This window comes from Cryobacterium sp. TMT2-17-1, assembly GCF_004402765.1.
Taxonomy (GTDB): Bacteria; Actinomycetota; Actinomycetes; order Actinomycetales; family Microbacteriaceae; genus Cryobacterium; species Cryobacterium sandaracinum.
In genome coordinates, this window is the sequence record NZ_SOGC01000036.1 from 1 (window position 1) to 111,536 (window position 111,536).

At 65.6% G+C, this 111,536-nt stretch carries 115 protein-coding genes and 4 pseudogenes (1 of these 119 running past the window's edge); 31 read left to right on the forward strand and 88 right to left on the reverse strand.

Translation table 11 applies throughout. From position 1 onward, the window contains the following. From E3O47_RS09175 to E3O47_RS09195, 5 genes are all read right to left on the reverse strand, one after another. On the reverse strand, window positions 1–733 hold a 733-nt coding region (locus tag E3O47_RS09175; protein WP_134420279.1), incomplete at its 3' end, for a transposase. 241 nt (window positions 734–974) lie between these two features. Beyond that, the gene (gene glmM, locus E3O47_RS09180; RefSeq protein ID WP_104100938.1) at window positions 975–2,336 is read right to left on the reverse strand and encodes a phosphoglucosamine mutase; all 1,362 of its coding nucleotides are present in this window, start codon (window positions 2,334–2,336) and stop codon (window positions 975–977) included. 21 nt (window positions 2,337–2,357) lie between these two features. Next, the gene (gene rpsI / locus E3O47_RS09185; protein ID WP_104100939.1) at window positions 2,358–2,843 is read right to left on the reverse strand and encodes a 30S ribosomal protein S9; all 486 of its coding nucleotides are present in this window, start codon (window positions 2,841–2,843) and stop codon (window positions 2,358–2,360) included. 49 nt (window positions 2,844–2,892) lie between these two features. Next, window positions 2,893–3,339 carry a 50S ribosomal protein L13 gene (gene rplM / locus E3O47_RS09190; RefSeq protein WP_104100940.1) on the reverse strand — a complete coding sequence of 149 codons (447 nt, stop codon included), beginning with the start codon at window positions 3,337–3,339 and terminating at the stop codon, window positions 2,893–2,895. A gap of 169 nt (window positions 3,340–3,508) precedes the next feature. Next, complete coding sequence (locus tag E3O47_RS09195) at window positions 3,509–4,342, reverse strand: tRNA pseudouridine synthase A (protein WP_134401578.1); 834 nt, start codon at window positions 4,340–4,342, stop codon at window positions 3,509–3,511. 196 nt (window positions 4,343–4,538) lie between these two features. On the opposite strand from E3O47_RS09195, the gene E3O47_RS09200 reads away from it, so the two are divergent. Next, window positions 4,539–6,449 carry an acyltransferase family protein gene (locus E3O47_RS09200; protein ID WP_241976859.1) on the forward strand — a complete coding sequence of 637 codons (1,911 nt, stop codon included), beginning with the start codon at window positions 4,539–4,541 and terminating at the stop codon, window positions 6,447–6,449. Window positions 6,450–6,504: 55 nt separating this feature from the next. Here the strand turns inward: E3O47_RS09200 and E3O47_RS09205 are convergent, their stop codons facing one another. From E3O47_RS09205 to E3O47_RS09250, 10 genes are all read right to left on the reverse strand, one after another. Further along, window positions 6,505–7,557 carry a GNAT family N-acetyltransferase gene (locus E3O47_RS09205; protein WP_104100943.1) on the reverse strand — a complete coding sequence of 351 codons (1,053 nt, stop codon included), beginning with the start codon at window positions 7,555–7,557 and terminating at the stop codon, window positions 6,505–6,507. A gap of 130 nt (window positions 7,558–7,687) precedes the next feature. Beyond that, the gene (gene rplQ, locus E3O47_RS09210) at window positions 7,688–8,203 is read right to left on the reverse strand and encodes a 50S ribosomal protein L17 (RefSeq protein ID WP_104100944.1); all 516 of its coding nucleotides are present in this window, start codon (window positions 8,201–8,203) and stop codon (window positions 7,688–7,690) included. 46 nt (window positions 8,204–8,249) lie between these two features. Then, window positions 8,250–9,239: a DNA-directed RNA polymerase subunit alpha gene (locus E3O47_RS09215; RefSeq protein ID WP_104100945.1), complete on the reverse strand. Its 990-nt coding sequence runs from the start codon at window positions 9,237–9,239 to the stop codon at window positions 8,250–8,252. Between the two features lie 184 nt (window positions 9,240–9,423). After that, window positions 9,424–9,822: a 30S ribosomal protein S11 gene (rpsK, locus tag E3O47_RS09220; protein WP_022883249.1), complete on the reverse strand. Its 399-nt coding sequence runs from the start codon at window positions 9,820–9,822 to the stop codon at window positions 9,424–9,426. A gap of 44 nt (window positions 9,823–9,866) precedes the next feature. Next, window positions 9,867–10,241: a 30S ribosomal protein S13 gene (rpsM, locus tag E3O47_RS09225; RefSeq protein WP_104100946.1), complete on the reverse strand. Its 375-nt coding sequence runs from the start codon at window positions 10,239–10,241 to the stop codon at window positions 9,867–9,869. Between the two features lie 151 nt (window positions 10,242–10,392). Continuing rightward, on the reverse strand, window positions 10,393–10,506 hold the full coding sequence (gene rpmJ, locus E3O47_RS09230) for a 50S ribosomal protein L36 (RefSeq protein ID WP_035834639.1): 114 nt from the start codon (window positions 10,504–10,506) through the stop codon (window positions 10,393–10,395). Window positions 10,507–10,572: 66 nt separating this feature from the next. Next, complete coding sequence (gene infA / locus E3O47_RS09235; protein WP_055965022.1) at window positions 10,573–10,794, reverse strand: translation initiation factor IF-1; 222 nt, start codon at window positions 10,792–10,794, stop codon at window positions 10,573–10,575. 155 nt (window positions 10,795–10,949) lie between these two features. Beyond that, window positions 10,950–12,101: a mannitol-1-phosphate 5-dehydrogenase gene (locus tag E3O47_RS09240; protein WP_134401563.1), complete on the reverse strand. Its 1,152-nt coding sequence runs from the start codon at window positions 12,099–12,101 to the stop codon at window positions 10,950–10,952. Further along, window positions 12,098–12,538: a PTS sugar transporter subunit IIA gene (locus E3O47_RS09245; protein WP_104100948.1), complete on the reverse strand. Its 441-nt coding sequence runs from the start codon at window positions 12,536–12,538 to the stop codon at window positions 12,098–12,100. Before E3O47_RS09245 ends, E3O47_RS09240 begins: the two co-directional genes overlap by 4 nt. After that, window positions 12,535–14,010 carry a PTS mannitol transporter subunit IICB gene (locus E3O47_RS09250; protein ID WP_134342150.1) on the reverse strand — a complete coding sequence of 492 codons (1,476 nt, stop codon included), beginning with the start codon at window positions 14,008–14,010 and terminating at the stop codon, window positions 12,535–12,537. Before E3O47_RS09250 ends, E3O47_RS09245 begins: the two co-directional genes overlap by 4 nt. A gap of 181 nt (window positions 14,011–14,191) precedes the next feature. On the opposite strand from E3O47_RS09250, the gene E3O47_RS09255 reads away from it, so the two are divergent. Then, entirely contained in the window at window positions 14,192–16,114 is a 1,923-nt protein-coding gene (locus E3O47_RS09255; protein ID WP_134342148.1) for a BglG family transcription antiterminator, read from the forward strand. A gap of 13 nt (window positions 16,115–16,127) precedes the next feature. Here the strand turns inward: E3O47_RS09255 and E3O47_RS09260 are convergent, their stop codons facing one another. The 45 genes and pseudogenes from E3O47_RS09260 to E3O47_RS15990 form a co-directional block, all read right to left on the reverse strand. Then, window positions 16,128–16,457: a PTS sugar transporter gene (locus tag E3O47_RS09260; RefSeq protein WP_104171764.1), complete on the reverse strand. Its 330-nt coding sequence runs from the start codon at window positions 16,455–16,457 to the stop codon at window positions 16,128–16,130. Between the two features lie 468 nt (window positions 16,458–16,925). Further along, window positions 16,926–17,756 carry a type I methionyl aminopeptidase gene (gene map / locus E3O47_RS09265; RefSeq protein ID WP_134342146.1) on the reverse strand — a complete coding sequence of 277 codons (831 nt, stop codon included), beginning with the start codon at window positions 17,754–17,756 and terminating at the stop codon, window positions 16,926–16,928. 172 nt (window positions 17,757–17,928) lie between these two features. Beyond that, a pseudogene (locus E3O47_RS09270) lies at window positions 17,929–18,501 on the reverse strand (adenylate kinase); the annotation flags it as partial. Beyond that, entirely contained in the window at window positions 18,498–19,820 is a 1,323-nt protein-coding gene (gene secY, locus E3O47_RS09275) for a preprotein translocase subunit SecY (RefSeq protein ID WP_104171762.1), read from the reverse strand. The gene secY and the pseudogene E3O47_RS09270, both read right to left, overlap by 4 nt. Before the next feature lie 98 nt (window positions 19,821–19,918). After that, window positions 19,919–20,476 (reverse strand): 50S ribosomal protein L15, encoded by a 558-nt coding sequence (rplO, locus tag E3O47_RS09280; RefSeq protein WP_134401561.1) that lies wholly within the window; start codon window positions 20,474–20,476, stop codon window positions 19,919–19,921. Beyond that, window positions 20,476–20,658, reverse strand: coding sequence for a 50S ribosomal protein L30 (gene rpmD, locus E3O47_RS09285; protein WP_174235710.1), 183 nt, complete (start codon window positions 20,656–20,658; stop codon window positions 20,476–20,478). Before rpmD ends, rplO begins: the two co-directional genes overlap by 1 nt. Beyond that, entirely contained in the window at window positions 20,658–21,329 is a 672-nt protein-coding gene (rpsE, locus tag E3O47_RS09290; protein WP_104101028.1) for a 30S ribosomal protein S5, read from the reverse strand. Before rpsE ends, rpmD begins: the two co-directional genes overlap by 1 nt. Before the next feature lie 35 nt (window positions 21,330–21,364). Beyond that, entirely contained in the window at window positions 21,365–21,736 is a 372-nt protein-coding gene (gene rplR / locus E3O47_RS09295) for a 50S ribosomal protein L18 (RefSeq protein ID WP_134342143.1), read from the reverse strand. Between the two features lie 2 nt (window positions 21,737–21,738). Continuing rightward, complete coding sequence (gene rplF / locus E3O47_RS09300) at window positions 21,739–22,275, reverse strand: 50S ribosomal protein L6 (RefSeq protein WP_104100956.1); 537 nt, start codon at window positions 22,273–22,275, stop codon at window positions 21,739–21,741. 6 nt (window positions 22,276–22,281) lie between these two features. After that, window positions 22,282–22,680 carry a 30S ribosomal protein S8 gene (gene rpsH / locus E3O47_RS09305; RefSeq protein ID WP_104100957.1) on the reverse strand — a complete coding sequence of 133 codons (399 nt, stop codon included), beginning with the start codon at window positions 22,678–22,680 and terminating at the stop codon, window positions 22,282–22,284. A 118-nt stretch (window positions 22,681–22,798) separates the two neighbouring features. After that, complete coding sequence (gene rplE, locus E3O47_RS09310; RefSeq protein ID WP_104100958.1) at window positions 22,799–23,401, reverse strand: 50S ribosomal protein L5; 603 nt, start codon at window positions 23,399–23,401, stop codon at window positions 22,799–22,801. Further along, window positions 23,401–23,760, reverse strand: coding sequence for a 50S ribosomal protein L24 (rplX, locus tag E3O47_RS09315; RefSeq protein WP_104171759.1), 360 nt, complete (start codon window positions 23,758–23,760; stop codon window positions 23,401–23,403). The genes rplE and rplX overlap by 1 nt, the downstream gene beginning before the upstream one ends. Window positions 23,761–23,763: 3 nt before the next feature. Beyond that, entirely contained in the window at window positions 23,764–24,132 is a 369-nt protein-coding gene (gene rplN / locus E3O47_RS09320) for a 50S ribosomal protein L14 (protein ID WP_104100960.1), read from the reverse strand. 33 nt (window positions 24,133–24,165) lie between these two features. After that, on the reverse strand, window positions 24,166–24,465 hold the full coding sequence (rpsQ, locus tag E3O47_RS09325; RefSeq protein ID WP_104100961.1) for a 30S ribosomal protein S17: 300 nt from the start codon (window positions 24,463–24,465) through the stop codon (window positions 24,166–24,168). Window positions 24,466–24,467: 2 nt separating this feature from the next. Next, complete coding sequence (gene rpmC, locus E3O47_RS16800) at window positions 24,468–24,806, reverse strand: 50S ribosomal protein L29 (protein WP_134342141.1); 339 nt, start codon at window positions 24,804–24,806, stop codon at window positions 24,468–24,470. Further along, the gene (gene rplP, locus E3O47_RS09335; RefSeq protein WP_104100963.1) at window positions 24,806–25,225 is read right to left on the reverse strand and encodes a 50S ribosomal protein L16; all 420 of its coding nucleotides are present in this window, start codon (window positions 25,223–25,225) and stop codon (window positions 24,806–24,808) included. The genes rpmC and rplP overlap by 1 nt, the downstream gene beginning before the upstream one ends. A gap of 2 nt (window positions 25,226–25,227) precedes the next feature. After that, the gene (gene rpsC / locus E3O47_RS09340; RefSeq protein ID WP_104100964.1) at window positions 25,228–25,989 is read right to left on the reverse strand and encodes a 30S ribosomal protein S3; all 762 of its coding nucleotides are present in this window, start codon (window positions 25,987–25,989) and stop codon (window positions 25,228–25,230) included. Further along, on the reverse strand, window positions 25,989–26,354 hold the full coding sequence (rplV, locus tag E3O47_RS09345; RefSeq protein WP_104100965.1) for a 50S ribosomal protein L22: 366 nt from the start codon (window positions 26,352–26,354) through the stop codon (window positions 25,989–25,991). The genes rpsC and rplV overlap by 1 nt, the downstream gene beginning before the upstream one ends. Before the next feature lie 26 nt (window positions 26,355–26,380). Next, the gene (gene rpsS / locus E3O47_RS09350) at window positions 26,381–26,662 is read right to left on the reverse strand and encodes a 30S ribosomal protein S19 (RefSeq protein ID WP_104100966.1); all 282 of its coding nucleotides are present in this window, start codon (window positions 26,660–26,662) and stop codon (window positions 26,381–26,383) included. A 9-nt stretch (window positions 26,663–26,671) separates the two neighbouring features. Beyond that, window positions 26,672–27,511, reverse strand: a complete 840-nt coding sequence (gene rplB, locus E3O47_RS09355) for a 50S ribosomal protein L2 (RefSeq protein WP_104100967.1) — start codon at window positions 27,509–27,511, stop codon at window positions 26,672–26,674. A gap of 25 nt (window positions 27,512–27,536) precedes the next feature. After that, on the reverse strand, window positions 27,537–27,839 hold the full coding sequence (rplW, locus tag E3O47_RS09360) for a 50S ribosomal protein L23 (RefSeq protein ID WP_104100968.1): 303 nt from the start codon (window positions 27,837–27,839) through the stop codon (window positions 27,537–27,539). Beyond that, entirely contained in the window at window positions 27,839–28,489 is a 651-nt protein-coding gene (rplD, locus tag E3O47_RS09365; RefSeq protein ID WP_104100969.1) for a 50S ribosomal protein L4, read from the reverse strand. The genes rplW and rplD overlap by 1 nt, the downstream gene beginning before the upstream one ends. Before the next feature lie 4 nt (window positions 28,490–28,493). Next, on the reverse strand, window positions 28,494–29,153 hold the full coding sequence (gene rplC / locus E3O47_RS09370) for a 50S ribosomal protein L3 (protein ID WP_104100970.1): 660 nt from the start codon (window positions 29,151–29,153) through the stop codon (window positions 28,494–28,496). Between the two features lie 8 nt (window positions 29,154–29,161). Then, window positions 29,162–29,470, reverse strand: coding sequence for a 30S ribosomal protein S10 (gene rpsJ / locus E3O47_RS09375; RefSeq protein WP_035834607.1), 309 nt, complete (start codon window positions 29,468–29,470; stop codon window positions 29,162–29,164). A gap of 534 nt (window positions 29,471–30,004) precedes the next feature. Then, the gene (locus tag E3O47_RS09380; protein WP_134420283.1) at window positions 30,005–30,805 is read right to left on the reverse strand and encodes a hypothetical protein; all 801 of its coding nucleotides are present in this window, start codon (window positions 30,803–30,805) and stop codon (window positions 30,005–30,007) included. A gap of 21 nt (window positions 30,806–30,826) precedes the next feature. After that, entirely contained in the window at window positions 30,827–31,057 is a 231-nt protein-coding gene (locus E3O47_RS09385; RefSeq protein ID WP_241986149.1) for an Rv0909 family putative TA system antitoxin, read from the reverse strand. A gap of 134 nt (window positions 31,058–31,191) precedes the next feature. Continuing rightward, window positions 31,192–32,385: an elongation factor Tu gene (gene tuf / locus E3O47_RS09390; protein ID WP_104100973.1), complete on the reverse strand. Its 1,194-nt coding sequence runs from the start codon at window positions 32,383–32,385 to the stop codon at window positions 31,192–31,194. Between the two features lie 143 nt (window positions 32,386–32,528). Then, window positions 32,529–34,643 carry an elongation factor G gene (gene fusA, locus E3O47_RS09395; RefSeq protein ID WP_134420287.1) on the reverse strand — a complete coding sequence of 705 codons (2,115 nt, stop codon included), beginning with the start codon at window positions 34,641–34,643 and terminating at the stop codon, window positions 32,529–32,531. Window positions 34,644–34,748: 105 nt separating this feature from the next. After that, a complete protein-coding gene (gene rpsG, locus E3O47_RS09400) occupies window positions 34,749–35,219 on the reverse strand; it encodes a 30S ribosomal protein S7 (RefSeq protein WP_066597688.1) in 471 nt (156 codons plus the stop codon). After that, window positions 35,219–35,593: a 30S ribosomal protein S12 gene (rpsL, locus tag E3O47_RS09405; protein ID WP_055811472.1), complete on the reverse strand. Its 375-nt coding sequence runs from the start codon at window positions 35,591–35,593 to the stop codon at window positions 35,219–35,221. The genes rpsG and rpsL overlap by 1 nt, the downstream gene beginning before the upstream one ends. A gap of 323 nt (window positions 35,594–35,916) precedes the next feature. Next, window positions 35,917–36,573, reverse strand: a complete 657-nt coding sequence (locus E3O47_RS09410; RefSeq protein ID WP_134420289.1) for a spermidine/putrescine ABC transporter substrate-binding protein — start codon at window positions 36,571–36,573, stop codon at window positions 35,917–35,919. 61 nt (window positions 36,574–36,634) lie between these two features. Next, window positions 36,635–37,144, reverse strand: coding sequence for a DUF6121 family protein (locus E3O47_RS09415; protein ID WP_104194972.1), 510 nt, complete (start codon window positions 37,142–37,144; stop codon window positions 36,635–36,637). A 61-nt stretch (window positions 37,145–37,205) separates the two neighbouring features. Beyond that, window positions 37,206–38,201: an A24 family peptidase gene (locus E3O47_RS09420; protein ID WP_134420291.1), complete on the reverse strand. Its 996-nt coding sequence runs from the start codon at window positions 38,199–38,201 to the stop codon at window positions 37,206–37,208. Between the two features lie 101 nt (window positions 38,202–38,302). Continuing rightward, entirely contained in the window at window positions 38,303–39,052 is a 750-nt protein-coding gene (locus tag E3O47_RS09425; RefSeq protein WP_134420293.1) for a hypothetical protein, read from the reverse strand. Window positions 39,053–39,055: 3 nt separating this feature from the next. Next, window positions 39,056–39,721 carry a hypothetical protein gene (locus tag E3O47_RS09430; RefSeq protein WP_134420295.1) on the reverse strand — a complete coding sequence of 222 codons (666 nt, stop codon included), beginning with the start codon at window positions 39,719–39,721 and terminating at the stop codon, window positions 39,056–39,058. After that, entirely contained in the window at window positions 39,718–40,761 is a 1,044-nt protein-coding gene (gene pilM, locus E3O47_RS09435) for a type IV pilus assembly protein PilM (RefSeq protein WP_134420297.1), read from the reverse strand. The genes E3O47_RS09430 and pilM overlap by 4 nt, the downstream gene beginning before the upstream one ends. A gap of 25 nt (window positions 40,762–40,786) precedes the next feature. Continuing rightward, window positions 40,787–41,662 (reverse strand): prepilin peptidase, encoded by an 876-nt coding sequence (locus tag E3O47_RS09440; RefSeq protein WP_347232585.1) that lies wholly within the window; start codon window positions 41,660–41,662, stop codon window positions 40,787–40,789. Next, window positions 41,659–43,047 (reverse strand): hypothetical protein, encoded by a 1,389-nt coding sequence (locus E3O47_RS09445; protein WP_134420299.1) that lies wholly within the window; start codon window positions 43,045–43,047, stop codon window positions 41,659–41,661. The genes E3O47_RS09440 and E3O47_RS09445 overlap by 4 nt, the downstream gene beginning before the upstream one ends. Continuing rightward, on the reverse strand, window positions 43,038–43,670 hold the full coding sequence (locus E3O47_RS09450) for a prepilin-type N-terminal cleavage/methylation domain-containing protein (protein ID WP_134420301.1): 633 nt from the start codon (window positions 43,668–43,670) through the stop codon (window positions 43,038–43,040). Before E3O47_RS09450 ends, E3O47_RS09445 begins: the two co-directional genes overlap by 10 nt. Next, window positions 43,670–44,092 carry a type II secretion system protein gene (locus E3O47_RS09455; protein WP_166785363.1) on the reverse strand — a complete coding sequence of 141 codons (423 nt, stop codon included), beginning with the start codon at window positions 44,090–44,092 and terminating at the stop codon, window positions 43,670–43,672. Before E3O47_RS09455 ends, E3O47_RS09450 begins: the two co-directional genes overlap by 1 nt. 104 nt (window positions 44,093–44,196) lie before the next feature. Next, entirely contained in the window at window positions 44,197–44,649 is a 453-nt protein-coding gene (locus E3O47_RS09460; RefSeq protein ID WP_134420305.1) for a prepilin-type N-terminal cleavage/methylation domain-containing protein, read from the reverse strand. 135 nt (window positions 44,650–44,784) lie between these two features. Beyond that, on the reverse strand, window positions 44,785–46,014 hold the full coding sequence (locus E3O47_RS09465) for a type II secretion system F family protein (RefSeq protein WP_134420307.1): 1,230 nt from the start codon (window positions 46,012–46,014) through the stop codon (window positions 44,785–44,787). Continuing rightward, the gene (locus E3O47_RS09470) at window positions 46,015–47,409 is read right to left on the reverse strand and encodes a type IV pilus twitching motility protein PilT (protein WP_134420309.1); all 1,395 of its coding nucleotides are present in this window, start codon (window positions 47,407–47,409) and stop codon (window positions 46,015–46,017) included. A gap of 19 nt (window positions 47,410–47,428) precedes the next feature. After that, window positions 47,429–49,099: an ATPase, T2SS/T4P/T4SS family gene (locus E3O47_RS09475; RefSeq protein WP_134342115.1), complete on the reverse strand. Its 1,671-nt coding sequence runs from the start codon at window positions 49,097–49,099 to the stop codon at window positions 47,429–47,431. Beyond that, on the reverse strand, window positions 49,075–49,773 hold the full coding sequence (locus tag E3O47_RS15990) for a hypothetical protein (RefSeq protein WP_166785364.1): 699 nt from the start codon (window positions 49,771–49,773) through the stop codon (window positions 49,075–49,077). Before E3O47_RS15990 ends, E3O47_RS09475 begins: the two co-directional genes overlap by 25 nt. 359 nt (window positions 49,774–50,132) lie before the next feature. Here E3O47_RS15990 and E3O47_RS09485 point away from each other — a divergent pair, with 359 nt between their 5' ends. The 3 genes from E3O47_RS09485 (at window position 50,133) to E3O47_RS09495 (ending at window position 54,339) form a co-directional block, all read left to right on the forward strand. Continuing rightward, window positions 50,133–51,080 (forward strand): DUF222 domain-containing protein, encoded by a 948-nt coding sequence (locus E3O47_RS09485; RefSeq protein WP_134420311.1) that lies wholly within the window; start codon window positions 50,133–50,135, stop codon window positions 51,078–51,080. Between the two features lie 2 nt (window positions 51,081–51,082). Further along, on the forward strand, window positions 51,083–51,634 hold the full coding sequence (locus E3O47_RS09490) for a hypothetical protein (protein WP_134420313.1): 552 nt from the start codon (window positions 51,083–51,085) through the stop codon (window positions 51,632–51,634). Window positions 51,635–51,942: 308 nt separating this feature from the next. Beyond that, complete coding sequence (locus E3O47_RS09495; RefSeq protein ID WP_134420315.1) at window positions 51,943–54,339, forward strand: glycosyltransferase family 2 protein; 2,397 nt, start codon at window positions 51,943–51,945, stop codon at window positions 54,337–54,339. A 72-nt stretch (window positions 54,340–54,411) separates the two neighbouring features. Here the strand turns inward: E3O47_RS09495 and E3O47_RS09500 are convergent, their stop codons facing one another. The 4 genes from E3O47_RS09500 to rpoB all read right to left on the reverse strand — a co-directional run bounded on the left by E3O47_RS09500 (window position 54,412) and on the right by rpoB (window position 65,679). Then, window positions 54,412–57,306, reverse strand: coding sequence for a bifunctional diguanylate cyclase/phosphodiesterase (locus tag E3O47_RS09500; RefSeq protein WP_134420317.1), 2,895 nt, complete (start codon window positions 57,304–57,306; stop codon window positions 54,412–54,414). Window positions 57,307–57,390: 84 nt separating this feature from the next. Beyond that, a complete protein-coding gene (locus E3O47_RS09505; protein ID WP_134420319.1) occupies window positions 57,391–58,047 on the reverse strand; it encodes a hypothetical protein in 657 nt (218 codons plus the stop codon). Window positions 58,048–58,227: 180 nt separating this feature from the next. Beyond that, entirely contained in the window at window positions 58,228–62,139 is a 3,912-nt protein-coding gene (locus E3O47_RS09510) for a DNA-directed RNA polymerase subunit beta' (RefSeq protein WP_104100992.1), read from the reverse strand. Window positions 62,140–62,184: 45 nt separating this feature from the next. Beyond that, window positions 62,185–65,679: a DNA-directed RNA polymerase subunit beta gene (gene rpoB, locus E3O47_RS09515; protein WP_104100993.1), complete on the reverse strand. Its 3,495-nt coding sequence runs from the start codon at window positions 65,677–65,679 to the stop codon at window positions 62,185–62,187. A gap of 310 nt (window positions 65,680–65,989) precedes the next feature. Between rpoB and E3O47_RS09520 the strand changes: the two genes are divergently transcribed. The 4 genes from E3O47_RS09520 to E3O47_RS09535 all read left to right on the forward strand — a co-directional run bounded on the left by E3O47_RS09520 (window position 65,990) and on the right by E3O47_RS09535 (window position 69,514). Then, entirely contained in the window at window positions 65,990–66,859 is an 870-nt protein-coding gene (locus E3O47_RS09520; RefSeq protein ID WP_134420321.1) for a fused MFS/spermidine synthase, read from the forward strand. Between the two features lie 264 nt (window positions 66,860–67,123). Then, on the forward strand, window positions 67,124–67,687 hold the full coding sequence (locus tag E3O47_RS09525; RefSeq protein ID WP_233191403.1) for a hypothetical protein: 564 nt from the start codon (window positions 67,124–67,126) through the stop codon (window positions 67,685–67,687). Window positions 67,688–67,850: 163 nt separating this feature from the next. Then, window positions 67,851–69,020 carry a PQQ-dependent sugar dehydrogenase gene (locus E3O47_RS09530; protein ID WP_241986150.1) on the forward strand — a complete coding sequence of 390 codons (1,170 nt, stop codon included), beginning with the start codon at window positions 67,851–67,853 and terminating at the stop codon, window positions 69,018–69,020. Then, window positions 69,020–69,514 carry a SprT-like domain-containing protein gene (locus tag E3O47_RS09535; protein ID WP_134420323.1) on the forward strand — a complete coding sequence of 165 codons (495 nt, stop codon included), beginning with the start codon at window positions 69,020–69,022 and terminating at the stop codon, window positions 69,512–69,514. Before E3O47_RS09530 ends, E3O47_RS09535 begins: the two co-directional genes overlap by 1 nt. A 67-nt stretch (window positions 69,515–69,581) precedes the next feature. On the opposite strand, the gene E3O47_RS09540 is transcribed toward E3O47_RS09535, so the two are convergent. The 4 genes from E3O47_RS09540 to E3O47_RS09555 form a co-directional block, all read right to left on the reverse strand. Next, window positions 69,582–69,884, reverse strand: a complete 303-nt coding sequence (locus E3O47_RS09540; protein ID WP_104100997.1) for a DUF427 domain-containing protein — start codon at window positions 69,882–69,884, stop codon at window positions 69,582–69,584. Between the two features lie 79 nt (window positions 69,885–69,963). After that, window positions 69,964–70,518: a 2-phosphosulfolactate phosphatase gene (locus E3O47_RS09545; protein ID WP_104100998.1), complete on the reverse strand. Its 555-nt coding sequence runs from the start codon at window positions 70,516–70,518 to the stop codon at window positions 69,964–69,966. 21 nt (window positions 70,519–70,539) lie between these two features. Beyond that, a complete protein-coding gene (locus tag E3O47_RS09550) occupies window positions 70,540–71,805 on the reverse strand; it encodes a hypothetical protein (RefSeq protein WP_134420325.1) in 1,266 nt (421 codons plus the stop codon). A gap of 140 nt (window positions 71,806–71,945) precedes the next feature. Then, on the reverse strand, window positions 71,946–72,374 hold the full coding sequence (locus E3O47_RS09555) for an EVE domain-containing protein (RefSeq protein ID WP_241986151.1): 429 nt from the start codon (window positions 72,372–72,374) through the stop codon (window positions 71,946–71,948). A gap of 43 nt (window positions 72,375–72,417) precedes the next feature. Between E3O47_RS09555 and E3O47_RS09560 the strand changes: the two genes are divergently transcribed. The 4 genes from E3O47_RS09560 to E3O47_RS09575 all read left to right on the forward strand — a co-directional run bounded on the left by E3O47_RS09560 (window position 72,418) and on the right by E3O47_RS09575 (window position 76,238). Then, window positions 72,418–72,930 (forward strand): hypothetical protein, encoded by a 513-nt coding sequence (locus E3O47_RS09560; RefSeq protein ID WP_104101001.1) that lies wholly within the window; start codon window positions 72,418–72,420, stop codon window positions 72,928–72,930. Next, window positions 72,927–73,607: a DUF1684 domain-containing protein gene (locus E3O47_RS09565; RefSeq protein WP_198412905.1), complete on the forward strand. Its 681-nt coding sequence runs from the start codon at window positions 72,927–72,929 to the stop codon at window positions 73,605–73,607. The genes E3O47_RS09560 and E3O47_RS09565 overlap by 4 nt, the downstream gene beginning before the upstream one ends. A 232-nt stretch (window positions 73,608–73,839) precedes the next feature. Beyond that, window positions 73,840–75,393, forward strand: coding sequence for a DEAD/DEAH box helicase (locus E3O47_RS09570; protein WP_134415663.1), 1,554 nt, complete (start codon window positions 73,840–73,842; stop codon window positions 75,391–75,393). A gap of 311 nt (window positions 75,394–75,704) precedes the next feature. Further along, on the forward strand, window positions 75,705–76,238 hold the full coding sequence (locus E3O47_RS09575) for a GNAT family N-acetyltransferase (RefSeq protein ID WP_104101003.1): 534 nt from the start codon (window positions 75,705–75,707) through the stop codon (window positions 76,236–76,238). A 42-nt stretch (window positions 76,239–76,280) separates the two neighbouring features. Here the strand turns inward: E3O47_RS09575 and E3O47_RS09580 are convergent, their stop codons facing one another. Further along, complete coding sequence (locus E3O47_RS09580; protein WP_104101004.1) at window positions 76,281–76,868, reverse strand: NUDIX hydrolase family protein; 588 nt, start codon at window positions 76,866–76,868, stop codon at window positions 76,281–76,283. A gap of 541 nt (window positions 76,869–77,409) precedes the next feature. On the opposite strand from E3O47_RS09580, the gene E3O47_RS09585 reads away from it, so the two are divergent. Both E3O47_RS09585 and E3O47_RS09590 read left to right on the forward strand, forming a co-directional pair. Next, entirely contained in the window at window positions 77,410–77,658 is a 249-nt protein-coding gene (locus E3O47_RS09585; protein WP_134420329.1) for a hypothetical protein, read from the forward strand. Between the two features lie 360 nt (window positions 77,659–78,018). Next, window positions 78,019–78,762, forward strand: coding sequence for an alpha/beta hydrolase-fold protein (locus E3O47_RS09590; protein WP_134342094.1), 744 nt, complete (start codon window positions 78,019–78,021; stop codon window positions 78,760–78,762). A 178-nt stretch (window positions 78,763–78,940) separates the two neighbouring features. Here the strand turns inward: E3O47_RS09590 and E3O47_RS09595 are convergent, their stop codons facing one another. Next, window positions 78,941–79,378 (reverse strand): DUF5997 family protein, encoded by a 438-nt coding sequence (locus E3O47_RS09595; protein ID WP_174720118.1) that lies wholly within the window; start codon window positions 79,376–79,378, stop codon window positions 78,941–78,943. A gap of 96 nt (window positions 79,379–79,474) precedes the next feature. Between E3O47_RS09595 and E3O47_RS09600 the strand changes: the two genes are divergently transcribed. After that, entirely contained in the window at window positions 79,475–80,269 is a 795-nt protein-coding gene (locus tag E3O47_RS09600; RefSeq protein WP_198411560.1) for a LysR substrate-binding domain-containing protein, read from the forward strand. 6 nt (window positions 80,270–80,275) lie between these two features. Next, window positions 80,276–81,517 carry a GAF domain-containing protein gene (locus tag E3O47_RS09605; protein WP_134420331.1) on the forward strand — a complete coding sequence of 414 codons (1,242 nt, stop codon included), beginning with the start codon at window positions 80,276–80,278 and terminating at the stop codon, window positions 81,515–81,517. Between the two features lie 21 nt (window positions 81,518–81,538). On the opposite strand, the gene E3O47_RS09610 is transcribed toward E3O47_RS09605, so the two are convergent. Genes E3O47_RS09610 through E3O47_RS09620 form a run of 3 tightly spaced genes read right to left on the reverse strand, consistent with a single transcriptional unit; the run spans window position 81,539 to window position 84,085 of the window. Continuing rightward, window positions 81,539–82,234 carry a GyrI-like domain-containing protein gene (locus tag E3O47_RS09610; RefSeq protein WP_134420333.1) on the reverse strand — a complete coding sequence of 232 codons (696 nt, stop codon included), beginning with the start codon at window positions 82,232–82,234 and terminating at the stop codon, window positions 81,539–81,541. 31 nt (window positions 82,235–82,265) lie between these two features. After that, window positions 82,266–83,093 carry an ABC transporter permease gene (locus tag E3O47_RS09615; protein WP_134341753.1) on the reverse strand — a complete coding sequence of 276 codons (828 nt, stop codon included), beginning with the start codon at window positions 83,091–83,093 and terminating at the stop codon, window positions 82,266–82,268. Then, window positions 83,090–84,085, reverse strand: a complete 996-nt coding sequence (locus E3O47_RS09620; protein WP_134341752.1) for an ATP-binding cassette domain-containing protein — start codon at window positions 84,083–84,085, stop codon at window positions 83,090–83,092. Before E3O47_RS09620 ends, E3O47_RS09615 begins: the two co-directional genes overlap by 4 nt. Before the next feature lie 75 nt (window positions 84,086–84,160). On the opposite strand from E3O47_RS09620, the gene E3O47_RS09625 reads away from it, so the two are divergent. Next, window positions 84,161–84,391, forward strand: a complete 231-nt coding sequence (locus E3O47_RS09625) for a hypothetical protein (RefSeq protein ID WP_134341751.1) — start codon at window positions 84,161–84,163, stop codon at window positions 84,389–84,391. Here the strand turns inward: E3O47_RS09625 and E3O47_RS09630 are convergent. The 5 genes from E3O47_RS09630 to E3O47_RS09650 all read right to left on the reverse strand — a co-directional run bounded on the left by E3O47_RS09630 (window position 84,388) and on the right by E3O47_RS09650 (window position 90,159). Beyond that, window positions 84,388–85,350, reverse strand: coding sequence for an FKBP-type peptidyl-prolyl cis-trans isomerase (locus tag E3O47_RS09630; protein WP_134373247.1), 963 nt, complete (start codon window positions 85,348–85,350; stop codon window positions 84,388–84,390). The two genes, E3O47_RS09625 and E3O47_RS09630, sit on opposite strands and share 4 nt — an antisense overlap. 215 nt (window positions 85,351–85,565) lie before the next feature. Next, on the reverse strand, window positions 85,566–87,272 hold the full coding sequence (locus E3O47_RS09635; protein ID WP_134420335.1) for a chromosome partitioning protein: 1,707 nt from the start codon (window positions 87,270–87,272) through the stop codon (window positions 85,566–85,568). 360 nt (window positions 87,273–87,632) lie between these two features. Next, window positions 87,633–87,836: a hypothetical protein gene (locus tag E3O47_RS09640; RefSeq protein ID WP_104171714.1), complete on the reverse strand. Its 204-nt coding sequence runs from the start codon at window positions 87,834–87,836 to the stop codon at window positions 87,633–87,635. A 253-nt stretch (window positions 87,837–88,089) separates the two neighbouring features. Further along, window positions 88,090–89,271 (reverse strand): acyl-CoA dehydrogenase family protein, encoded by a 1,182-nt coding sequence (locus E3O47_RS09645; protein ID WP_166785366.1) that lies wholly within the window; start codon window positions 89,269–89,271, stop codon window positions 88,090–88,092. A gap of 153 nt (window positions 89,272–89,424) precedes the next feature. Continuing rightward, complete coding sequence (locus E3O47_RS09650; RefSeq protein ID WP_134401529.1) at window positions 89,425–90,159, reverse strand: TetR/AcrR family transcriptional regulator; 735 nt, start codon at window positions 90,157–90,159, stop codon at window positions 89,425–89,427. 1,578 nt (window positions 90,160–91,737) lie between these two features. Here E3O47_RS09650 and E3O47_RS09655 point away from each other — a divergent pair. From E3O47_RS09655 to E3O47_RS09665, 3 genes are all read left to right on the forward strand, one after another. Further along, window positions 91,738–91,959 carry a hypothetical protein gene (locus tag E3O47_RS09655; protein WP_134420337.1) on the forward strand — a complete coding sequence of 74 codons (222 nt, stop codon included), beginning with the start codon at window positions 91,738–91,740 and terminating at the stop codon, window positions 91,957–91,959. A gap of 211 nt (window positions 91,960–92,170) precedes the next feature. Then, on the forward strand, window positions 92,171–93,661 hold the full coding sequence (gene gtfA / locus E3O47_RS09660; RefSeq protein ID WP_104102242.1) for a sucrose phosphorylase: 1,491 nt from the start codon (window positions 92,171–92,173) through the stop codon (window positions 93,659–93,661). 36 nt (window positions 93,662–93,697) lie between these two features. Then, window positions 93,698–94,672, forward strand: coding sequence for a magnesium transporter CorA family protein (locus E3O47_RS09665; RefSeq protein WP_134343430.1), 975 nt, complete (start codon window positions 93,698–93,700; stop codon window positions 94,670–94,672). Window positions 94,673–94,691: 19 nt separating this feature from the next. Here the strand turns inward: E3O47_RS09665 and E3O47_RS09670 are convergent, their stop codons facing one another. Both E3O47_RS09670 and E3O47_RS09675 read right to left on the reverse strand, forming a co-directional pair. Next, the gene (locus E3O47_RS09670) at window positions 94,692–94,865 is read right to left on the reverse strand and encodes a CsbD family protein (RefSeq protein ID WP_104102246.1); all 174 of its coding nucleotides are present in this window, start codon (window positions 94,863–94,865) and stop codon (window positions 94,692–94,694) included. Then, window positions 94,862–95,053 (reverse strand): hypothetical protein, encoded by a 192-nt coding sequence (locus tag E3O47_RS09675; protein WP_134343431.1) that lies wholly within the window; start codon window positions 95,051–95,053, stop codon window positions 94,862–94,864. Before E3O47_RS09675 ends, E3O47_RS09670 begins: the two co-directional genes overlap by 4 nt. 123 nt (window positions 95,054–95,176) lie before the next feature. Here E3O47_RS09675 and E3O47_RS09680 point away from each other — a divergent pair, with 123 nt between their 5' ends. The 4 genes from E3O47_RS09680 to E3O47_RS09695 all read left to right on the forward strand — a co-directional run bounded on the left by E3O47_RS09680 (window position 95,177) and on the right by E3O47_RS09695 (window position 97,316). Next, on the forward strand, window positions 95,177–95,755 hold the full coding sequence (locus E3O47_RS09680) for an RNA polymerase sigma factor (RefSeq protein WP_104102253.1): 579 nt from the start codon (window positions 95,177–95,179) through the stop codon (window positions 95,753–95,755). After that, window positions 95,752–96,360 (forward strand): Asp23/Gls24 family envelope stress response protein, encoded by a 609-nt coding sequence (locus tag E3O47_RS09685; protein ID WP_134420339.1) that lies wholly within the window; start codon window positions 95,752–95,754, stop codon window positions 96,358–96,360. Before E3O47_RS09680 ends, E3O47_RS09685 begins: the two co-directional genes overlap by 4 nt. After that, the gene (locus tag E3O47_RS09690; RefSeq protein ID WP_134420341.1) at window positions 96,353–96,745 is read left to right on the forward strand and encodes a hypothetical protein; all 393 of its coding nucleotides are present in this window, start codon (window positions 96,353–96,355) and stop codon (window positions 96,743–96,745) included. Before E3O47_RS09685 ends, E3O47_RS09690 begins: the two co-directional genes overlap by 8 nt. A gap of 97 nt (window positions 96,746–96,842) precedes the next feature. Beyond that, window positions 96,843–97,316: a Dps family protein gene (locus E3O47_RS09695; RefSeq protein WP_104102258.1), complete on the forward strand. Its 474-nt coding sequence runs from the start codon at window positions 96,843–96,845 to the stop codon at window positions 97,314–97,316. A 15-nt stretch (window positions 97,317–97,331) separates the two neighbouring features. Here the strand turns inward: E3O47_RS09695 and E3O47_RS09700 are convergent, their stop codons facing one another. Next, window positions 97,332–97,625: a hypothetical protein gene (locus E3O47_RS09700; RefSeq protein WP_134420343.1), complete on the reverse strand. Its 294-nt coding sequence runs from the start codon at window positions 97,623–97,625 to the stop codon at window positions 97,332–97,334. Between E3O47_RS09700 and E3O47_RS09705 the strand changes: the two are divergent. Beyond that, window positions 97,619–97,753, forward strand: a pseudogene (locus E3O47_RS09705) (SDR family NAD(P)-dependent oxidoreductase); the annotation flags it as partial. The gene E3O47_RS09700 and the pseudogene E3O47_RS09705 sit on opposite strands and share 7 nt — an antisense overlap. 83 nt (window positions 97,754–97,836) lie before the next feature. Here the strand turns inward: E3O47_RS09705 and E3O47_RS09710 are convergent. After that, window positions 97,837–100,719 (reverse strand): sensor domain-containing phosphodiesterase, encoded by a 2,883-nt coding sequence (locus E3O47_RS09710; protein ID WP_134420345.1) that lies wholly within the window; start codon window positions 100,717–100,719, stop codon window positions 97,837–97,839. 272 nt (window positions 100,720–100,991) lie between these two features. Between E3O47_RS09710 and E3O47_RS16295 the strand changes: the two genes are divergently transcribed. Next, window positions 100,992–101,132: a hypothetical protein gene (locus tag E3O47_RS16295; RefSeq protein WP_206750122.1), complete on the forward strand. Its 141-nt coding sequence runs from the start codon at window positions 100,992–100,994 to the stop codon at window positions 101,130–101,132. A gap of 172 nt (window positions 101,133–101,304) precedes the next feature. Beyond that, a complete protein-coding gene (locus E3O47_RS09715; RefSeq protein ID WP_166785367.1) occupies window positions 101,305–102,207 on the forward strand; it encodes a hypothetical protein in 903 nt (300 codons plus the stop codon). 284 nt (window positions 102,208–102,491) lie between these two features. Here E3O47_RS09715 and E3O47_RS09720 read toward each other — a convergent pair. Further along, window positions 102,492–103,636, reverse strand: a pseudogene (locus E3O47_RS09720) (ATP-binding cassette domain-containing protein). 170 nt (window positions 103,637–103,806) lie between these two features. On the opposite strand from E3O47_RS09720, the gene E3O47_RS09725 reads away from it, so the two are divergent. Together E3O47_RS09725 and E3O47_RS09730 are read left to right on the forward strand one after the other, a co-directional pair. After that, window positions 103,807–104,817 carry a LacI family DNA-binding transcriptional regulator gene (locus E3O47_RS09725; protein ID WP_134420371.1) on the forward strand — a complete coding sequence of 337 codons (1,011 nt, stop codon included), beginning with the start codon at window positions 103,807–103,809 and terminating at the stop codon, window positions 104,815–104,817. 60 nt (window positions 104,818–104,877) lie between these two features. Next, the gene (locus E3O47_RS09730; RefSeq protein ID WP_104102272.1) at window positions 104,878–105,711 is read left to right on the forward strand and encodes a shikimate 5-dehydrogenase; all 834 of its coding nucleotides are present in this window, start codon (window positions 104,878–104,880) and stop codon (window positions 105,709–105,711) included. 368 nt (window positions 105,712–106,079) lie between these two features. Here the strand turns inward: E3O47_RS09730 and E3O47_RS09735 are convergent, their stop codons facing one another. Continuing rightward, the gene (locus tag E3O47_RS09735; protein ID WP_134420349.1) at window positions 106,080–106,427 is read right to left on the reverse strand and encodes an SRPBCC domain-containing protein; all 348 of its coding nucleotides are present in this window, start codon (window positions 106,425–106,427) and stop codon (window positions 106,080–106,082) included. Window positions 106,428–107,105: 678 nt separating this feature from the next. On the opposite strand from E3O47_RS09735, the gene E3O47_RS16565 reads away from it, so the two are divergent. Further along, entirely contained in the window at window positions 107,106–108,059 is a 954-nt protein-coding gene (locus E3O47_RS16565; protein WP_241986152.1) for an HNH endonuclease, read from the forward strand. A gap of 24 nt (window positions 108,060–108,083) precedes the next feature. On the opposite strand, the pseudogene E3O47_RS09745 reads toward E3O47_RS16565, so the two are convergent. The 4 genes and pseudogenes from E3O47_RS09745 to E3O47_RS09760 form a co-directional block, all read right to left on the reverse strand. After that, window positions 108,084–108,244, reverse strand: a pseudogene (locus E3O47_RS09745) (transposase); the annotation flags it as partial. Next, window positions 108,235–109,809 (reverse strand): ABC transporter ATP-binding protein, encoded by a 1,575-nt coding sequence (locus E3O47_RS09750; RefSeq protein ID WP_134420351.1) that lies wholly within the window; start codon window positions 109,807–109,809, stop codon window positions 108,235–108,237. The pseudogene E3O47_RS09745 and the gene E3O47_RS09750, both read right to left, overlap by 10 nt. After that, window positions 109,806–110,651 carry an ABC transporter permease gene (locus E3O47_RS09755; protein WP_233191474.1) on the reverse strand — a complete coding sequence of 282 codons (846 nt, stop codon included), beginning with the start codon at window positions 110,649–110,651 and terminating at the stop codon, window positions 109,806–109,808. Before E3O47_RS09755 ends, E3O47_RS09750 begins: the two co-directional genes overlap by 4 nt. After that, window positions 110,648–111,536: the 3' portion of an ABC transporter permease gene (locus tag E3O47_RS09760; protein WP_241986153.1), read on the reverse strand. 77 nt of this gene lie beyond the right edge of the window; the window shows 889 of its 966 coding nt (coding positions 78–966); its start codon lies beyond the right edge, outside the window; it ends in the stop codon at window positions 110,648–110,650. Before E3O47_RS09760 ends, E3O47_RS09755 begins: the two co-directional genes overlap by 4 nt.

The following is a 111,536-nucleotide window of genomic DNA, read 5'->3' on the forward strand; positions in this document are numbered from 1 at the left end:
CCCACTTCACGACGTGGAACGGGTCCGCGCAGCGGACCGCGTTCGGGCAGCGTGCTGCGACGACCGACGCGATCCACGCGGCCCCATCCGCGGAAACATGCGTGATCAGAGCTGATCGTTCCGCGCCGAGCGCATCGAAGAACGTGCCCAGGGTGGCCTTATCTTGGCCGGGTGCAGCCCAGACCAGGCGCCCTGAATCGTGGTCGACGACCACAGTCAAGAACTTCCGGCCGCGCTTGTAGGAGATCTCATCGATCCCGATCCGGCTGAGCCCGGCGAAGGGATCATGGAGCTTTTCCGTGTCAGCCCACACCCGGGTGATGATCGCCCCGACCGTGCGCCATGCGATCCGCATCAACACGGTGACCGCGGCCTTAGACGTCTGCGTGGCCAGCCACGCGACCTGAGAGTCAAAGTGATGCGTGTGGCCGGCCTGGTGCCTGGCCCACGGGACTGCGGCCACGATCACACCGTGCTCCCGGCACGACACCCGCGGGGCATCCGCCTCCAAGTAGACCTGGATCGTGCCCGCGTCCAAGGCCCGCCACCGGCGCCGCCCCGCACCCCTGTCGTAGCGTGGGCAACGTTTCAGGCAGACCCCGCACCGGTGCCGCGCCGACCCCGTCGGCCGCACCGAGGCCACCAAAACACCCGCCACCGGGTCCAGATTCAGGTCCTCAACGACCGTCTTATCGACACCCAGCAAAGTCCGCCATAAAGTTAGAGACCGCACGCCGTTTTCCTGCCCCTTGAGTTTCTGTTCCTAGACAGTCAGAAACCTAGACAGGAAGCGGCGTGCGGCCGTTAAGGCGCTCCGAAACACCCACAGATGAAGCAGGAGAGCCACAATCTCCGTCGAATTCGTCAGGGGCGCGGGGCGGAGCGGGCGCGCGGGGCGCGGCCGAAAACGAGGGCGCGGGGCCCGCGGCCGAGAACGAGGGTGCGGCCGCGGGTGCGGCCGCGGCGAGAACTCTCTAGAGGGCGAGCTGCAGGCGCACGATGTCGGCCAGCTCGTTCGCGAGCCGGTCGGCGGTGCCCTGATCGGCCGCTTCGACCATGACGCGCACCATGGGCTCGGTGCCCGACGGTCGCAGCAGCACCCGTCCGGTGTCCCCGAGCTCGGCCTCAGCGGCACGGATAGCCTCCGCGATGACCTCGTTCGATTTCAGCCCGTGATGGTCGATGCCGCGCACGTTGACCAGGATCTGCGGGTAGACCGTCATCACCGAGGCGAGCTCTGCGAGGGTCTTGCCGGTGCGTGCCATCTCGGCGACCAGGTGCAGCCCGGTCAGGATGCCGTCACCGGTCGTGGCGAACTTGGTCATGATCACATGACCGGATTGTTCGCCGCCGAGGGACAGCCCGTCGACGTTGAGCTCTTCGAGCACGTACCGGTCGCCGACCTTGGCCTCAATCATGCGGATGTCGTTGGCCGCCATGGCCTTACGCAAACCGAGATTGCTCATCACCGTGGCCACGAGCGTGCGGTCCTTCAGAACCCCGCGCTCGGCCATGGAGACAGCGAGGATCGCCATGATCTGGTCACCGTCGATGATGTTGCCGTCGCGGTCGACGGCCAGGCACCGGTCCGCGTCGCCGTCGTGGGCGATTCCGACGTCGGCGCCGGCCTCGAGGACGGCACGGGAGAGGTTGTCGAGGTGGGTGGAGCCCACCCCGTCGTTGATGTTGTTGCCGTCGGGGTCGGCTCCGATGACCGTGAGCGTGGCACCGGCATCCGTGAAGACCTGCGGCGATACGCCGGCGGCGGCGCCGTGCGCGCAGTCGAGCACGACGTGGATGCCGTCCAGGCGGTGCGGCAGCGTTCCGAGCAGGTGCACGACATAGCGGTCCTCGGCGTCCGCGAAGCGGCTGATACGACCGACGTCTCCGCCGATCGGCGTGAGCATGTCGAGCGACAGGTGCTCTTCGATGCGGTCCTCAACGTCGTCGGGAAGTTTGGTTCCCCCGAAGGCAAAGAACTTGATGCCGTTGTCGGGAGCGGGGTTGTGCGAGGCGGAAATCATCACGCCGAAGTCTGCGCCGATATCGGCGATCAAGAAAGCCGCGGCGGGCGTCGGAATGACGCCCGCGTCGAGCACGTCCACACCGGAGCTCGCCAGCCCGGCCGCGACCGCGGCCGAAATGAATTCACCGGAGATCCGAGGATCCCGGGCGAGCACCGCAACGGGCCGACGGCCCTCTGCGCGACGCAACTCCGCGCGGCGGCCCTGAGTCAGGACCGCCGCACTGGCCTGGGCGAGGGCCAGAGCCAGGCCAGCCGTGAGATCACGGTTGGCCAGACCCCGGACGCCGTCCGTGCCAAATAGTCGAGGCATTTTTCTACGGTGCCAATCGACTTAACGCTTGGAGAACTGCGGAGCCTTACGGGCCTTCTTGAGTCCGGCCTTCTTACGCTCCTTGACGCGAGCGTCACGGTTGAGGAAGCCGGCCTTCTTGAGGATGGCGCGGTTGTTCTCTTCGTCGATCTGGTTCAGCGAACGCGCGATACCGAGACGCAGGGCACCGGCCTGGCCGGAGGGGCCACCACCGGTGATGCGGGCGATGACGTCGTAGCTGCCGATGAGATCGAGCACCTTGAACGGGTCGTTGATGAGCTGCTGGTGCAGCTTGTTCGGGAAGTAGTCCCCGAATTCGCGGCCGTTGACGGTGATCGTGCCGGAGCCGGGGACGATGCGCACGCGGGCGATGGCCTGCTTGCGACGTCCGACGGCTGCGCCGGGGACATTGAGGATGGCGCGGGGCGCCTTGGTTACAGTCTCGGTCGGAGTCTCGGTCGAGTAGCTCTCCGGAGCCTGGTCAATCTGATCTGCGATTTTCGCCACGATGGTGTGAATCCTTTTTTCTTAGAATCGAAAAGTCTGGAGGCCGGCGCTACTGAGCGACCTGGGCGAGGGTGTACGGCTTCGGCTGCTGCGCGGCGTGCGGGTGCTCCGGGCCGGCGTAGACCTTGAGCTTGGCCAGCTGGGCGCGGCCGAGCGTGTTCTTCGGCAGCATGCCACGGATGGCCTTCTCAACCGCACGGGTCGGGTGCTTCTCGAGCATCTCCGAGTAGTTGGTGGCCGTGAGGCCGCCCGGGTAACCGGAGTGGCGGTACGCCATCTTCAGGTCGAGCTTCTTGCCGGTAAGGGCAATCTTCTCGGCGTTGATGATAATGACGAAGTCGCCCATATCCATGTGGGGAGAGAACGTTGCCTTGTGCTTCCCGCGAAGGAGAATGGCGGCGTGGCTGGCAAGACGACCGAGCACGATATCTGTGGCGTCGATGACGACCCAGTCGTGCTGGACTTCGCTTGCCTTGGGAGTGTAAGTGCGCGTCACTATTGAGCTGCTTTCTTATTCGAACGGAGGTGTTCGTGAATCCCGCTCCGGGTGTGTTCCCAGAGAGGGAACACGATCGATGGAGGGCTCACGTTCGTGTGTCTGGCTGCAACGCACAGACACCAAGGAATAACACTAACGCCGTCGGCCCGGCAGCGCAATTCAACCATTATTCGGTGTCGTCGATGAGCTCCCGGCGCGCGCGCGTTTCGCGGGCCCGCAGGGCGAGCAGTTCGTCGGCCGGATAGCCGACCTGAAGCAGCGTGAGACCCTGGGCGGGCATCACCTTGAACTCGCTGGTGCGGGCCCGCTCGATCCGGAGGTCGACGAGGCGGTCCCCGGACAGCCGCCCCTCCCCCACCGCGACGCAGGCCCCGACCAGCGCGCGCACCATGCTGTGGCAGAAGGCGTCAGCCTGAACGGATGCGACGAGCACACCATCCGGATCGCGGTACCAGCGGAACTCCTGCAGGGTGCGGATCGTGGTGGCCCCGGGCCGCGGCTTGCAGTAGGTGGCGAAGTCGTGCAGGCCGATCAGCGTCGCGGCAGCCGCGTCCATAGCGTCCACGTCGAGGGCGAAGCCGTGCCAGGTGGTGCGGAACCGCTGCAGCGGGTCGTGCCCGACGACGGAGTCGGCGATACGGTACTCGTAGCGCCGGTAAAGCGCGGAGAACCGGGCGTCGAACCCGGGCGGGGCGAGCACGGAGGATGTGATCGCGATTTCGGGCTGGGTGACGAGGATGCCGCTGAGCCGCCGCTGCACCATGACCGCCAGGGGCGTCGGGGGCCGCCCCTTGCCGCGGGAGATGCGCACGAGGCCGTCGGCCTGGTCGGGGTTCAGATCGAAGTGGGCGACCTGCCCGGTCGCGTGCACACCGGCATCCGTTCTCCCGGCCACGGTCAGGATCGGGGTCGGCGGGTGGCTGTGCAGGATGCCGGCCAGCCCGGCCTCGATCTGACCCTGCACGGTGCGGAGGCCCGGCTGCGTCGCCCAGCCGCTCATGCCGGTGCCGTCATAGGCGATGTCGAGCCGGATCCGGGTGGTGCCCGCTGCTTGGGTCTCGTCGGGCGCCGGGGGAAGAATCACGGAGGTAAGTGTACGGTCCGGTCCGGGATATCGTAGAACCCGGACTTCGGTCCCGACCTGTCATGAAAATCTGCCGCCCCCGCCCTCTGACGCTCATCCGGACTCCGTGAACGTGCCCACCAAACGCCTGGCCGGTCTCGACGGCCTGCGTGGCATCGCCGTCGTTCTGGTCGTGGTGTTCCACTTCTTCCCCGCGGTGCTTCCCGGCGGATTCATCGGGGTCGACGTCTTCTTCGTGATCAGCGGGTTCCTGATCACGGGCCTCCTCATCACCGAACGGGACGAAACCTCGCGGATCGCGCTCGGTCGATTCTGGAAACGGCGGGCGCTGCGCCTGGTGCCGGCACTGGTCCCGCTGGTGCTGATCCTGTGCACTGCCGCCTGGCTGATCGGCGGCGACGTGCTGGTGGGCCTCGGCTGGCAGCTGCTCGGCGCGATCACCTTCGGCTACAACTGGGTGTCGATCGCCGGGTCGGCGAGTTACTTCAGCGCCACGGCGCCGGAACTGTTCCGCAACCTGTGGTCGCTGGCGGTGGAGGAGCAGTTCTACCTGATCTGGCCGTTCGCTCTCCTCGGCCTGCTGCTGGTGAGGAGCGGCCGGCTTCGCCTGGCACTCGTCGCCGGCCTGGCCCTGGCCTCTGCCGTCTGGATGGGGCTGCTATACGACCCCGCCGACCCCACCCGGGTGTACTACGGCTCGGACACGCACAGCTTCGGGCTCTTCACCGGTGCCGCGCTCGCGCTGCTGCTGCGCCGTTCGGGCCTCCCGGACGGCACGGCACCCCGCCTCGCCGCCCTGCGCGACCGCTGGCGGCCGTGGCTGGGTCGGCTCGCCCTGGCCGGGGTTCTGGCGGCGGCGTTCGCCCTGCCCGACACCGGCCTGGCGACCTATCGAGGCGGACTGATGCTGGTGAGCCTGCTGACCGCGGTCGTGATCTGGGCGGCCGTGCGCGGGCCAGGCTTCGGCCAGGCGCTGGATACCGCGCCGCTGCGCTACCTGGGTGAACGCTCCTACGGCATCTATCTGTGGCACTGGCCGGTGCTCGTGCTCGCCCAGGGGGCGTGGCCGGCGGCCGCCGCGTCGCCGACCGTGCTGACGAGCATCGGAGTCGGGGTGCTGGCGGGCGCGCTGACGCTGCTGGCGGCCGGTGGATCGTACCGCTGGCTGGAACTTCCCGTGCGCACGAAGGGGGTGCGCGGCAGCATCCGTCGCCTGCGGCAGAGCACGAGCGGTGCGCGCACGATCCGCATGCCCGGCAGGCTCGTCTGGTTCGGCCTGTTCGGCGCCGCCGCGCTGTTTCTGGCGACCGGCACGACCGCGGCGCTGCTCACCGCTCCCGTCCAGACGAGCGCCCAGAGCGAGATCGAACGCGGCCAGAAGGCACTGGATGCTGCGCAGCGGCAGGCCGTGCAGAACGCACGGCGCGCGTCCCGGCCGGCCGTCAGCGCCATTGAACGCGCGGCGCCCGGGGACCTGATCACGGCCGTGGGCGACTCGGTGATGCTCGCCTCGGCCCCCGAGCTGCAGGCCGGCTTCCCGGGGATCGCGATCGATGCCACCGTCTCACGGGGCATGGGGGCTGCCCCCGACATCCTGGCCACCCAAGCCGAGGCCGGCACGCTCCGGCCGGTGGTCGTCGTGGGCCTCGGCACCAACGGGCCGATCCGTTCGAGTCAGCTGGCGGCCATCCGCGCGGTGATCGGCCCGGACCGGGAGCTGATCCTGATCACTGCCTTCGCCGAACGTGACTGGACGGCCGGGGTCAACGCCAGCCTGGCCGAGTACGCTGCCCGGCACCGCACGGTCGAGCTGGCCGATTGGAGCACGGCGATCGCCTCGCACACGGATGTGCTCGCAAACGACAACATCCATCCCGGTCCGGCCGGCGGTCGGATCTATGCCGACGTCATCCGGGCCGCTCTGGAACGGCTCGCCGAGCCGCCGCCGCAGCCGGGCCTCGAGGCGTATCGCCTGCCCGACCCTGCCGGGTCACCCTCTTTCCGGCCGCCGCTGCTGCCGTGACCAAGGCCGGGTCGGCCGGGTCGGCCGGGTCGGCGGGTGCGGGTCCCGGGTGGGACTAGAGCTCAATGGTGAAGGCGAGACTGCGGGTGGTGGGCGTGAAACCCATGCCGAGGTACAGGTTCAGCGCGCCGGTCGGACTTTCGGAGTCGACGACCAGGGTCGCCCGGGCCAGACCCTCGGTGCGTGCGGCATGCAAATGCAGGCCCAGCAGGGTCCGCGCGATGTGTTTGCCCCGCCATCCGTCGATGACGCCGACGAGGTCGACGTGGCTGCCGGTGTAGCCCTGGTTCAGCCAGTCGTCCTCGTTGACCGTGGCCAGGGTGAAGCCCACGACCTTCGGGGTGCCGTCGGGGCCGGCCGCGAGGGCCAGGTATGAGAGGTCGGGGCGGAATTTGCGACTCGTCACGAAGGAGTCCCAAGCATCGTCGCTCATCGGCTGGCTGGCCCAGTGATCCCGGAACGACGAGTCGCGCGCTTCGTGAACGGCCGCAGAGAGCTCCGAGGTAAACCGGATGACGCGGATGTCAACCGGAAGGTCGATCTCGGGGATCAGCTCGTCGAGGCGCCGCTCGAGGGACTGGAAGTACCGGGCGCATTCCATGCCGAGGCGCCGGAACAGACGGGTGCTGCGGTACGCGGTCTCCTCGGTGTAGGCGAGGATCCAGCGTGGAACCGAGGGATCGTCGGTGGCGAGCTGCTGCTCGGCCCGGCCCAGCTGCCACGCGAGCAGCTCGCGGCCGATTCCGCGTCCGCGGTAGTCGGGGTGCACCCCGCCGACCAGGATCGCGCGGGCCAGCGTCTCGCCCGGCGGCGCCATCACCATCCCCATCGCCACGAGGGTGCCGTCGGCGGCGAACCCGATCAGGGAATCCCGCTCCGGATGGAAGTACGACAGACCGAAGTCCCGCTCGATTCCCTCCCGCGTCGTCAGGTGGTACGGATGGTCCGCCTTGCCGACCGCGCAAGTGAACTGCCACAGGTCGTCGGCGTCCGACACCGTTGCCGGACGCCACCGGGCGATCTCAGGGTGGGCGGGCCCCGGCGCGTCGAGCGGCGGGGCTGCACGCCGACGCGGGCCCTGATTCTGGGTTCCGCTCAGGCGTTCCATGGCCAATATTGTAGCCGGGGCCCCGCGAGGGTGCTAGCCCGTCGCCGGGGCACAGAGAGGGGCCCGACCGAAGTCGGGCCCCTCTCAATTCAACACAGCGATTCAGTTGAGCCGATACAGCGCAGAGTGCTTACTTGGATTCCTCAGCGGCAGCGACATCATCCTCGACGACGTCAGCTTCGACAGCAGCATCCTCGACGACGACCTCGGCCGGAGCCTCGGCATCGGGCGCTGCCGCGGCGGGCTTGGAAGCAGCCTTGGCGAAGGAGCGCTTGACCTTCGGGGTGACGGGCTCGAGAACGAGCTCCATCTGTACCATCGAAGCGTTGTCGCCCTTGCGGAAGCCGAGCTTCGTAATGCGGGTGTAACCGCCCTCACGAAGGGCAACCTGAGGTGCGATCTCGGTGAAGAGCTCGTGCACGACGGTCTTGTCGCCGATAGTGGCAAGCACGCGACGACGGGCGTGCAGGTCACCCTTCTTTGCGAAGGTGATCAGTCGCTCGGCGACCGGACGCAGGCGCTTGGCGCGCGTCTCGGTCGTCTTGATGGACTTGTGGGTGAATAGGGATGCGGCCAGGTTGGCGAGCATGAGGCGCTCGTGGGCCGGTCCGCCTCCGAGGCGGGCTCCCTTAGTGGGGGTAGGCATTGGTTATCTCCAGTATCAAAGTCGAAAGTCAGTCTGAACGACTGCTTTAGATGGTTTCTTCGTCGTAGCCGCTGTAGAAGTGGGCGCCGTCGAATCCGGGCACCGAGTCCTTCAGGGACAGTCCGAGCTCAACGAGCTTGTCCTTGACCTCATCCACCGACTTCTGTCCGAAGTTGCGGATGTTCATCAGCTGGGTCTCCGAGAGGGCGACCAGTTCGCTGACGTTGTTGATGCCCTCGCGCTTGAGGCAGTTGTACGAGCGAACCGACAGATCGAGGTCTTCGATCGGAATCGACAGCTCGGTCGACAGCACGACATCGACCGGCGCGGGGCCGATTTCGATGCCCTCGGCGGCGGTGTTCAGCTCACGGGCCAGACCGAACAACTCGGTCAGCGTACGACCGGCGGATGCGATGGCGTCGCGAGGCGAAATGGCCGACTTGGTCTCCACGTCAACGACGAGGCGGTCGAAGTCGGTGCGCTCACCGGCACGAGTTGCCTCGACACGGTAGGTCACCTTGAGCACGGGCGAGTAGATCGAGTCAACCGGAATCTGGCCGGCCTCAGAGTACTCGTTGCGGTTCTGGGTGGCCGACACGTAGCCGCGGCCGCGTTCGATGGTCAGTTCGAGTTCGAACTTGGCCTTGTCGTTCAGCGTGGCGATGACCAGCTCGGGGTTGTGCACCTCGACACCGGCCGGAGCCGAGATGTCGGCGGCCGTGACCTGGCCGGCACCCTGCTTGCGCAGGTACGCGGTGATGGGCTCGTCGTGCTCGCTGGAGATGACGAGGCCCTTGATGTTGAGGATGATCTCGGTGACGTCTTCCTTGACACCGGGAACGGTGCTGAACTCGTGCAGCACACCGTCGATCCGGATGCTGGTGACAGCGGCTCCGGGGATCGATGACAGGAGGGTGCGGCGCATCGAGTTGCCGAGGGTGTAACCGAAACCAGGCTCAAGAGGTTCGATGACGAACCTGGATCGGAACTCCGAGATGTTCTCTTCGGTGAGCGTGGGGCGCTGTGCAATAAGCACTGTTGATTCCTTTCGGCTAAGTGTCCGCTATATGACACTTGCGTGGCGAGGTTTTGAGTTGTGTGTCTCTCGACAAGCCCGACAATCGAGCACATCGTCGAACGAGGGAGGGGTGATGCCCCACGACCCGCCACAGCCGGGCCCGTCTTGTGACGGGCCCGGCCGATGGCGAGATGCCGGTTGGTTAGACGCGACGACGCTTGGGCGGACGGCATCCGTTGTGCGCCTGGGGGGTGACGTCGTTGATCGAACCGACCTCGAGGCCAGCGGCCTGGAGCGAACGGATCGCGGTCTCGCGGCCCGATCCCGGTCCCTTGACGAAGACGTCAACCTTTTTCATGCCGTGCTCCTGCGCCTGGCGGGCAGCCGACTCGGCAGCCAGCTGCGCGGCGAACGGGGTCGACTTGCGCGAACCCTTGAAGCCGACTCCACCCGAGGACGCCCAGCTGATGACCGCACCGGTGGTGTCAGTGATCGAGACGATGGTGTTGTTGAAGGTGCTCTTGATGTGGGCCTGGCCCACAGCGACGTTCTTCTTTTCTTTCTTGCGCGGCTTCCGAACGGCCGACTTTGGTGCTGCCATGAATTTCTCCTGAATCCTAAAGGCGAGACGGGCCAGGCCGAGGCCTAGCGCGCCTTCTTCTTGCCGGCTACGGTGCGCTTCGGGCCCTTGCGGGTGCGAGCGTTGGTCTTGGTGCGCTGGCCACGAACGGGCAGGCCCTTGCGGTGGCGGATGCCCTCGTAGCTGCCGATCTCGACCTTGCGGCGGATGTCAGCGGCAACCTCACGGCGGAGGTCACCCTCAACCTTGAAGGTTCCTTCGATGTAGTCACGGAGGGCGACGAGCTGCTCGTCACTCAGGTCCTTGACTCGGATGTTTCCATCGATTTCAGTGTCGGCGAGGGTCTTGAGTGCCCTCGTGCGGCCAACACCAAAGATGTAAGTCAGTGCAACTTCCACGCGCTTATCGCGAGGAATATCAACGCCGGCTAGACGTGCCATTGTGGCTTCTCCTGTATATGAGTGGAGGTCTGTGACAGTGCCTGTTCATCGGCCTCCAACCGATGGTGTCCCCCCGAAGGGTTCCCGGCACTGCTATTTTCTGTATTCAGTTGCATCTCAACCGACTCGACCGTGATCGAGCCTGTCGAGATCAGCCCTGACGCTGCTTGTGACGAGGGTTCTCGCAGATGACCATCACGTTGCCATTACGGCGGATGACCTTGCACTTGTCGCAGATCTTCTTGACGCTGGGCTTGACCTTCATGGTGTGTCCTTGTATTCGCTGTCTTCGTACCCCAGGAACGCCTCGGGCCGTTACTTACAGCACTCTCTACTTGTAGCGGTAAACGATCCGGCCGCGAGTCAGGTCGTACGGGCTCAGCTCCACGATCACACGATCCTCCGGGAGAATACGGATGTAGTGCTGACGCATCTTGCCTGAAATGTGGGCAAGAACTTTGTGGCCGTTGCTCAACTCGACGCGAAACATCGCGTTGGGAAGAGCTTCGACTACCGCGCCCTCGATTTCGATGACACCGTCTTTTTTGGCCATAACTCACTATCGCTAGGGTATTGATTGCTGGTCGTGCGTGGATTGTGGTGCACTGATACGCCGCATACGTGCGCACAAGACACCAAGGATTTACTCTATGGTACGGAGTTGCCTTTTGGCAATTCTTCCCTATAATCCCTCGCGGGATTCTCCGCTCAGAGGGCCTTCTGCACCGCGGCCACGACCAGGACCACGTCGGCGAACAGCGGATGCGCGGCGTCCAGGCCGCACACCGACGCGGTGAACGATTCGGCTGTCTCGGCGCGCAGCATCCGTTGCAGCAGGGCGCTCTGCTCATCGTCGGCGACGTCGAACCGGAGTGCGGCTTCGACGGCTGCGAGCAGCGCGACCGGGCGGGTGCCGTGTTCGGCGATCTCGGCGGCAGGGCCGATGAACCGTTCGTGGCGGCTGAGCTTGCGCAGCGGCTGGCGGCCGACGCGCTCTACCGTGTCGGGCAGGGACGGGTTGGCGAAGCGCACCAGGATCTTCTCCCGGTAGGCGCGCTGGGCGTCTACGTCGAGGCCGTGCTTGGCCACGAGCAGGGCCGAGGTTTCCTCGAGCACCGCTCGGACGCCGTCCAGCACCGCCGGCACCAGGAGCGCGTCGGAGATCTTGGAAGCCCCGGCGACACCGCCGAGGTAGGCGACGGTCGCGTGTCCGGTGTTCACCGTGAACAGCTTGCGCTCGATATACGGCGCGAGATTGTCGACGAAAGTCGCACCCGGGATGACCGGCACGACGCCGTTGAAGGCGCCCTGCTCGATGACCCACTCGTAGAAGGCCTCGACGGTTACGTCGATGCCGTCGCTCTCGGCCTGGCCGGGCACGATGCGGTCGACTGCCGTGTTGGCGAAGACGACGCGCTCGGCCACAGCCGCTCGCTCCGGCTCCGGCACGTTGGCCCAGAGCTGTTCGGCGAGGACATCCGTGGCGTTGATGGCGTTCTCGCACGCCATCACGGCCAGGGGCGGCAACTCGGCCGACCGCCGCCCCAGTCCGGCCGCGATGACCGGTGCCACGAAGCGGAGGACGGTGGGGCCGACCGCGGTGGTGACGATATCGGCCGTCGCGATCTCGTCGATCAGTACGGCCTCATCCGTGGCGCTGTTGATGGCCCGGAAAGTGTCGACCACGCGGGTGGTCGACACTTCCCCTGCCTCGTGCACGGCGTAGCTGCCGGCAGCCTGCAAAGCGTCGATCAGGGAGACATTCACATCGGCGAAGACAACCTCGTATCCGGCATCGTGAAGCAGGAGGCCGACAAATCCGCGGCCGATGTTCCCTGCACCGAAGTGAATGGCCTTCATTCTGCGTTTACCTCCTCGAGGAGCATGAAGATGTCCTCTGCTGTGACGGCGTCAATCAATTTCTGCACTTCGTCCTCGTCCGAGAAGACGATCGCGATCTTCTGCAGGATTTCGAGGTGCTCATTGTTGAGCCCCGCGATCCCGACGGCGAAACGCACCTGCTGGCCGTTCCAATCGATCGGTTCGGCGTAACGCACGAGCGACAGGGCCGACCGGACGATCGACTCCTTGGCGTCGTTGGTCCCGTGCGGGATCGCCAGGAAATTTCCCATATAGGTCGACACGCTGGCTTCGCGGTCGAACATCGAGTCGACGTAGTTTTCGCGCACGGCGCCTGCGGTGACGAGCAGGGCGCCGGCCTCACGGATTGCGTCGAGCTTCGTGGTGGCCGACCCCGCGGCCACGACGTTGCCCAGTTCCAGAATGCGGTCGGTCATCGCGCTACCTCCTCGGCCGCCTGGCCCTGAATCAGGGCGACGACGTCATCGTATTTCGGGCTGTTCATGAAATTCTCGACCGAGACATGCGTCGAGTCAGGAGACTTCGACTGGGCCCGGGCGGTCAGGTCCTGGTGCGTGATGACCAGGTCGGCCGTGCCGTCGAGGTTCGCGATCGCCTGGTTGGTCACGGTGATGCCGTCGAGACCGGCCTTCTTGATCTTGTTACGCAGCACCGAAGCGCCCATGGCGCTGGAGCCCATTCCGGCGTCGCACGCGAAGATGATGTTCTTGACACGGCGAGCGGCGGTGGCCGAAGTGCCGGAGGCTCCGAGGCCGCCGAGGATGGTGCTGGCCTTGCCCTTGTTTGCTTCGGTCTTGGCGATGGCCTCGGCCATGTCACCGGTATCGCCGGCGGTCAGGTCGCGCTTGCGGCTGGCACGGAGGATGACGGCTGCGATCAGGAATGACACCGTGGCGGCGCCGATGACGGAGAGGATGACGCCGACGTAGCTGCCCGGGGCGGTCTGGATCAGGATAGCGATGATGCTGCCGGGTGAGGCTGGGGCGCGCAGGCCGGTTGCGAAGGCCACGTTGATGGCCACACCGGTCATGCCGCCGCCGACTGCGGCGAGGAGCAGTGCCGGCTTCATCAGCACGTACGGGAAGTAGATCTCGTGGATGCCGCCGAAGAAGTGGATGATGATGGCGCCCGGTGCGCTTGCCCGTGCGATGCCGACTCCAAAGAAGGAGAAGGCGAGCAGGATGCCCAAGCCGGGGCCGGGGTTCGCCTCGAGCAGGAACAGCACCGACTGGCCGTTTTCAGCAACCTGCTGCACACCGATCGGCGTGAGCACGCCATGGTTGATGGCGTTGTTGAGGAACAGGATCTTGCCGGGCTCGATGAAGATGCTGGCGATGGGCAGCAGGCTGTTGGAGACGAGCCAGTCGACGATCATCTCGAGGAAATTGCTGATCCCGGTCACGAGCGGGGCGATTCCGAAGAACGCACCCAGCGCGAGGATCATTCCGAGAATACCGGACGCGAAGTTGTCGACCAGCATCTCGAACCCGGGCTTGATCTTGCCGGCCCAGAGGCTGTCAAGCTTCTTCAGGAGGTACGCGGATCCCGGGCCGACGATCATGGCGCCGATGAACATCGGGATCTCGCTGCCCACGATGACACCCATGGTCGCGATCGAGGCGATGACCGCACCACGCGTTCCGTAGACCATCCGGCCACCGGTGTTGGCGATCAGGAGCGGCAGCAAGTACACGATCATCGGTCCGACGAGCGTTTCCAAGGTCGCGTTCGGGGTCCAACCGGTCGGAATGAAGAATGCGGTGATCAATCCCCACGCGATGAATGCAGGGATGTTGGGCATGACCATTCCGCTGAGGAAGGTTCCGAAGCGCTGAACGTGCACACGGGTTCCTCCGCTCTTGGTCTTGGTAGCTGACGTCGTCGTCATTTCTCTGCCTTTCGTAGGGATGCGATGAGGAGTTGCCCCGTCACGTTGCGACTTATTCAAGTCTGACCAAGGTGGTCGTGCGGGGCCACCAGAGACTTTTCCGCACCCCCGGAAATCTCGTGGCAGAGATCCGGCCGGGAGCGGCGTGGGAGACTTGCTTTTTACTTGGGAGTTTCATGCAATGAGCGACAAACAGACACGGATGCTGGATTTTCTGTCGCAGACACCGGCCTGGGTTACCGCCGGCGAGCTTGCCGACCTCCTGGGCGTCACGCCCCGAACCGTGCGCAGCTACGTCACGAACCTGAAACTGGCAGCCGGGCCGCTCGAGATCATCGAGTCGGGGCCGGCCGGGTACCGGCTGGACCTCGAGGCGTTCGCCGTGTTCCGCGCCAGGGGGCGCATTCACTCGGACGAAGCCGAGACCCCGACGGATCGCCTTTACGCTTTGGTGCGCCGGCTCACGGAGTCCCACGAGGGGCTCGACGTCTACGCTCTGTCCGCCGAGCTGTTCGTCAGCGACTCCACGATCGACTCCGACCTGACCAAGGTGCGGCAGCTACTGCCCGCCACCGGGCTCACGCTCACCCGCCACGGCAGCGTGGTCACGCTCGCCGGCTCCGAGACCGACCGGCGGAGGCTGCTCAGCCGGCTGTTCCGCGAGGAGAGTTCGCGCGGTCTGCTCGAACTCGAGGCGATCCAGCGCGAGTTCGCCTCCGAGAGCCTCGGAGAGTTCAAGACGGATCTGATCGCGATGCTCGACTCGCAGGGGTATTTCGTCAACGAGTACGGCACCAACGACGTTCTACTCCATGTCGCCATCGCCATCGACCGGGTCACGAGGCGCACCTCCCCCGTGGTGGCCGAGACCGCGGCATCCGTCGGCTCCCCCGACGCGATGACCCTCGCCCTCTCCGGGCTGATCGTGCGCCACTTCCACGTCGAACTGGGTGTCGGTGACCTCGACTACATCGCACTCCTGCTCAAGACCCGGGTGATCACACCCGGGCAGGACCAGCCGGCGCAGGTTCTGATCGAGAGCTTCGTCCGCCCCGAAGATCTCGACGCCGTGCGCCGGATCGTCGGCCAGGCCGGGGACGAGTTCCTGCTGGACCTCGCGGAGGAGAACTTCATCGTGAGGCTCACGCTGCACGTGCGCAACCTGATCAACCGGGCGACAGACCGCTCGTACTCGCACAACCCGCTCACCAGGTCGATCAAGACGTCCTACCCGATGATCTATGAGGTCGCCGTCTACATCGCCAGCCAGTTGCAGCGGCAGGAACAGATCGTGATCAACGACGATGAGATCGCGTACATCGCGATGCACGTCGGTGCCCACCTTCAGCAGCAGTCCCGGCGCGAGGACCTGGTCACGTGCGCTCTGATCTGCCCGAACTATTACGACATGCACGTGCTGCTGCGCGAACGGATCGAGCGGGTCCTCGGTGACGAGCTCGAAGTTGTGTCGGTGGTAACCCGCAGCGACGTCGACTGGAAGGCCCTGGATGCGAAACTCGTGCTCTCCACCATCGAACCGCAGTCGCCGGCCGAGGCCGTCATCGTGATCCAGCCGTTCCTGACCGAGGCCGACATCGACCGCGTGCGGAAGGCCGCCAGCCGCATCCGCCGTCTTCGGCGTCGCGCCGCTCTCAAGGACGAGCTGCTGCAATTCTTCGACGAGTCCCTGTTCGCGCACAACTTCCACGCCGCTGACGAGACCGCGATGATCCGCGCTCTCGGCGAACGGATGATCGCACACGGCGATATCGACGAGAGCTACATCGACGGCGCGATCGAGCGCGAGCTCATGTCGTCGACGGCGTTCACGGACAACGTGGCGGTGCCGCACTCGATGTCGATGACGGCAATCCGTACCTCGATCGCCGTCGTGATCAACGACACACCCATGGCGTGGGGCGAGAACCGCGTCAACGTGGTGGCGATGGTCGCTTTCAGCGCCGCCGGGCGCAAGAGCTTCCAGACCGTCTTCGACCAGTTCGTGGAGGTCTTCTCAGACCGGGCCGACGTGCAGCGGCTGGTCAAGCGGTCGGTGGACTTCGCATCCTTCATCGACGAGCTCGTGCACCTGATGGACCAGTAGGCCACCGGTCGGGCTACTTCTTCGTTTCAGCCCAGTCACGCGTCTTGTACGCATAGATCGCGGCATCGAGCGCTTCGTCGCCGTTCTGCGAGGCGAAGACGGTCTCCTCCAGCAGGGCGATGCCGACCCCGGCGTGCACGGCCTGAAGGCGGATCTTCTCAAACCTGGGTGCCAGGTGGGGACCCACTAGAAGCACGTCGACCGGGCCGAGGGAGGCCGGCAGATCCGATTCGCTCCCCGCGAAGACGTGGACATCCAGGCCGCGGGCCGCGGCGGTGTGCCGAACCCGATGTGCAACAAAGGCACTGGAGGCGCCAGCACCGCAGACGATGAGAATCTTCATGGAATCGCTCTTTCCCTGAGCCGCGACGGACGGTTTGCCCTCTCCTCCATCCTCCCGCCTCCGGAGTCCCGGAGAGACCAGATCCCCGCCCCCGAGCGCGGCTGGTTCGGGCCGTGTGTGGCTCCGGGAGCGGGTTCCGATTGCCGCGGGTGAGGGGCGATCGCGGGTGGCGGGTGAGTGGCGATTGGTCCATTTCTCGGACAGGCGAGAAGTTGACCGCAGCGCGGGGTGGATGCGCGCTGCAACCGCCGTCTCGTACGAGCCCGGAGCCCGGGGTCGACTCACCCCGAACGAATTCGACGGAGATTCTGCCCAAAAAACCGCTTTCGGGCACGAAAACGGGTGTTTGACCCAAAATCTCCGTCGAATTGGTTTGGCATCGGGCACGGCATTTCGCGTGCGGAACGGCGTCCACGCAGTGCGGTGAGATCCGACGTTCCGTGTGCGGCTGGTTCGGGCCGTGTGCGACTACGGGAGCGGAACGGGCGTGATGCCGAGCGGGGCCAGCCCCGCAGCGCCGCCGTCGGCGGCGGTGAGCACCCAGATGCCGTCCTTGTGCACGGCCACGCTGTGCTCCCAGTGCGCGGCGGCCAGGCCGTCGCTGGTGGCGACGGTCCAGTCGTCGTCGCGCACGAACGTCTCGATGGACCCCATGACGACCATGGGCTCGATCGCGATCACGAGACCGGGCTTCACGTCCGGACCCTTCTGGCGAACGCGATAGTTGAACACGGGCGGGGCCTCGTGCATGGACCGGCCGATGCCGTGACCGACATAGTCGGTGAGGATTCCGTAGTCCCCCTGAGACTCGACGTAGTCCTCGATGGCATCGCCGACCTCGTTGAGGTGACGCGCCACCGCGAGCCGGGCGATCCCGTGCCACAGCGACTGCTCCGTGACGTGCGACAGTTTCTCGCGCTCGGCGACGACCTCGGGCCGGGCCGGGTCCGGAATCACGAAGGAGAAGGCCGCGTCGCCGTTCCAGCCGTCGATGATGGCACCGCTGTCGATCGACACGATGTCGCCGGCGGCGAGCACGCGAGCCCCCGGGATGCCGTGCACGACATCCTCGTTGACGGACGCGCAGACCGTGTGGTGGTAGCCCTGCTCCAGCTTGAAGTTCGGCAGGCCGCCTCGAGCCACGATGGCCGCCTCGGCGGCCGCGTCGAGCTCGAGGGTGGTCGCACCGACCCGGATGGCCGCCCGGGCCGCATCCAGGGATGCGGCCGTGGCCAGTCCGGGCGCGATCATCAACCGCATCTGCGCCGGCGACTTGTAGATGGATCGTCGAAGGCTCATGGTGAAGATCTCTGCAAACTGCTGAGGACGCGCACGCTGGGCGTGCACGACCGGGTTAGGAGGCGCTGGCTGCGTCTCCGCTGGTGACGGGCACGCTGGTGACGGGCACGCTAGTGACGGGCACGCTAGTGACGGGCACGCTAGTGACGGGCACGCTGGTGACGGGCACGGAGAGTCCGCGCCCGGTCAGCGCCGCAAGGATGCGCCCGGTCACTTCGTCGACGGCGCCGAGGCCGTCGACCGTGACCACGAGACCGCGGGAGGAGTAAACGTCGATCAGAGGAGATGTCTGCTCCTCGTAGACGGAGAGGCGGTGCCGGATGACGTCAGCGGTGTCGTCCGCACGCCCCTGCTCGGCGGCACGCTTGAGGAGTCGGGCGACGACCTCTTCGGTGTCGGCGACGATCAGCACGACGGCGTCGAGTCCGTCACCGTCGGCCTCCAGCAACCGGTCCAGTTCCAGAACCTGCTCCTGCGTGCGCGGGTAGCCGTCCAGCAGGAATCCCCCGGTGGCGTCGGGCTGCTGCAACCGATCGGACACGATCGCGTTGGTGAGGGAATCGGGCACGTACGCGCCGGCATCCATGAACGCCTTGACTTGAAGACCCAGCTCGGTGTCGTTCTTCACGTTGAAGCGGAAGATGTCACCGGTGGAGATGGCCGGAACGTCGAAGGCCTCGGACAGGCGCTCGGCCTGAGTTCCCTTGCCCGCGCCGGGCGGGCCGATCAGCAGCAAACGGGTCATCGGAGAAGCCCTTCGTAGTGGCGCTGCTGGAGTTGCGCGTCGATCTGTTTGACCGTCTCGAGTCCGACACCGACCACGATCAGGATGCTGGCGCCACCGAACGGGAAGTTCTGGTCGGCTCCGATCGCGGAGAACGCGATCAGCGGCAGCAGGGCGATCAGGCCCAGGTACAGGGCACCGGGCAGCGTCACCCGGGTGAGAACGAAGTCCAGGTACTCGGCGGTCGGACGACCGGCACGGATGCCCGGGATGAATCCGCCGTACTTCTTCATGTTGTCGGCGACCTCTTCGGGGTTGAAGGTGATCGCGACATAGAAGTAGGTGAATCCGACGATGAGGAGGAAGTACAGCGCCATGTAGAGCGGATCGTTGCCCTGCGTGAGGTTGTTGGTGACCCAGGTGACCCACGCTGCCGGCGCCTGTCCGGCCGCCGGCTGGTTGAACTGCGCGATCAGGGCCGGAAGGTACAGCAGTGACGACGCGAAAATGACGGGCACGACGCCGGCCATGTTCACCTTGATCGGGATGTACGTGTTGTTCCCGCCGTAGGTGCGGCGTCCGACCATCCGTTTGGCGTACTGCACCGGGATGCGACGCTGGGACTGCTCGACGAAGACCACCGCGGCGACCACGACCAGACCGACCGCGATCACAATCATGAGGATGTCGAGGCCCTTCTGCTGCCCGATGGAGGCCAGCGATCCCGGAAAGAGGGCTGCGATCGAGGTGAAGATCAACAGTGACATGCCGTTGCCGATGCCGCGCTCGGTGATGAGCTCACCCATCCACATGATCAGGCCAGTACCGGCGGTCATGGTGATGACCATGAGCATGATGGCGTACCAGGCGTCGTTGGTGAGCAGCTGCGAGCACTCGGCGCTGGCGGACGTGCCGTAGAGCGCTCCGCTGCGGGCCACCGTGATCAGCGTCGTCGACTGAAGGATCGCGAGGGCGATGGTGAGGTACCGAGTGTACTGGGTGAGCGTGCCCTGTCCGGACGCGCCTTCCTTGTGCAGTGTCTCAAAATGTGGGATGACCACGCGCAGGAGCTGCACGATGATCGAGGCCGTGATGTACGGCATGATGCCGAGCGCGAAGACCGACAGTTGCAGCAGCGCGCCGCCGCTGAAGAGGTTGACGAGCTCATAGAGGCCGCTGGCGTCCTGGTTCGCCGCCAGACACGATTGAACGTTTCCGAAGTCGACGAAGGGGGCAGGGATGAACGAGCCCAGTCGGAACAGGGCAACGATACCCAAGCTGAACCCGATTTTCCTGCGCAGGTCGGGTGTGCGGAATATCCGCGCGATGGCGCTGAACACAATGCCTCCAGTTAATAACGTGAAAAACGAGCTTGTCGAGACCAGCATCGAAAGATTTCGATTGGTGGCCTCGACAAGCTCGCTCAGCGTCTGCGGACTTACTTGATTGAGCCACCCGCAGCGACGATCTTCTGCTCTGCTGAGCCGGAGACCTTATCCACTGCAATGTTCAGCTTAACCGCAATGTCACCATTGCCGAGAACCTTGACCTTCTCGTTGTCGCGAACGGCACCCTTGGCGACCAGGTCGGCGATGGTTACATCGCCGCCGTTCGGGTAAAGCTCGGCGAGCTTCTCGAGGTTGACGACCTGGTACTCGACGCGGAACGGGTTCTTGAACCCGCGCAGCTTCGGAGTACGCATGTGCAGCGGCATCTGGCCACCCTCAAACCCGATGCGCACGTTGTAGCGCGCCTTCGTACCCTTGGTTCCACGGCCGGCGGTCTTACCCTTGGATCCTTCACCACGACCGACACGCATGCGCGACTTCTTGGCTCCGGGGGCGGGGCGAAGGTGGTGAACCTTCAGAACCTGCTCGCGCTTCTCTGTCGGAGCAGCCTTCACTCCGACCTTGGCGGAGGCAGCCTTTTTGGGGGCTGCCTTCTGTGCAGTGGCGGGCTTGGCGGCTGCCGTGGCAGCTTCCTTCTCGTCAGCCATTAGTCAATCTCCTCGACCTTTACAAGGTGAGCAACGGTGTTGACGTAGCCACGGTTCTGCGAGTTGTCCTCGCGAATCGTGACTGCGCCAATGCGCTTGAGACCCAGGCTGCGAAGCGTGTCGCGCTGGTTCTGCTTCTCACTAATTTTGGACTTGATCTGTGTCACTTTGAGGCGAGCCATCAGGCACCTGCCTTTGCTGCAGCTGCAGCTGCTGCTGCGGCGGCGTCGGCACGCAGGAAGCGCGCCGGAGCGACGTCTTCGTACGCGAGGCCACGACGAGCCGCAACTGCACGCGGCTCCTCGAGCTGGTGCAGGGCCTCGACCGTGGCGTGAACGATGTTGATGGTGTTCGACGAACCGAGCGACTTGCTGAGGACATCGTGGATGCCCGCGCACTCGAGAACGGCGCGCACCGGACCACCGGCGATAACGCCGGTGCCGGCGGCGGCGGGACGCAGCAGGACGACGCCGGCTGCGGCTTCACCCTGCACGGGGTGCGGGATCGTCAGACCGACGCGGGGAACGCGGAAGAAGTTCTTCTTCGCTTCTTCGACGCCCTTGGAAATGGCGGTCGGCACCTCGCGGGCCTTGCCATATCCAACGCCGACGAGGCCGTTTCCGTCACCGACGACGACGAGAGCGGTGAAGCTGAAGCGACGACCACCCTTCACCACCTTGGAAACGCGGTTGATGGTGACGACGCGCTCCAGGAACTGGCTCTTGTCGGCATCGCGGCTTCCGCGGTCCTTGTTCGGGTTGCGCTCACGACCGCCACGACGAGCCTCACGAGGCTCGTTCTGGGCAGGTGCCGTTGAGGCAGCGGTTTCGACGGGTGCCTCTGCGGCCACCACGGTCTCCTTGGTTGCTGTGCTAGCGGTTTCAGTGCTCACAGGTTCAATCCACCCTCTCGAGCTCCATCGGCGATCGCAGCGACGCGTCCTGCGTACTTGCTTCCGCCACGGTCAAATACGACAGCGTCGATGCCGGCGGCCTTCGCACGCTCGGCGACGAGTTCGCCGACCTTGCGGGCCTTGGCGGTCTTGTCACCATCGAAGGTGCGCAGACCGTCTTCGAGCGTGGACGCCGAAGCAAGGGTGAAACCCTTGCTGTCATCGACGACCTGCACGAACACGTGGCGAGCCGAACGGGTCACGACGAGACGCGGACGAAGCGCGGTCCCCTCGATCTTTTTGCGAAGACGTGCATGCCTGCGTCCGCGGGCAGCGGCCTTGCTCTTACCTCTAGTTCCGAGACCCATGGTTATTTACCACTCTTTCCGGCCTTGCGGCGAACAATCTCGCCGGCGTAACGCACACCCTTGCCCTTATAGGGCTCCGGCTTGCGAATCTTACGGATGTTGGCGGCGACCTCGCCGACAGCCTGCTTGTCGATGCCACCGACCGTGAGGCGGTTGACGCTCTCCACGGTGAGGGTGATGCCGGCAGGTGCCTCGACGAGGACCGGGTGCGAGAAGCCGAGGGCGAACTCGATCGAGCTGCCCTTCTGGGCGACGCGGTAACCGGTACCGACGATCTCGAGAGACTTGGTGTAACCCACCGTCACCCCGATGATCTGGTTTGCGATCAGCGTGCGAGTCAGTCCGTGCAGCGAACGCGAGTTGCGCTCGTCGTTCGGGCGTGTGACGACGACGTGGCCGTCCTCGATCTTGACCTCGATGGGGTTCGCGACGGTGAGCGCGAGCTCGCCCTTCGGACCCTTGACGTTGACGCGCTGGCCTTCAGTGGCGACCGTGACATCCGCGGGAATCGGGATGGGAAGTCTTCCAATACGTGACATTGTCGGCTACCACACGTAGGCGAGAACTTCTCCGCCTACGCCCTTCTTCTCAGCCTGGCGGTCGGTGAGCAGACCGCTGGAGGTGGACAGGATGGCAACGCCGAGACCACCGAGAACGGTGGGGATTTCGGTCGACTTCGCGTACACGCGCAGGCCGGGCTTGGAAACCCGCTTGATGCCGACGATGGAACGCTCGCGGTTCGGACCGAACTTGAGGTTGAGCGTGAGGGTCTTGCCGACCACTGCATCCTTGACATCCCACGCCGAGATGTAACCCTGGGCCTTGAGAATGTCTGCGATGTTCGCTTTGAGCTTGCTGTGCGGCATGGACACGGTGTCGTGGAACGCCGAGTTAGCGTTGCGCAGTCTGGTCAGCATGTCTGCGACCGGATCTGTCATTGTCATTTGTGGTGCCTTTCTCGCCTGGTTTCGTTCATCCGTTACACGGGTGACGACCTTGGTCGTGGTGGGGCTGGACGGTTGTCCAGCCCCGGATTTGTACTACAAGAGCCAAAGAGCTACTTTACTTGGTGTTTTCGGCCGTCTTGAACGGGAAGCCCAGCGCCTTGAGCAGCGCGCGGCCTTCTTCGTTGTTCTTGGCCGTCGTCACAACCGTGATATCCATACCGCGGATACGGTCGATCCGGTCCTGGTCGATCTCGTGGAACATGACCTGCTCGGTGAGACCGAAGGTGTAGTTACCGCTGCCATCGAACTGCTTGTCGCTCAGACCACGGAAGTCGCGGATGCGCGGAAGCGCCAGGCTCAGGAGCCGGTCGAGGAACTCCCACATGCGGTCGCCACGAAGTGTGACGTGCGTGCCGATGGGCTGTCCTTCACGCAGTTTGAACTGCGCGATCGACTTACGGGCCTTGGTGACCTGCGGCTTCTGACCGGTGATCTTGGTGAGGTCGGAGACGGCGCCATCCATGATCTTGCCGTCGCGTGCTGCCTCGCCGACACCCATGTTCACAACGATCTTGACCAGGTTCGGAATCTGGTGAACGTTGGTGAAGCCGAGGTCCTTGCTGAGCTGGGCCATGATCTCATCGCGGTACTTCTGCTTGAGACGCGGCAGGGCGGCCTCAACGGGCGCTTCTGCTGCTGCAACTGAAGTGTCGGTCATCAGAGGTCCTTCCCTGACTTCTTGGCGTAACGGATGCGGACCGTCTTGGTGACGCCGTCCTTCGTTACTTCTTCGAGGCGGAATCCGACGCGAGTCGGCTTCTTGGTCTCCGGGTCGACGAGGGCCACGTTGGACACGTGAATCGGCGCCTCCATGGTCTCGATGCCGCCGGTCTTGGTGCCGCGCTGGGTCTGGCCCACGCGAACGTGCTTGGTGACGAAGTTGATGCCCTCAACGAGGACCCTGTTCTTCTCCACCAGGATGGCAATGACCTTGCCCTGCTTGCCACGGTCTCCGCCGCGGGCCTGGGTGCGGCCGGTGATGACCTCTACGAGGTCACCCTTTTTGAGTCTGGCCATGATTTAGATAACCTCCGGTGCCAGCGAGATGATCTTCATGAACTTCTTGTCGCGAAGCTCGCGACCGACCGGTCCGAAGATTCGGGTGCCGCGGGGGTCACCTTCGTTCTTCAAAATCACTGCGGCGTTCTCATCGAACTTGATGTACGAACCGTCTGAACGACGGGTCTGCTTTTTGACGCGAACGACGACGGCCTTGACGACGTCGCCCTTCTTGACGTTGCCGCCCGGGATCGCGTCCTTGACCGTGGCGACGATGGTGTCGCCGAGGCCTGCGTAGCGACGGCCGGAGCCGCCGAGCACGCGAATGGTCAACAGCTCCTTGGCACCCGTGTTGTCGGCAACCTTGAGTCGTGATTCTTGCTGAAGCACTTTTTATACCCTTCTATCAAGTAAGCGCGAGGCTTACTTGGCCTTCTCGAGGATCTCGACCAGGCGCCAGCGCTTGGAAGCGCTGAGCGGACGGGTCTCACTGATCAGGACCAGGTCGCCGACGCCGGCGATGTTCGCCTCGTCGTGAGCCTTCAGCTTGGACGTACGGCGGATGACCTTGCCGTACAGGGGGTGCTTCACGCGGTCTTCGACCTCGACAACGATGGTCTTGTCCATCTTGTCGCTGGTCACGTAACCACGCAGCGTCTTGCGGTAGCCGCGAACGAGAGCCTCAGCCTCGGCAGCGACGACCTTTTCGTCAGTCTTCGCCATGACTAGGCCTCCTTCGTCTGGGCGGCGTCGGCCGCAGCGGAGTCGTCAACGGACTCCACTGCAGGCTTGGCCTTCTTGGTCTTCTTCTCAGCCTTGGCCGGAGCCTCGACTGGTGCGGGAGTCGGACGAATGCCCAACTCGCGCTCACGGAGAACCGTGTAGATGCGAGCGATGTCGCGCTTGACCGCGCGGAGGCGGCCGTGGCTCTCGAGCTGGCCGGTGGCCGACTGGAAGCGAAGGTTGAAGAGTTCTTCCTTCGCTTTCTTCAGCTCATCGAACAACCGCTCGTTTTCAAAAGTGTCGAGCTCGACTGAGGCGAGCTCCTTGGATCCGATCGCCATTATGCGTCGCCCTCCTCGCGCTTGATGATGCGTGCCTTCAAGGGCAGTTTATGGATAGCGCGGGTCAGCGCTTCCTTTGCGACGATGTCAGTGACACCGCTGAGTTCGAAAAGCACGCGACCGGGCTTGACGTTGGCAACCCACCACTCGACGGAACCCTTACCGGAACCCATGCGGGTTTCGGCCGGCTTCTTGGTGAGCGGGCGGTCCGGGTAGATGTTGATCCAGACCTTGCCGCCGCGCTTCATGTGACGGGTGATCGCGATACGAGCGGACTCGATCTGACGGTTGGTCACATAGGCGGGCGTGAGGGCCTGGATGCCGTACTCACCGAACGACAGCTCGGTACCACCGGTTGCGTGGCCGGTACGGCCCGGGTGGTGCTGCTTGCGGTGCTTGACTCTGCGTGGAATCAACATGGTTATGCCTCAACTCCTGCTGCAACCGGTGCCGCTGCCTCTGCGCGGGGCGCACGACGCGGTCGGTCGTCACGACGCTCGGGGCGGGTCGACTTAGCGTTGGCCTGCTCGCGAGCGAGTTCCTTGTTGGTGATGTCGCCCTTGTAGATCCAAACCTTCACGCCGATGCGGCCGAAGGTGGTCTTGGCTTCGTAGAACCCGTAGTCGATGTTCGCGCGCAGAGTGTGCAGGGGCACACGGCCTTCGCGGTAGAACTCCGAACGGCTCATTTCGGCGCCACCCAGGCGACCGGAGACCTGGATGCGAACACCCTTGGCACCGGCGCGCTGGGCACCCTGCAGGCCCTTACGCATCGCGCGGCGGAATGCCACGCGAGCGGAGAGCTGCTCGGCGATGCCCTGAGCGACCAGCTGAGCGTCGACCTCGGGGTTCTTCACCTCGAGGATGTTCAGCTGGATCTGCTTGGCGGTGAGCTTCTCGAGGTCGGAGCGAATGCGCTCAGCCTCCGCGCCGCGGCGACCGATCACAATGCCCGGACGGGCGGTGTGGATGTCGACGCGAACGCGGTCACGAGTGCGCTCGATCTCGATGCGGGACACGCCGGCGCGGTCGAGACTGGTGCTCAACAGGCGGCGGATCTTGACGTCTTCAGCGACGAAGTCGCTGTAACGCTGGCCCGGCTTCGTGCTGTCAGAGAACCAACGCGACACGTGGTCGGTCGTGATTCCCAGACGGAAGCCATAGGGGTTTACTTTCTGACCCATTACTTCGTACCCTCCTCAGGAGTGGCGAGCACAACCGTGATGTGGCTCGTGCGCTTCTTGATCTGGAATGCGCGACCCTGTGCACGGGCCTGGAAACGCTTGAGGGTCGTACCCTCGTCAACGAACGCCTGGCTGACGAACAGGTCCTGCTCGTCGAGGAAGGTGTTGGCTGCATCAGCCTTGACTCGCGCGTTGGCGATTGCCGAGGCAACCAGCTTGTACACCGGGTCGCTCGCGCCCTGCGGCGCAAACTTCAGAATTCCCAGGGCCTCGAAGGCCTGCTTGCCGCGGATCAGGTTGACAACGCGACGAGCCTTCTGGGGGGTAACGCGGATGTGACGCACGCGTGCGATCGACTCCACCATTTCTTATCCTCCTTCACGTCCCCGCGTTAGCGGCGACGGCCCTTCTTGTCGTCCTTCACGTGTCCACGGAAGGTGCGGGTGGGCGCAAACTCGCCGAGCTTATGCCCGACCATGCTCTCGGTGACGAACACCGGGATGTGCTTGCGTCCGTCGTGCACGGCGATGGTGTGCCCGAGCATGCCGGGGATGATCATCGAACGGCGCGACCAGGTCTTGATTACGTTCTTGCTGCTGGCTTCGTTCGCCTTGACAACCTTGCGAAGCAGGTGGTCGTCAACGAACGGGCCTTTCTTGAGACTGCGTGGCATCGTCTACTCCTACTTACGCTTCTTGCCGACGGTACGGCGACGAACGATGAGCTTGTCGCTTTCCTTGTTCGGGTGGCGGGTACGCCCTTCTTTCTGGCCCCAAGGGCTGACGGGGTGACGTCCACCGGACGTCTTACCCTCACCACCACCGTGCGGGTGGTCAACCGGGTTCATGGCGACACCACGAACGGTCGGGCGAACGCCTTTCCAGCGCATCCGGCCGGCCTTACCCCAGTTGATGTTCGACTGCTCGGCGTTGCCGACCTCGCCGATCGTGGCGCGGCAGCGGGCGTCGACGTTGCGGATTTCTCCGGACGGCAGGCGCAGCTGGGCGTAGATGCCATCCTTCGCAACGAGGCGAACGGATGATCCGGCGGAGCGGGCCATCTTGGCGCCACCGCCCGGACGCAGTTCGACCGCGTGGATGATGGTACCGGTCGGGATGTTCTTCAGCGGCAGGTTGTTGCCGGGCTTGATGTCAGCGCCGGCGCCCGACTCTACGATGTCGCCCTGGTTCAGCTTGTTCGGGGCGATGATGTAGCGCTTGGAGCCGTCCATGAAGTGCAGGAGCGCGATGCGCGCCGTGCGGTTGGGGTCGTACTCGATGTGAGCAACCTTGGCGTTGACGCCGTCCTTGTCGTTACGACGGAAGTCGATCAGACGGTACTGGCGCTTGTGTCCACCACCGATGTGACGGGTGGTGATGCGACCCTGGTTGTTACGGCCACCGGTCTTGGACAGGGGGCGAAGCAGGGACTTCTCCGGCGTGGAGCGGGTGATCTCTGCGAAGTCTGCAACAGATGAACCGCGACGACCGGGAGTCGTGGGCTTGAACTTACGAATAGCCATTTCTTATTCCTCTAGTCCGCGCCGCTTAGCCGACGGCCGTGAAGATGTCAATGGAACCGGACTTGAGCGTGACGATGGCACGCTTGGTGTCCTTGCGCTTGCCCTGACCGAACTTCGTGCGACGCGTCTTGCCGATGCGGTTCATGGTGTTGATCGAAGCGACCTCCACCTTGAAGATCTTTTCGATCGCGAGCTTGATTTCGGTCTTGTTCGAGCGCGGGTCCACGATGAAGGTGTACTTGCCTTCGTCGATCAGGCCATAGCTCTTCTCAGAGACGACCGGAGCGATGATGACGTCGCGGGGATCCTTGTTGATCGGGGTAGCCATTATGCGGACACCTCTTCCTTCTTGGTCTTGCTCGCCACGAACGCGTCGAACGCGCCCTTGGTGAAGACGATGTCGTCGCTGACGAGAACGTCATAGGCATTCAGCTGGTCCCACGGCAGAACGTGCACCGTCGGCAGGTTGCGGATGCTGCGCAGCGTCAGTTCGTCGGTGCGCTCCAGGACGACCAGCACATGCTTGCTGCTGGCGATCTGGCTGAGCAGCTCGATGGCGCCCTTGGTGCTGGGCGTCTCGGCGCTGAAGAGTGCGGTCACGACGTGCAGGCGGTCGCCACGGGCGCGGTCGGAAAGGGATCCACGCAGTGCTGCCGCGATCATCTTCTTGGGGGTGCGCTGTTCGTAGTTACGCGGGGTCGGTCCGTGGACGATTCCACCACCGGTCATCTGAGGGGCGCGGATCGAGCCCTGACGAGCGCGACCGGTTCCCTTCTGCTTGAACGGCTTGCGGCCGGAACCGGAAACCTCGCCACGACGCTTGGTCTTGTGAGTTCCCTGACGTGCGGCAGCGAGCTGCGCGACGACGACCTGGTGGATCAACGGGACGTTGGTCTGAACGTCAAAGATTTCGGCGGGCAACTCGACGGAGCCGGCCTTCTTACCCTTGGCGTCGATGAGATCGAGTGAGGTAGTCATACGACTAGGCTCCCTTCACTGCATTGCGGACGAATACGAGGCGGCCCTTGGCGCCGGGAACGGCACCCTTGACCAGCAGGAGGCCCTTCTCGGCATCCACGGCGTGAACCTTGAGGTTCAGCACGGTGACGCGCTCGCCACCCATACGACCGGCCATGCGCATGCCCTTGAAGACACGGCTCGGGGTCGAGGAAGCACCGATGGAACCGGGCTTGCGGTGGTTGCGGTGCGAACCGTGAGAGGAGGAAACACCCTTGAAGTTGTGACGCTTCATAACACCGGCGAAACCCTTGCCCTTGCTGGTGCCCATGACGTCGACCTTGGTACCGGCAGCGAACACACCGTCAACGGTGAGCTCCTGACCCAGGGTGTAGTCAGCGGCATCCGCAGTGCGGAGCTCGGTGAGGTGGCGGCGAGGCGTGACGCCTGCCTTTTCGAAGTGTCCGGCGGAAGGCTTGTTGACCTTGCGCGGATCGATGGCCCCGGCAGCGATCTGGACGCCGGCGTAACCGTCGATGTCCTTGCTGCGGATCTGGGTGACAACGTTGGGCGAGATTTCGATGACGGTGACGGGAACGAGCTTGTTGTTCTCATCCCACACCTGCGTCATGCCGAGCTTCTTGCCGAGGAGACCCTTGGTGGTCTTGGTATCTGAGTAAGACATCGCGGGCCCTAGAGCTTGATCTCGATGTTGACGTCGGCCGGCAGGTCGAGACGCATGAGCGAGTCGACAGCCTTCGGGGTCGGGTCAATGATGTCGATCAGACGCTTGTGGGTGCGCATTTCAAAGTGCTCCCGGCTGTCCTTGTACTTGTGAGGGGAACGGATGACACACACCACGTTCTTCTCGGTCGGAAGCGGCACGGGGCCGACGACAGTCGCACCCGCGCGGGTCACTGTGTCGACGATCTTGCGCGCCGAGATGTCGATGACCTCGTGGTCATACGACTTAAGTCGAATGCGGATTTTCTGTCCCGCCATGTCGAACTCGCTTTCTTGTCAAGGCTTCGTACATCCCGAGGGGCTGCATTGGACGCCGTAGTAGCACTGCTGCTGTCGCACCACTGTTCATCTGTCAATTTCGGCAGGGCCGCGGAGCGGTCATGCCGAGCCAACCCGCTTCTCCACACTCGCGCGTGGGGGAAGGCATGGATTTACCCAGCTGTCCCGGCTGTTGGTTTGAGCTATGTTCTGCTACCCGCGGCCTAACTGTGCACCTGGCGCCTTTTACGGCGAACGGCACAAGCTATGCACTGCCTGGCAGTGATCCCGACACCGCGTGCAGCGCGGCAGTCGAAAGTGTTGAACTAGAAGAGTCTGCCACAGGGTTGGGTCATTGTGCAACCCGGGCGTGTCGCGGGCGGCGTGTCGCCACATCCGCGTCGTTCCGCGGCTCGGCCGGCTCTCGCCCCGGGCGCGTCGCCGCCGCCATTCACGCCTCGCGCGAGTGCTGCGCCCCTCCGCGCGGGGCACGCCACCAGCGCAGCGGCGCAACACCCGCGCACCACCGGCACCTCACCGAAACTGGAGTCGCGGGCGCCCGAACGGCAGCCCCAACTGCAGCAGCCGAGTGCGCAGCCGACTCTGACTCATCCCGACCGGGAAGTCCCACCGGGTGAACGCGTGCACCTGGTGCCGCACGCCATCGTCACGGCGTTTCTCGTCGTAGAACACCTCGGCGGTGGTGCGGCCGCCTCGCATCACGGGGTCGAAGTATTTGCCCTTGCCGTCGGCCTCCCCCACCGAGTTCTCGTCGATCCAGTAGAAGTCCGTGAAGACGGTCTTGCCTTCGACGACGAACGGATGCTGCAGCACCGGCTCCGGAAATCCGTTCAGCGCCACGTTGACGCGGCTTCCGGACACGTTGGGGGAACCGGACAGCGTCGAAGAGAAGTCGATCACGGCCCGCGCCCGCACGGACCCGCGGAAGGGAAGCAACCCTTCCCAGGTCTCAAGCAGCCTGGCTCTGGTGGTCAGAGGCAGAATGCGCCCCCTGCGATCCACCGCAATGGAGCGGTCGGCCATGGCGACCGCGGACTTCAGATCCAGAGTGGCGGCGAGGTCGACGACCGTGCGTTCGACGCTGGTGACCAGGAGTCCGTTCACCACGGCGATATCCCGCGTGTCGAGTCCCAATGCATGCTTGCGGATACCCGGCGTCGAGCGTCCGCCGCGGGTGCGTTCGGTGAGGGAGTGGACCTCGGGCGGCCAGCCGGCGAGAGTGGGGAGTCCCCACAGGACAGCCGCGGACCCGTTCGCAGGTGGCATGCCACGCGCGAAGCGGCGCACGACCCGCGCCACGGTGCGCTCGGTCACCGAAGTGAGCTCGACCAGCGGTTACCTGCCGTCGGGGCCAGTGCCTCGAGCGTCGCGGTCGGTCGGACCGTCCCCGCGACCGAGGTGTTTGTCCGCCGCCACTCGGGCATCCTTGATCTTGTCGGCGTGCTTGTTGCCGGTGACCTTGTTCGCGGCGGCGGCGCCCCCGTCGAGGATCTTGTCGGCGATCTTCTCGCCCTTCTCTGTTTTGAGGAACTCCTGCGCTTTGCGGCTGATGTCGTTGAAATTCACGGGGTGCTCCGATCTGGGGCTGTTGAGGTTCATGTCAAGGCTAGTTCCTGGGCGATTCGGGATCAACTGGCCCCGCAAGTCGGGCACGAAAAAAGGGCCGGCCCCGAAGGACCGACCCCATTTTCTGAAGGGAACTACTTGACGATCTTGGTCACCGTTCCGGCGCCGACGGTGCGGCCACCTTCGCGAATGGCGAAGCCGAGGCCCTCTTCCATGGCGATCGGCTGGATCAGCGCGACGTTCATGTCGGTGGTGTCGCCGGGCATGACCATCTCGGTGCCCTCAGGCAGCGTGATGACGCCGGTGACGTCCGTGGTGCGGAAGTAGAACTGCGGGCGGTAGTTCGCGTAGAACGGGTTGTGACGCCCACCCTCATCCTTGGACAGGATGTACGCGGTGCCCTCGAAGTCGGTGTGCGGAGTGACCGAACCCGGCTTGACGACAACCTGGCCGCGCTCGACGTCTTCGCGCTTGGTGCCACGAAGAAGAAGGCCACAGTTCTCGCCGGCCCATGCCTCGTCGAGCTGCTTGTGGAACATCTCGATACCCGTGACCGTGGTCTTGATGGTCGGGCGGATGCCGACAACCTCGACCTCGGAGTTGATCTTGAGGGTTCCACGCTCGGCGCGGCCGGTGACGACGGTTCCACGACCGGTGATCGTGAAGACGTCCTCGATCGGCATCAGGAAGGGCTTGTCCTTGTCGCGGACGGGCTCCGGGAAGTAGTCGTCGACAGCCTTCATGAGCTCAAGGATGTTGCCGACCCACTTCTCGTCGCCTTCAAGCGCCTTGAGTGCGGAAACGCGCACGACGGGAGCATTGTCGCCGTCGAAGCCCTGGGCGGAGAGGAGTTCGCGAACCTCGAGCTCAACGAGCTCGAGGATCTCTTCGTCGTCAACCATGTCGGACTTGTTCAGTGCCACGAGCAGGGACGGCACGCCGACCTGCTTCGCGAGCAGGACGTGCTCACGGGTCTGAGCCATCGGGCCATCAGTAGCGGCAACCACAAGGATCGCCCCGTCCATCTGAGCAGCACCGGTGATCATGTTCTTGATGTAGTCAGCGTGGCCCGGTGCGTCTACGTGCGCATAGTGACGCTTTTCGGTCTCGTACTCAACGTGCGAGATGTTGATCGTGATACCGCGCTGGCGTTCTTCCGGAGCAGAGTCGATCGACGCAAAGTCGCGCTGAACGTTCGTCTTGGACGGATACGTGTCGGCAAGGACCTTGGAGATCGCTGCAGTCAGCGTGGTCTTTCCGTGGTCAACGTGACCGATCGTTCCGATGTTTACGTGCGGCTTGGTCCGCTCGAACTTGGCCTTGGCCACTGTGGGTCCTCCTCAGGACTCATGGCTCCATCGACCGCTGGTTTGCGGCCGGTGAAACTGCTGGATTTGTGTACTTATGCTACTCGGGCCGGGAGGCCGAAGCGATTTGGGCCCGAAGGCCCGGAGAGACCGGAAGCCTCAGGCTATTCGCCCTTGTTCTTCTGGATGATCTCTTCGGCCACGGCCCGGGGGACCTCCGCGTAACTCTCGAAGGTCATCGAGTACACCGCGCGGCCCGAGGTCTTCGACCTCAGGTCACCGATATATCCGAACATCTCCGACAGCGGCACGTTGGCGCGAATTACCTTCACGCCCTGAGCGTCCTCCATGGTCTGGATCTGTCCACGACGCGAGTTGAGGTCGCCGATGACGTCGCCCATGTACTCCTCGGGCGTACGAACCTCGACGGCCATCAGCGGCTCGAGCAGAACAGGGTCAGCCTTACGAACGGCTTCCTTGAAGCCCATCGAACCGGCAATCTTGAACGCCATCTCCGAGGAGTCGACGTCGTGCGCGGCGCCGTCAAGCAGGCTTGCCTTGACGCCCACCATCGGGTAGCCGGCCAGGACGCCAACGTGCAGCGCATCCTGGATTCCTGCGTCCACCGAGGGGATGTACTCCCGGGGGATGCGGCCACCCGTGACCTTGTTGACGAACTCGTAGCTCTTCTCGGCAGTGATCTCGAGCGGCTCGATCGCGATCTGAATCTTCGCGAACTGCCCGGATCCACCGGTCTGCTTCTTGTGCGTGTAGTCGTGACGATCGACCGCCCTGCGGATGGTCTCGCGGTAGGCGACCTGAGGCTTGCCGACGTTGGCTTCGACGTTGAATTCACGTCGCATCCGGTCGACCAGGATGTCCAGGTGAAGTTCACCCATCCCCTTGATGACCGTCTGACCAGTTTCCTGGTTCTGCTCGGTGCGGAAGGTCGGGTCTTCTTCGGCCAATTTCTGGATCGCAAGACCCAGTTTTTCCTGGTCCTGCTTCGTCTTCGGCTCGATCGCAACCTCGATGACCGGGTCAGGGAACGTCATCGACTCGAGCACGACCTGCGCGTTCGGGTCGCACAGGGTGTCACCTGTGGTGGTGTCCTTGAGGCCGATGACCGCGTAGATGTGACCGGCGGTCACGAAGGCCACCGGGTTCTCCTTGTTGGCGTGCATCTGGAAGATCTTGCCGATGCGCTCCTTCTTGCCCTTGGTCGAGTTGACGACCTGGGCGCCGGAGTCAAGGTGACCGGAGTACACGCGAACGTAGGTCAGACGACCGAAGAACGGGTGAACGGCGACCTTGAACGCGAGGGCCGTGAACGGCTCCGTCGCGTCGGGGTGACGCATGATGACCTTTTCCTCGTCGCGCGCGTCGTGGGCCTCGATGGCCGGCACGTCGAGCGGGGTGGGGAGGTAGTCGACGACTGCGTCAAGCATCGGCTGAACGCCGCGGTTCTTGAACGCGGAACCGCAGAGGACCGGATAGATCTCGCTGGAGACCGTGAGCCCCCGAATCGCGTGCTTGATCTCGGAGACGGTGAGCTCTTCGCCGGAGAAGTACTTCTCCATGAGGTCGTCGTCGGTCTCGGCGACGGTTTCAAGGAGCAGCTTGCGGTATTCCGCGGCCTGCTCGGCAAGGTCGGCCGGGATCTCTTCGATGGCGTACTTGGAGCCCATCTCGACGTCACCCTTGGAGTCGCCGCGCCAAGTCAGTGCACGCATTTCGACGAGGTCGACAACACCCTCGAAGGTGTTCTCGGCGCCGATGGGCAGCTGGATGACGAGCGGCTTCGCGCCGAGGCGCTTGACAATGGTGTCGACCGTGTAGAAGAAGTCGGCGCCGAGCTTGTCCATCTTGTTGACGAAGCAAATGCGGGGCACGTCGTACTTGTCGGCCTGACGCCAGACGGTCTCCGACTGGGGCTCAACGCCCTCCTTGCCGTCGAACACTGCGACGGCGCCGTCGAGGACGCGGAGCGAACGCTCCACCTCAACGGTGAAGTCGACGTGGCCGGGGGTGTCGATGATGTTGATCTGGTTTGAGGCCCAGAAACAGGTAGTCGCGGCAGACGTGATGGTGATGCCACGTTCCTGCTCCTGCGCCATCCAGTCCATGGTCGAGGCGCCGTCGTGCGTCTCGCCGATCTTGTGATTGACACCCGTGTAGTACAGGATGCGCTCAGTGACGGTGGTCTTGCCAGCATCAATGTGAGCCATGATGCCGATGTTGCGGACCTTACTCAGGTCGGTGAGCACGTCAAGTGCCACGGGGGTCCTCCGGAAGTTTGCTTGTGGATCTTGGGGCGAAACAGGGCATCCGGTCGCCGGGCCCATCGAGATCTGCTCTCGACAAGCCCGGATTCCGGAACGCGACTACCAGCGGTAGTGAGCGAAGGCCTTGTTCGCCTCGGCCATCTTGTGCGTGTCCTCGCGGCGCTTCACAGCGGCGCCGAGGCCGTTGGACGCGTCGAGGATTTCGTTGGTGAGACGCTCGGTCATCGTCTTCTCGCGACGAGCCTTGGCGTAGCTGGTCAACCAGCGCAGAGCCAGGGTGTTGGCGCGGTGCGGCTTGACTTCGACCGGCACCTGGTAGGTGGAACCACCGACGCGGCGCGAACGCACCTCAAGGGTCGGGCGCACGTTGTCGAGTGCCTTCTTCAAGGTGACGACGGCATCCGCACCGTTCTTGGCAACGACGCCTTCGAGTGCATCGTAAACGATGCGCTCGGCGAGGCCCTTTTTGCCGTCGAGGAGGATCTTGTTGACGAGCTGGGAAACGATGGGGGCGCCGTATACCGGGTCAGCGATAACGGGACGCTTGGGCGCTGGGCCTTTACGAGGCATTACTTCTTCTCCATCTTGGCGCCGTAGCGGCTACGAGCCTGCTTGCGGTTCTTGACGGCCTGGGTGTCCAGTGCGCCGCGAACGATCTTGTATCGAACACCGGGGAGGTCCTTCACACGACCACCGCGGACGAGCACCATCGAGTGCTCCTGCAGGTTGTGACCCTCGCCGGGAATGTAGGCGGTGACCTCGGTACCGTTCGACAGCTTGACGCGGGCGACCTTGCGGAGGGCCGAGTTCGGCTTCTTCGGCGTGGTCGTGTAAACACGGGTGCACACGCCGCGCTGCTGGGGGTTGGACTTCAGGGCGGGCGCCTTGGTCTTGGTGACCTTGGGGCTGCGGCCCTTTCGTACCAACTGCTGAATGGTGGGCACTAATTACTCCTTGTTTGTGCTGCACGGTGACAGCTCATTGATGGTTAGCATTCGAATCGCTCCGTTTCCGGCCCGATCGAGTTCATCTGGACCCACCGAAACACGCGGAATGAGTTTCGCGGGCTGTAGTGGGTATGCCGTGGGGGCTGCTCGGAGAGCACACCCTGTGTGAGTGCCACATCAAGGCGCCTAAGGTGCGGCACGACAAGATCGCGGTGGCATGACTCAAGCGCACGACAAAGCGCACACCTCGAAAGGATATCCCGGGGGTGACCGCTGGGTCAAATGGATCACGCGGCCCCAGGGGTTCGTTCAGGTGTTGTTCACGGGCCGCGCGGCCAGAGCGGGGAATCGAGCGCGGTGTCGAGGTCGGCGAGGAGAGCGAGCACCCAGGGTTCGGCGAATTCGGTGACGGCGCTGCGCATCCGTTCACGGTGCCGGGACAGTTCGGCGCAGACCCGACCGCCGACCAGTGCCGCGTGTTCGTCGGCGCGTGTGACCTCGGCGCGGATGGCCGCCTTCTCCTCGTCGGTCAAGGGAGGCGGGTCAACGGGCAGGGCCACGGATGCCTCGGGCCGGGCGAGTTCGGCGAAGGTGAAGAGGTAGGGGGCGTCGGGCATGGCCGGCGGGTCGAGGTCGAGGCCGGTGTAGGCCGGGTCCAGACCCTCAGCGGGGCGGTAGGTCAACGCGGCCTGTTTGCGCTCCTCGTTCAGGCGGATCTCCCGGAGCAGCAGGGGGAGGTGCGTCTCGGTGAACTCGTCGACCTCGGCGTCGATCAGGTGCTTCAGGCGCATGGCGAGGGCGTGCTGCACGGCGTGCGGGACATCCGTGGCGAGGCCGGCGGCGGCGATGACCGGCGACCCGAAGCAAGTGCGGCACAGCCGTGAACGGCCGCGATGCGTGCCCGGGCGCCAGCGCGGCAGCCAGTTGAGCCAGTCGTCAACCTGTTGGCTGACCCGCAACTCGATGGAATCGCCCATGAAAGACAAGGGTACCCGATCGGAGTGCTCCGCAGTCAGCGACTTTCAGGCCGGCGGTGTTTCAGTCTTCGCCTTGCTCCCACGGCCATTTCGGGGGGCCGCGTTCGGGCATCCGTGAGGCGAGGACCAGCGAGTAGAGCAGGGTGACGATGAAGGAGAGGATGCCGGTGGTCACCGCGAACGGGCCTAGCAGCACGGAGGCTGCGAACCCGACGCTATCGCCCGGGAGCCCGGCGGTGTCGGCCGGCACCCCGGTGCCGAGCGCGTAGAGGACCCCGCCCACCAGAACGAAGACGACAAGCGCGGCGACCCCGGTGCCGAGGGAGTACCCGACGGCGATCCGCTGGTTCTCCGGTCTGGTGCGCAGCCCGAGCAGCAGCATCAGGGTGAACACCAGCACCACGGCGGCGGCGGTCATGAACGGGCCGACGAGAGGTCCGGCGTTGGGGTCACTGATGACATCTGTGTCGGTCAGCAGGCTGATCATTCCGAAGGCGGCGACGAGGAGCGCGGCAAGGAGCACTGCCGCGAAGACGGCGACGACCGTCGCGTACTTCTGGTAATTTCGCATCGCTCCCCCTTGATGGCGTACCTGCTGGGGCCCGGCACGCTGAGCGCCGGGCGTCGACCGACTAGTTGCTGCGAATGCCTTGCGGTCCGGCGGCGAGGACGCGGTCGTATTCGGCCTTCGCTGCAGCGTTGCGTTCGGTGACGGCACGGCCGTTGCGGGCGATCCAGGCGCCGGCCCAGATCGGCACCTCGCGGGCGACGACCGCCGCGGCGATGGCCCCTGGGTTCAGCCACTGCTGTCCGATGAAGCGCGCCGCCTGGTCGGGCGTGAAGTTCCAGGCCTGAACGCTCAGCAGCGCCGCACCGATGTAGGAGAAGTAGACGACCACGGCCACCAGGAAGCCGAAGAGCACGTAGGCCCACCAGCCGCCGCGGTTCGCGATCAGCACCAGAAGGGCGAACGCGACGAAGAAGAAGATGACCGGCACGTAGAAGATGGGCAGCACGATGAAGTCGGTGAACTTCGAGGCCGTGTCCGCAATGGACAAGCTGCCGATGCCGGACAGCACGAAGGCGACCACGGCGTAGAGGGCGGCGAAGATGACGGTGGAGAGCAGGGCGATCAACGCGCCGGGACCGCGGTTGCTCTTGTAGCGGGGAGCGGTCGGCGCCTGAATGTAGACGGGGGGCTGCGCCGTGGTGTTCGTGGGGGCGTAGGCCTCGGTCGGAACAGCGTGGGTCGGCTCGGCCTGGGTCGGCGTCGAGACCGGCTCGATGCGCTCGGTCTCACCGGTGCTGTTGGTCGTGGTGTTGGTCGTGGCCGCGGTTTCGGCGATCGAGGCTGCGGGCACGTACGCTTCGCGCTTCTCGGTGGCGACCGGGGCAGGCGCGGATGACTCGGGAGCGTCATAAGAGATGGGCTCGCCGACGGGCTCGGCGGGGGCGACCGGAGCCGGTACCGCCTGGACCTCGCCGGAATCGGCCGGGGCGGAGTGGGAGCCGGTGCCGGTGTAGTCCGGGGCATCCGTCTGCTCATCGTGGCCCGCGTAGTCGACCGGCTCAGGTTCGTTGTCGTAGTTACGGTTGCGGTTGCCCTCAGGGGACGTTGTGTCGCTCATGGTGCGCTCCTTGTGGTTGGCCGGTACGATCAGCCACAACCTTAGCAATGCAGGGCCCCCGGCCGAGGGAGGCTCGGCCCGACGCGGCGATGTGTCGGGTGCTAGCCCGCCGCCGCCACTGCCCCGGCCGCAGCGTCGGGAACCAGCACGTAGACGAGCCCGGTTATCGTGGCATCCACTGTGCCACTTGCGACCGGAGCCACTCCCTCTGCCGCGCCTTCAGCCGCGACCACGGATGTCGTGAGCCCCGAGACCAGGAAGAGCCGCGAGCCAGTCTGCAGTCCGTTCACGAAATCGAGAACACGGCTGTAGTCGCCCTTGATTGAGATCTGCACCGACAGGGATGCGAAGTTCGCAGCCGTGATCCGCGAGTCCACGACCGGCGGGACGCCGGCGGTGGCGACCGGCGCAGCGGCCACCGGAGCGGCCACAGCCGCGTCGGCGGCCACTCCATCAGCGGGAGGAGCGTCCGCAACTGGCGCCTCAGCCACCGGAGGCGCAACGGTCGCATAGGCCGCGGGCTCAGAGACGCTGATCGTGTTGAGGGTCACCTGAGACTGCCCCGCCAATGCTGACAGCTGGTCGATGAAAGCAGGCATGTCGGTGCCGCCAGGCACGGAAAGGGCGAGCGGAGCCAACTCGTTCCGTACCGCGTCAATGCCGGCGAAGTCTTCCTTCAACTGGGCCAGGACCAGGGCGTGCTCCGCGTTGGTGGCTTCCACCACGAGGCGTTCCGTTCGAGCCGCCGAGGCCGATTTGAGCTGTGGCTGGATGCCGAGCACATACCCCAGGGCGAGGATGGCAACCATGACCAAGACGGAACCGATGACCCACAGCCTGTTCTTGTCCACGGTTTAATCCTCCTTCGAGGCGAAGCGTTCAGCGTACGCGGCCTCATTGACGTGCATTTTGATGGCGACTGCATAGACGCCGGTGGTCTCATCGAGGGTGACCGAGCCGGGCAACGCATCCGCAAAGCCGGGGAGAGTGGTGAGGCCGTTCAACCAGGCCGGCACATCGGGCAAAACGGTGCTGGATGCCGTGAAGTCGACCGTGGCCACGCGGGCACCTTGAAGCGGGACGGTCGGCTGCGGGTACAGCAGGATCGGGCTGGCAGAGTCAACGATGACCGACTCGATCACCACGCTGGCCGGAAGCGTCCCCTGCACTGCGAGGAGATACGTTTCCCAGTCAATTTCGGTCGACACGCCAACCTGCTGCGCCGCCTTCACGAGATCGACTTGGGACTGCGCGGTGCGAATTTCGGCGTACTTGGTCTGTTCGGCGAGGAGATCTGTCGTCGACGACTGCGCCGCCAGCAGCTGCGCCTGCGCCTGCCCCGACAGATAGGTGGCAGCACCGGTGCCGGCCAGCACGATGGCGAGCAGGCCGACCGTGCCGATCCCCAAGCCTCGCCGCACAGCCTTCGCCTGGCGCCTCTTGAACACCTCGGGTGGCAGCAGGTCCACTCGAGGCTCACCGCCAAGGATCAGTTCGTCGCTGTCAATTTTGCGGCTCATGCTTTGCTCCCCAGGGCCAGACCCAGCGCTACAAGGTAAGTTCCCTGTGTTTGCTTGAGCGCATCCGCTTTCACGCCGCGGCCGAGCCCGACCGAGAGAGACGGGTCAGGCGCCACCATGGGTAGACGCGTCACCTCGGTGAGTGCGTCCGAAAAGCCCTTGAGGTGGGCACCTCCCCCGGTGAGCACGATGCGGGTCACTGGCACGGACTGCCGGGTGTTGACGAAGTAGTTGACAGTGTTCCGGAGGCTGTTGATCAGTTCGGTGGTGACCTCGCGGATCACGGTGACGGCCGCCTCGTTTCCCGGTGCTGCCAGGCCGAGGCCGAGCGAGCGCTTGAGCTGCTCGGCCTCTTCGGCTGTGATGGAGAGCCTCAGCATGAGCGCCTGCGTCAGGTCGTCCCCTCCTGTCGGGATGAGCCGCACAAATTGCGGCACGCCGGCGTAGGTGATCACGACCGTCGTGGTGCCGGCGCCGACGTCGATCTGCACGACCGCGTCATCCGTTCTTGCACCGCGAAAAATCGACCGGCTCAGAGCGAACGGGATGAGGTCGACTTCCACCGGGGTAAGCCCGGCGAGTTCAACGGCTTTCACGTTGCCCAGCACGGATTCCTTGATCGCAGCAACGAGCAGGCCGTTGATCTGCGGACCGCTTTCGCCCTCGCTCTCAGAGATCGGGTAGAAATCGAGTAGAGCGTCGGCCACTGGCACCGAGATCAGGTCTTGCACCTGGAACGGCAGCATCTCCCGGATGCGCTTCATCGGCATTTTCGGAACACTCAGGTCACGGGCGAGCACGCGGTGGTTGCCCATGCCCAGAACCACGTTCTTGCTCTTGAACCCAGCGTCCGACCAAAGCTGCTTGATCGCCGCCGCGACCGTATTCGGTTCGAGCACCTCGCCTCGACTCACCGCCCCTTCAGGAAGCGACACTTCGTGGTAGCGCACGAGCGTGGCGTTGGTCCGCCCGGCATCGCTCACCTCCACGGCACGCACGGCGACACTCCCGATGTCGATTCCTACGACGTTTGCAGTCATTGATTCTCCAAAACCAGGGATGCAGTCATGCCAGACCAAACAAAGACAGATAGCCCGTCGCTATCGCCTCACCACCGAAAATGCCCAGCCACGCCCCGGCGAGCATCCACGGTCCGAACGGGATGCCGCTCTTCCGATTCGCCTTTCGGGTCATGATTAGCACAAGACTAAACAGTCCACCGAGCAAAAACGCGGCGAACGCGCCGACGACCAGTGGCGCCCACCCCAACCAGCCGAGGAAGAGGCCCAGCACGCCGGCGAGCTTCACGTCGCCGAGGCCCATGCCTCCCGGGTAGAGGAACGCCATGAGCAGGTACAGGCCGAAGAGTGCGACTCCGCCGATGAGTGCTGACGGCACGCGCCCGGGAGCACCGGCCAGGAGCGCCGCTGCAGTCAACAACACGGCCGCGACGGGATAGCTGGGAAGGACGATTCGGTTCGGCAGCGTATGGGTGTCGAGGTCAATCAAGGCAAGCGCCACGCTCACCGACGCGAGGTAGAGGAACGCAAGAAGAGCAAGCATAACCGCCGCGGCTACCTGGGGATCGACCACTCCTACGGGCGACACAAGCGCACCAAACGAGGCGAAGGTGGGCGACCGGCTTGAGAGGGCCGACAGCCCCCATGAAGTGACAACACCAAAGAACACCGCTGTACCCAACTCGACCAGCGGGTACCGCACGGAAATCCTCGCCGTACAGTCATGGCATCGTCCACGAAGCCGCAGCCAGGAAAACACGGGGATGTTGTCCCACGGTCGAATCGGAGCCGCACACACACCGCAGGCGCTAGGCGGGGACACGATAGAACGACCGGCGGGAATCCTAAAGATGACAACGTTCAAGAAAGAGCCTATGAGCAGGCCGAAACCGCTCAGGGCGAAGACCGGAAGCAATATCACCCGACGAGATCCCGAGAAGACACCAGAGCGCCTAGAACCGTGCGCGCCCCCGGGGAGCCGCCTCCGGAAGCGTATGTCCCGGCGTCCAGGTTGGCACCGGGGAGTCCGACCCCGATGTAACCGAAGTTGGCGTTGTTCCAGTTCGAAATGGTGCCTGCATACATCTGACCCCGCCACGTAAAACCGTTGCCCGTACTAATCGCACAAGGCGTGTAGAGCATTGCCTTGATCGGGGCGGTAATGGTCAGGTTGTTCCCGATCGTGAAGGCGCCTTGGCCGGGGCTGCATGTGGCCACATGATCGGTTGGTACCAAGTCTGGGGTAATGAACCAAACTCGGTGGGCAACTGCCGGGTCAGAGGACACGAATTCCAGGCTGTTGGTGAAGTTGAACTTCTTGGCCACAATCACCAGGTCATCGTACAAAGTGATGACGTTGCTGCCAGGGCCACCATTGGGCGGGGAGCTAACACCGGCACAGGCGAGCGCATTGAAAATAGTCGGTAGAGCACCATTGTTGTTCGGCAGAGGACAATCGCCGGACGTTACGGGGCGAATGTTCTCATAGAAGGGCACCAGAGCTGGGGTCTTCCAATCGTTCGGATTGTAGGGGAACTCCGTCCACACCGGCACGGACGGCATCGGCAGCGTTGGGTCCCAGCGCGCGATCGGGTGCGATGCCGGTCTACTTCCCGCGGATGTCAAGATCCCCCCGATCGTGCCCCCGGGCGGCGGGAACGTCGTCGTTTCGAGGGCCCAGGCGTTTTGGGTGACGGTGCAGCTCTTGAGTGAGATTGAGCCCGCGACGACGACCACGCTTCCAGTGATCACGGTGTTGTTGTCGCAGTTGAGGTCGCCAGTCTTGACCTGGATGGCAGGTACGGTGGCGGAGGATGTGATGGCGCCACCATTATTGAAGTTCGCACCGGTGGCCAGGTAAATGGCCGCTCCGCTCGGCGTCCGCGAATACTGGTAGACAGCCTCGACCTTGCTCGTGTCGCCTGATGAGGCACCGCCCGCCCCAAAGGATTGTGCAGTGCCAGTGGACGTGATCTTAACCTGTGAGGCTATATCGCAACTGATCACAGGTGTTCCGAGATTGTCCTGGAATTCAACGACCGAGTTGGACGTCGGGTTGGTCGAGGGAACGGAGGTCAGGCAACTCCCGCTGGAAAGACCGGCAACGACAACGGCGAGTCCGGCTTGCGCCGCCGCTCGAGACTGTACGAGTGCCTTGTTGGTACTCGTTACTCCTAGCCCGTTTACGGTTGCAGCCGTAATTGTCAAGCCGATCACAATGGTGACAGCCATCACCCCGAGAACTGCCATCAGAGCACTGCCCCGTTCGTTGAACGGACGGGCATGTGTTTTCAGGTTCAAAAACATGGAGAACCTACCAATCCGGTCACGGGTACAGGCACGGGGAGAGGCTGAAGACTGGTAGATGTGCTGCTGATCCGCACAGACTGACCGTTCACAGGCTTCACGTCGAGGGTAAGGATGACTCCCAGTGGGTTCGACGTGCTCGGGGTCGGGGTCGGGTTCAACACGGTCGGGGTCGGTGTCGGGGTGAATACTGCCCATCCTGAGACCGGCCGCATGTCCGTTCCGAGCAGCGTCCAGTTGGAAAAACTCGATGCCGGGATGAGCGTGTTGGATGTCCTTGTCCTCACCTCTGCGCCGGAGAAATACCAGGCCTGGCAAAGCCATGTCCGAGGAGTGGTCATGCTGGCGGTTAGAACCGTGAGAACTTGTGTTCCTGCACTCGGTGTCGTGACTTTGATTGCGGTGGCATTACGCACGCCTTGGGCAACGGATTGGGCGACGAGTTGGCCCGAGTTACTCGCCTGGGTGCTGGTGCGAACGGTTCGCTGGCTGGCGAGGGAGTTGACCAGCAAACCGCCGACGATCAGCAGTACGACGACCAGAAGCGACATGTACGCGAGCAGTTCGATCAGGGTGAAGCCCGAGTCTGATGATCGGGGCCTGGATACATCCACGGCAGACATCACGCTGCCTTCACGAAGATTCGTGTCGTGGCTGTCACGGGAGCGAGGGTGGAGCCGACAACTGTTACGGACACCGTCACGGGGACGGTGCCGGGGTAAGCCAGCGGACAGGGGCCAACAACGTGAGCCGGCTGATAACTCACCCCTCGGGAGTCAGGAGAAACGACAGGCACGGACGTACTCCCGTAGGCGGTGATGAGGGCACAAGTATCACCGGCCAATTGGGCCTTTTTCATCTCCTGGTTGACCAGCTGAGTGGCCGTGGCGATTGACGAGTTAGTGACCGTGGTTCGCACCGAGTTCACGAGGAGGGGAAGGAACGCGACGGCAAGCAGGCCAAGCAAGAACATTGAGATGACGATCTCGATCAGGCCGAAACCGGAATCAGCGCTCCTGAAGGGGCCCTTCGTCTCAGGATTCACGTAGGCCCCACATCCCTGCCGGTAGTGCTGAAGTTCTGAAGTGGGGCACCGGCTAGACCGGCGCCCCACTTCAGACGAAAGTGATTCAAGAAGAAGTCAATCGACTACCAGGTAGCTGTGACCCAAACCCCTGAACTATTACAGGTACCTTTCGCCACACCGGTCTTGTCGCTGGCTGCGTAGACGTGAGTCGCGTTCGCGGCATTAGTGTTCACACCAGCAACACAGAACCCGGCTGCAGTTCCCTGGAAGGTCAGGGTCGTGTTCGTTCCGGCGGTGAAGTCCGTGCCAACGCTCGTGATCGTGGTGTTGGTGGCCGGGAAGGTTCCTCCCGAAACAGCCAACGCCACCAGGGCCGTCTTGGCGTTGCTGATGTCCGACTGCGTGGCGCTGTCGCGAGCGGACGTCTGCTGGCCCAAGAAAATCGGGATGGCGATGGCGGCGAGGATGCCGATGATGATGACGACGACGAGAAGTTCGATGAGCGTGAAGCCCTTTTCCTTCTGGCCGAGTTCTGAACGCTTGCGGGCAAGCGCTCCCGTGATGCTGCGAATCATGTGGGGGTCCTTTGCTGGGGGTGTGCTGGGAAAGGCTTTTGCGTTACCTGCAATGAGCCTATGGTCCACGGATTGGGGGTGTAGCCCGCTTAAGGGGGTATTTGGAGACCTCCACACCCCCAGTGCGGGGGTCGACTACTTGATGTATTCGAAAATACTGAACATGGGCATGTACAGGGCCACGATCATTCCGCCGACGACGACTCCAATAAAGGCGATCATCAGGGGTTCGATCAGCGCGGTGAGCTGCTCGGCTGTGGCCTGCACCTCCTGGTCGTAGAAGTCGGCGATCTTGCCCAGCATCGTCTGCAGGGCGCCGGCATCCTCACCAACGGCGATCATCTGCACCACCATCGCCGGGAAGACCGGCTCCAGTGCAAGCGGACCGGCGATCGACTTGCCCTGGCGCACGGACTCCTGCACCTTGCGCAACGCAGATTCGACAACCCAGTTGCCGGAGGTCTCTCCGACGATGTTGAGCGATTGCAGGATGGGAACACCCGCGCCGATCATGGTGGAGAAGTTGCGGCTGAACCGGGCGATGGCTAGCTTCGTCATGAGGGGCCCGAAGACGGGGAGCTTGAGCTTGAGCGGGTCGACGACCTTGCGTACAGGCTCGGTGTTCTTGTTCTTTCGCCACCACACCGTGAAAGCGATTCCGCCCACGATGAGCACCGGCAGAAGCCAGACCATGGCCTTGGAGAGCACAACCAGAATCTGGGTGGGCAGCGGCAACTGGCCTCCGAACCCCGCGAACATCTTCTCGAAAACCGGAACGATGAAGGTCAGCATGCCGATGACGGCGAGCACAGCCATGACCAGAACGATGGTCGGATAGGCCATCGCTGACTTAATCGTATCGCGGAGCTTGGTCTCCGACTCAAAGTTGCCGGCCACCGAATTGAGCGAACTCTCCAGAAACCCACCGGTTTCCCCGGCCCTGATCAGGTTGATCATGATGGGCGGGAAGACGGTGGAGTACTTGTCCATAGCCTCGGACAGCGAGATGCCGGTCTCTACGTCATTGCGGATCGCCGTGAGAATCCTGGCGAGTTCCTTGTTCTCGGTCTGCTCAGAAAGAATGTTTAGCGTGCGAAGCAGCGACAGGCCGGCCGAGGTCATGGTTGCCATCTGGCGGCTCATGATGGCGAGGTCTTTCAGGGTGATGCCTTTGCTGAACCCGGGGATCTTGATCTCCACGTTCAGCCCGGAGCCGACGGCCACCTCGGCGACGGAGATCGGCGTCAGCCCCATCGTGCGAACGCGCGTCATGGCCGCGTTCTCGGAGGCGGCATCCAGGCGCCCCTTGACGACCTTGCCAGCGGCGTTGCGGCCCTTGTAGGCGAAAGCAAGGTTGGTTGGCATCTACTGCCCCCGAGGTGAGTAGGAGTCGCCGAAATCGATGCCCTTCATGCCGCCGACGGATGCCTCGACGTGGTCCACGCGACGAATTAGCTGGTTCAGCCCCTCGAGGTCCTGAGCCTTCTCTTCGGCCGATGCGCGGGTGATGAGACCCGCGTCGACGAGTTCGGCGAGGTGCTGGTCCATAGTGTGCATGCCCAGAGCACGTCCGGCCTGCATCGCGGAGGCGACCTGGTAGGTCTTGCCCTCGCGGATCAGGTTGGCGACCGCGGAGGTTGTGACCAGAACCTCGGTGGCGACCACGCGGCCGCCGCCGATCTTCTTGACGAGGGTCTGGCAGACCACACCCTGCAGGGTAGCGGCCAGCTGCGCGCGCACCTGGCCCTGCTGATGCGGCGGGAACACGTCGATGACGCGGTCGATGGTCTGGGCCGCCGACTGGGTGTGCAGGGTGGCGAAGACGAGGTGGCCGGTCTCTGCCGCGGTCAGGGCGACCGAAATAGTTTCCAGGTCACGCAGCTCGCCGATCAGAATGACGTCGGGGTCCTGGCGCAGCACGTGCTTGAGTGCGGAGGCGAAGCTCTTCGTGTCGTGGCCGACCTCGCGCTGGTTGACCAGCGACTTCTGGTGCTTGTGCAGAAACTCGATCGGGTCTTCGACCGTGACGATGTGGTCGGCACGGGTGCGGTTGACCAAATCGATCAGTGCCGCCAGGGTGGTGGACTTGCCCGAACCGGTGGGGCCGGTCACCAGAACCAGGCCGCGAGGAAGCTTGGCGAATTGACCGACCGTCTCAGGGATGCCGAGGTCTTTCAGCGGCTTGATCTCGCGCGGGATCAGACGGAACGCCCCTCCGATCGAGTTGCGCTGGTAGTAGTAGTTCACGCGAAAGCGCGCGCCGCCGGCCGTGTAAGCGAAGTCGAGCTCGAGCTCCTCCTCGAACTGCGCACGCTGCTTCGCCGAGAGGATGCTGTAGAGCGCAGAGGTGACCTTGTCACCCATCCACTTGCTCGCGCCCTCAATCGGCCGCAAGCCGCCATCGACACGGATGCTCGGCGGCGCTCCGACGGTGATGTGCAGGTCGGAGGCGTTCAGGTCGAGAACCTCGGCCAGGGCGTTCAGTAGGTCAAGGTCGGAGACCTCGTTGTCGCCGGTGCGGTTAGCGCGGGCGCGGCGCCCGGTCGTCTCGACCGCGCCGGTGTCCACCGGAAGGACCGTTGTCGCCGGCTGCGCGGCATCCGTAACATCGACGAACTCGAACTCCGCCGAGTCAGGAGCGGCCGGCGCGACATCGTGCTCCGTCTGTTCGGCGCCTCGACGCTCGGGATCGCCGAGGCTCCAGCTGCCCCCGGCAGCCCCAGGAGGCGTGACAGGAATTTCATAGATGGGCTGACTCATGCAGATATCCCCTTTTGCACTATGCGACCACTCGCAAGATTTCTTCGATCGATGTCAAACCCATTTGGGCCTTGGCCCAGCCATCCTCGCGGAGGGTGATCATGCCCTGTTCGCGCGCCACCCGGCCGATTTCGGCGCTCGATGCTCGGGCCACGGCGAGCCGCTCGATCTCCTCGGTCACGGTCATCACCTCGTGCACGGCGATGCGCCCCCGGTAACCGGTCTTCGAACACTGCGTGCAGCCGACCGCCTCGAAGATCGTGGGCAGCGGGCGCTCCGGGTCGAACGCGAAGCGGAGGCGCGTCAGGTAGTCGACGGTCAGAACGGATGGCGTCTTGCACTTGTCGCAGAGCCGGCGGGCCAGGCGTTGGGCCACCACACAATCCAGGGCGGAACCCACCAGGAAGGGCTCGATGCCCATTTCCGTCAGCCGGGTGATGGCGCTCGGCGCGTCGTTGGTGTGCAGGGTGGACAGCACGAGGTGGCCGGTCAGAGAGGCCTCGATGGCGATCTGCGCGGTCTCGTGGTCGCGGATCTCACCCAGCAGAACGACATCCGGGTCGCTTCGCAGGATGGAACGCAGCGCACTCGCGAAGGTGAGACCTGCCTTCGGGTTCACCTGAACCTGGTTGATGCCCGCCATGCGGTACTCCACCGGGTCTTCGACCGTGATCACGTTGATTTCGGGACGAGCGACCGCACCTAGGGTCGTATAGAGCGTGGTCGACTTGCCCGAACCAGTCGGACCGGTGATCAGGATCATGCCGTAAGGCTTGGAGTAGGAAGTCTTGTAGGCCTCGAAGTTGTGCTCGAGCAGGGCCAGCGCACGCACGTCGAGAGTCGTGTTCGAGTTGTCGAGAATTCGCATGACGACCTTCTCGCCCCACACGGTGGGGAGAGTCGCAACGCGCAGGTCGATCTGACGGCCGGCATGGCGCACGGTCATGCGGCCGTCCTGCGGTTTGCGCCGCTCGGCGATGTCGATATCGCTCATGATTTTGAGCCTGGAGATAACACCGTTCTGGATGCTCTTGGGTGCGGTCTGCATCTCGTGCAGCACGCCGTCGATGCGGTAACGCACCCGCAGGCTGTGCTCGCCGGGTTCGATGTGGATGTCCGAGGCCAGGTCCTGGATGGCCTGGCTGACCAACAGGTTCACGAACCGCACGATCGGGGCATCGTCGTCGATGGAGTCCGAGACTCCGAACGAGGAGCTCTCCGTGGCGGCGTTCTCTTCCTCGAGTGTGGAGGTGAGGTCACTGAGCTCGTCGTCGGCGCGGTGGTAGCGGGTGATGGCGGCGAGCAGATCGCTGCGCTCGGCGACAACCTGGGTGACGCGCATCCGTGATGCTTCGCGCACGTCGTCGACAGCGAAGACATTGCCAGGGTCGACCATGGCGAGGATGAGGCGGCCGTCGTCGACGGCGATCGGGAGCACTTCGTGGCGTTTGCAGACGGCCACCGGAACGAGAGCCACGGCGAGGCGATCGACCGGGTAGTCGATCAGCTCGACGAAGGGCAGGTTGGCCTGCTGGGCCCGAGCCTTGGCGAACTGAACCTCGGTGATGACGCCCTTGGCGACGAGGGCGCGGACGGCGCTCTCATCGGCGGGGTCGCCGGCCATGAGGTGGTCGAGCTCCTCGATCGGCAGCAGACCGTGCAGGATCAAGATTTCGGTGAGGCTGGCCACGCGATCCTCTCGAACAGGCTCGGTAAGTAAGTAACGGACAACGCTATCTCGGGGGCAGGGAATCCGGCCAGACCCACAATGAGGGGGACACGGTTCGAAAAAATGCCTCTGTTCAGTGATCCTAACGGGGCGGGGCTTCGACCCGACATAGACACGGCATCGACCCGGCTTCGACCCGGTTGCGGCCCGCGGGGCGGCAGGCGGAATGCGGCCGCTGCTGGGCGATGCCCGGGCCGGTCTCGGCCTGCTCGAAACGGTCTAGACACCCACCAAAGGTTTTCGATGATGTTCTGTGTGTAGCCCAGCGGGCCGGCATTCGTGTACTTCGTGGTGAGCCGGATGCCGCCCCTCAGAAAGTGGGACTCACCGAAAGCGCCGTCTGCCGTGTTCGTCTGGATGACGCAGCGGCGGCCCTCCGACTGGGTGAAGCACTCCAGTCCGTTTGCGACGAGCCGGGCCTCCACCGCGGCGCTCTGTTCCGGGGTCACCCAGACCACGGTGGTGATAATCCCGGTGTCGGATCCCCCATATGGGCTCGCCCAGACGCAGGTCAGGTGGTCGAGAGCGTCGATCTGGACGCGCAGCTCGGCATCGTCGGTGCCGTGGGACACGTCGGCATCCGGGTCCTGGCTCCAGACGGGGTTCAGGGTCAGGTCGCCGAGCGCCTCGACCATGGCCGGGCTGTAGAGCTGCGTGCACGCGGTTGGACGTGGGACGCCCGGCGCCGCGGTCTGCCCGGGTGCAGGTTGCGTCGGCTTGCGGATTGCGTCGGCTTGAGGGTTGCCGGGGGCGTGGTGGTGGTCGGAGAATCTGTAGCGGTGGGTGCGTTGGTCGGGGCGGGCGTCACGGTGGCGGTTCCGGTGGTCTCGCCTGCGCCCGGGAAACCTTCACCGCCCCGGGGTCTCCATTGAGGCAACCGGCGGTCTTGGACGGCTTCGGAGCGGCCGGAGTTGCTCAGAGATAAATTCGATTATTCTCTCAAATTATGTGAGTAACTCTCGACACTGGGTGCGAGTTGAGGTATTCTCGTAACATGACCAACCTCGCGGAAGACCTCAGGCAGGCGGCCGATGCCGTGGCCCTGCTGGGCTCGTCATGCGCTGACTTCTCGGCCCTTCCTGATGCCGAGGTGTTGGCCGGTCAGAAGCGAATCGCTTCGATCCGCCGTCTCGTCGATACCTATGCCGCCTGGATGGCGGCGACCATCGCCGAGCGTTCCCGACCGGAGCTCGGGCACTCGGGTTTGGCGGCGCAGCAGGGGTATCTCTCGCCGGAGGCCCTGATTCAGAACTCGACCGGCTCGTCCAAGGGCGACGCCTACAAGCTGGTCGCGGTCGGCACGATGATGGCCGATGCCGAGGCGGCCGACAGGCTGGTCGAGGCGGCGCTGTTCTCGCCCGACAGGGATGCCGCCGAGGTCGCCGAGTTCGAGGCGAAGGTGCCGTGGCAGGCGCCGATCGCCCGGGCCGTCACCGCCGGCACGCTCTCGGTTGACGCGGCCGAGGCGATCCGGGCCGGGCTCGGCCAGATCGACGCGGCAGTTACCGCGGAGAAGCTCGGGGTGGCCCTGGCGGCGCTCCTCACCGAGGCGTCGTCACTGAATGCCGATCAGGTGTTCAAGCAGGCGAGACGGATGCGCGACCGGCTTGACGAGGCCGGCATTGCCGCCCGCGAGAAGCAGGCCTACGACGACCGCTACCTGCGGGTCTACCGGCTGGGCAACGGCACCGTGCGCCTGAACGGGCTGTTTGCCCCCGAAGACGGTGAGTTTGTGCTCTCCACCTTCGACTCGATCACGGGCCCCCGCCGCGGCGGGGTTCGATTCGTGGACGCAGAGCGGGCAGCCTGGGCAAAGAAGATGCAACAGAGCCCGCGCAGCACCGAGCAGATCGCCGCGGACTCCCTCGTGCAGCTGCTGAAGATCGCCGGCGAGGTCGACCCGGCCGGGTCTTCGGCGGACGCCGCCCCTCGGTGCGCGTGATCGTGACCGAGAAGGCGCTGAAAGGTGGCCCGGCCGGGCAGCAGGGCCAGACCGGGCCGGCGCCGACGACCGTCCAGACTGAAACGGGCGAATCTGGGCCCGTCGAACCCGCCGAAGGGGCCGCTCATGGGCAGATCGAGGGCAACCCGGTCCCCATCTCGCAGGAGACCATCAACCGACTCCTCTGCGACACCGGAACCCGCGGCATCAAATTCGACGCGGACGGCCAAATCATCAACGTCGGCCGCGACGAACGACTCTTCACCGAGCACCAGCGCGCCGCAATGGCAGTACGCGACGGCGGATGCCTCTGGATCGACTGTGACAGGCCACCGGCGTGGACTGAGGCCCATCACGTCAACGAATGGTTGAAGGAAAACGGGTACACCGATTTGGCCGACGGAGTGCTGCTGTGCCATCCGCACCATTTGCTACTGCACAACCAGCACTGGACGATCATTCGCACCGGAACGCAGCGCTGGCTGAGGCCACCGGTCGAGGTCGATCCAGAGCAGACGCTGGTGGCGTTGCCGAGTAAGAGGTCGGGGCTGTAGTCCAGTCACACTTCTCGACGACGGACAATGCGTCAACATCGGCCTCGCGGAGCACCTCATTCACCGAGAAGCAACGCGCGGGAATCGTGGCCCGCTACGTCGGATGCCGCTGGCCCGGCTACGAACGCCCGCCCGCCCGGACCGAAGCCCACCACCTCGACCAATGGCTCGCGGACGCCGGCGGCCCTGCCCGGCAAGAACGCCCTCCTGCAATCACCAAAACCCCCGGGAAACCGAAAATTCTGATGCTCACCGAATCTGAACCAGCACTGCTAGGTTTTCCCTAGGAACGACCAGGGGGCTGCAAGATGATTGAAAATTGGTACTGGATGCTTGTCTATCCGGCCTTGATACTGGTCGTGATGGAAACGCTTTGGATCGGTTCACGCCGGCGCCCCGGCTTCGGGCACAAGACTGCCATCGTGATCACCATTGTCGTGCGAATCATCTACCTCACGTGGCGCGTGTTGTTCACCATCCCGTCCGACGCCTGGTGGAACACTGCGACCGGCATTCTGCTGTTAACGGTCGAAGTACTCGGATTCGCACAATCGCTGGCGGTGTATGTCACCCTCTGGACCCCATACGCCGGGCGCACTGTGCCGTTGCCGCCAGCAGACGAGCTCCCGCGGGTCGACGTGTTCATTGCCACCTACAACGAGCCCGTGTCAATGCTCCGGATGACCATTGCCGGCGCCGTGGGCATGCGCTATCCGACCGACGGCGTTCGCGTTTTCGTCTGCGATGACGGCGCGCGTGAGGAAGTGCGCCAACTTGCCGAAGAGTACGGGGCCATCCATCTCATCCGGCCTGACCACGCTCACGCCAAAGCCGGCAACCTCAACAATGCGCTTGGGCGGAGCGACGGGGACCTGATCGTGACCCTGGACGCGGACATGGTTCCCCGGCCGGACTTCCTGGAGCGCACCGTCGGTCGTTTTCAGGACCCCGAGCTGGGCTTCGTCCAGGCGCCCCAGGCGTTCTACAACGAGGACCCGTTCCAGTACAACCTGTTCTCCGGTCAGGCTTTGCCGAACGAGCAGGACTTCTTCATGCGTACCCTGCAGGCAGGCAAATCACGCTTCAATGCGGTGATGTACGTGGGGAGCAACACGATGTTCCGCCGCTCGGCTTTGGAAAGCGTGGGCGGATTTGCAGTGGGTGTGATCACGGAGGATCTCGCCACGGGCCTCCTGATCCAGGGGGCCAAGTACCGGACCGAATTCGTGCCGGACATCATTGCGGCCGGGCTGGCCCCGGAGAACCTGGCCGACATGCTCAAGCAGCGTGACCGCTGGTGCCGCGGCAACATCCAGACGGCCCGCAAGTGGAACCCACTGACCCTGCCCGGACTCACACTCATGCAGAGGTGGCTCTATTCCGATGCGGTCGTCTACTGGTACTTCGGGGTTTTCAAGCTGATCTACATCATTACCCCGCTGCTCTTCCTCCTCTTCGGGGTGGTCGCCCTGGACACGAGCGTGGAGGCCCTGCTTATCTTCTGGCTGCCCACCTATCTCTGCGTGATGCTGTGTTTTGCCATCATCGTCGGACGTCGCCGGAGCCATTCCTGGAGCAACATCTACGAATTGGCTCTGACCCCCGCCATCGCGCTCTCCGCGGCAGCTGAGACGCTGGGCCTGCGAGTCAAAGCCTTCAACGTCACCCCCAAGGGCGTTGGCCTGAAAGAACAGGTCTTCCACTGGCGAATCGCGCTCCCCCACCTGGTGCTTCTGACCCTGGCGGCCGTCGGCCTGGTGCGAGGAATCTTCCTCAGCCCGGAACTCGCCAACACGAGCGCGCTGTACATCAACGTCTTCTGGTGCCTGTACTTCGTGGTCGGCCTGGTGCTGGCCGTCACTCTGTGCGTTGAGCGTCCACGCCTCCGGTCAGCCGAGCGCACGCCGATGAGTACACCGGTGACCGCAGCCTTCCAGAATTTTGGCGCTCACCCGGGTGAACTCGTCGACCTGAGCCTGATGGGGGCACGCATATCCATTCCCTGGTCGGAGCGGCTCGACCCGAAGGGCTTCGCCTCCAAGGCATCGTCGGTCACCGCTCTTCAGATCCCTGAGGTCGGCGAACTGCCCGGAATAGGCAGCTGGATCGTGAACTCCTCGGACGGTGTGACGATCGGCTTCCGTTTCGATCCGCTCACCCCAGAGCAGACCGTGGACCTGGTACAGGTGATCACCGAATCACCGAGCTGGGTCCGGGGAGACGAGGAGGAGAAGGCCTACCTCGCCACTGCCGGCTGGCGTGCAGTACGTGGGGCCACAACGCCCACGCTTCCCTGGCGGCGCGCCCAGGTTCGGATGGCTACCAGCTCGTCGGCTGTTTTGCATCTCGTCACCCTCTTCGAGCGCGGCCCAGCTCTCGAACTCGCCCGGGAACGTGAGGCCGCGTTCGCCGTCGACCGCGTGCCCACCGCCGCGGCGGGAGGGCTGGCACTCGACGTCGTCGATCATCCGGAAGCGGAATCCCTGGATCGGGATCCCGGGGCGCTCACGGCAGCGGTCGAGGACATCGGCTTCGGCGGGTGCCGCCTATCGCTCCGCCACCGTCTGGAACCGGGAGCGCTCGTCATCGTCGAGATCCCCGGAAGCCTGGCACAACCGGAGGTGGCCGAGGTGCGGTGGGTGAAACGACGCTGGGTGGGCTACGAGGCCGGCCTTCAATTCGACCGGGCGAACCCGACGGGATAAGGCCGAGCAGTGGCACTCTCATAGGGCGGCTGCGACATCACCCTCCGCCCCGGGCACCGCAGAGCGCCAGGGCTAGTGGGCGAACTGCACTTCGGGATGCACGGACGGCGTGGGCTTGGAGAAAAGATAGCCCTGGCCGAAGCGGCAGCCCATGGATCTCAGCAGGTCCCGCTGGCTCGTCGACTCGATGCCCTCGGCGACGACATCCAGGTTCAGGGAATCGGCCAGACGCAGGATTCCCTCCACGATCGCGCGATCGTGATCGGAGCTCTCGACGTCGCGAATGAACGTCAGGTCGATCTTGAGCAGGTCAACCGTGAACGCGCGCAGGTGCGTGAAAGATGAATACCCCGTGCCGAAGTCGTCGATGGCCAGCCGCACGCCCAAGCTCCGCAGCTCCTGGAAGGTCCGGGCCGCGGAATCGATGGCGTCGAGCACCGCGCTCTCGGTCAGCTCCAGCCAGAGCTGTTCCGGCGGCAGACCCGACTCGGCGAGGGCCCGCTTGACGACGTCACCGAAGTCATCCTGCACGAATTGCCGCGCGGACACGTTGACGCTGACCGCCACTCCCTGAGCCAGCCCCCTGGCCGCCCGGCACGCCTGGCCGAGCACCGTCGATCCGATTCCCTTGATCAGACCCACTTCCTCGGCGAGAGCAATGAAGTCACCCGGCATCACGAGCCCGCGCTCGGGCCTCCGCCAGCGTGCCAAAGCCTCGGTCGCCACCACCTTGTGGTCCTGCAGATCCACGATCGGCTGATACCAGGATTCGATCTGGCCCAGTTCCACCGCGTCGCGCAGGGCCAACTCGCTGTCGAGCCGCTGATGGATGCGGTACCGCAGGTCGTCGTCGAAGACCTCGTAGCGGGCGCGCCCGCGGTCCTTCGCCAGGTACATGGCCTGATCCGCATTGCGCAGGAGCAGTTCGGCATCGTCGTGCCCGAGGCCGAAAGCAATCCCGATGCTGGCGTCGACGGATGCCGACTGGTCGCCGATCGTGATCGGCCGCGCGATGGCCGCCTGGATCGAATCGGCAATCCGGTGCACATCCTCGCTGCCACCGACATCCGGGCAGATCACGACGAACTCGTCGCCTCCGATCCGGGACACCGTGTCGCCGGCCCGGATGCTTTGCCGGAGGCGGATGGCAACCTCGTTCAGCACTGTGTCACCGGCGTGGTGCCCAAGGCTGTCATTGACGAACTTGAACCGGTCGAGGTCGATGAATAGCACCGCAACGCCGCGACCCTGGCGCGACGCCTGCAGAAGCGCCTGCTTCAACCGGTCGAGCAGGAGCAGACGGTTGGGCAGGTTCGTCAGCGGGTCGTGGAATGCCAGGTGCTCAACCCGCGCCTCGGCCAGGCGTCGGGCGGTGATGTCCTCCAGCTGGTACAGCAGTCCCCCGGCCTGGTCGCCCTCGAAGATCTCGGCGATGCTGACCTTGACCCAGGTTTCCTGATTGCCTTCGTGGCGCATCCGCCGGTCGATGCGTTGTCGGGTCGACGGACCTTCCAGGCCAGCGCTCTCCATCTCCTCATCGTCAGCGTCCTCAGCCGGCATGAAGATCGTCTCGATATGGGCGCTGACAAGCGGGTTCTGGTGACCCGCCAGTTCCAGGAGCCGCCTGTTGGCGGCCACTACCTGTCCGTCGAGCGTCACGATGGCCGTTCCCAACGGCGAGGAAGCGAAGGCAGCCTCGAACCGGGCCGCGGCGGCCGTGGCCGCGTTCTCGGCCTCACGCTGCGCGGTGACATCGGTGACGCTGGCCAGGTGCCCGATGATGCCCTTCTCATCACGCATCGGAGCGGTGTTCACCTGCACCCAGTTGATGTGGCCCTCAGGGGTGCGGAACCGCAGGGTGGTTTCGAAGGGCTCGCCGGCTGCGGCGCTCGCTTCCCAACCGAGGAGCACCCGTTCCGCGTCATCCGGATGGAGCGCGGTGGCCCAGCCGTCGCGGCGCGACTGACTCTTCGTGAGGCCGCTGAGTGCCAGCCACTGGTCGTTGGCGGACACGAGCCCGCCCGCGGCATCCATCTGCACGATTCCAACGGGTGCGATCTTGATGAGGGTGTGCAGCGTGTCGGCCGTCTCCGCGAGCTGGCGGGTTCGGTTCTCGACCGTCGCCTCCAACGTGTGGTTGGCCTCAGCGAGAGCCTGCATCGCGCCATCACGCTGACGATCGAGGTCACGCAGCCGGCGGGCAGCGACCCACGCCAGCACGCAGCTGAGCACTGTCATGCCGAGGATCAGGATGGCGACGCCGAAGGCCGTGTCGTACCAGCCCTGGCGCTGTCCCCACAGCCGCAGCCAACCGAGGATGAACGGTCCCAGAACTAGGAATGGAATGACCTGGCGGAGGAGCCGACCCGCACTGCCACCGTCTCGGAAGAGGCCGATCAGACCGGCATCGGGGCGCTGAATCAACAGGGCCGTGGCGAGGATTCCGACGCCCAAGGCCGTCTGCCAGGCCATACTCGTGTAGCCGCCCAGCGAATACAGCGAGGAGACGCCATAGGCATAACCCAGGATCGCGACCAGGCTGACGCCCAGAGCCGCGAATGCGAAGCCGAGCATCACGGCGGATCGAGCGGCCCGGCTGGCGATGACGGACGCACCGAGCAGGACCAGCGCCACCGACGTGGACGGCGCCATCCGCTCCGACCGCCCGCCGAAGTCGATTCCCGGCAGGAGCACATCGATGCCGAGTGATCGGCCGACGACGAACTCCGCGATCGTGAGGGCGCCGATCATCAGTGCCAGCAGACCCAGGGTCACGGTCAGCCTGCGACGATCGACGGCCAGCACGGCAACCGCCACCAGCACGAGCCCCAGGGCTGCCATCGGCTTCATCGCCAGCAGGTCGCGGAGCACGGGCGGCAGGGCGTCGACTCCGACGTACCAACTGACCAGCACCAGGAGTCCCATGGCACCGACTAGCGCCCCACCGAGCTGCCCGACCAACCGCATACTGTTCCTCTGCTTCCGAAAAGCAGGTCTGCCGGTCGTTGCTTCTACCCTACTTTGTGCGCGGATTGCGGATCTCCCCGGCGACTACTCGTCGGCCCACACGTTGGCGATGATGTCGTGCGTGTAGCCGTCCGGTCCGGTATTGACATATCTGGTGGCCAGCCAGATGCCGTCGCGCAGAAAGTGCGACTCACCGACGAGTTCACCATCCTTCGTTGTCTCGATGAGGCAACGCATTCCGCCGAGTTCCTCGTAGCAGTTCATACCTGCGGCGGTCAGCCGGCTTTGAATCTTGGTCGACTGTTCCGGGGTCACCCACACCAGCTCCGTGGTCAGTCCCAGGCCGGACCCGCCGTTGGCGTTCGCCCACACGCAGGTGAGGCGCTCCCCGGCAGCGTCGATCAGGGCGATCAACTCCGGGTCCCCGGACCCGCGGTTGACGTCCGAGTTCTCCTCAGCGACCCAGGCCGGGTTGAGCACCAGGTCATCGAAAGCGGCCACGATCGCCGGGCTGTAGAGCTCATCACAGGTCGACGGATGCGGCCCATCCGTCGTGGCCGTCGGAGCAGGCACACTGGCGAGGGCCAGGGGCGCAGGGGACGAGTGCGGCTGCGGCCGCCCGACCGCCTCTCCCTCCGGCGCGCCCGCGCCGCCCCGCCAGACAATGAGCAGGACAATGAGGGCGATGACCAGCATGGAGCCGACGGCGCCGAGGAGCACCCACATCCGTCGACGCGTCATTGCCGAAGCGGACACCGGACCTGCACCCATGCGATACCCCCAGAAAGATTCTGGACCAGCCTATCGCGGGTCTCGACAGGCTCGGGTTTCGACAGGCTCGACCAGCGGGGGCGAACGGGCTTAACCACGGACGGCCCCCTGCCGAGGCAGGAGGCCGTCCGTGGAACCTATCGCTAGTGACTAGTTGTAGGTGCCGGGGGTGAAGTCATCCGACGAAAAGCTGTCGAAGTCGACGAAGCTCAGGTCACCCTCGTTGAACGCTGCATCATCGGTGAAGATGCGGTTCGGGTAACGCTCAGCCTTGGCTTCATCCGTTGCCTCGACGGTGACGTCGCGGTAGCGGGGAAGACCGGTGCCGGCCGGGATCAACTTACCGATGATCACGTTCTCCTTGAGGCCCATCAGCGGGTCGCTCTTGCCTTCCATGGCCGCCTGGGTCAGAACCCGGGTGGTCTCCTGGAAGGAAGCGGCCGACAGCCAGGACTCGGTCGCCAGCGAAGCCTTGGTGATACCCATGACTTCTTGACGAGCCGACGCCGTCTTCTTGCCCTCGGTGAGCGCGGTGCGGTTGAGGTCGTTGTACTTCAACCGGTCAACGAGCTCGCCGGGGAGCAGGCCGGTGTCGCCGTGCTCGACGACGGTCACCTTGCGCAGCATCTGGCGAACGATGACCTCGATGTGCTTGTCGTGAATCGGCACACCCTGCGACCGGTAGACATCCTGCACTCCACCGACGATGTGCTTCTGCACGGCGCGAACACCCTTGACGCGAAGAACTTCCTTCGGGTCGACGGCGCCGATGATGATCTGCGTGCCGAGCTCGACATGCTGGCCATCCTCGACGAGGAGAGTGGAGCGCTTGAGCACCGGGTAGGCAATCGGCTCATCGCCGTTGTCGGGGGTCAGGATGACCTTCCGGCTGCGGTCGGTGTCCTCGATGGTGATGCGACCGGCGGTGTCGACGATCGGCGACGCACCCTTGGGGGTACGCGCCTCAAACAGTTCCTGCACACGAGGCAGACCCTGGGTGATGTCGTCGGCGGATGCCGATCCACCGGTGTGGAAAGTACGCATCGTGAGCTGGGTACCCGGTTCACCGATGGACTGTGCGGCGATGATACCGACGGCCTCACCGATGTCGACGAGCAGCCCGGTGGCGAGCGAGCGGCCGTAGCAGACCGCACACACTCCGACGGCCGACTCACAGGTCAGCACGGAGCGCACCTTGATGGTCTCGACACCGGCCTCGACCAGCTTGTCGATGAGCACGTCACCCACGTCGTCGCCGGCGTCAGCCACGATCTCACCCTTGGCGTTGACCGCCGGGGTGGCCAGGCTGCGAGCGTAGACCGCGTTCTCCACGTTGGGGTGGCGGACGAGATCGCCCATCGGGTTGACCTCGGCGATCGGCAGTTCCAGACCCTTGGTCGTGCCACAGTCGTCTTCGCGGATGATGACATCCTGCGAGACGTCCACGAGACGACGCGTGAGGTACCCGGAGTCGGCGGTACGCAGAGCCGTGTCGGCCAGACCCTTACGAGCACCGTGAGTAGCAATGAAGTACTCGGCGACGGACAGGCCTTCGCGGTAGCTCGAGATGATCGGGCGAGGAATGATCTCACCCTTCGGGTTGTTGACCAGGCCTCGCATACCAGCGATGTTCCGCACCTGCAGCCAGTTACCACGGGCACCGGAGGTGACCATGCGGTTGATGGTGTTGTCGGCCGGGAAGTTCTCCTGCATGGCCGCGGCGACGTCTTCGGTTGCCTTGGTCCAGATCTGGATGAGCTCCTGGCGACGCTCGAGGTCGGTCGTGAGACCCTTCTCGAACTGCGACTGCACCTTGGCGGCCTGCTTCTCATAGCCGGCAACGATCTGCGGCTTGTTCGGCGGGGTCAGGATGTCGCTGAGCGCCACGGTCACACCGGACCGGGTGGCCCAGTAGAAACCGGCGTCCTTGACGCGGTCAAGCGTCGCGGCGACTTCCACCTTCGGGTACCGTTCGGCGAGGTCGTTGACGATCGCCGAGAGGCTGCCCTTGTCGGCGACCTTTTCGAAGTACGGGTAGTCAACCGGCATGGCCTCGTTGAAGATCGCGCGGCCGAGCGTGGTGGTCACCAACACGGTTCCGACGGCCTGGCCGTTGACGAGTTCGACGCCTTCGGGCTGCGTGCCCTCCTCGAAGTACTTGTCGGCCAAACGGATGCGCACCTTGGCGTTCAGGTCGAGGCCCTGGTTCGCGTCCTTCTTCTGGTCGAAAGCGAGAATCGCTTCCGCGATCGAGGAGAACGCCCGGCCCTCGCCGATGACGCCTTCCTTGAGCGTGGTCAGGTGGTGCAGACCGATGATCATGTCCTGGGTGGGCAGGGTCACCGGGCGACCGTCAGACGGCTTCAGGATGTTGTTCGAGGCGAGCATCAGGATGCGCGCTTCGGCCTGGGCTTCCATCGACAGCGGCAGGTGAACTGCCATCTGGTCACCGTCGAAGTCGGCGTTGAACGCGGCACAGACGAGAGGGTGCAGCTGGATCGCCTTACCCTCCACGAGCTGAGGCTCGAACGCCTGGATGCCGAGGCGGTGGAGCGTCGGTGCCCGGTTCAGCAGCACGGGGCGCTCGCGGATGATCTCCTCGAGCACGTCCCAGACCTGCGGGCGTGAACGCTCGACCATGCGCTTGGCGGCCTTGATGTTCTGAGCGTGGCTCAGGTCGATCAGGCGCTTGATCACGAACGGCTTGAACAGCTCGAGTGCCATCTGCTTGGGCAGACCACACTGGTGCAGCTTGAGCTGCGGGCCGACGACGATGACCGAACGGCCGGAGTAGTCGACGCGCTTGCCGAGCAGGTTCTGACGGAAACGACCCTGCTTGCCCTTGAGCATGTCGCTCAGTGACTTGAGGGCGCGGTTTCCGGTACCCGTGACGGGGCGGCCACGACGACCGTTGTCGAAGAGTGCGTCAACGGCCTCCTGCAGCATCCGCTTCTCGTTGTTCACAATGATCTCGGGGGCACCGAGGTCAAGCAGACGACGCAGGCGGTTGTTGCGGTTGATCACGCGACGATAGAGGTCGTTGAGGTCGGAGGTCGCGAAGCGGCCACCGTCGAGCTGCACCATCGGGCGCAGTTCGGGCGGGATCACGGGGACGACGTCGAGCACCATCGCGGCCGGCGAGTTGCCGGTGATGATGAACGCGTTGACCACGCGGAGGCGCTTGATCGCACGGATCTTCTTCTGGCCCTTGCCCTCGGCGATCTGCAGGTGCAGGTTTTCGCTCTCGGTGACCAGGTCGAAGGCCAGCAGGCGCTTCTTGATGGCTTCGGCGCCCATGTAGGCCTCGAAGTACATGCCGAAACGGTCCTGCAGCTCGTGGAAGACGGAGTCTTCGGGCTTCAGGTCGCCGACCTTGAGGGTGCGGAAGTCTTCCCAAACGCGCTCGAGGTGAGCGATCTGCTCGTCGAGAGACTTGCGGACCTGGCTCATCTCCTTTTCGGCGGCGTCCTTGGTGCGCTTCTTCTGGTCGCTCTTGGCGCCTTCGGCCTCCAGTGCCGCGAGGTCGGTTTCCAGGCGCTGCAGACGGTCGGCGATGCGGGAATCGCGCTGGCCCTCGATGGTCTTGATCTCGAGGCGGAGCTCGTTCTCAAGGCCGGGCATGTCCTGGTGGCGGCCGTCTTCGTCAACCGTGATGACCATGTACGCGGCGAAGTAGATGACCTTTTCGAGGTCCTTCGGAGCCATGTCCAGCAGGTAGCCGAGACGCGAGGGGACACCCTTGAAGTACCAGATGTGGGTGACCGGGGCGGCGAGCTCGATGTGGCCCATGCGCTCACGGCGCACCGACGACTTCGTGACCTCGACGCCGCAGCGCTCGCAGACGATGCCTTTGAAGCGCACTCGCTTGTACTTGCCGCATGAGCATTCCCAGTCCCTGGACGGGCCGAAGATCTGCTCGCCGAACAGGCCGTCTTTTTCCGGCTTGAGCGTGCGGTAGTTGATTGTTTCGGGCTTCTTGACCTCACCGTGAGACCAGCGACGGATGTCGTCGGCGGTCGCAAGGCCAATGCGAAGCTCGTCAAATGTGGTTACGTCGAGCAATTTCTCTCCTTGGAAAGTATTCGAAGTGTTCGTCATCGGCCGGGCCTAGATGTCGTCGATCGAAGACGACTCAAACCGGGTGGAAATGTTGATGCCGAGTTCTTCCGCAGCGCGGAACACCTCGTCATCCGTGTCGCGCAGGCTGACGGCGGTACCGTCGCTCGACAGCACCTCGACGTTCAGGCACAGCGACTGCATTTCCTTGATCAGAACCTTGAAGCTCTCGGGGATACCCGGCTCCTGAATGTTCTCGCCCTTGACGATGGCCTCGTAGACCTTCACCCGGCCGAGGATGTCATCGCTCTTGATGGTCAGGAGTTCCTGCAGGGCATAAGCGGCTCCGTATGCTTCGAGCGCCCACACCTCCATCTCACCGAAACGCTGTCCGCCGAACTGCGCCTTACCACCCAGCGGCTGCTGCGTGATCATGGAGTAGGGGCCGGTGGAACGGGCGTGGATCTTGTCATCGACAAGGTGGTGCAGCTTCAGGATGTACATGTAGCCCACGGAAACCGGGTTGGGGAACGGCTCGCCGGAGCGGCCGTCGAACAACTGGGTCTTACCGGTGCGGTCGATCAGGCGGTCGCCGTCACGAGTCGGGGTCGTCGAGTCGAGAAGACCCTCGATCTCGACCTCGAGCGCGCCGTCGAATACCGGGGTCGCGACCTTGGTGTTCGGAGCTGCGCTGTGCGCGGCCTCGGGCAGACGGCCGGCCCACTTGGGCTTGCCTTCCACCTGCCAGCCCTGCTTGGCGATCCAGCCCAAGTGGGTTTCCAGAACCTGACCGAAGTTCATGCGGCCCGGGATGCCCAGCGGGTTGAGGATGATGTCGACCGGGGTTCCGTCGGCGAGGAACGGCATGTCCTCGATCGGCAGGATGCGGGAGATGACACCCTTGTTGCCGTGACGGCCGGCGAGCTTGTCACCCTCGGTGATCTTGCGCTTCTGCGCGATGAAGACCGCGACGCGCTGGTTGACGCCCGAGCCGAGCTCGTCGTCGCCGTCCTGCGAGTCGAAGACTTTGACACCGATGATGGTGCCGCGCTCACCGTGGGGAACCTTGAGGCTCGTGTCGCGAACTTCGCGGCTCTTCTCGTTGAAGATGGCACGCAGCAGGCGCTCCTCGGCGGACAGCTCGGTCTCGCCCTTGGGCGTGACCTTGCCGACGAGGATGTCGCCGGGGCGAACCTCGGCACCGATCCGGATGATGCCGCGTTCGTCGAGGTCGGCGAGCAGATCAGGCGACACGTTGGGCAGGTCGCGGGTGATCTCTTCCTTGCCCAGCTTGGTGTCGCGAGCGTCAACCTCGTATTCCTCGATGTGAATCGACGAGAGGGTGTCGTCCTTGACCAGGTTCTGGCTCAGGATGATCGCATCCTCGAAGTTGTAGCCTTCCCATGGCATGAACGCGACGAGCAGGTTCTTGCCTAGAGCGAGTTCTCCGTTTTCGGTGGCGGGGCCATCGGCGATGACTTCGCCGACTTCGATCCGCTCGCCGGCCTGCACGATGACGCGGTGGTTGTAGCTCGTGCCCTGGTTGGAGCGCGCGAACTTGCGCAGGTAGTACTCCTGCGTGCCGCCCTCGTCGAGCTGAATGGTGACGACGTCGGCCGAAACCTCCATCACCACGCCGGCCTTGTCGGCGGTGAGCACGTCACCGGCGTCGATGGCCGCAAAGACCTCCATGCCGGTACCGACGAGCGGGCTCTCGCTCATCAGGAGCGGGACGGCCTGACGCTGCATGTTGGCACCCATGAGGGCGCGGTTCGCATCGTCGTGCTCGAGGAACGGGATGAGCGAGGTGGCGACGGACACCATCTGGCGAGGCGAAACATCCATGTAGCCAATGTCTTCCGCGGGGAAAAGGTCGACCTCTCCACCCTTTTTGCGGGCGAGAACACGGGCGTCGGCGAAGTGCCAATCCTTGGTGAGCGGGGCGTTCGCCTGGGCGACGATGAACTCGTCTTCTTCGCTGGCGGTGAGGTAGTCGATCTGGTCGTTCATGACCTTGCCATCGACGACGCGGCGGTACGGGGTCTCAATGAAACCGAAGGCGTTGATCCGCGCGAACGAGGCGAGCGAACCGATCAGGCCGATGTTCGGGCCTTCCGGGGTTTCGATGGGGCACATGCGGCCGTAGTGCGAGGGGTGAACGTCTCGCACCTCGACGCCGGCACGGTCACGGGACAGACCACCCGGACCCAGCGCGGACAGGCGACGCTTGTGCGTCAGTCCGGCGAGCGGGTTGTTCTGGTCCATGAACTGCGACAGCTGGCTGGTACCGAAGAACTCCTTGATCGCGGCGACGACGGGGCGCACGTTGATCAGGGTCTGCGGGGTGATCGCTTCGATGTCCTGCGTGGTCATGCGCTCGCGAACGACGCGCTCCATGCGGGACAGGCCGGTGCGCACCTGGTTCTGGATGAGCTCGCCGACGGCACGGATGCGACGGTTGCCGAAGTGGTCGATGTCGTCGATGTCGATGCGGATGTCGGTCTGCTTGCCGTCGCGGACGCCGGCGATCGTGGTCTGGTTGTCGTGCAGCGCAACCAGGTACTTGATCGTGGCCAGGATGTCCTTGAGTGTCAGCACGGAGTCGCTGAGCGGCGCTTCGAGTCCGAGCTTGCGGTTGATCTTGTAACGACCGACCTTGGCCAGGTCGTAGCGCTTGGAGTTGAAGAAGAAGTTGTCGAGGAGCGCACGCGCGGCCTCGGCGGCAACCTGCTCGCCCGGACGCAGCTTGCGGTAGATGTCCTTGAGGGCTTCTTCCTTGGTGAGGATGTTGTCCTTCTCCAGGGTGAGTTCGATCGACGCGAAGCCCTTGAACTCCTCGAGGATCTCTTCGCTCGTGAGGCCGAGGGCCTTGAGGAAGACGGTGACGGACTGCTTGCGCTTGCGGTCGATGCGAACGCCGACCTGGTCGCGCTTGTCAATCTCGAATTCGAGCCAGGCACCGCGGCTCGGGATGACGCGAGCGGAGTAGATGTCCTTGTCGGACGTCTTCTCCTGCTGGCGGTCGAAGTAGACGCCCGGGGAGCGGACCAGCTGTGAGACAACGACACGCTCGGTGCCGTTGATCACGAAGGTGCCCTTGGGGGTCATCAGCGGGAAGTCACCCATGAACACGGTCTGGGTCTTGATCTCACCGGTGAGGTGGTTCATGAACTCAGCGTTCACATAGAGAGGTGCGGAGTAGGTCTTACCCTTTTCCTTGCACTCGTCAATGGTGTACTTCTCCGGCTCGAGTTCCGGGTTGGTGAACGACAGCTGCATCGTTTCGCCGAGGTCCTCGATGGGTGAGATCTCTTCGAAGATCTCGTCGAGCCCGGTGCGAGTCGGCAGGTCCTGTCGACCGGCCGCCTGGCCTTCTGCGACACGCTGTTTCCAGTTGTCGTTACCGACGAGCCAATCGAAGCTCTCGGTCTGCAAAGCAAGCAGATCCGGAACAGTCAGATTGTCGGTGATCTTCGCGAACGAAAGACGGCCAGCGGCGCGTCCGTTCTTGGGTGAGTTGGTGGTTGCGTTGCGCGCAGCAGCCAAGGAAATAACCTCCGTGGACCCCGTCAGGTCTAGTCACTGTTAGTAAGGAATACCGAGTACGAACTCCTCAGACCCTCGCGTTCTGAAATTCCGGTGTTCTGAAATCCTGGAACGAGGTATGCGTCAAGGTGGCTTGAGCACGCAAAGCCGACCGCAATATGAAGGCAGAGTTTAGTCTGGGAGCGCAAAGAACAACTATATGCCGGTTAGTTCACCATGTCCACTCAATTCTTGACGTGCCATAAATTCTCAGGTATAACCCGGTTTCGGGCCGCCCCGGTGCAGACTGCGGAGGGCGCAGACTTGAGGGATGAGCAGGCCTGTAGCGCAACATCCGTCGATCACCTTGAAATTGAGCGGCCACCACGCCGTCATCGAGCCCGACCGATTCACCCCGGGCAGCTTCAACCTGATCGTGGACGGCACGCCGCAGTCGAACGTGAACCTGGACGATCCGGGCGAGCTGTTCTTCGAATACGTGCAGCGGATCGGTCACGTGATCGACCTGATCGGCGAGGTGGGCGAGCCGATCACCGCCGTGCACCTCGGCGCCGGCGCGCTGACCCTCCCCCGATACGTGGAGGCGACCCGGCCGGGCTCCCGCCAGCAGGTCGTGGAGCTGGAGAGCGACCTGATCGATTTCGTTCGCCGCGAGCTGCCCTGGGACAAGCGGGCGCAGCTGCGCGTGCGGCACGGTGATGCCCGCGAGGTTCTGGCCAAGCTGCCGGCCGGGCTGCACGGCGCGGTGGACCTCGTCGTCGTCGACATCTTCTCCGGGGCCCGCACCCCGGCCCACGTGACCAGCCGCGAGTTCTACGAGTTGGCCGCTCCCCTTCTGTCGCCGCGCGGGGTGCTCGTCGTGAACGTCGCCGACGGGCCCGGTCTGCCGTTCGCCCGCTCACAGGCCGCGACGCTGTCAGCCGTCTTCGGACACGTGCTCGCCCTCGCGGAGACCCAGGTGCTCAAGGGGCGCCGGTTCGGCAATATCGTCTTCGTCGCCGCGCACACCCCCATCGACACGAGCTGGGTGTCGCGGCTGCTGGCGGGCGGGCCGCATCCGTCGAAAGTGGTCGAGGGTGCTGAGCTCACGCACTTCATGGCGACCGCGATGGTGACGACGGATGTGACGGCCACCCCGTCCCCGCTGCCCGGCCGCACGGTGTTCCAACTCGGCAGCTGAGCCGCGGTTACGCCGGGGGTCACGGGTTGGGCGTCGCGCGCCGGGTGATGTGTGGCCAACTCAGGAGATCCGGGGCCAAGGTGCTGCGGGCATCCGTGTTCATGCGGCTTTATGTGCTCACGCGCTGGGATCTCCTGAGTTAGCCACGTGTGCGGCTCGCGGCGGGGGGACGAGGGCGACGGATGCCGGTGGATCAGGCCGGATCGGGGACCAGCCCGGCCCGGCCCGGCTACGCTGGTTGGGACCACGTTTACTCCGCGGCATGTGCCGCCTTCGCCTCAGGACCACACCCTGCCCATCATCATTGGCTATGACGCCGTCACCCTGCGTGAGAAAGTCGACCTCTCTGCTGCTGAGCTGCGCCTCGAAGAACTCGGCGAGCTTCGCAGCCTGTCCGCCCTCAACGAGAAGGTCGTGCTATTGCGGCTGACCGGCCGGATCGACGAGGCCTGGGACATGGCGAACACTGCGCTGCGCCAGTCCCGGTTCACCGGGTCGCGGGAAGAACTCGCGTTCAGTCGCATCCGTCGCGCCCAGGTACAGCAGTACCGAGGCAAGCTCGACGAGGCGGTGACCGAGCTGACCCATTGTGTGCTCGAGTCCGAGACGCACGAGTGGGGCGCCGTCGCGGCGTTCGCCCGGGAAAGCCGCGGCAAGGTTCACTTCGAACAGGGCGACCTCGACGCCGCCCTGGCAGACTTCACGGCCTCGGTGACGCTGCGGGAGCAGGCCGGCGCTACACCCGCCCTCCTCGAGAGTGCGCTCGTCGCCGTTGCGGTGGTCGAGTCATTCATTGCCGAGCGGCGACAGTCCCGCTTACAGCAGTAGCGCGTCGGCACCGCGGGGCGCCGGCCGGCGATTGACCGGCCGGCTGCATCCAGACATCGATTTGCAGGAGCTACGCACGGAACGGGCCACTCACCACGAAGCAGAAATTCGGGGCATGCTGGACACAGCGCCGGCGAGCGTGCCGGTGCGAAGGAGGTGGAAGATGAGCGGGCGGATGCCACCACGCAGCGGCGCGGCCGGGGTGCTGGCCCTGGGCGCGCTCCTGCTGCTCAGCGCGTGCACGGCGACCGCGCCCGGGCCCGCGGCAGAAACCTCGACCCCCGCCCGGCCGGTTCCGTCCGACACCGTTGCACCCGGGCCGACCGGCACCGCCGGGCCATCGGTGCGGCCGGTCGACGCCCCGGTCGTGATCGCATCCGGGCTGGATGCCCCCTGGTCGGTCCTGCGACTGCCGAACGACGGCACCCTGATCAGCGAACGCGACACGACCCTCATGCGCGAACTCCTGCCCGACGGTAGCCTGCGCGACGCCGGCCGGCTCGCCGCGGCGAGCCCGGGCGGTGAAGGCGGGCTGCTCGGCCTCGCCGCACTGGCCGACCCGGCCGCACCGGGCGGAACCGGGTGGGTCTACGCCTACTTCACGTCCGCCGACGACAACAAGATCGTACGGATGCCGCTGCTCGGCACGGTCGGAAGCCACACCCTCGGCGCATCCGAACCGGTGCAGGGCGGCATCCCGAAGGCGGGTAACCACAACGGCGGTCGGCTCGGTTTCGGCCCGGACGGCCTGCTCTACGCCACGGTCGGCGACGCCGGGAACCCCGAGAACGCCCAGGACCTGGGTTCCCTCGGCGGCAAGATCCTGCGGATGACGCCGACCGGCGCCGTGCCGGACGACAACCCGTTCGGCACGCTCGTCTACTCTTACGGCCACCGCAACCCGCAGGGGATCGCCTGGGACTCCAGCGGCCGACTCTGGGCCAGCGAGTTTGGACAGAACACCTGGGACGAGCTCAACCTCATCACCCCGGGCGGCAACTATGGCTGGCCGATCGTCGAGGGCCGGGGACAGAGCGCGGACTCCGGCTACCTCGACCCGGAGCAGCAGTGGCCCACCAGTGAGGCCAGCCCGAGCGGGCTCGCCATCGTGAACGACACCATCTTCATGGCGGCCCTGCGCGGCGAGCGGCTGTGGCGCATCGATCCCTCCACAGGCGAGGTCGATGACTGGTTTGGGAACAGCTTCGGGCGGCTGCGCGATGTGGTGTCGGGGCCCGATGGCACACTGTGGTTCGTGAGCAATAATACGGATGGCCGCGGCACCCCTTCCTCCGGCGACGACCGGCTTTACCAGGTGGCGGTCGCACCCTGATGGCCGACCTCGACCGGGTGCGGCACTGGGCGGACGCGTTGATCACGCTGCACCTCGATCCCAGCTGGACCTTCGCCTTCGACAACGCGAAGAAGCGAGCGGGGCTCTGCAACTTCACCGTGCGGCGCATCACCGTGTCCCGCTACCTGGCGGCGCGCTACGAAGACGATGACGTGCACCAGATCCTGCTGCACGAGGTCGCGCACGCTCTGGCCGGACCGCGCGCCGGCCACGGGCCGAAGTGGAAGGTGATCGCGCGGAACCTCGGCTATGACGGCAAGAGCACGCACGACGGCGACATCGCCGACGAGCTCGCCCCGTGGGTCGGCACCTGCCCGGCCGGCCACGCGCACTATCGTTACCGACAACCCACCCGGGCGTTCGCCTGCGGGTTGTGCGTGCGCGGATTCGACAAGCGGTTCCTGATCCGGTGGACACGGCGCGAGATCACGGCCGCCGCCCGGCGACAGGCTGCGGGGGCGGCGAAGCCCTAGCGCTGCCCAATGGTCTCGACAGGCTCGACCACCGATTACCCGGGCCGTCCGTCCGGCCGGGAGCGGGCTACTCGGAGACCTGGACCTCTTTCCAGAAGGCGACGTAGTTGCTGTAGTCCTGGCCGACCCGGTCGAAGGAGGCCGAGGGCGGAGTCGGGTAACTGAAGGCGCGATCCTGCAGCAGAGTCTCACCGTCCTTGACGCTGAAGTACTGGCACGCGCCCTTCCAGGAGCAGGTGTACTGCGTGGGGCTCTCGACGAGGAACTCGGAGTTCACGCTCGCCGGTGGGAAGTACCAGTTGCCCTCGATCTTGAGAAGATCTGCCTGCGGTGCTTCGGCGATGACGGTGCCGTTGAGTACTGCCTTCATGGGAGTTGCTCCTTCAGTGAGATTCAAACGGTGAGGGTGAAACGAGGGGTTCGGCTCAGAGACCGCTTCAGGAACAACCTCAGCCCGGAAAGGCGAATTCCCGCAATCGGGAGATTCCCGGGGAGCGCGCCGGGGCATCCGTCGCCTGCACCTCGGCCGACCGCCCCTCGGCGACGAGCGCCTGGGCGGTTTCGGACGCGGTGACCAGGTGCCGCACGGCCCGCGCGAGACCCGCGAATCCCGCGGCGGCCGCGGCCGCCTCCGGCGAGCAGTGGTCGATGCCGCGGGCGGCGAGGGCGTCGATCACGGCGCCGGCGGCGAGGAAGTCCTCCACCGCGAACCGGGGGGTGCCGCCCTGGCGTTGCTCGCCCACGGCGATCACGGCCACGGAGAACCGGTCTCCCTTCTCCGCCTGGCGGGCGAGCACCCAATCAGCCACGCTCTCGCGATTGGCGAGGTTCGCGGCGATGACCTGGTGCTCGTGCAGGGCAGTCGGGAGAACGATCTCGGAGCCGGGCGACGGCAAAGCGTCGGCCAGGATGACCACGTCGGCCTCGGCGGCCAGAGCCTGGAACCCGGCCAGGCCGACATCGAAACGGACCTGGTACTTCTGTTGGGGCGCGTCTTTGTTCACTCCCCAAGGGTAGCGGCGGCGCTACCGGTCGTCGAAGCGGGCGAGCGCGTCGGCATCCGTGGCATGGGTCATCGCGCTGCGCGCGGTGTCCAGTGCGGACACCGGGTCGGCCTCCGAAGCCGCCAGGCTCAGCTTGCGTTCGGCCTCCGCGAGGCGGGTGCGCGCCACAGCGCCCACGCGGCCGGGATGCGCGGTGATGAAGTCGCGGGTCACGGTGATCTGGCTGCGCGCGGCCAACAGAGCGCCGGTCAGCGCGCCGCGGGCGTTGTCGAGCCGCAACTGGCGGTTGCGGGCCTCGGAACGGATCAGGTCGAGACCGTCCATTGCCGTGCGCAGTCGGGACTGGTCAGCGGCAGGGTCGCTCAAGCGCGACGGCTGCCGCAGCTCGCCGACCACCCGGTCGGCCTCCGCAATAACGCGGTTCAGTTCGCCGCGGGCCGTGGTCTCCTCGTGGGTGTCGCGCAGCGCGCGCACCTCGGCCAGCTCGGCGTCCGCCGCGTCGAGCGCTCGAGCCAGGGAGGCGAATCCGACGTGCAACTGGTCTTCGCCCTGTTCGATCGCGTCGAGCAGGGTGCCGGCGCGGTGCAGGGCCTGCTCGGCCGCGAGCAACTGGTCACCCACGGGGTCGGTGGCTTCGCGGGAGAGACGGGCGGCCGCGGTATCCGCTGCCCGGCGGGCGTCATCGACGGCCTCTTCGGCGCGGGCGACGTTGCCGCTGATCGGGGCCAAGGCGTGCGCGGCATACGTGCGGCTGAGCCGGGAGAGGCTGGCGGTGCCGGCCGCGACGCGGTCGGCGACCCGGTCGAGGCGACGACGCAACTTCTCAAGCAGCAGCGGGGCATCCCGTTCGACGCCGCGCCGGGAGTCGAAAGTGCGGGTCTGCGCGCCGAGGCGCTTGACGGCCTCGTCGGCGAGCACGATGATCTCCTCGGTCCAGCGGCGACGCTCACCCTCGGAGTCGGGCACGCTGTCGTCGAGCTTCTGCTGCAGCAGGAACGCGTCACGCACCTGCCGCCGGGAGGCGTCGAGCGCGGCGGCGAAGTCGCTGGTGGCGTTCTCCCCGAACTGGGCGACCGCGAAACCGAGCTCGTCGGTGGCGACCTCGATCAGGTCATCCGCACGCACGAGGGCGATTGCGGCGGCTCGGGTGCGCTCCGCGGCCAGAGCGAGGTCGACGCGCGCGCGCGCCCGGACCCGGCGCCGCATGATCATCACGATCACCACGACGACCGCTGCCGCCCCACCGAACACGACGGCCGAGGGCACCCACCAGAACTCGCCAGTCATGCCTTCAGTGTACCGAAAGGATGCGCCTCACCCCGGCGCCGCACCCGGTGGCACGTCCTCGAAAATCGCCGATCCCACCCACAATCGCCGCGGAAACGGGTCGCCTCGGCAGCATCTGCGAAGAACGGCTGGTACCAGCGCTACTCCCGGCGCATCTGACGCCGGATCACCTCGAAGTCGTGCCGGGAGATCTCGAGCAGCCCCCGGCGCAGCTGGTAGCCCCAGTCGGGGTTGCTGCGGGTGAACTCGAGCACCGACAGGAGCGGGCGAATGGAGGCGGCCACGACATCCGTTTCGTAATCGATGTGACGTCGCCACGGGCGGTACGAGCTCGGGGCGGCGGACTCGCCTTGATGCACGATTCCGGGGGCGATGCGACCGATCGCGGTGAACTCGCGCAGCGTGTCGCCGTCGATGTTCGTCTTCGGGGAATAGTAGACCACCCCGTCGGACTCGCCCATCTGCTCGAGCGCCACCCGGGCCCCGTGGCTGGCCTGCACAAGCCCCACCGAGACGGCGCACAGCACGTGTTCGCGTGAGGCAACGCCCAGCCAGTATCGAATTGCCACCCTCTTAGTTGTACTGCATGCCCCAGCACCACAGACTGGGGTCATGCGTGTTCTTCTGAAAGAGATCCTCGACTGCTCCCCCGATGCCGCCTGGCGCGCCCTGCGGAGTCCTGCCGTGTTCCGCGAGGTAAGTTCGCCCGTGGTGAGCGTCGAATCGCTTGAGATGGATGGGTTCCCCACCATCTGGGAGCCGGGTGAGCATCCGGTCAGCTTGACTGCGCTCGGCCTGGTGCCGATGGGCGACCAAGTGATTCGCCTGACCATGGCGACCACCCGGAAAGATGGCGTGCGCATCCTGCGTGACACCGGCCGCGGGGTATCGGGGCCGCTCGCCTCGGTCACCCTCTGGGACCACCGGATGGCCGTGTCTCCCGACCCGGCCGGCACCGGCAAGACGCTTTTTCGAGACCAGCTGATCTTCCGCACCGGCGCGCTCACCCTGGCCAGCTGGCCCGTTTTCTGGGCGCTCTGGCAGTGGCGGCTGCACCAGCTCAAGCGCCTCGCGCCGAACTGGAGCCTCGACCTCGGCGTCGATGAGTCCGGCGCGAGCTCGTGAGCACCACCCTCGGCGCCCTGCAGGTGGCCGACTGGCGTCGGCGCGTGTTCGGGCTGTACGGCGGCGTGCGCCAGCTCAGCGCGCACGACCCGGCCGCCGGCCACGAACTGTGGCGGAGCGGCAGGGACGACCTGTTCGGCGGGCATTCGGCGTCGCCGTTGATGCCCGACGACCGGGCCGGCTTCACCGGGCTGCCGGTCGCCGCCTACGACCCCGACTGGCGGTTCGAGGCCGAGGTGCACCGCGCGGAACATCCGATGCGCATCTCGGTTGACACCGGCACCGACGGGAAGGTGCAGTTCGACCTCGTCGGCACCGTGCGTTTGCCCTACCTGGGACCAATCGACCTGTGGCGGCTCTCCAACTACGGCGGCGGGCTCTTTCTGCCTGTGCGCGACGGTCTGGCCGGCAAGCCCGGCGGAACCTACGGCGGCGGTCGCTACCTGCTCGACACGGTCAAGGGCGCCGACCTGGGCGCCGGGGCCGACGACGACAGCATCATCCTCGACTTCAACTTCGCCTACAACCCGTCCTGCGCGTACGACCCGATGTGGGCCTGTCCGCTGCCCCAGGCCGGCAATACCGTGGCCGCGGAGGTGCCCGTCGGCGAGCTGACCCCCGGTGCGGAGCGCCACCCCACGGCTCCCGTCGGGCGGGCGTTCGACCCTAGGGCTTGACAGCATCCGCTACGATGGAAGCTTGCGGGTGCGTAGTTGCGCCCGCTGCGTCGTAGAACGCCTCTTCTTATTGCGGCGGCCCACCAGGGCCGGCCCGATTTTTCGAATTAAACCTTCTTACGGCGAACGGATGTGCCCATCGGCACCTTCGCCATGTGAAACCTCTGAGGCTCCGAGTTGCCGCCCGTGCGGAACGGATGCCCGAGGAATCTGATGCCCGAAAGGCACCATTTTGTCTGAAACTTCCTTTAGCGCGCTTGGCGTGCCGGCCCCTCTCGTTGCCATCCTGACCGAGCAGGGCATCGACAGCCCGTTCCCGATCCAGGTGGACACGCTGCCCGACACCCTCAACGGCCGCGACGTGCTCGGCCGCGGCAAGACCGGCTCCGGCAAGACCCTCGCGTTCGCACTGCCCATGGTGTCGCGCCTCGGCGGCAAGCTCGCCGGCGGCCGACGTCGTCCGGGCCGCCCGCTCGGCCTCATCCTCGCCCCGACCCGCGAGCTGGCCACGCAGATCACCAACGCGCTCACGCCGCTGGCCGAGGCGTACGGCCTCAACACAACCACGATCTTCGGTGGCGTCTCGCAGGGCCGCCAGGTCTCCGCACTCAAGGCCGGCGTCGACATCGTCGTGGCCTGCCCGGGTCGCCTCGAGGACCTCATGAAGCAGGGCTTCATCAGCCTGGACGCCGTCGAGATCACCGTACTCGACGAGGCCGACCACATGGCGGACCTGGGCTTCCTGCCCGTCGTCACGCGCATCATGGACAAGACGCCCAGCAGCGGCCAGCGCCTGCTGTTCTCGGCCACGCTCGACAACGGGGTGGACAAGATCGTGCGCCGTTTCCTGCACAACGAGGTCATGCACTCGGTCGACGAGGCCAACAGCCACGTCTCCGCGATGACGCACCACGTCTTCGAGATCGACGGCGTCGAATCGAAGAAGGCGCTCGTCGAGAAGCTCGCGAGCGGTTCCGGCCGCCGCATCCTCTTCATGCGCACCAAGCACCAGGCCAAGAAGCTCGCCAAGTCGCTCACCGATGCCGGCATCCCCTCCGTCGACCTGCACGGCAACCTTTCACAGGTGGCCCGTGACCGCAACCTCGCCGCGTTCAGCGCCGGCGACGTGAAGGTTCTCGTCGCCACGGATGTCGCCGCCCGCGGCGTGCACGTCGACGACATCGAACTCGTCATCCACGTCGACCCGCCGGCCGAGCACAAGGCGTACCTGCACCGCTCGGGCCGGACCGCCCGCGCCGGCAGCGCCGGCGACGTCGTGACTCTGGTTCTCCCCGAACAGCGCCGCGACACCGACGCGCTGCTGCGCAAGGCCGCCATCAAGGTGACCCCGCAGCGCGTGACCGCGTCCTCCCCCGCCGTGGACGCCCTAGTCGGCGACGTCGCAGCGTACGTCAAGCCGCTCCCCCGCGTGGAGCAGCCGCACGGCCAGTCCCAGGGCGGCCGCTCGCAGGGCGCCAACGCCCAGCGCAAGCGCGTCAACCGCGATGAGCGCGACTCCGGCTCCCGTGACTCCGGCGCCCGCGCCGGTGGAGCACGTGGCAACCGCGGACACCGCGGCAGCGACGCAGTGGCACCCACCGGCGGAGCGCGCCAGGAGCGCTCGGGCCGCCCCGCGGCATCCGGTCGCAGCCAGGGATCGGGCAACGCCCAGAGCCGTCCGGCCCAGGGTGGTCGCTCCGGCGGCCTCCAGGTCGGAGGCCTCGTGCGCGGCGCCGGCGCCACCGGCGGCGCTCGTCGCTCGGCCCCGCGCCGCGCGCAGGGCTAGTCGCTCGGCAGCATCTGCACGTTAGTTCCACTGTGAACGGGCCGGCCTCTCCCGAGGCCGGCCCGTTCTGCGTTGTGGCCAACTCAGGAGAAACATGCCCGTGACGGATGCTCGGCCCCGGAATCACGTGGCGCCGCACCATGGCGCCACCGGATCTCAGGAGTTAGCCACTTGTTATCCGACTCATCGGCGGGGTCTGGAGCCGCCGTAGACCGGGAAGTCGCGGGTCGGACGGGAGCCGTCGGCGCAGTGACCACGGGCAGAACCCGGCAGCGTCAATCGGGTGCCTGCGGCTGAGCTAGTCTCGGGTCATGGCCACCACAGCAGTACTTCGTCCCGTCGCAGAAGCGGATGCCGACAGCCTCGGCCGTGTGCATGCCACCTGCTGGCACGAAACCTACGACCAGTTGCTCAGCGAGGCCGCCCTTGAGCAGCTGCAGCCCGCACGCCTGGCCGCCATGTGGCGCCGGTTCAGCGCCCAGGGACCGAACCACCGCCAGGTTGCGGCCCTCGTCGACGGCGAGATCGTCGGATTCGCCGGCAGCGGGCCGTCCCGCGACGCCGACAAACCGGCCCCGATGGAGCTCTACTTCATCTACCTGCTCGACGCCTACCACGGCACCGGCATCGGCCAGCAGCTCTTCGACGCCGTCGTCGACGAGGGCCCGTCCTACCTGTGGGTCGCCGAAAACAACCCCCGCGCGCACTCGTTCTACAAGCGCAACGGCTACGCCCCCGACGGCCACGAGCAGGATCAGGAAGTGCTCGGCGAACAGCTCCACGAAGTGCGCCTGGTGCGACCGCGCTCGCTCGCGCGTCGTCTGTCACTCGTCACGACCGAGTAGCTCGCAGCGGCGGCCCGCAGGATCGGGCCGCCATCAGGCGGCTTAGCGCAGCTCGCCGACCGAGGCGAGCGCCATGCGCAGCAGCGCCCCGCGCCCGCCCTCCATCTCGGCTGCCACCGCGTCGGAGGCAGCCTCCTTGGGGGTCATCCAGGTCAGTTCGAGGGCGTCCTGGCGCGGGTCGCAGGTGCCGGTGACGGGAACGACGTAGGCCATCGAAACGGCGTGCTGGCGGTCATCCGTGAACGCGGTGATGCCCGGCATCGGGAAGTATTCGGCCACCGTGAACGGCACCGGGCTCATCGGCAGCTGCGGGAAGGCCATCGGGCCGAGATCCTTCTCGAGATGCCGGAAGAGGGCGTCGCGCAGGGTCTCGCCGTAGAGCACGCGGCCGGACACGAGCATCCGGGTCATCTCGCCGGTCGACCGGGCGCGCAGGAGCACGCCGACCTCCACGACCTGGCCGAGGCCGTCGACTCGCACGGGCACCGCCTCGATGTAAAGGATCGGAAGTCGGCGCCGCACTTCGGCCAGCTCGACGTCGCTCAGCCAGCCCGGGTTGGTGTGGGGCGGCCCCGCGCCCTCGGGGCCAGGCGTCCAGTCCGGATCGGGGTCAGGTGTGCGCACGCTCATGAGGCTATTCTGTCTTACCCTGCGCCCGGATACGCCATGGGCACCCCGCCACGGGTCGGACGGAACGGGCGCGGTCCGGCGCGCGTGCGGCGACGGTCTCCGCATGGTGAGGCAGAGAACTGCGGCGGCGCGCCACGACCGCGCGCTCGGCGCCTTCACCGGCTGGCCCTCGGCGATGCACTCGGGATGCCGACGCAGGACCTGTCCCGGGCTTAGATCGAGGCCGACTACGGCGCCAGTGAGGGGTTTCGGAACCCCGGACCGCACCAGCCGATCGCCGTCGGGATGCCCGCCGGGTCGATCACGGATGACACGGAGCAGGCCAGTCTGCTGGCCCGCTCCTGATCGATTGTCACGGCCAGGGCGACCCCGGCGTCTTCGCGAAGCAGCTTCTCGACTGAGTGAAACGGGCGCGGGCGCGCGGCTCCCTCGATCTGTTCGGACCCTCGACGACGACGCTTGAGCGCCTGCGATCCGGCGTGTCATCCCTCGAGTCCGGGCGCTTCGGCACGACCAACGGCGCGGCCATGCGCATCACCCAGTGGGGATCTCCTTCGGCCTCGCTCCCCTCGCCGGGTTCATCGACCGAGTGGCCCGGGCCGGCGCAGTCACCCACAACACCGGACTGGGGTTCGCCGGCCGTCTCTGGTGGGCGACGGGCCGCCTCGCGGGCCTCACTCCGGCGGCGCGGGGCGAGGCGGCGGACCAGCTGATCGGGACATCCGCCGCCGGTCGAGCAGGTGGCAACGGATGCCCGGGCCGGCCAGGGCAGGCCAGGCCGGGCGAGTGAGGTGAGGCTGACTCAGGAGAAACGGGTGGCTGGCGCGGCCGCCCAGCGAAACGACGCGGTAACATGCGGAACTCTGCGGGGGCGCGCCCGCCGCTGCCGGAATCTCCTGAGTTGGCCACGGGGTGCCCGCGGATGCCGCCGCCACGTGGGGAAATGCCGGCCAGTGGTGCATGACCCCTGAAATTCGGCGGAGCGGTGGCACGGTTCCCGCAAATACGGGCATCTTTCCGGCTTCTCGCAGCGGATCGCCGGAGTTCTGCACGGGGACGACGGATGCCGACCGATTTTCGCGCGTCCCCGGGAGTGGAAAGATTGACCCGTCGGCGTTTCTCGGTGTCGACCTCGAACAGGAGGACCACCATGGGCCCGAACGACACCAATCCCGGCGGCGACGCCTCCACCGGGAGCGACGACACCACCGAGAGCAGCACCACCGGCGCCGCCGCGGCGTGCGCCGAGCCCATCGACCCGGATGCCGTGCTGTGGAGCGCGTCTGGCGCCGACCGCGCCGGGCGACCGCTTCTGCTGATTCTGCACGGCTACGGTTCGCACGAGGGGGATCTCTTCTCGCTGGCGCCGCACCTGCCGCTGCATCCGGTGATCGCCGCGCTGCGCGCCCCGCTCCCGGCCGGTCCGGGCTGGGCCTGGTTCCCGATCGGGGCCGCCGGCGCCAAGGTCAACCCGGGCTCGCCGAGCGCCGACGCACTGGATGCTGCCGCCGCCGGGGTGCTCGAATGGCTGGACGGCCTTCCCGAGCAGCCCGCGTCCGTCGGACTACTCGGCTTCTCGCAGGGCGGGGCTATGGCGCTGCAGCTGCTGCGTCAGGCACCCGACCGGTTCGCGTTCGCGGTGCAGCTGTCCGGTTTCGTGGGGCGCAGCAAGCACACCGGTGACGAGCGCCTGCGTGAGCGGCGCCTGCCGGTCTTCTGGGGTCGCGGCACGGCCGATCCGGTCATCCCGCAGGATGCCGTCGACCGCACCCGGGCTTGGCTTCCCGAACACTCCACACTTACCGAGCGCATCTACGAGGGCATGGGCCATTCCATTTCGCAAGCCGAACTGGGCGAGATCGTCACGTTCCTGCGCGCGCAGTACGACGCCTAGGAGGCCCGACACCCGACACCCGACACCCGACACAGCAGCGTCTCCCGCCCCGAACGAATTCGACGGAGATTTTGGCCCGAGTTGGCCAAAAAGGCCGGAATCGACGTCCTACAGGCAAAATCTCCGTCGAATTGGTGAGACGACGCGGAGGGAGCGACGTGCGCGCGGGACGGCGGCGCTAGCGGCCGCGACCGGCCTTCTCGTTCTGGGCTGCCTGGCGGGCGACGTGGGCGATCTTGCGGGCGCGCTCGGCGTCGCGGTCCTTGACCCGGATCTGCTCCTCGCGCACCTCATACTGGGTGGCACGCTCGGTCACGAGCCAGGCTGGCGGCTGCTGCAGCAGAGCCTGGATCTCGGCGGAGGTGAGCGGCTCCGTCACGGCGCCGCGCACGAGGCCGGAGATCGAGACGCCAAGCTTGGCGGCGACGACCTGCTTGGGATGCGGGCCGTTCGCCCGCAGTTCGACCAGCCAGGCAGGCGGTTTCGCTTCGAGCGCGGCCAGTTCGGTGCGCGACACGGGCGCGCTCTGGAATTCTTCCGGGGCTGCTTCGAGCAGAATCCCGAGCTTCTGGGCCGCCGTGGCGGGCTTCATGGTCTGGGTCTTCTTCTCGCTCATCAGTCAAGCGTATAGCCTGAGAGCACCCGCATAGCCTGAGAGACAGCCGCTCCCCACGGATCTACGTTCGCAGTGCCATCACGAGAAAGGATGCCGGTGACCTTTTCCCTTGCCTTCGTCGCCGGTGTGACCCCCACCAAGTGGACCCGCACCTGGGCCGATCGACGCCCCGACCAGCCACTCGAGGTCTTCCGCACCGACCCGTCCGAACAGGACGCGGTGCTGCGTGACGGCCGCGCCCAGGTCAGCCTGGTGCGCCTGCCCGTCGATGAGACCGATCTCAGCCTGATCGCCCTCTACCGGGAGATCCCGGTGGTCGTCGCGGCCAAAGACCACTTCATCGCCGACGCCGACAGCGTGCTGGTGGCCGACCTGGCCGAAGAACACCTGCTGCAGGACCCCGACGACGTGCCCGAATGGCGCCTCGTGGCCACCGAGGTCAAGGACGGCACCCGACGCCCGCTCCCGGCCATGCGCGACCTCGACGACGCGATGGCGCAGGTCGCGGCTGGGGTCGGAATCCTGATCGTCCCCCATTCGATCGCCCGACTGTACGGCCGAAAGGATGTCGTCTCGCGCCCGGTCGAGGATGTCGCCGAAAGCCAGGTGTCCCTGGCCTGGCTCTCCCGTGAGACCACGGTAGACGTCGAGGAGTTCATCGGCATCGTGCGCGGCCGCACGAAAGACAGCTCGCGGGTCGACTCGCTGCCCGCCGGCACTGAAAAGGTCAAAAAAGAGAAGAAGACCGACAAGGCCAAAGCGGCGGCGAAGGCCGTACGGGTCGCGGCGGCGAAATCCAAGCCGGCAGTGGCGAAGAAGGCGACGAGCGCCCCGGGCCGCACCCGCAACACCCCCAGCCCCCGGGCGGGCAAGCGCCGCGGCGGCCGGTAGCCCTCCGTGCCGCAACTCCTGCGGTGGGTGCTGGTACCCCTGATGCGAGCCTGGTCGGCCGCCGTGACGCGCGACTACGACGACATCCCGCGGCCCCGGGACACTCCTCAGGCGCATTCCCCGGGAACCGACAGCGACCGCGTGCTCCTCTTCGGCAGCGGACCGGCCGTCGGCTGGGGTGTGCTCAGCCACAACGTGGCCCTGCCCGGATCTCTGGCGCGGGCGTTGTCGTCTCGCACCGGGCGGGGCACGGATGTCGACGTCATCCCGAACCCGCTGGTCACCATCCGCACATCGCAGGCCGAACTCGACGGGCTGGGACTCTGGCGCTATGACGCGGTCGTCGTGAGCCTCGGCACGACCGACGCCGTCACACTCCTGTCAGCCCTGGTCTGGCAGCGCGAGTTGTCCGCACTGCTCGACCGGATCCGGCACGAGTCCTCGCTCAGCACCAGGATCTTCGTGCTCGGCATGCAGCCGATCCGGTCTATCGCGGCCTTCGACTCCGGGCTGGGCTCCGTGGCCGAGAAGCACGCCCGCAGCCTGAACGAGGCCAGCGCGGCGATCTGCGCGGGGCAGGAGCGGAGCTGCTTTGTGCCCATGGCCGCAACCCTCGCCTCAACGCCGGGGCGGGTGCGCACGGCCGCGCAGTACGTGCATTGGGCCAATCTCCTCGCCGACAAGATGGCGCCACCGCTCGATGCCGAGTACCTGGCTGCTGCCCGAGGAACTTCCCGAGGAACGGCCGAGGGCCGCGCGGAAGCGTGGGGTGCCGAGCCGCTCTCGCCTGGCCCCCGCCGGGCGGTCGCCAGGCTGGGCATCCTCGCCGCCGACACCGAGGTGCGCTGCGACCACATCGTCGCCCTGGCCAGAAGCGCCTACGGCACCCGGTCGGCCGCCCTGACGCTCATCGACGGCGACCGGCTCTGGGACCTGGTGAGCGTGGGCTTCACTCCACGCGTCTACTCGTTGGCCGGGTCGATCACGGCCCTCGCCGTGAGCGGGGCCGGAGCGTTCGTGATTTCTGACATGCTCCTGGACGACCGGTTCACCGCCCGCCCGCCCCGTCTGGGCCAGGAGCAGACCCGCTTCTACGCGGGTTTCCCCATCGAGGCCGACTCCGGCGAGCGGATCGGCGTTCTGTGCGTGTTCGACTCGGAACCCCGGGGCGCCGCCGAGGTCGACCCCGTGCTGCTGCGGGAGTTCGCCCTCCTGATCCAGGCCGACCTCGGCCGGCGTCAGGAGTAGGCGCCGCCCGGCCGGCGCGGGTCAGACCGGCGCGACCGGCTGTCTCAGCACCGTCTTCAGCTTCGCGGGCGCGGCGCGGCGCGGGTCGCCGAGGTAGATCTCATGGTGCCGGCCGTTCACCCTCAGCCCGTAGCTTGCCAGGAACTCCCCGTGCAGACGGTCGAGGGCGGGTGCCTCGGCGGCGTAGGGCCCGACATGCAGCAGCTGCGCCGACAGCCCCTCGTCGAGCCTTTCCACCCGCACCCGGGCGAGCGCGGACAGCTTCTTCTTCGCGAGCGCGCCGGTGATGGCCCCGGCGATGAAGGCATCCGTCACCCAGTCCGGCTGGCTCATCAGCAGCGTCCATTTCCACTCCGCCTTCGCGCCGGCGATGAAGACGGAGGCATCGTCGGCGTACCAGAGGCCTTCGAGCGGTGCGATGACCATCTCGCGGCCGAGCGCACGCTTGGCCGCGAACTTGACCGCGAAGGCGATGGCGTAAAGGGCCTCGACGGCCTCGATGTAGGCCGGCGCCGTGTCCGGGTCGCCGACCCCGTCGAGGGCGACGAACCGCTGGGCCGGAACCTCGATCAGCTCCCAGTCCACGTTGGCAGGCCCGTAGAGCGACGGATGAACGCGCTTCACGTCCCAGGGGCCGGCCCCGCCGGGCGCGGTGTTGCGGGGCGCGCGCAACGCTCCGGTGCGCCGGTCGGTGCGGAATGGCACCGGGTCACTCATGGGCACTCTCCAGGGGATTCACTGACTCCTGCTAGCGGGAACTGATGGACGCGAACTTGCGCACGCAAAGCGGAACGAACACGACCAGCATGACCGTGGTGCCGATCAGCACCGTGGCAATCGGGTTCTGCATGGTCCAGATATCGGGCACCGGAGCTGTGCCCTCGTTGCCGAACAGCTCCCGTGCCGCCTGCACCAGCGACGAAACCGGGTTCCACTCGGCGAAGACGCGCAGCGGGGTCGGCAAGGTGTCGCTGGGCACGAAGGCGTTCGAGATGAAGGTCAGCGGGAAGAGGATCAGGAAGGACGCGTTGTTGATGACCTCGGGAGTCTTCACGCTCATGCCGAGCAGCGCCATCACCCAGCTGAAAGAGTAGCTGAACAGCAGCAGCAGTCCCACGCCGGCGAGGAATTCCGGCACCGAAGAGTTCACCCGCCAGCCCACGAGCAGCCCGGTCAGCATCATGATCACCATGGAGATCGTGTTCAACGCCAGGTCACTATTGGTGCGTCCGATCAGCACGGCGGAGGAGGTCATGGGCAGGCTGCGGAAGCGGTCGATGATCCCTTCCTTGAGGTCCTGCGCCATCGCCGCGCCCGAGAAGGTCGACCCGAACACGACGGTTTGAGCGAAGATCCCCGCCATGAGGAACTGGACGTAGTCGGTGCCTTCCACGGAGATCGACCCGGCGTAAACCTGGCTGAACAGCAGCACGAACATGATCGGCTGGATCACCGCGAACACGAGCATGTCGGGTGAGCGCTTGATCTTGATCAGGTTGCGCTTGGTGACGGTCCAGCCGTCGGAGTACCAGAGCGAAAGCGGGTTCCAGGTGGGGAGGGTGGCAGCGGAGCTCATTTCGACTTCTCCAATTCCACGTCGTCCGCCTGGTCGGCGGCCTTGTCGGCCTTGTGGCCGGTGAGTTTCAGGAACACGTCGTCGAGCGTGGGCCGGCGCATGCCGGCGTCGTGCAGACGGATGTCCGCATCACCCAGCGCCGCCAGCACCTGCTGCAGCGCCCGCGGCCCGTCGACCACCGCGACCTCGAGGCCGCGGCCGTCGCTGGTGATCGCCGGTTCTCCCGCGCCGTAACGGGCGAGGATATCCCGTGCCGCCACGCCGTCGCCGGCCTCTACCAGGGCCACCTCGAGGCGGTGGCCGCCGATCTGCGCCTTGAGGTGGTCGGACGTGCCCTCTGCAATCACCCGGCCGTCGTCGATGACGACGATGTCGTCCGCGAGCTGGTCGGCCTCCTCGAGGTACTGGGTGGTGAGGAGCACGGTGGTGCCGTCGGCGACCAGGCGCTTGATGACGGCCCAGAGCGCGATCCGGCTGCGCGGGTCCAGCCCTGTGGTGGGCTCGTCGAGGAACAGCACCTTCGGGTTGATCACCAGCGCGCCGGCCAGGTCGATCCGGCGGCGCATCCCGCCGGAGAAGCCCTTGACCGGGCGGTTGCCGGCCGCGGTCAGCTCGAAGAGGTCGATCAGCTCCTGGGCCCGGCGCCGGGACTCGGCGCCGCCCAGGTGGTACAGCCGACCGACCATCTCGAGGTTTTCGAACCCGGTCAGGTTCTCGTCGACGGCCGCGTACTGCCCCGAAACGCCGATAATGCGCCGTACGCCCTTGGGGTCGGCGACGACGTCGATGCCGTCGACGAACGCGGTGCCGGAGTCCGGCCGGATCAGGGTGGTCAGCATCTTGACGACGGTCGTCTTACCGGCGCCGTTCGGGCCGAGCAGCGCCTTGACGGTCCCGCGCGGCACGGACAGGTCCAGCCCGGCGAGCGCATGCACCGGCCCGGATTTGGAGTGGTACACCTTGGTCAGACCTCTGGCCTCAATGATGGTCATGGGACATCCCTGCCTGGTCGGGGGAAAAACGAGGGAAACGAGCGGGAACGAGCGGAGCCACGAAATCAACATTTTATGGACCTCGACCGGCTCGGACAAGCGCCACACCTGAACGCACGGATGCGCCCGGCCGACCAGGTCAGCGTGGAACTCCATGTCGACCGGTCCGGACGCGACCTCGGCCAGGTGCAGAAGGGTGCCGTGCTCGTCGGTGCTATACCGCACCGGCACTGCGGCGGTGCCCGGCACGACGGCCGTCTGTCCCAGAAAACCGGTCGGTTCGAGCGCAGCCGAACGGCCGGCTAGCCGGCGGCGAGGATGTCGACGACGAAGACGATCGTGTCGGTACCCGAGATGCCTGCGTCGGGCTGGCCCTCGGCGCCGTAGCCGAGTTCCGGCGGAATCGCGATCATCACCTGGGAGCCGACCGTCTGGCCGACGAGACCCTGGGCGAAGCCGGGAACGACGGCGGCCAGGGAGATCGGGGTCGGACCGCTCTTGCCCCAGGTCTGGTCGAACACCTCACCGGTGGACCAGACGACGCCCGAGTAGTGCATGACCACGGTGTCCGCTTCGGCGACTGTGGCACCGTCACCCTTCTTGAGAACCGAGGTCTTCAACTCGGTCGGAGCGTCGGTTGCCGGGATCGTCACGGTCGGAGCGCCGTCCTCGGCCAGCTTGACAGTCGGGAAGCCGTCCTCCGGCTTCTGGTCCTCGCCGTTCGCGCGAGGGGGGATTTCACTTTTGACGTCGATGACGAAGATGATGTTGTCTTCGGCCCCGACCTTGAGCTCCTCGTTGCCGGTCTCGCCGAACGCGTCAGCCGGCGGGGCCACGACCGCGACGCGCGATCCGTAGTTCGCGCACGCGACACCCTTCATCAGCGCCGGGAATACACTCGAGTCCTTGGCCAGGGTGATGGGAGCGCCGAGGTCGTCACCGAAGCCGCCGGCGTTCATCTTCTCGCCAGTGTTCGCGTTGTAGACGGAGAACCCCAGTTCGACGATGTCGTCGGTCTTGACGGCGTCACCCTTGCCCTCGGTCACGACGGAGACCTCGGTGGCCTTCGTGGTCAGCGGCGACTCGAACTTCACTTTGGGCTCGGCGCCGGCCTTGCCGGAGACTTTCACGGCCTCCGACGCCGTGCCGGAATCGACGCAGGCGATTCCCGCCGCTCCGGTGTTGTCGGAGGGAGACCCGCTGCACCCGGCGAGGGCGAGCACGGCAACCGTGGCAATGGAGATGAGGGCAGGAAGTTTACGCACGCTGATCTTTCTCTTCGACGGTGATCTGTTCACAATGATCTGTTCGACCACTGATCTGTTCGGCAGGATTCGATGCACACACTGATTTGCGAGGCATCTGAGTCGATGGGCATCCGTTCGGGCCTTCGCCAGTATGCCCGACCGAGATCAGTGCCGCCTGAATCCCGGCTGGCACACTGTCAGCCGGGCAGGCTCAACACCGGGACGCCGCCGGGTCAGAGACCTTCGGCGATCGCGGCCGTGGCAACGAGCCACGCTTTACGGGTGCGCGGCGCGAGCGCGTCATAGTTCAGCGATCCCCCGGCCACGAGGGCGGAGTCATACGGCACGTCCACGACGGTGCGGGTCAGCTTGCTGAAGTGGTCGTGTAGCCGCACGGAGAGCTGACGATCGGCCGTCTTGGCCGGTGACGCCAGGATTGTGACCGCCTGCGCGACTTTGTCGGCGTGGCCCTTCTGACGCAGGCCGTCGAGCAGCGAGGCCGCGCCGTACGCGGTGTCCTCTCGGATGGTGGAGACGACGACGAGTTGGTCGGCCGCGTCGACGGCCGCCTCCCAGTTGGACGCCCGCATATTGTTGCCGGTGTCGATGATCAGCACTCGGTAGAACCGGCTGAGCGCGGCATGCAGTTTGCCGAAGGCCACGTCGTCGATACTGGCTGCCCCGGCAGGGTCGAGGTCGGAGGCAAGCGCGTCGAACCGGGCGTCACCCTGGTTGCGCACGTAGTTGTCGAGGTCGCCGACCCGGGCGGAGCTTGAATAGGCGAAGTTGTCGAGGTCGCGGAGCAGGTCAACTGCGGTGTTGGTGTGGGCGGCGGTCTGCGCCCGCACGCCGAGGGTGCCCATGGTCTCGTTGTTGTCCCAGGCGAGGGTGTATCCGCCGCGATGGATGCCGAAGGTCGCGGCGATGAGCAGGGTCGCGGTGGTCTTGTGCGCGCCGCCCTTCGGGTTGAGCACGACGATCGTGCGCGGGCCGACCAGGCTGCGCTGCACGGACGCGACCGCCGCGCGGTGCGACATCTCGCCGGTTCCGGGGGCCGGGGAGACGAGTCCGCCGGTGAGGCGCCGCACCGTGCCCTGCCAGCCCAGAAGGGCCGGCCCCGCCACGAGCGGCGGACGGGAATTCATGAAGTCCGCGAGGTTCGGACCACCACCGGCGAACGCCGCGGGGGCGATCGAGGGGTCGTCGGCGGGCACCTCGGCGAACGTGCCGCCCTGCACCGGTGCCGGGCCGACGAGGTTCGTGGCTGCCCGGGGAGCGGAGAAGGGCGAGGCCGCGAGGTCCTGCTCCTGATCGTCCTCATCGTCGGTGTCGGCGTCGAGATCGAGCACGAGGCCATCGAACGCGGTGAGGGGTGGGACATGGGCCCGTGCCAACGGGGCCGGTTCGATCTGCTGGATGACCTCGGCATCGGCATCGCGCATGTCGGCATCGCGCTTGGCTTCCTTCAGCGTTGCCGTGTCAAGCGCAGCCGTGCCGAGCCCAGCGTCATCGAGCCCGGCGGCCTGGAGTTCGGCGGTGTCGAGACCCGATTTCTGCTGTTCCGCGGGCACGACCAGCGCGATCAGTTCGACGTCCTCGGTTTCGGAGACAGCGGCGGAGACGGGAGCAGGCGCGGTCGACACCGGCTCCGATGCCGGTCCCGGTTCCAAGGAGGTCGGGATGAAGGCCCCATCGTCTTCTACGTCCCCGTTCGGGTGAACGATCAACGGCGACTTGCCCTGCTCGTCTTCCGCGGTCAGGCGCACCGCGCGATCGATCGCGCGCGCGGCATCCGTGACCCGGTTGATGATTTCCTCGCGCACGCCGGCCTCGTCGGCGGCGGTGATGCGCGAGCTGACACCGTCGATGACGAGCTCTCCCGTTCCGTCGCTTCGGATCATCGCGCGGATGCGGGGAAGTTCGGAAATGTTCTGCGTCATATTCGGCCTTTTTTCGTCGAGCTCAGCTCATCAAGCGTGAGCACGTCGAATTTCGGTCAAGCGTGCCCCGTTCAGCCTACGGGGTAGCGGCGCCCACCCCTCGTTTGGCCGGGCGACGCACTCAAAGGAGTGCGAGGATCGGGCACTCACCCCCCTTCGCGGGCACACTGCAGCAGCCTCCGGGCGGGGAGGCTGTTCATCACAGGTTGAGCAGCGTCTCCGGCGGTGAATCAATTCGACGGAGATTCTGCTCTGAAACGACCTTTTCGGAGTTTCTGGCATTGATTCGGGAATAATCTCCGTCGAATTCGTTCGGGGCACGGGCGTGTGACAGGGCGGGCCGGGGTCAGGCGTGCTCGGCTAGGCCGCGTGTGGCTCCGGCACTGCCCAGCGGATGGCGCGCAGGCCGGACCTGGTGGCGTGCGTGTCGTCATGGCCGCTCTGCCGTCGGCATTCCACGAGGTCGTTCGTCGGGGTGATGTGCGGGTCGCGGCACGAGCTGGCGTAGCTGGTGTAATCCGTTTCGAGCAACAGCTGATCGTCGGTGAGGTGTTTGTCGGTCATCGATCTGCGTTCCTGGTTCAGGCGCACAGGCCGAGTTTCCCACGACGGTTGCGCGCAGTGCTGCCCGTGTTCTCTGGCACGTTCTGGTGCGGCCGGGCTGAGTGATTGCGTCATAGCGTACGTTGGCAGACGCCGAATGTCTCCACAATGTCGAGTTTTGGTCATTTCATCCACCTGACCGAAACCCGCCCGGCCCGCGAGCGGCGACATCCGTCGACCACAGGTCGACCGAGTCCTAAGACGAGCAATCGGGTCAGCGGAAGGCGCTGATCCCGGTGAGGTCCCGCCCGATCAGGAGCGACTGCACGCTTTCGGTGCCCTCGTAGGTGTGCAGCGACTCGATGTCGGCGAGGTGCTGGATGACGTGGTTTTCGAGCAGGATGCCGTTGCCACCGAGCATGTCACGGGCCATCGACGCAATCTCCCGCGCCGCCCTGGTGTTGTGATACTTCGCCAGCGACGCCTGGATCGGGCGCAGCGTTCCGGCGCCGTCGAGCTCAGCCAGACGCAAGCAGTGCAGCTGCATCGACGTGAGCCGGGACAGCATCATGGTCAGGCGCTCCTGCACGAGCTGGAAACCGGCGAGCGGCTTACCGAACTGGATGCGCTGGGTCGAGTAGTTCAGAGCCGCCTCGAACACCGCCGTGGCGTGGCCGAGGGCCGACCAGGCCACTCCGAGCCGGGTCGCGAAGAGCACCGTGGAGGCGTCCTTGAACGTGTGGGTGCCCGGCAGCACGGCGTCCAGCGGGATCCGCACATCCGTGAGGGTGATCCGAGCCTGGTGGATGGCGCGCAGGGACCCCTTCCCGGTGATCGTCTCTCCGTGATACCCGGGGGTGTCTTGTTCCACCAGGAAGCCGCGCACATTGCCGTCGTCGTCGCGAGCCCAGACCACCGTCACGTCGCCGACCGAGCCGTTTCCGATCCACTTCTTCTCGCCGTTGAGCACCCATTCGTCGCCGTCGCGCTGTGCGGTGGTCTCCAGGCCGACCGAGTCGGAGCCGTGGTCCGGTTCGGTCAGGGCGAAGGCGCCGAGTTTCTCGGCGCGGGCCAGCGGCACCAGCCAGCGTTCCTGCTGCTCCGGGCTGCCGAACAGGGCGATACTGCGCAGGGCCAGCCCGCCCTGCACGGCGACCACAGTACCCATCGAGCCATCGCCGCGGGAGATCTCCATGTTGACGAGCCCGGCCGCGAGCGGCGACATGGGACTCAGTCCGGGGCCGACGACACCGTCGGTGAGAAGGTCGAGCTCGCCGAGTCTACGGGCAAGGTGCAGCGGGTACTCGGCTTTGTCCCACGCAGTCGTCAACTCGTCCAGCGACTCGGTGGCAAAACTGCGGGCGCGGTCCCAGAAGGCCCGGTCAGTTTGAGGCACGTCGGCGAATACGCCGTAGTAGTCGGTGTCGAGGGGCGTGGATACGTCGTAGTCGGGCACGGTTTCCCTTTCGTGGAGGACAGCGAAGTCGGGCAGGCCTGATCGGCTGATGTCGTCCGGCACCAGGGAATGAATGCCCTCGTGCGCCGGTCAGAAAATACCCAGGTACAAGTTCTATCTGACACTCAGTCTCAGGTCAAGTGATACTGAGTCTCAGCGGGAGCGCGTCTGGGCGCGCAGCCGCTCCTCGATGGCGCGAGCCAGTTCGGTGGGATCCGTGGCGGCCGGGAAGACGGCGACGACCACGTCGCCCGCGGGTCGCGCCTCGGGACCTTGCGCCGCGGCATCCAGGTGGAAAAGCCGTCGCACCTCGGTGAGTTCGGCGGCCAGCGAATACGGGCCGACGTTGTCCGTCGCCCGGATCAAGCGCCGCAGCACGAAGTTGTGGGTGGCCGTCACGGCGGCCGCGAAGCGGATGGCAGTCAGGGGCGGCACACCCGGCACGGTGCTGCGCAGGTAGCTGGCGAACATCCGTTCATACCGGATCGCCATAATGGTTTCCCGGTCCCGCAGCACGGGGGTCTCTCGCAGGACCCGGTCCCGGATGCGCACGATCTCCAGTCGCTCGCGGAACCGCTCGAAGACCATGGCGGCGGCCTCACACACGGCCAGCCAGGGATCCGAATGCGTCGCAGCGAAGTGCTCGTCGATGCGGGCGACCAGCTCGTCGTGGTCGGCGAAGATCACGTCGTCCTTGGACCGGAACTGCCGGAAGAAGGTGCTGCGGGAGACCCCGGCCGCCTCGGCGATGTCCACGGTGCTCGTGGCCTCATAGCCGTGCTCCTGGAACAGGCGAACCGCGATGTCGGCAACCTCGACCCGCGAGAGAGGTCTCTGCGGCCCGAGCGGCTCGGCAGGCCGGGAGGATTCGGCAGGCAGGTCTGACATGGTCAGGTGAAATTATCATGGAATGCGCACGAACGGATGCCCTGACAGGCCACCCCCGCTTGCCCGGTGCGGCACGGACGGGCAAGCTGACGGCGGCGCAGGAGTGACCCTGGCCGCTGCAGGCCGGCACCCAGGCAGAGCAGGCGCCGCGAGGGGCGCCGCGCCCTCACGGCCTTCTGGATTTCCGTGGCCTTCCTGCCGGTGTTTCTTGTCGACGCCGCACTCCTGAGTGATGCCTTGCTGAGCTGCCGGGATACGAGCGCGGCGGCGAGGAGCCGGTCCCGCTGGGGGCAACAGCATTGGCCGGCCTCCCGAGCCGTTCTTGTGCTGCTCGCTCCAAGCATTGAGGCGATGGTGTTCGGCTTCAAGGCACGACGCCTCGGCGCATAGCACCCGCAAAAGTGGCTCCACCACCTCAGCTCTGGTCGCACACGCCGAATCGGAGTAACGTCACCGGCACGGTCAACACAGACGGCAAACTGCCGCGCCGAGAGAGAGCGCTCCATACATGGACTTCAATCCCCAGTGCCAGCAGGCCGCGTGCGCCGGACTCATGCGAACCCGAGCCGTGGCAACCGACACCCTGGCGGATGAAGAGATCTGGTTCCTGTGCGACGAGTGCGGCTCAGAGAAGCACTGGACGAATCTTGCCGACCAGGACGCTCCGCGGCACCACACGAGAGGGTCCTGATCGATCGGTCGCGTAGCTCCCGGAGGGGCCAGAGCTGACTACACCCCGGGGATGCCTGTCGGCACAGGCGGAGCGCCGGGTCAGCTGTCGAACCAATTCGACGGAGATTTTCCTGAAAAACAGCTGTTCAGCGGTGTCTAGGGCCATTTTGGCCCAAATCTCCGTCGAATTCGTTCAGCGGCGTTGCCGCACGGCCTCGGACTCGGAGCAGGACGTTCGGGCACACTGCGTTCGGCACGCACGGTGATCCCGCGTAGCGGTCCACTGCTCGTCCACGTCGGCACCAGGAACAACCGCCCCGAAACCCCCAATTCGCGATCCATCATCGCCCACAGCCGTCCGGATTCGCTCATCGAGGCGTACCGGTCAAATTGAACATAGATTTCGAACAGCACTTATCCACAATAGGAAAGACCCTCGTTTCTTTGTTCTAATTTTGGTAACCTTTTGTTTGTGATCAACCTCTGGGAAAGCTTCAAAGCGGTTGCCGTGCCCTGCCCGTCCGCGGCGGCCCGCGCGGTCGCTGAGTGGCAGACCCTCGCGGTGGGGCGTGGGGAGTCTCTGCGGTGTTCGGCGGTGTTCGGCGGTGTTCGGCGGTGTTCGGCGGTGCGCGGCTTCGACGACGACGACGACGACCTGCTGCAGGTGACCGGGGCGGTCGGGGTCCACGGGAGACGGGTGGACGCGGTTCGGGTGGCGGCAGCGGCCGAGGTCGCCGACCGGTCCACGCCCGACGCGCTCGCCGTCAGAGATCTGATCAGCAACGGCGGCCAACAGAAGGCCGTGATCAACGATGGCGGGCGCATCATCGCCCGGGGCGCACCGGAGCGTGCTTTACCCGCGCGGAGCGACGGGCCATCCGCATGCTGCGCGGAGCCGCACAGACCATGGCACCACCCCGGCTCGAAACCGGGCCCCACACAGGGCGAAACACAACCAAATCTCGCACCCACACCCACACCCACACCCACACCGACACCGACACCGACAGCCGCACCGACACCCGCACCCGCACCCGCACCCGCACCCGCACCCGCACCCGCACCCGCACCCGCACCCGCATGACGAACACCATCGAACGGAAGAACGCAACCCGGGACGACGAGTAAGGGGGTACTGGGCCCTGGGCTCGACCGGTTCGACCAACGTCACGGGGTCCCTGGCCGGGTTGGGTCTCCAGGGTCTCGCACGCTCGACCACCGAGGGGGAGCCGCCGGAAGGACAGCCTGAAGGACAGCCGGAATTGCCCTGGCCCACCGGGTGCCGTAACTTCTGAATCGGTGCTGTTCGCTGCCGCGCCGAGTCGAACCGGAGTTGAACATGACCACAATCGAGCTGCTCGTCTACGCCGACCGCCTGGGCGGCACCATCCACAATCTGCAGACGCTGCTCGACGGCCCTCTGAGGGCCTTCGGCAGCGTGCACGTGCTGCCGTTCTACGTTCCCTTCGACGGCGCGGATGCCGGCTTCGACCCGATCGACCACACCGCGGTCGATGCCCGACTGGGCACCTGGGACGACATGCGCAGCCTCGCCGGCACGCGCGGGCTCACCGCGGACCTCATCGTCAACCACGTCTCCTCCTCGTCGGTCGAGTTCATCGACTGGCTGGCCCGTGGCACCGCCTCCACCTCCGAGGGCATGTTCCTCACCTTCGACACCGTGTTCCCGAACGGCGGCACCGAGAAGGACATCACGGCGTTCTACCGGCCGCGACCCGGACTCCCCTTCACCGCCTACCAGGGCGCCGACGGCAGCCGTCACCTCGTCTGGACGACCTTCATGCCCACCCAGGTCGACCTGGACGTGAACCACCCCGCGGCCCTCGCCTATCTGCGTCGGGTGTTGCAGACGCTGGCCGCCGGCGGCGTCACAACGGTGCGGCTCGACGCCGTCGGCTACGCCGTGAAGACCCCCGGAACCGACAGCTTCATGACCGAGCAGACCCTCGAGTTCGCCCGCACGGTCGTAGCCATGGCCCACGAGGAGAGCCTCGAGGTGCTGGTCGAGGTGCACGCGCACTACAGCCAGCAGCTCGCGATCGCCCCGCTGGTCGACCGCGTCTACGACTTCGCGCTGGCACCTCTGCTTCTACATTCGCTCGGCACCGGAACCGTTGACCGCCTCGCGGACTGGCTCAAGATCCGCCCCGCGAACGCCATCACCGTGCTCGACACTCACGACGGTATCGGCGTCATCGACGCGGGCCCGATCGGCGACAAGCCGGGCCTGCTGACCCAGGCCGAGATGATCGACATCTTCGCGCGGGCGGAGCGTGCCACACACGGCCACTCCTCCATCGCATCCGTCGTGCCCGAGTGGTTCACGCTGCCGCACCAGATCAACGCGACGTTCTACAGCGTCCTCGGCGGCGAGGAAGTGCCCTATCTTCTGGCCCGCGCCGTGCAGCACTTCCTGCCCGGCCGACCGCAGGTGTACTACGTGGGACTGCTCGGCGGCCTCGACGACACCGAACTCTTCGAGCGCACCGGCAATGGCCGCGACGTCAACCGCCACGTTTACACGGCGGAGGAGGTCGAACGTGCCCTCGCGACCGACGTGACCCGGGCCCAGCTCGGCCTGACCCGCATCCGCAGCACGCACCCGGCCTTCGACGGCGACTTCTCCTGGACGGCCATCGGCGACGACCGACTCGAACTCCTCTGGACCGGTACGGACGCCGTCGCGCGACTCACCGTGGCCATGACGCTGGACTCACCGAGCCTCCGCATCGAGCTGACGGATGCCGGACGCACGCAAGTGCTCGACACCGTCACATCCGTCGCCGCCTGGGAGCCCCCCGCGCGCTGACCTATTCGATCGGTCGAGATCGGGCTTGACTGGAGTGTGCCCACACCCCGTACCCGCTGCTACCGCGACGGCTCTCTCGTCGACGAGGATTTCCCGCTCGCCGAGGTGTCTGAGCACCTCGCCCTGTCCGGCGCCGTCGTCTGGGTGGACCTCGCCGATCCCGGCGAAGAGGATCTCGTCAGCCTCGCGGGCGAACTGGGCCTGCACGAGCTGGCGGTCGAAGACGCCCTGACGCTGCGGCAGAGGCCCAAGCTCGACCGCTACCCCGACCACCTGTTCCTGTCCGCGTACTCGGCCGAATTCGGCGTGGCGACCGCTCAGGTCACCACGCACGAGATCGCGGTGTTCATCACCGACCGGGCCTTGGTGACCGTGCACACTGAAGGCTTCGACCTGGAGGCCGTCGTGGCCCGCTGGGATTCGGCCTCCGATCTGGCCCGGAACGGAGTGGCCTTCCTCCTGCACGGGCTGCTCGACCACCTCGTCGACGGCTATTTCGACGCCGTTGAAGCACTGGACGAACAAGTCGAAGAACTCGAGGACCAACTCTTCCTGCCTGGCACCAAGCAGGAAGCGGTGCAGCGGGCCTCCTTCGAACTGCGCAAGAGTCTCGTGACGATACGCCGGGTCATCCTTCCTATGCGCGAGGTCGTGAACACGCTGCTGCGGCGCGATCTGCACCTGCTGCGGGACGAAATGGGTCCCTATTTCCAGGACGTATACGACCATGTGCTTCGCGTCATGGAATGGACGGAGAGCCTGCGTGACCAGGCCACCGCCATCCTTGAGGCGAATCTGGCGATTCAAGGCAACCGGCTCAACGTGATCACGAAGAAGGTGACTGGTTACGCGGCCATCATCGCCGTGCCCACAGCCATCACGGGCTTCTACGGGCAGAACGTGCCCTACCCCGGCTTCGCCCAGCCGTTGGGCTATTACAGCTCGGCCGCGCTGATCGTGGGGCTCTCGGCACTGCTCTACGTGCTGTTCAAGCGCAACGACTGGATCTGACGCTCCATGCGTGAAGAACTTAGTGCTTGAAAGCGTCCTTGACGTTTTCGCCGGCCTTCTTCACACTCGCCGAAGACTGCTCCGCCTTGCCGTCGGCAACCTTGGAATCATCCTTGGTGACCTTGCCCACGGCCTCAGTGGCCTTGCCCTTGAGGTCCTGGGCGGCGTTTTCGATCTTGTCGGATGCACTCATAGTGTCTTCCCTTTCCAGTGGTGTTGCGTCGGTGGCAGCCAGGCGCGCGTGCCCCAGACGTATGCGGTCGCAGCCGTCGAGTCCCCGGCGTCATCATCATCATCGGCCGGACCGACGAGCAACGAATCGAACGTGGGCATGACGGCACCGGCGGATATGCTGTCGTCGACGGCGGGTGAGTGGAACATCGGGAATCCTTCCGTTCTGCGGCTGACAAAGGCTGTCAGTAATACGACGTGTGTTGTGGCATATTTGTCACACGGATTTGTCAAGTAATTTTTGGACACGGCGGGTGAGAGGGTGGAGAAATGATGCCAACGACCCCAATCCGGGCACCGCTCGCATCTCCGTTTGAGTCATTCACCGACCAGACCCTGGCCGACCGCGCCGCCGACGGGGACATTCGGGCGTTCGAGGCGCTCGTGCGTCGCTACGGCCCGCTGATGCGGGTGTATGCCAGCCGGGTCCTGGGATCAAATGACGAGATGGACGACGTCGTTCAGGAGTCCTTCATCACCGCCTGGCAGCAGCTGCCCACCCTCGACAACGGCGCCGCCGTCAGAAGCTGGTTGATGCGGATCGTGAGCCGGAAAAGCGTCGACCGGCTACGTGCCCGGCGTCCGCACCTCAACGTCGATCTCACCGACGCCCCGGCACCGGAGAGCCACTCCCCCCATAGACTGGCGGAGGTGGAGTCTCAAACCGAAGCTCTGACGCGTGTCCTCGGCGATCTGCCGGAGGACCAGCGCCGTTGCTGGATGCTGCGAGAACTCGCGGAATGCAGCTACGGCGAGATCGCGGAGGAACTGGAACTTCCCGTTTCAACGGTTCGTGGGCTTCTCGCCCGAGCTCGGAAGACTCTGCTCCAAGAGATGGAGGAATGGCGATGATGAACCCCTCCGATGAGCTCGCGGGCCACACCTTCGAAGAACTGAGCGACTACCTCGACCGGGACCGCACCCCCGCAGACCCGAGCATCGACGGCTTCCCCGAGTGCGAGATCGCCCTGCGCGGCATGCAGCGGCTCCGGCGCACGCAGCGCGCCCTGCTCCGGAAAGACGTGGAGCGCGAATCCGAGCGCGAGGACAGCTGGGTCAACTCGATTCTGCAGCACATCAATCTGGAGGCGCGCGCGGGCCGGGACATCCCGATCAGCCACCCCTCCCCCACCGCTCGCCTGAGCGTGACCGAAGGTGCGGTGCGCGGCATTCTGCGTGCCGCCGGTGACGGCGTGCCGAACATCATCGTCGGCCGGTGCCGCCTCGACGGCGAGGTCAGCGAGCCCGGCGCACCCGTCACCGTGCGCGTGGATGCCACGGTTCTGGAGGGCAAGAACATTCCACCGCTCGCCGAGCAGCTCCGGGAGGCGCTTTACACCGCACTTAGCCAGCACACGGAACTCGCCGTCGAGGCCATCGACATCACCATCCGCGACCTGTACCAACCCGTACCCCCGCCGGCGAAAGCGAAAGCGAAAGCGAGCAGCGATGAGTGACGCCCTTGCACCTGAAGCGCCGCCGCCCGACCCCGGGACGCCGGCCCAGCTGACCGCTCAACTCGACGGGGCGGTGCTGGCAGTCCCCGGCGTGGATGCGCTGTATTCGGCAGCCCCGCTCGTGGCAACCGTGGTCGCCTCGGTGATCGCAACCACCGTCGAAGCCGTGACCGGCAAGCCGCGGTCGACCAGCTCCGTCTCCGTCTCCGTCTCCGTCTCCGAGAAGGAGGGCGGCCTGAAGATCGCGGTCAAGATCGGCGTCGCCGCACCCTTCGCGGCCCCCGACGTGAGCCGCCGCGTGCACGATGCGATCACAGATCAGCTCGACCAGAACGGTAACCCGGTCGTGACCGAGATCGCGGTCACCGTGGCCCGGATCGACTGACCGGGTTCGCGGTCACTCCGGTTGGCCACCGGTCCTCACGGCGGCGTCACACCCCGGGTGTGTAGCGTGAATACCCACACGACCTAAGGAGTCACCAGTGAGTCAGATAATCGACATCGGTATCCCGGATCAGCAGCTCGAGAAGATCGTTCACGGCCTGTCCCGGGTGCTGGCGGACTCGTACACCCTGTACCTCAAGACTCACAGCTACCACTGGAACGTCGTTGGCCCCATGTTCCACTCTCTGCACACCATGTTCATGGACGAGTACACCGAGCTGGCCCTGGCCGTCGACGACATCGCCGAGCGCATCCGTGCACTGGGCACCCCGGCGCCGGGCACCTACCGTGAGTTCACCGAGCTCGCCGTCGTGCGCGAGGACACCGACCTGCCGGATGCCCCGGAGATGCTCCGTCGTCTGGTCGCCGCCCATGAGGCCACGGCCCGCACCATCCGGGAGGTGCTGCCCCTCGCCGAGGGTGCGCCCGACCAGGTCTCCACCGATCTGCTCGTGCGTCGCCTCGACGTGCACGAGAAGACGGCGTGGATGCTGCGCAGCATGCTGGCCTGAGCCTGCCAACTGCATTCAGTCGCCCAGAGCACGGCCGATCCGATCGATCACCTGGCCGACGAGCGCCTGCTGTTCTCCAACGCTGAATTCGACCCACCAGAACGGGGCCGCATCAGCCGCCGCCGACAAGGCGTGTGCCGCCATCGGACCTAGACGTGACGTGACGTGACGTGACGTGACGTGACGCAACAGGGTGCGCCGGCTGGCCCTGGCGGCGGATGCGACGTCCGCCCCGCTGCAGGCATCGAATTCGCGCTTCCGGAAGAGCCGCAAGGCGATCAGCGCCAGCTCGTTCGGATTCCATGGCACCCGCATTCGCCCCGTACCGTTTGCAGGGCCAGACGGCCATCGTGACCGGTGCGGGGTCCGGGCTCGGCCGGGCCCCGGCCATCCGTTTCGCCAGCGAGGGTGCCCGGGTCATCGCGAGCGATGTGTCCCCGAACGGATAAACCAGTTGGCCGTCCTGCCGGCCGACGGCGGCCAGGCCGCGATCTGGGGCGAGCACGCCCGGACTCGTGCGCTATGCCCCGCGTCGGGCCGCCGCAACCGCGCTTCCAGCCATCGGGTCCCAGGTCGCGCTCGGGCGGCCCAACAGGTAGCCCTGGGCAAGCACGGCGCCGCTGGTGCGGAGACTGTCGAGCTGTTCCGTGGTCTCCACCCCCTCGGCGATCACCTCCACGTCGAGCTTCGACGCCAGCGCCAGGATTCCCTGCACGAGGGAGACGGAGGAGGCGTTGGGAAGGTCCTGAATGAAGCTGCGGTCGATCTTGATCTGGTCGACGGGAAGGGTGTTGAGCCAGGCCAGGGTCGAGAAGCCGGTGCCGAAATCGTCAAGGGAAATGCGGATGCCCAGGCGGCGCAGTTCCACGAGGCGCTCGACGATGCCGGGGAGGTCGACCAGTGACCTGCTCTCCACCACCTCGAGGGTCAGTCGCTCCGGTGCGAGGTCGTTGCGGTTGAGAGCCGTGCGAACCGTCGACACGAGTCGGCAGTCCAGAAGGGTGGCGGCGTCGAGGTTGACCGCGACGCCTAGAGGCCGAGCGCCTAACTGCGGCCACTCGACCACGTCCCGGCACGCGGTCGCGATCACCCACAGATCCATCTCGGTGATGAGGCCGCGTTCCTGCGCCAGCGGCAAGAAGGCGCCCGGGGCCAAAACGCCCAGTCGCGGGTGCGCCCAGCGGATGAGGGCTTCCGCACCCACCACCGTCTCCTCGCCGAAACGGGAGATGTCCACGACAGGTTGGTAGTAGAGCCTCATCTCGTTCGCCTCGACGGCACGGGCCAGCTCGACCAGCAGTGACGTGTCGGTGTCCCCCGGTGATTCCGGGTTCGATGATGCACTGCCCGGCACCTCGGTGCGGGCGACGGCGATCTGATTCCGTCCCGTTCTCTTTGCGTCGTACATCCCGGCGTCGGCCGCGTCGAGGAGCTGCTCGCCGCGACCCCCCTGTCCACTGTGCGAGGCAACACCCACACTGGCGGAGATGCGCACGTGCTGGCCGGCCAGGTGGAAAGGGGGATTCAGGCAGCCGACTACTCGGTGGGCCAGCTCGATGGCCGAATCTTCGCCGTCGAGATCGGTGACAAGCACCGCGAACTCGTCGCCGCCGAGGCGGCCGATAGTGTCATTGGTTCGAACCTCGGCGCGCAGGCGAGCCGCGACCTGCCGCAGCAGCTCGTCCCCGGCGCGATGGCCCAGCCGGTCATTGACGCGTTTGAAGTTGTCGAGGTCGCAGAACAGCACCGCCGTTCGGCTGTGAGGCTGGCACTCTGCCAGGGCGGTGTCGAGCAGCAGCGCGAACAGCGCTCGGTTGGGCAAGCCTGTCAAGGCATCGTGCTGGGATTGGTGCCTCACGGTCTCGAGCAGCCGGGCCCTTTGCATGGCCGTTTCTCCCTGGTGGCTGACACCTTCGATCAGGGTGATGGCCTCCGCCAGGACCTCGGCCGCGACGGGGGCAACCCAGCAGGCCGTTGCGACGCCCATCAACATATCCCCGGCGAGAAGGGGGACGGCGACCACGTTGTGTGAACCGATGGCACGGAGCAGCTCTGCCAGGGCCGGGCTGGCGTCGTCAGCCGTGATCAGAACGCGTTCCTGCCGTCTGAGAACGCCGAGAAGCTCCGGCGTCTGCTCCACAGTCAGCGTCGTACGCATGAAGAATTCGCGATCGGCAGGCTCGAAACCGACGGCTGAGGCAGGGCGAAGCTCACCAAGGTCGGCGTTCCAGAGGAGAACGGATGCCGCGTCACTGCCGACGATCGCCGCCAGTGCCGACGCGATGACTTCCGCGATCGCCTCGACGCTGTCGCTGATCGCCAGTTGGTGGGCGAGGTTGAGCAGTGCGGTCGTGCGAACTCCCTCCCGGCGGGATTCCTCGAGAGCCGTGAACAGGTCCAGGGCCGCGGCCGCGTGTCCGGCGTAGGCCTCGAGCAGGGCCCGATCTCCTAGCATCGCGGTGTGTCCCTCCGTGAACACGGCGGCCAGATGCCCGTGGACCCTGCGATTGGAGGCGATGTCGACGACCAGCGCGCGCTCGCCCAGTTGCTCGCCGCGCAGCATCCGTGCCACGAGATCGGCGCCACGTTCGTCGCCAAGCCCTCGGTGGCGGACCAGCGGCGCGCCGCCCCCGGCAGGTTCGACGATGAGGAGGTATGACGGCGCGAGCACGGCGGAGGCGGCGCGATCGACGATTCGGGCGAGCACCTCGTCGACATCGTCGCTGCTAACGAGGTCAGCCGCGGCCAGTTGCACCTCCCGCACCTTGTCGCGCAGTACGCCGAGGGATGCGTCGACCCAGCGACTCCGCGTGCGCCAGGACCACCAACGCACCCGCGTTGACCAGGTCAGCACGTATTCGCACGCCGGGTAGCCGTCCGATTGGCACTGCGGGTGGCTGATGTGGGCAAGGGCGAGTCCGAAAATGGCCGGCACGGACGAAAACAGTCCCTGGGCGTATTGGCAGTCGAGTCGGGACGGACGATAGCCGTCGTGGAGGCGGTAGCGCACGGTCGCGCTGGTCTGTCCGACCCGGACTGCATCCATCGTCGACGTTGTGGTGAACTTCGGCACCATGCGCGGCAGCTGGCGAAAAATTGCTCCAGGTGAGGCGAACACACTCAGGAGCTGCACCAGCACGGGCTGGACGTCACCGCGGACCGCACCGGTGCCCACGGTGAACATGGTGTTCGGGTCACCGAGCACCGCGGTTGCGGCCTCGAACAGCCGGATTCGGGTGGCGTAGCTGACCCACGCGGACGTGTTCTGGAGAGTCTTTGCATCCTGCTGTACGCCCGCCCGGGCGAGCACCTCAATGACGGCTCCCTCCCCACCGCGCTCACGCACGTGGCGCAGGAGTAGGCTAATGGTCGTGTTTGCGGTCTCGCGCGGCTCTGTGTCCATCGTCTTGCACCTCTCAACTCTTTATCGACGGGTTTCGGCGTGGGGTAAGCGCGGAAATCGGTTCAGGACCGTCATCCGCTTGTCGAACGCCTCCAATCGTGCCACCAAGACTTCCTGTCGTGACACGTGACGCGCGAATGACGACGCGATGAGCGAGCGCTACCCCGTCATTTATGTACGAGGCTTTGCAGACAGCAGAACGTCCTGATCAATGCCTATCCCGGAACGCTGGAACCGGACTCCGTTTGGATCCACCAGTTCTACGACGCCGCATGGGCACATTCGGGGTCAAGCCGCAATCGTACGACATCGGCCGCGCGGCCCGGGGTCTCGTCGATTTCATCGATCTGGTGCATGCCAAGACTCGCGGCGGACCACCCGTCTACTCGTGGCGCACTCCATGGGCGGGCTGATCTGCCGCACCGTCCTGCAGCGCGAACTGGCCGACCCCGCCGAAGCGGTGTCGAAACTCTGCACGATCGGGACCCCGCATGGAGGAATCTCCCCCGAGCTCGGCGGGCCGATCGGGGGCTGGCTCATGGACCGGTTCGAGCCGCTGGGCAGCGATAGCTTCTCCCCCGGCACATGCAGGAGTACATGCTGTCGGCCACCCACGACCCTGCCCGGGAAACCGACCCGAAAACGGGCCGGTGGGACCCCCGGCGCATGGTGGGCTCCTTCCCTCCCTCCCGCATCCTCAGCATCGTCGGCACGAATTCACGCGACTATTCCGTGGCCGCCGGGCTGTCATCCGCGGTCATGGGCGTGCAGAGCGATGGTCTCGTCGCGATCCGCAACGCTTACGTTTACGGGGGCGCGCGGGCCTACATCCATCGCTCCCACTCGGGTCGATACGGCTTGGTCAACTCCGAGGAAACGTACCAGAACCTTTCCCGCTTCCTGTTCGGCGGGTTGCGGGTGGAGGTCGCCCCGCACGGGGTGGAGCTCGATCGCAACGACCGCATCTGGCAGGGCGAGGCGAGGCTGGCCATCCGTGGCGTGCCTGCGCTTATTCATGAGCAGCCGGCCGATCATTATTGCCCGATCGATCTGAACGCCACGGAGAAGGGCATCGCCGGGCCCCTGTCACCGGTCCCGTTGATGACAATCAACCTGCAGCCGAAGAACGTGCGTAAGTGCCGCTACGCCCTCGACCTCAACCTCAACCTCAAGATCATCTCACTCAAGGAGACGGGCGGCACCCTCGGTTTCGGGGGACACCTCGAGCAGATCGCGGACTGGCAGGACACGCTCATCGTCGACGTCGAGGTGAACGACAAGGGCGCGGCCAGAAGCGTGACCTGGGAGTGGAACAGCACCCTCGCCGTTCGAATCACCGAACAAGCAGAGCTGCCCAACCAGCTCGACTGGGCACCGGGCAAGTCCAGCGACGGGCAATGGCAGCTGCCGGTTCCCATCGTCCCGATGGGGCAGGCGGTGCTCGGCAGCCACGCGCGCCTCCAGCTCAGCATCGGCCTCTGGGCCTGAGCGGCCGCCTCGCGCGATCGACCCGATCCTGATCACGCATCACCGCCCGGACCCCACCGGGACGTAGGCGCCCCTGTGCGCCATCCACCCTGGCCCCTTCTCGACCGCGGACCGAGGGCGACAGTCCAGCCCGACGCCGAACGAATTCGACGGAGATTTTGCTCTAGACCGCCCGTTCTCGGTGGGAATGGCCGGATTTTGGCAGAATCTCCGTCGAATTGGTTGGGGGCGCACGGCAGCCAGTCGGGGCGGCTCTGCCCCGAGGCAGGTAGCACCGGCGCACGTCAGGCCGTGGGCCGGTAGCGCCGTGGGGCGGAGGCCAGGGCGACCAGGGCGCGCAGGCTGTCGAGGCTTCCGGTCACAAGACCTTGGGCACGGGCCTGCACGAGCACGTTTTCGATCGCGGTGGCCTCGACGGGGCCGGCCAGCACGGTCAGCCCCGTTCGGTTCGCGGTGAGCTGGCAAAGAAGGTCGTTCTGCGACCAACCGCCGACGATATGCACCGCGCGGATGCTCCTTCCCGACAGCTCGCTCACGACCCGGAGGGTCTCGGCATAGGCAGCCGCCAGGCTCTCGACGATGCTGCGCATGAGTTCGACCGGGGTGCCCGGCACCGGCAAGCCGTGCTGGGCGCAGTAGGAACGGATGCGCGCCGGCATGTCCCCGGGTGCCAGAAAACGGGGGTCGTCCACGGCGAAGGTCACGTCTGCGAAGAGGCCGGCGCGGCCGAGCCCCTTCACGGAGAGCACGGTGTCGCCCACCGGGGCGACCTCCCGCATCACGGTGATGCGGTCGCAGACGGCGAACACCTCGTCGAAGCGGTGCGAGATGAAGAGGATGCTCGCGCCCTGGGCCCGCAGGTTGCGGGCAACCTGGAACAGGCGCTCCACCTCGATGTCCGACAGCGCGGCGGTCGGCTCATCCATGACGAGCACCGTGGCGCCCTGGGAGATGGCCTTGGCGATCTCGATGATCCGCTGGTCGGCGATCGACAGTCCCTCGGCCGCTCGGTTGGGATCGATGCGCACGCCGAGCTGGTCGAACAGGTCGCGACGGCCGTGCGCACGGAGGCCCGGCTGATCAGGCCCAGCCGGCCTTTCGGCTGGCGCCCAATGAAAATGTTCTCGGCCACTGTGAGGTCGGGGAACAGGGTGGGTTCCTGATAGATCGCGGAGATGCCGGGGGCCTTGCTGTCGGCCACGGTGCGGAACGACACCGGCTGCCCGTCGACCTGGAACTCGCCGGCGTCGAGGCGGTAGAGCCCGGCCAGGATTCTCACGAGGGTGGACTTGCCGGACCCATTCTCGCCGACCAGGGCATGGATCTCACCGGGGAGGATTTCGATGTTCCCGTCTGCGAGGGCGACGACCGGTCCGAATGGCTCAACGGCACCGACAAGGGTGAATCGTTTCAGAGAACGTGTATTCAGCGAATATACGGATTGGTTGGGGCGTCCGTCGACAGCAGAAAAAGTGCAATCCCCCAAATGAGATTCAACCGAGACTTCGAATAGGTCTCGTGTATTGAGTCGTTTCAATCTGCGGCGCGGTGATTCACACTTCACCTAGAGGCAGCAAAGCGCAAGGCGAAAGGGTGACGATGGCAACGGTGAGTGTGCGCGAAGTCGCGGCTCGCGCCGGGGTGTCGGTCGGCACCGTCTCCAATGTGCTCAACCGGCCGGGCAAGGTTTCCCCGGCAACCGTGGAGCGGGTGCAGACGGCAATCTCCGCCCTCGGCTTCGTGCGCAACGACGCTGCCCGGCGACTGCGGGCCGGCCGCAGCCGCAGCATCGGGCTCGTCGTGCTCGACGTCGCCAACCCGTTCTTCACGGATGTCGCGTGCGGCGCCGAGGACCGGGCCGCCGAAGAGGGTCTCACCCTGCTCCTCGGCAACAGCGACGAGAACATCGACCGAGAGAGTGCCTACCTCGACCTGTTCGAAGAGCAGCGTGTGCACGGCGTCTTGATCTCCCCGCTCGGCGAGGTCGGGGACCGGCTCATGCGGCTGCGCGCCCGCGGCACCCCCACCGTTCCCGTCGACCGGCAGACGGCCGTCCACAGCTTCTCCTCCGTGGCCGTCGACGACGTGGCCGGCGGGCACCTCGCCGCGGAGCACCTGGCCTTGATTGGGCGCACCCGGATCGCGTTCGTGGGTGGGCTGCAGAGCATCCGTCAGGTTGCCGACCGGCCGGAGGGCGCGCGGCAGGCCGTGCGGGAGCATCCGAACGTGTCGCTTGAGGTGATCAGCACGGAGTCCCTCTCGGTGCTGCAGGGGCGTTTCGTGGGCGAGCAGTTGCGCGCCCGCGACCCGGTCGACCGGCCGGACGCCGTGTTCGCGGCGAACGACCTGCTCGCCATCGGCGTGCTGCAGGCCCTGAGCATGCTGGGCGATGTGCGGGTCCCCGAAGACGTGGCGCTCATCGGCTACGACGACATCGCTTTCGCGGCGGCAGCCATCGTGCCGCTCTCCTCGATCCACCAGCCGAGCGCCCTGATCGGCCACACGGCCGTCGACCTGCTGCTGCGCGAAGCCGCCGGCGGCGACGATTTCGTGCACGAGCAGATCGAGTTCCAACCGGAGCTGATCGTGCGGGAGTCCACCGCCGGCTGACTGGGTCCCGCTCCTTCCGCCCGGGCATCCGCTGGCGATTCCGCTCCTAAACTTGACCGCATGACACTGCAGCCCCTGCTCAACAAAGACACCCGCCTGTGCATCTCCCTGGCCGCCCGGCCCAGCAATTTCGGCACGCGTTTCCACAATTACCTGTACGCCGAGCTGGGGCTCGATTTCATCTACAAGGCGTTCACCACGACGAATCTTGCCGCCGCGATCGGCGGCGTGCGTGCGTTGGGCATCCGTGGCTGCTCCGTGTCGATGCCCTTCAAGGAAGATGTCATCGCCCTGGTCGACGAGTTGGATGACTCGGCGAGCGCCATCGCGTCGATCAATACGATCGTCAACGACAACGGTTGCCTGCGGGCCTCGAACACGGATTACATCGCCGCCGCCGATCTGATCCGCGCGCGCGCCCTCGACCCGACCACTCCGTTCCTGCTCCGCGGCAGCGGCGGAATGGCGAAGGCCGTCGCCGCGGCCTTCCGCGATTCCGGGTTCGAGCATGGCACCCTGATCGCCAGGAACGAGGCCCGAGGCCGGACTCTCGCCACCGAGCTCGGCTACCGCTGGGCGGCCGAGCCGACCGGTCTCACCGCACCTCTGCTCGTGAACGTCACCCCGATCGGCATGACCGGCGGTGCCGAGGCGAACGACCTGTCCTATTCCGCCGAGGTGATCGCCGACGCGACCTGCGTGTTCGACGTGGTGGCGTTGCCCGCGGAGACTCCGCTCATCCTGGCCGCGCGCGCGGCAGGTAAGACCGTGATCACGGGGGCCGAGGTCATCGCTCTGCAGGCAGCGGAGCAGTTCGAGCGCTACACCGGGGTGCGGCCGGGGCCGGAGCAGGTCGCCGCGGCATCCGCCTTCGCCCGCACTCACGCACGGTAGCGCGCGCCTGAACCAAGTCGACGCCGAAGCAGGTTGCTTCAGTCGGCGTTCACGTGACTTGACCGGGGCCCTCGTTGCCTCCAGGGGATCCTCGTCAGGAAACGCCTCCCCACGAGGACAATCCACCCCGGTAACGCCGAATGGCCTCCGAAATCTCGGAGGCCATTCGTTTTAAGACCTGTTCTTAGACCAGAATCAACCAGTTCTGAGCACGACCCTGTGGCGTGCTGTTCCTATAACTCACAGGCCACTGAATCAGTGGGCAATTTTTTGGTACTTTCGCGTACATCCTCTGCGCTCTGTCAAATAATCCTCTACCGGCCGAGCAACGTGGCCAACTCGTCGAGCGACTCCCCCGTAATCGTGAACTACTGGGTGACACCCTCGAGTAAAATCGCGAGCTCGTCGAGTACGACGTCCCAGCCCTCTCGGTTCTGCTCAAAACGTTCGCGACGGTAGCGGGTGCCGCCGGGGAGTGTGTCGAAGCCCGATTCGATCACCGTGACATCCGTCCCGTTACCAGCATCGGCGATGGTAAAGCGCACGTGCGTCGAGTACTCGTCGAGCTCTTCTGCGGGGATTCCCGACCAACGGAAGCCGAACGAGCCGTCGGACACCACCTCGGTGATTTCGATCGGGAAGCTGCCGTAATCATCCCAGTCGATGCTGCCAGTAGCACCGGGCTCAAGCGTACCCATGATTGCGTATCTGTTCACGGGCGGGAGAACTCCGTGAACGCGAGTGGCAACGCATTAGTGGTCGGTCTAAGTTCCTTGCCGACCGTGCCACGCAGGCAACGCAAGGCAACCCGACTGCCCCCATGGGCATGGGGCCGGTATGTTCAACGACTCGACGTCGGGACCGCGATGTCCACTCCAACTACAAGGCCAACTGGCCACTCAAGGTGCTACCCGGCGCCGCAGACGGCGCAGAACTCGACCCGCCGCTCCGAACATGACCGCGCGCACCCACTCGCCACTCATCACTCCATCGCACGAGCAGGACAATTCGCAGCGCCGAAAAGCGGCCGTTCGAGCATCCCTGGCCGTGCATCGTCATTTAATCCGCAGCCGCCAGCCCGCATGAGTTTCCTCTGCCCTCTGCCTCGCTTCCACTGGAAGTGTTGACCCGTTTTTGCTGGATAAGAGACATTTGTGTCAGAAGTGCCCGCCAGAATGAGCTTGTCTACGTCACATCACGGAAAGATGGCATCATGCCCAAACCGCTTTAAATCATGCTGCTCATTGCGGGGCCCCTCGTCCTTGGCGGAACCACCGGAAGCGGAGTTGCCGCCTTGGCCGCGCTTGCACTGGTTCTGATCGCCAGCCCGATCATCTGGAAGGTCCGCAAGGATCGCTATTTCAGTTCCGACCAGTTCCGACCAGTTCCAAACATTGCGATCCGAGATCGCCGTCGTTGTCGCCGAGCACAACGAGGTCGTGAACTACGTGGCCGAGATCCGCTCGCAGGGCTCATTTGAGCTGGGAGCGTCCTCAGCGGGTCAGTATGCGCACCTGGCCACGTTTGAGAGCAACTCGGCGTGGAACAATCGGCGCGACCGCAACGTCTCCGACTACGCGCCGCAAGTGCACAACACATCTCTCCAGGGCGTCCGCAATGCCAGCGTCGAGCCGATCAAGTACGTCATGAAGTACTTCTCCATCAAGGCCGACCAGGAGACCCTGGCTGACGTTCAGCGTGTCGCCGAGGACATCTCGCGGCTGGAGGAGGCGGTCTCCAACGTCAAGGGTCGCGAGGCAGAGATCACCGCGAGAATCAATCCGCCGAAGTTCATCCTCAAGCGTTACGCCGACGAGTTCTGGAACCAGATCGGTGCCCACCTGTCGCCCATCGAGGTGCCGTACCCGGTTTACAAATTCCAGTACACCTCCGCAGGACGCAACAGCGGTCAGGCGTCGACCATCGCACTCGACACTCCCACCCTTGATGCACTGTCCGCGACGCTCGTCCAGAAGATCCGCTGGACGAAGTCGGCCGCTGGGCAACGCGCGCTGATGACGGTGCGACTCCGAGGCGAGATCAAGCAGCGCGACCGCTACGCCTGCTTGCAATGCAGCGTCTCGGTGGCTGCCGAGCCGCACCTTTTGCTCGAGGTCGACCACATCATCCGGTGTCCAAAGGCGGTCTCAGCACGCCCGAAAACCTCCAGACGCTCTGCTGGCGGTGCAACCGAACGAAGGGCTCAAAGGTCCTCGCGTAGCTCAGCGCGGCCAGAGCCGTCATGTTGTTCCTTTCGTGTGCGCCGATGGGCGTTCACTTATCGGGATTCGTCTATCTCCCGACGATGTCCGAGGCGGAGGATGATCACAATTAACTGGTCGTCGTGAAGGCTGTCCTGTCGTAACCGTGGGTTAAACCCTGCTCGGGAGTACCGGTTTATGGCCGCCGAGGCTGAGCATGGTGAGGGCGATCAGGGCGTCGGGGATGTGAAGCCGAAAGCGATGCGGGTGATGAGTCGGATCTTGGTGTTCATGGATTCGACCCGGCCGTTGGCTGATCCGACTAAGCCGTGGCGTGCGCGGCGAGCAGTTCTCGGGTGAACGGATGCTGCGGCGCAAGAAATAGCGCCGCAGCCGGTCCCTGCTCCACGACAACGCCATCCTTCATCACGAGGATGTCGTGGCTGAGCGCGCGTACCACTGCGAGGTCGTGCGAGATGAACACCATCGCCAGCCCCGTCGTCTCCTGCAAGGATGCCAGCAGCTTGAGCACCTGGGCCTGAATAGACGCGTCCAGCGCCGACACCGGCTCGTCGCAGACCAAGATACTCGGCTGCCGGGCCAGCGCCCTGGCGATCGCCACGCGCTGGCGCTGCCCGCCGGAGAGCTGGTGCGCCCGCCGCCCCAGCAGGGAATCGTTCAGTGCCACCAGCTCGAGTAGCTCGATCGCCCGCGCCCGGCGTTCGCGCCGTCGACGCCGCCCGAGCCGGGTGCCATCCAGAGCGATTGCCTCCGACAGGATCTGCAGTACTGTCGCCCGCGGGTCGAAGGCACTCAGGGAGTCCTGGTGGATGATCTGGATGCCGCCGCGTCGGGCCCGCCGCGTCGATTCCGGCACTCGGCTCCAGGGCTCACCGTGCAACAGAACATCGCCGCGGTCCGGGGTTTCCGTGCCCAGCAGCATCCGTGCCACCGTGCTCTTGCCCGACCCCGACTCGCCCACGATGCCCACGGTGTGGCCGGCACGCAGCTCGAACGAGACCCCGTTCACAGCGTGTAGCTGCGCGGCCGCCTGGCCGTAGGTCTTGGCGAGGTCCCGCGCGGCGAGCACCACGGGGCCGGTGTTCGGCGGGGCCGGCGGTCGGCTCTGCGACGCCGCCGCCAGAAGCTCGCGAGTATACGGATGCTGCGGCGCGGCGAACAGGTCGGCCGCAGGCTGCAACTCGACGAACCGCCCGTCTTTCATCACGGCGATGTCGTCGGCGAGCTGGCGGATAATCGTAAGGTCGTGGCTGATCAGCAGCAGCGCGAGGCCCGACTCCTTCAGCTGGCGCAGCAGGATCACAATCTGGGCCTGAACGGTCACGTCGAGGGCTGTAGTGGGTTCGTCAGCGATCAGCACGGCCGGCGAAGCCGCGAGGGCCGAGGCGATGAGTGCGCGCTGGCGCAGGCCACCGGAAAGTTCGTGCGGGTAGTGACGCACGCGCATGGCGGGCTCTGGTATGGCCACCTGATCGAGCAGCTGCAGCACCCGGCCGGCACGGTCGGCGCGGCCGAGTGTGGGTTCGTGCACCTCGAGGGGTTCGGCCACCTCGGCGCCCACCCGGCGCAGCGGGTCAAGGGAGACGAGGGCGTCCTGGCTCACGAGGCCAACGCGGGCACCGCGCAGGCGTCGCCAAGCCGGCTCGGTCAGGTCTCGAGCGTCAACTCCGGCCACGGTCAGTTCCTCGGCGGTGACCCGTGCGCCCTCCGGGGTGAGTCCGATCAGGCTGCGGCCGGTCACCGTCTTACCGGCACCGGACTCCCCCACTATGCCGAGGCATTGCCCGGCGGCAATGCTGAACGAGACGCCGTCGACCGCGGCGGTCGCCGAGCCCGGCAGAACCACGCGCAGGTTGCGCACCGTGATGACGCTCATCGCTGCCGCCGCGCGCTTCGGGCCTGCAGGTGTCGGCCTAGAATGCTTGTCGACACCACGGTGGCGGTGATCACGAGCCCGGGGAACACGGCGATCCACCAGGCGCTGGCGAGAAAATTGCGGCCTTCCGAGAGGATGAGTCCCCACTCCGGCGTTGGCGGCTTCGGCCCGAGGCCGAGGAAGCTCAGGCCGGCCGCGGCAGTGATAGCGGTGCCGACTCCCATGGTGGCCATGACCAGCAGCGGGCCGAGGGTGTTGGGTAGCACGTGGCGCAGCACGGTCACCGCGGGCGACACACCGAGCGTGCGCGCGGCCTCCACGTAGCCGGCGCGCTTGACCACGAGGGTTTGCACCCGGGCGACGCGCGCGTATGAGGGGATCACCGCGAGGGCCACGGCCACGAGCAGGCTCGCCTCCCCCGGGCCGATGATTGCGATCACGATCAGGGCCAGCAGAAACTCCGGGAAGGCCATCACGATCTCGATGGCGCGGCTCAGCACACCGTCGCCGAGGCTGCGCATAAGCCCAGCGAATGAGCCGATCACGAGCCCCACGACCAGAGCGATCAGCGTGGCACCGAAGCCAATGGCGAGCGAGTACCGCGAACCGTAGATCACCCGTGCGAACACGTCGCGGCCAGTCTGGTCCGTTCCAAACGGATGCCCGGGGCCGGGCGCCAGCAGCGCCTCACCGATGTCGGTGCGCAGGGGGTCAGCGGCGGTGAACACCCCGGGCAGAAGGGCCGATACCACGAGGAGCACGAGGAACCCGGCGGCGGCCCAGAGTGCCGGGGCGGGCATCCGCTTGACTCGACGTGACCGGACGGCGACGAGGACGCTCATGCGTAGGCCTGCTCAGTCTCCAGGCGCGGGTCGATGCGGTCGGCGACAAGGTCGACGAGCAGGTTGATCACGGAGAAGGCCACCGCGGCGAGCACGATAATGCCGAGCACCACGGGTACGTCCCGGTCAACGATGGCGTTGAGGGCTACGCGGCCAAGCCCTGGGCGGGCAAAGACGGTCTCGACCAGCACCGACCCGCCGAGCAGCGAGCCGACCATATACCCAGTGAGCGTGATGCTGCTGGCGGCGGCGTGGCGCAGGGTGTGGCGCACGACGAGCCGGGTGTGGCTGGCACCACGGGCACGCACGGTGTCGACGAAGGGCAGCGCTGCTGCGTCATCGAGGCCCTGCCGCAGCACCTGGCTGATGATGCCGGCCACCGGGATGGCGAGGGTCGCTGCTGGCAGGAGGAGAGCGCCGAACCCCACCGTGGCGACGACCGGAAACCAGCCAAGCCCGAAGCCGAAGACGCTAATCAGCACGAGACCGATCCAAAACGTGGGCGACGACACGGCAACGAGTTCGAGCAGGCCGGCCAGCGGTGCTGTGCGCCGGCCGCGCCCGAGCAATGCCGACCCGAGCGCGAGCAGGAGCGCGAACACAACGGCGAGGGCCATCAGCTGCACGGTGGGCACGAGTTGCTGGCCGATCACGTCGGCGACGGGTTGCTGCCTGCGGTACGACGTTCCGAGGTCGCCCTGCACGAGGCGGCCGAGGTAGCCGAGGTATTGCACGAGAAGCGGGTCGGCGAGGCCCCAGTCTTCGCGGATCTGGTCGCGTACCTGTGTCGAGACGTTGCCGAGCCCGATGAGCACGTTCACCGGGTCGCCCGGGATCAGCCGCAATGCGAAGAATCCCAGCGTGGCGGCGCCCCACACCACGAGC

What these genes read in the sequence shown, in the direction of transcription:
- glmM (WP_104100938.1), bottom strand. Translation starts at nt 2,336, where the DNA reads ATGCCTCGACTATTTGGCACGGACGGCGTCCGGGGTCTGGCCAACCGT.
- E3O47_RS09195 (WP_134401578.1), bottom strand. Translation starts at nt 4,342, where the DNA reads ATGAGCGGCTGGGCGACGCAGCCGGGCCTCCGCACCGTGCAGGGTCAG.
- E3O47_RS09205 (WP_104100943.1), bottom strand. Translation starts at nt 7,557, where the DNA reads ATGGAACGCCTGAGCGGAACCCAGAATCAGGGCCCGCGTCGGCGTGCA.
- rplQ (WP_104100944.1), bottom strand. Translation starts at nt 8,203, where the DNA reads ATGCCTACCCCCACTAAGGGAGCCCGCCTCGGAGGCGGACCGGCCCAC.
- rpsK (WP_022883249.1), bottom strand. Translation starts at nt 9,822, where the DNA reads ATGGCAGCACCAAAGTCGGCCGTTCGGAAGCCGCGCAAGAAAGAAAAG.
- rpsM (WP_104100946.1), bottom strand. Translation starts at nt 10,241, where the DNA reads ATGGCACGTCTAGCCGGCGTTGATATTCCTCGCGATAAGCGCGTGGAA.
- rpmJ (WP_035834639.1), bottom strand. Translation starts at nt 10,506, where the DNA reads ATGAAGGTCAAGCCCAGCGTCAAGAAGATCTGCGACAAGTGCAAGGTC.
- infA (WP_055965022.1), bottom strand. Translation starts at nt 10,794, where the DNA reads ATGGCCAAAAAAGACGGTGTCATCGAAATCGAGGGCGCGGTAGTCGAA.
- E3O47_RS09240 (WP_134401563.1), bottom strand. Translation starts at nt 12,101, where the DNA reads ATGAAGGCCATTCACTTCGGTGCAGGGAACATCGGCCGCGGATTTGTC.
- E3O47_RS09245 (WP_104100948.1), bottom strand. Translation starts at nt 12,538, where the DNA reads ATGACCGACCGCATTCTGGAACTGGGCAACGTCGTGGCCGCGGGGTCG.
- E3O47_RS09250 (WP_134342150.1), bottom strand. Translation starts at nt 14,010, where the DNA reads ATGACGACGACGTCAGCTACCAAGACCAAGAGCGGAGGAACCCGTGTG.
- E3O47_RS09255 (WP_134342148.1), top strand. Translation starts at nt 14,192, where the DNA reads ATGAGCGACAAACAGACACGGATGCTGGATTTTCTGTCGCAGACACCG.
- E3O47_RS09260 (WP_104171764.1), bottom strand. Translation starts at nt 16,457, where the DNA reads ATGAAGATTCTCATCGTCTGCGGTGCTGGCGCCTCCAGTGCCTTTGTT.
- map (WP_134342146.1), bottom strand. Translation starts at nt 17,756, where the DNA reads ATGAGCCTTCGACGATCCATCTACAAGTCGCCGGCGCAGATGCGGTTG.
- rplO (WP_134401561.1), bottom strand. Translation starts at nt 20,476, where the DNA reads ATGGCTGACGAGAAGGAAGCTGCCACGGCAGCCGCCAAGCCCGCCACT.
- rpmD (WP_174235710.1), bottom strand. Translation starts at nt 20,658, where the DNA reads ATGGCTCGCCTCAAAGTGACACAGATCAAGTCCAAAATTAGTGAGAAG.
- rplR (WP_134342143.1), bottom strand. Translation starts at nt 21,736, where the DNA reads ATGGGTCTCGGAACTAGAGGTAAGAGCAAGGCCGCTGCCCGCGGACGC.
- rplF (WP_104100956.1), bottom strand. Translation starts at nt 22,275, where the DNA reads ATGTCACGTATTGGAAGACTTCCCATCCCGATTCCCGCGGATGTCACG.
- rpsH (WP_104100957.1), bottom strand. Translation starts at nt 22,680, where the DNA reads ATGACAATGACAGATCCGGTCGCAGACATGCTGACCAGACTGCGCAAC.
- rplE (WP_104100958.1), bottom strand. Translation starts at nt 23,401, where the DNA reads ATGACCGACACTTCAGTTGCAGCAGCAGAAGCGCCCGTTGAGGCCGCC.
- rplX (WP_104171759.1), bottom strand. Translation starts at nt 23,760, where the DNA reads ATGGCCAGACTCAAAAAGGGTGACCTCGTAGAGGTCATCACCGGCCGC.
- rpsQ (WP_104100961.1), bottom strand. Translation starts at nt 24,465, where the DNA reads ATGGCGAAGACTGACGAAAAGGTCGTCGCTGCCGAGGCTGAGGCTCTC.
- rpmC (WP_134342141.1), bottom strand. Translation starts at nt 24,806, where the DNA reads ATGGCGATCGGATCCAAGGAGCTCGCCTCAGTCGAGCTCGACACTTTT.
- rplP (WP_104100963.1), bottom strand. Translation starts at nt 25,225, where the DNA reads ATGTTGATTCCACGCAGAGTCAAGCACCGCAAGCAGCACCACCCGGGC.
- rpsC (WP_104100964.1), bottom strand. Translation starts at nt 25,989, where the DNA reads ATGGGTCAGAAAGTAAACCCCTATGGCTTCCGTCTGGGAATCACGACC.
- rplV (WP_104100965.1), bottom strand. Translation starts at nt 26,354, where the DNA reads ATGGTGGAGTCGATCGCACGCGTGCGTCACATCCGCGTTACCCCCCAG.
- rpsS (WP_104100966.1), bottom strand. Translation starts at nt 26,662, where the DNA reads ATGCCACGCAGTCTCAAGAAAGGCCCGTTCGTTGACGACCACCTGCTT.
- rplB (WP_104100967.1), bottom strand. Translation starts at nt 27,511, where the DNA reads ATGGCTATTCGTAAGTTCAAGCCCACGACTCCCGGTCGTCGCGGTTCA.
- rplW (WP_104100968.1), bottom strand. Translation starts at nt 27,839, where the DNA reads ATGGCTACCCCGATCAACAAGGATCCCCGCGACGTCATCATCGCTCCG.
- rplD (WP_104100969.1), bottom strand. Translation starts at nt 28,489, where the DNA reads ATGACTACCTCACTCGATCTCATCGACGCCAAGGGTAAGAAGGCCGGC.
- rplC (WP_104100970.1), bottom strand. Translation starts at nt 29,153, where the DNA reads ATGTCTTACTCAGATACCAAGACCACCAAGGGTCTCCTCGGCAAGAAG.
- rpsJ (WP_035834607.1), bottom strand. Translation starts at nt 29,470, where the DNA reads ATGGCGGGACAGAAAATCCGCATTCGACTTAAGTCGTATGACCACGAG.
- rpsG (WP_066597688.1), bottom strand. Translation starts at nt 35,219, where the DNA reads ATGCCTCGTAAAGGCCCAGCGCCCAAGCGTCCCGTTATCGCTGACCCG.
- E3O47_RS09410 (WP_134420289.1), bottom strand. Translation starts at nt 36,573, where the DNA reads ATGGGCGATTCCATCGAGTTGCGGGTCAGCCAACAGGTTGACGACTGG.
- E3O47_RS09415 (WP_104194972.1), bottom strand. Translation starts at nt 37,144, where the DNA reads ATGCGAAATTACCAGAAGTACGCGACGGTCGTCGCCGTCTTCGCGGCA.
- E3O47_RS09420 (WP_134420291.1), bottom strand. Translation starts at nt 38,201, where the DNA reads ATGAGCGACACAACGTCCCCTGAGGGCAACCGCAACCGTAACTACGAC.
- E3O47_RS09430 (WP_134420295.1), bottom strand. Translation starts at nt 39,721, where the DNA reads ATGAGCCGCAAAATTGACAGCGACGAACTGATCCTTGGCGGTGAGCCT.
- pilM (WP_134420297.1), bottom strand. Translation starts at nt 40,761, where the DNA reads ATGACTGCAAACGTCGTAGGAATCGACATCGGGAGTGTCGCCGTGCGT.
- E3O47_RS09445 (WP_134420299.1), bottom strand. Translation starts at nt 43,047, where the DNA reads ATGTTTTTGAACCTGAAAACACATGCCCGTCCGTTCAACGAACGGGGC.
- E3O47_RS09450 (WP_134420301.1), bottom strand. Translation starts at nt 43,670, where the DNA reads ATGTCTGCCGTGGATGTATCCAGGCCCCGATCATCAGACTCGGGCTTC.
- E3O47_RS09460 (WP_134420305.1), bottom strand. Translation starts at nt 44,649, where the DNA reads ATGATTCGCAGCATCACGGGAGCGCTTGCCCGCAAGCGTTCAGAACTC.
- E3O47_RS09465 (WP_134420307.1), bottom strand. Translation starts at nt 46,014, where the DNA reads ATGCCAACCAACCTTGCTTTCGCCTACAAGGGCCGCAACGCCGCTGGC.
- E3O47_RS09470 (WP_134420309.1), bottom strand. Translation starts at nt 47,409, where the DNA reads ATGAGTCAGCCCATCTATGAAATTCCTGTCACGCCTCCTGGGGCTGCC.
- E3O47_RS15990 (WP_166785364.1), bottom strand. Translation starts at nt 49,773, where the DNA reads ATGGTCGAGGCGCTCGGCGACCTGACCCTGAACCCCGTCTGGAGCCAG.
- E3O47_RS09485 (WP_134420311.1), top strand. Translation starts at nt 50,133, where the DNA reads ATGACCAACCTCGCGGAAGACCTCAGGCAGGCGGCCGATGCCGTGGCC.
- E3O47_RS09495 (WP_134420315.1), top strand. Translation starts at nt 51,943, where the DNA reads ATGATTGAAAATTGGTACTGGATGCTTGTCTATCCGGCCTTGATACTG.
- E3O47_RS09500 (WP_134420317.1), bottom strand. Translation starts at nt 57,306, where the DNA reads ATGCGGTTGGTCGGGCAGCTCGGTGGGGCGCTAGTCGGTGCCATGGGA.
- E3O47_RS09505 (WP_134420319.1), bottom strand. Translation starts at nt 58,047, where the DNA reads ATGACGCGTCGACGGATGTGGGTGCTCCTCGGCGCCGTCGGCTCCATG.
- E3O47_RS09520 (WP_134420321.1), top strand. Translation starts at nt 65,990, where the DNA reads ATGAGCAGGCCTGTAGCGCAACATCCGTCGATCACCTTGAAATTGAGC.
- E3O47_RS09530 (WP_241986150.1), top strand. Translation starts at nt 67,851, where the DNA reads ATGAGCGGGCGGATGCCACCACGCAGCGGCGCGGCCGGGGTGCTGGCC.
- E3O47_RS09535 (WP_134420323.1), top strand. Translation starts at nt 69,020, where the DNA reads ATGGCCGACCTCGACCGGGTGCGGCACTGGGCGGACGCGTTGATCACG.
- E3O47_RS09540 (WP_104100997.1), bottom strand. Translation starts at nt 69,884, where the DNA reads ATGAAGGCAGTACTCAACGGCACCGTCATCGCCGAAGCACCGCAGGCA.
- E3O47_RS09550 (WP_134420325.1), bottom strand. Translation starts at nt 71,805, where the DNA reads ATGACTGGCGAGTTCTGGTGGGTGCCCTCGGCCGTCGTGTTCGGTGGG.
- E3O47_RS09560 (WP_104101001.1), top strand. Translation starts at nt 72,418, where the DNA reads ATGCGTGTTCTTCTGAAAGAGATCCTCGACTGCTCCCCCGATGCCGCC.
- E3O47_RS09575 (WP_104101003.1), top strand. Translation starts at nt 75,705, where the DNA reads ATGGCCACCACAGCAGTACTTCGTCCCGTCGCAGAAGCGGATGCCGAC.
- E3O47_RS09580 (WP_104101004.1), bottom strand. Translation starts at nt 76,868, where the DNA reads ATGAGCGTGCGCACACCTGACCCCGATCCGGACTGGACGCCTGGCCCC.
- E3O47_RS09590 (WP_134342094.1), top strand. Translation starts at nt 78,019, where the DNA reads ATGGGCCCGAACGACACCAATCCCGGCGGCGACGCCTCCACCGGGAGC.
- E3O47_RS09595 (WP_174720118.1), bottom strand. Translation starts at nt 79,378, where the DNA reads ATGAGCGAGAAGAAGACCCAGACCATGAAGCCCGCCACGGCGGCCCAG.
- E3O47_RS09610 (WP_134420333.1), bottom strand. Translation starts at nt 82,234, where the DNA reads ATGAGTGACCCGGTGCCATTCCGCACCGACCGGCGCACCGGAGCGTTG.
- E3O47_RS09615 (WP_134341753.1), bottom strand. Translation starts at nt 83,093, where the DNA reads ATGAGCTCCGCTGCCACCCTCCCCACCTGGAACCCGCTTTCGCTCTGG.
- E3O47_RS09620 (WP_134341752.1), bottom strand. Translation starts at nt 84,085, where the DNA reads ATGACCATCATTGAGGCCAGAGGTCTGACCAAGGTGTACCACTCCAAA.
- E3O47_RS09625 (WP_134341751.1), top strand. Translation starts at nt 84,161, where the DNA reads ATGGACCTCGACCGGCTCGGACAAGCGCCACACCTGAACGCACGGATG.
- E3O47_RS09635 (WP_134420335.1), bottom strand. Translation starts at nt 87,272, where the DNA reads ATGACGCAGAACATTTCCGAACTTCCCCGCATCCGCGCGATGATCCGA.
- E3O47_RS09640 (WP_104171714.1), bottom strand. Translation starts at nt 87,836, where the DNA reads ATGACCGACAAACACCTCACCGACGATCAGCTGTTGCTCGAAACGGAT.
- E3O47_RS09650 (WP_134401529.1), bottom strand. Translation starts at nt 90,159, where the DNA reads ATGTCAGACCTGCCTGCCGAATCCTCCCGGCCTGCCGAGCCGCTCGGG.
- E3O47_RS09655 (WP_134420337.1), top strand. Translation starts at nt 91,738, where the DNA reads ATGGCACCACCCCGGCTCGAAACCGGGCCCCACACAGGGCGAAACACA.
- gtfA (WP_104102242.1), top strand. Translation starts at nt 92,171, where the DNA reads ATGACCACAATCGAGCTGCTCGTCTACGCCGACCGCCTGGGCGGCACC.
- E3O47_RS09670 (WP_104102246.1), bottom strand. Translation starts at nt 94,865, where the DNA reads ATGAGTGCATCCGACAAGATCGAAAACGCCGCCCAGGACCTCAAGGGC.
- E3O47_RS09675 (WP_134343431.1), bottom strand. Translation starts at nt 95,053, where the DNA reads ATGTTCCACTCACCCGCCGTCGACGACAGCATATCCGCCGGTGCCGTC.
- E3O47_RS09680 (WP_104102253.1), top strand. Translation starts at nt 95,177, where the DNA reads ATGCCAACGACCCCAATCCGGGCACCGCTCGCATCTCCGTTTGAGTCA.
- E3O47_RS09685 (WP_134420339.1), top strand. Translation starts at nt 95,752, where the DNA reads ATGATGAACCCCTCCGATGAGCTCGCGGGCCACACCTTCGAAGAACTG.
- E3O47_RS09690 (WP_134420341.1), top strand. Translation starts at nt 96,353, where the DNA reads ATGAGTGACGCCCTTGCACCTGAAGCGCCGCCGCCCGACCCCGGGACG.
- E3O47_RS09710 (WP_134420345.1), bottom strand. Translation starts at nt 100,719, where the DNA reads ATGGACACAGAGCCGCGCGAGACCGCAAACACGACCATTAGCCTACTC.
- E3O47_RS16295 (WP_206750122.1), top strand. Translation starts at nt 100,992, where the DNA reads ATGGGCACATTCGGGGTCAAGCCGCAATCGTACGACATCGGCCGCGCG.
- E3O47_RS09715 (WP_166785367.1), top strand. Translation starts at nt 101,305, where the DNA reads ATGCAGGAGTACATGCTGTCGGCCACCCACGACCCTGCCCGGGAAACC.
- E3O47_RS09725 (WP_134420371.1), top strand. Translation starts at nt 103,807, where the DNA reads ATGGCAACGGTGAGTGTGCGCGAAGTCGCGGCTCGCGCCGGGGTGTCG.
- E3O47_RS09730 (WP_104102272.1), top strand. Translation starts at nt 104,878, where the DNA reads ATGACACTGCAGCCCCTGCTCAACAAAGACACCCGCCTGTGCATCTCC.
- E3O47_RS09750 (WP_134420351.1), bottom strand. Translation starts at nt 109,809, where the DNA reads ATGAGCGTCATCACGGTGCGCAACCTGCGCGTGGTTCTGCCGGGCTCG.
- E3O47_RS09755 (WP_233191474.1), bottom strand. Translation starts at nt 110,651, where the DNA reads ATGAGCGTCCTCGTCGCCGTCCGGTCACGTCGAGTCAAGCGGATGCCC.